Below are 115,343 nucleotides of genomic sequence, written 5' to 3'. Positions count from 1 at the left end.
TCGTCACTGTCAGCAGGCCCGGAAGTTCTCGGAATGGGCGCGGGCCTGCGCGGCGAGGTCGGCCAGGTGCAGCGCCGCACCCTGCAGGACCTCCGGGACGAGTCGGTAGTAGGTGAAGCGCCCGCGTGGCTCGGCGGTCACCACACCGGCCTCGCGCAGCAGCTTGAGGTGTCCGGACACATTGGGCTGCTTGGCCGCGGTGTCCGCGACCAGGTGCGACGTGGTCGCCGGGCCGTCGGCGAGGATCTGCACGATCCGCGCCCGCAACGGATCCGCCAACAACCGCACCACATCAGGATTGGCTGATATCAGTTGCTGCTGATCCGTTTCGGGTCGCACCTGCGGTGGCGCCGGTGCGCCACGGCTCGGCGTGTCGGTGTTGCTGGTCAGCAGGTTGCCGAGCAGGTCAAGGGCCTCCCGGCGGACCCAGTAGTAGACCCAGGTGCCCCGGCGTTCACTGTCGACCAGGCCGGACTCACGCAACACCCGCAGATGGTGCGAGATGGTCGCGCCGGTGACGTCGAAGGCCTCGGTCAGCTCGCAGACGCACACCTCCGTGGTGGAGGCGATCAGCGACAGCAACCGCAGCCTGACCGGGTCGCCCAGCGCCTTGAACAGCGGTGCCAGCTCGCCGGCGACCGGCGGGGCGAGAGGCTGCACGGCCAGCGGCGGGCAGCAGCCGGACGCGGCGTCCAGCACGGGAAGGACCGACATGCGTCTAGCTTGACAGTCGTCTAGCTAGGATGCAAGGTAGGGCACCGGTTCGACAGGAATCGAGCCACTGATCGATTGCAGCTGATCCGCCGCGCCGGAGCCGGTCCTGGCCGGATCACCCGGTCGCCGGACGCAACGCGACGCCTGACGACACGCGTCCGCCCACGTCAACAAGCAGAGGAAGTCGTGATCATGAGCGAGGAGCAGGCCACCGCAGCATGCTGCGGCACCGATGCGGCCGCCGGACAGGCCGACACCGGCTGCGGCCCGGACGAGAATGTCGCGGCGGACGCGACCTGCTGCGACCCGGTCGGCACATCAGCCGCGCCTGATGTCAGCACGACGACTCCGATGGCCGGACGGGTCGACGGGCCGTACCCGGTCGTGGTGATCGGCGCCGGGCCGGTGGGGCTGGCCGCGGCGGCACACCTGCACGAGCGAGGGCTGCCCTTCACGGTGCTGGAAGCCGGGACCTCGGCCGGAGCCGCCGTGACCGAGTGGGGCCACGTGCAGCTGTTCTCGCCGTGGCGGTACAACGTCGACCACGCCGCCCGGCGGCTGCTGGAAGCCGCCGGCTGGGTCGGCCCCGACCCCGACCTGCTGCCCACCGGCGCGGAGCTGGTCGAGGCGTACCTGCGGCCCCTGGCAACGCTGCCGCAGATCGCCAGGCACGTCCGCTACGACGCCCCGGTCGCGGCGATCGGCCGCGTCGGCGTCGACCGGGTGCGGACCGCCGGCCGTGAGCAGGCGCCGTTCGTCGTACGCCTGGCCACCGGCGAGGACGTCCTCGCCGCCGCGGTCGTCGATGCCTCCGGCACCTGGCGCACCCCGAACGTGCTCGGCGCCAACGGACTCCCCGCGCACGGCGAGACCGACCCGCAGACCAGAACGTTCGTCGACCCGGCGCTGCCCGACGTGCTGGGCGTCGACCGTGAGCGCTACGCCGGCCGACACACCGTCGTCGTCGGCGCGGGACACTCTGCCGCGAACACGCTGCTCGCGCTCGCCGAACTGGCGGCACAGCAGCCGGGCACGACCGTCACCTGGGCCACCCGGAGCGGTTCCATCGACCGGGCGATCGGCGGCGGGGACGCCGACGCGCTTCCCGGCCGGGGCGCGCTGGGCACCGGAGTCACACTGCTCGTCGACTCCGGTCGGGTCCGGTTGGTCACCGGCTTCGCGGTGCACGCCGTCACCGCCGTCGACGGGAACATCCAGTTGACCGCCGCCGACGGGCGTACGGTGACCGCGGACCGGATCGTCGCCGCCACCGGTTTCCGACCCGACCACCGCATCGCCGCCGAACTACGCCTCGACCTCGACCCCGTGCTGGGCTGCACCCGGGCCCTCGCCCCACTGATCGACCCGAACGACCACTCCTGTGGCACCGTCCGCCCGCACGGCGTCGACGAACTCACCCAACCCGAACCCGGCTACTTCGCCGTCGGCATGAAGTCCTACGGTCGCGCCCCGACCTTCCTGATGGCCACCGGATACGAGCAGGTCCGCTCCGTCGCCGCGGCCCTGGCCGGGGACTGGGTCGCCGCCCGTGACGTGCAACTCGACCTGCCCGAGACCGGCGTCTGCTCCGCCACCCCGAGCGTGGACCTGCCGCGTTCCGAACTCGGTCTGGTCACCGCCTCCGCCGGGGGCAGCTGCTGCGCGGGGTGACCCCTCGCTCCGCCGCGCCGCCCGAAGTCCTCACCGCCCGAAGTCCTTACCGCCCGAGATCCCCGCCGGCCGGCCCGATGCCGGCGGGGACCAGCGCGGATCAGCCGCCGTGTCCCTCGGCCGCGCCGTCGGGCGTCAAGGCGCCGTCCGCGCCGCCGGTGTCCAGGTGCACGTGCTGGTGGCCCTGCCCGGCGTCGATGTTGATCTGGTCGAGCTGGGTGGCGGCCACCGACCAGGTGGTCACGGCGACAGCCGCCTGCCGCGCGGCCAGCGTCAGCCGTTCGTCGGCAGTGTTGTCGGCAGTGGCCAGGGCGAGCGTGTCGACCGCGATGGCGGCCTGTTCCACCGCGCTGCGCAGCCCGCCACGGGCGACGTTCGTGGCGGTCGTACCCGACGGCGGGTCGGCGAACCGCTCGGTCAGCTGCCGCATGGTCTGCTGCCACTTGCCGACCTGCGCCGCCTCGGGTGGGCGGCCGGCGTCCGACGCCTGCCGGATGGCCGTGAGGATGGGCGACAGCTCGTCTCCGGTCCGGTGGGCCAGGTCGGTGAGCTCGATGATCTGCTGCGCGTCGCGCTCGGCGTCGGCCTTCTGCAGCTGCGCGATGCTCGCCTCGGTCTCGCTCGGCCGCCCCACGGAGTAGCCGATCAGCCCGCCGAGCAGGCCGGTGGCCAGCGCCGCCGCAGCGATGCCGGCGACCAGGCGGGTCCGGGCGGACCCCTTACGGGCGGGCGGATCGAGCAGGTAGGAGGGCCTTCCGGTCTTGGGGGACATCACACTCCTCGCATCGACGGCCATCTGGGTGGGAGATTAGCGCACCCTGACGCCGGCCAACGCGGTCATCAACCTCCTGCCGGACCGGTGGCGGTCAGCAGGGCCACCAGGTCGTCGAGGGTGTCCAGGGGCGGACCGCCGTTCAGGTCGACTTCGACGCCGTACTCCAGCTCGATCGCGTCGACCAGGCGCAGCAGGGCGAGCGAGTCGACGCCGAGGGCGATCAGGGAGTCGCCGGCCAGCACGTCGGCCGCCGCCACCTCGCCCGCCGTGGCCTCGCCCACAAGTGCCGCGACCCGCTCGCGCAGTGCAGTGTCATCCACGTCTCAGGACTCCTTCTTCACCTGTCGGACGATGTCGGCGATCTCGGCGATGGTCGGGGTGTCGAAGAAGGCGTCCAGCGGTACGTCGACCCCGAGCCGTTGCTGGATGCGACCGCTGATCCGGGTGATGGTCAGCGAGTGTCCACCCAGGTCGAACAGGTCCTCGTGCACGCCGATGTCGGGGATCCGCAGCACCTCCTGCCAGATCAGCCGAAGCTCCGCCACCAGCGGATCGTTGTCGACCGGCCCGGCGGCGTCGACCGGCCCGGCGGCGTCGACCGGCCCGACAGCGTCGACCGGCCCGGCGGCAACGGCGGTCGGCCGGGCGGTCGGTGCGGGTAGTGCAGCCCGGTCCACCTTGCCGTTCGCGTTCAGCGGCAGCCGGTCGAGGATGACGTGGTCGCTGGGCAGGGCCGCCTGCGGCAGGCTCGACGCGAGATGGTGACGCAGCTCGGCCGGCTCCAGCACCACGCCCGGTCGGGGCACCAGGTAGGCGACCAGGCGCGGCTCGTCGGTGTCCTGCCGGAGCACGGTGACCGCCTCGGCCACCCCGGGATGGTCGAGCAGCCGAGCGTCGATCTCCCCCAGCTCGATCCGATGGCCGCGGATCTTGACCTGGTGATCGGTGCGGCCGAGGAACTCGATGTGCCCGTCCGGCCGCCACCGGCACCGGTCCCCGGTGCGGTACATCCGCTCCCCGACCGGACCGTACGGGTCGGGTACGAACCGTTGCGCGGTCAGGTCGTCGTGCCCCAGGTAGCCGAGGGCCACCCCGGCACCGGCCAGGTGCAGCTCACCGGGCAGGCCGACGGGTGCAGGCAGACCCGCCGCATCCAGGATGTACGCCCGCACGTTCGGCAGTGCAGTGCCGATGGTGACGTCCACGGGGTCGGCGGGAATGTCGGCCATCGTGGCGTACACGGTGGCTTCGGTCGGGCCGTACCCGTTGATCAGCCGGGCCGTGCGGGCCCGCAACTCCCGGGCGAGGGTGACCGGCAGCGCCTCCCCACCGGCGACCGCGACCAGCGGCGGCGCGGGGTCACCCGGGGCACCGAGGCCCGCTTCCAGCAGCACCCGCCAGCCGGACGGGGTGGCCTGGGCGTGGGTGACGCCGGCGGAGCGGACCAACGTCAACACGGCCGGGCCGTCCAGGGCGCTCACCGTCGAGGCGACCACCACCTGACCGCCGGTGACCAGGGGCAGGAAGACCTCCACCGTGGAGATGTCGAACGACAGCGACGTCAGGTGCAGCCAACGGTGCGTCGGCCCGCTGTCCAGCAGGTCCCGGACCCCGAACAGCATGTTCGCCAGCGAGCCGTGCCGGACCGCCACGCCCTTCGGACGGCCGGTGGATCCGGAGGTGTAGAGCACATAGGCCAGTTCATCGACGCCGGGGCGCTCGTCGGGTTCGGTCGGCAGCGAGCCGTCGAGCAGGGCGACGTCGGTCAGCGCCAGGGTGGGCCGGTCCGAGGCGGTTCCGGTGGCGGTCACCACCAGGTCCGGGGCGGCGTCGGCCAGCACCGCCTGCTGCCGGGCCGCCGGGTGAGCCGGGTCGATCGGCAGGTACGCGGCGCCGCAGCGCAGCACCGCCAGCATGGTCACCACCGCCTGCCAGGACCGTTCCAGTGGCATCGCCACAAGCGATGCGGGGCCGATGCCGCGCTGCCGCAACGCCCCGGCGAGCCGCCGACTGGCCTCGTCGAGTCGGCGGTAGCTCAGCGTCAGGCCGCCGTCGACCAGGGCCGGGGCGCCCGGGTCCGCCGCGACCCGGGCGGCGAACAGGTCCGGCACGGTCGCCACCGGATAGCTGCGGGCGGTGTCGGTGCCGGCACGGGTGACCTGGTCGAGTTCCGTGTCGGGCAGCAGCGGCAGCCGCGCCACCGGCCGGTCCGGGTCGGTGATCACGGCGGCGAGCAGGGTGTGCAGGTGTCCGCCGATGCGGCGTACCGCGTCGGTGTCGATGACGGCAGGGCTGTGCTGAAGGCCGACCGTGATGCCGGTGGGCGCGTCGACGATCTGCACGTGCAACGCGTTGCGGGCGGCGCCGCTGAACAGCGTCCACTCCACCTGACTGGGCACGCCGGGAAAGGCCGGCTCGGCGGCACGCCGCCGGTAGGCGACGCTGACCGGGGTGAGCGCCGGTGCCGGCCGCAGGCCGGGCACGGCATGGGCCAGCGGTACGGCCCGGTGCCGGTACACCTCCCGCAGCCGGGCCCGCAGCGCGAGGGCATGCTCGCGGAAGGTCGCCGTGGCGGCGTCGGCGGCGACCGGTAGTTCGTTGACGAAGAGCCCGACCAGGTCGGCCTGCTCAGGGGTACGGGTGGACAACGCCACCCCCACCGGAACGCCCTGGTTGCCGTAGCGGGCCAGCAGGGCATGCAGGGCTGCGAAGAGCACCTCGAAGCGGGTCACGCCCAGGGTGCGGGCCAGCCGGTCGACCCCGTCGACCAGGTCGGCGGGCAGGTCCGCGGCGACGGTGGCACCGGGTTCGGCGGCGGTGGGCAGCCGACGCAGACCGGGCAGGACCACGTCGCCGGGGCCGGACCAGTGCCGGGCCCAGTAGTCGCGGGCGGCGGGCAGGTCTGCGGCAACCCGCTGCTGTTCGGCCGCGGCGAGGCCGGTGTAGTCGCCCGCGGGGCCGCTGTATTCGCCGACGCGGGCCGGCGGGTCGGTGGGCTCGTGCGTCCGGGCGGCGGCGTACGCGACGGCCAGGTCCCGGGCGAGGACGTCCTTGGAGGTGCCGTCGAAGGCCACGTGGTGTGCGGTGACCAGCAGCAGGTGCTCCCCGTCGGCGCCGGTGAGCAGGGTGAACCGGGCCAGCGGTCCGGTGTGCAGGTCGAACGGGCGGGCGATCTCCTCGGCGATCCGGGCATCGGTCAGGTCACCGAAGCCGACCGACGGGCGGGTGTCGGCCGGGGCCAGCCGCGGGGTGCCGTCGTCGTCGCCGGTGATCCGGGCGGACAGGATCGGGTGCCGCTCGATCACGCTCGTGCAGGCCGCGACGAGGGACTGGGTGTCCAGTTCGGCGCCGAACCGTACGCCCAACGCCATGTGATACGCCGCGCCGGCTGTCCCGGCCTGCTCGGTGAACCAGACCGCGTGCTGTGCGTACGTCGCCTCGGCGGTGCCCACATCTGCTCCCCTGGTTGTGCTGGCGGTGGTCATGTCTCGAACAGGTCGGTGAGCTGCCGTTTGAGCACCTTGCCGCCCTCGTTGTGCGGCAGCCGGTCGAGCACCAGGAGCCGGGCGGGCAACTGGTAGTCGGCCAGCCGGTCGGCGAGGAAGCCGCGTACCACGGGCAGGGTGAGGTCGTCCGGGCCGGCCGGGGGGCGGACCACGACGGCGGCGGCGACCGCCGAGCCGAGCACCGGGTGCGGTACCCCGACCACGGCGGCCTCGGCGACCAGGGGGTGTTCGTACAGTGCCGATTCCACCTCCAGCGTGGAGACCTTGAACGCGCCGGTCTTGATCACGTCCTGGTGCCGGTCGGTGAGGTACAGGTAGCCGTCGGCGTCGAGGCGACCGACGTCGCCCATCCGCACCCACCCGTCGCGGAAGGTGGCCCGGTTGGCGGCCTCGTCGCGGTAGTAGGCGCGGGTGAAGGGGGCGCGCAGCCACACGTCGCCGGTGGTGCCGGCGGGCAGCGGGTTGCCGTCGGCGTCGGCGACCATCAGCTGTCCGCCGACCGGTCGGCCGACCGCGTCCCGCCGCGCCGGGTCGTAGATCATCGTGGTCTGCGCCGGGGCCGCCTCGGTGGAGGTGTAGTAGTTGACGATTGTCGCCGCCGGGAAGGCCTCGGCCAGCCGGGCGGCGACCGCCGGTGCCAGCGGCGCGGCGGTGGACCCGATCAGCTGTACGCCGCTGGTGTCCCGTCCGCGCAGCGCGCCGGAGTCGAGCAGTTCGACGGCGATCGACGGGACCACGAAGACGGTGCCGGTGCCGGGGGCCTCGACCAGCCGGGCGAAGCGCAGTGGGGTGAAGCGGGGCAGGGTCAGCGCGCCGGCCTTGGCGGTGAGCGCGTTGAGCAGCATGGTCTGCCCGGCGTTGGTGCCGATGGCGAAGGCGTGCAGGAACCGCCGGGAGTGGGCCAGGGCCAGCCGGCGGGGATGCTGCGGTGCCCCGACGGTCAGGTTGGCGTGGCTGGCCGCCACCCCCTTGGGCCGCCCGGTGGTGCCGGAGGTGTAGAGGATCTGGGCGAGGTCACCGGGGCGGGCCGTCGGGGCGTCGACGTGCTCGGGGGCCGTCTCGGTGAGCAGGTCGGCGCAGGTCCAGACCGGCAGTCCGGCCGGCACGGGCGGGGCGGGGGTGTCGTCGCCGTGCAGCACGGCGGTGGCCGCGCAGTGGGTCAGCGCGTATTCGAGTTGTCCGGCGGCGAGCCGGTCGGACAGGGGCACGGCCACCCCGCCGGCCCGCAGCACCCCGCAGTACGCGACGGCGAAGCGGGTCCAGTCGCCGGCACCGAACAGCAGGCCGACCCGGTCACCTCGACGCAGGCCCCGGGCCCGCAGGGCGGCGGCGAGTCGACTCGACTCGGCGGCCCAGTCGGCGAAGGTCAGGGTGGCCACGCCGTGCACCTCGACGGCCACCTGTTCCGGGTGCAGACCGGCGCGCCAGTCCAGCAGGTCCGGCACCGTACGGGGTGCGGGTGTCGTCGGGGGCACCTCAGGCCGCCTTCCGGCCGGCCGGTACCGGGCTGGTCGCCATGCCGGCGGCCCGGGCCTGGCGTTCCTCGATGCCGACCAGGTCGTCCGGCGGTGCGTCGGGCACCTGGTCGTCGAAGCGGGCGAGCACCGGCGTGACAAGCGCGACCAGCGCCGTGATCGCGATGCAGAGCCCGAACAGCACGTAGAGCAGGCCGTGGCCGCGTCCCGGGCCGACGCCGAGAACCACGCCGACGGTGCCGGCCAGCACGCCGTCGGCGAGCAGCATCGGCTCGGTGATCCGGGCGGCGGCCGGGGCGATCAGACCCCAGCCCAGCGGCAGGGTGGACTGCGCGACCATCTGGTTGAGCGCGAAGACCCGGCCGTGCACGCGCGGCGGCACCTTGGTCTGGATGATCGTGGCGTAGACGCCGTTGACGATGGCCAGGGACGCGTACATGCCGAAGGCGCCGGCGGCGATCAGCGCCAGGTTGGGGCGCAGTCCGGTCAGCATGGCGGCCACCGCGATGCCGAGGGTGCCCAGCAGCACCGCGCGCATCCGGCGGTGCCGAGGGCCACCCCAGACCAGCATCACCAGACCGCCGGTGGCCGCGCCGATCCCGCCGGTGAGGGCGACCTGTGCGACCTCGTCGAGGTCGGCGAAGCCGAGCACCAGCGGGGAGAGCAGGAACAGCACCGGGAAGAGGAAGAGGTTCAGTGCCGCGAAGAAGGTCAGCATGGCCCGGAACTCCCGGCGGCGCAGCGCGTACCGCAGGCCGGCGAGGATCTCCGCGCCGATGCTCTCGCGGCGTTGCAGGGCCAGGGTGCGGGGGAACTTCACCACTGCCAGCACCGTGATGGCGAAGAGGTAGCAGGCCACGTCGACCAGGAGGATGCCGCGCAGTCCGACGGCTTGGAGCAGGGCCACGGCCGCCAGCGGCACCACGAACTGGGTGAGGCCGACGGCGGTCTGGGCCAGGCCGTTGGCGTGGCCGAGGAACCGTTTGGGCACCAGTTGCGGCACCGCCGAGACGAAGGCGAGGCGTTGGAAGGCCAGCGCCACCGACAGCCAGGCGGTGAACGGGTAGAAGTGCCAGATCTCGACCCGGTCGAGGAGCACCAGGACGGCAAGTGCGGCGTTGCCGCCGCCGGCGGCGACGCAGGCGGTCAGCAGGACGGCTCGCCGGCTGAACCGGTCGATCAGCGCGCCGGCCAGCGGCGCGATGAGCAGGCCGGGCAGCAGCGCCAGTACGGCGAAGAGCGCGAACCGGGCGAGGGAGCCGGTCTGCGTGTAGATCCACAGTGGTACGGCGAAGGTGGTGAGCGCGGTGCCCAGGCCGGAGGTGATCTGCCCGGCGGCGACCAGGCCGAAGCGCCGCATGCTCGGTGGTGGTGCGGTGTCCGTCCGGCTCCGGCCGGTCGGTGACGGTTCGGCGCCACGGTCGGAGACGGCGGCCAACTGCCAGGCCGGCTCGGGGTCGACCACGGTGAAGGTCTCGACGGCCGCCGGGCCGGGGGTGTCGATGCGCCGGTGCACGTCGGTGACGATCTCGGCCAGTTCGACGGCCCGGTACTTGAGGAAGTAGTGGCCGCCCTCGTCGATCACGGCGAGCGCGGTGCGGTCGCTGAGGAAGTGCCACTCGCGGTAGCGCTCCTCGTGGAACTCGGTGCCCCGGTCCCGCTCCCCCACCACCGAGATGATCGGTGCGCGCAGTGGTGTCACCCGCTGGCGCATCAGCTCGGTGAAGTACTCCTCGGAGACCTCGGCGTCGTGGCGCATCGCCCGGATCAGGAACCGCACCTCGTCGGGCGCGAGCTGACCGATGTTGGTGCCCTGCGCCTGCAGCCAGGTGCGGTAGATCCGGTCGCTGCGCAGCCGTTCCGCCAGCCGCAGGCGCAGCAACGGCCCGAGCAGGCCGCCGGCGGGTCGACCGAAGGGGAAGACCGCGCCGAGGTACACCGCCTGCAACTCCCGGCCGACGGCCTCCAGCCGCCGGGCCACCTCCACCACCAGGGCCCCACCCGGTCCGCAGTGTCCGTAGAGGATCAGCGGGCCGCTGACCCGGTCCAGGATCTCCGCGACGACGTCGGCGGCGACCTCGTCGATGGGCGCGGGGTCGTCGGCGACGCCGATGTCGTGTCCGGGTACGGCCACCGACAGCAGTCGGTGTCCGGGGGGCAGCGCGTCGGCCAGCGGCTGGTACACCACGGCGCTACCGCCGCCGTACGGGACGCAGACCAGGGTGGCGACGCGCTGCGCGGCGGGCACCGGCGGGGTCAGCTCGTACAGCAGCCCGCTGCTGCCGGCCGCGTCGCCGCCGACCAGGTGCGCCAGTTCGCGTACGGTGCGGTGGCGGAACAGGTCCATCACGCTGACCGTCGGTGCGACGGCGCCGAGCACCTCGGGCAGCTCCCGTCGTAGCCGGGCCACCACCTGGGTGGCCAGCAGCGAGTGCCCGCCCAGGTCGAAGAAGTCGTCGCCGGCGCCGACCTGCGCGACTCCGAGCACCGCCTGCCAGATCCCGGCGATCAGGGTCTCCACCGGTCCGTCCGGCGCCACCTGCTCGGCATCGCCGGTCGGTTGGTCGGTCGGCGCGGGCAGGGCGCGCCGGTCCACCTTGCCGTGGTCCTGCAACGGCAGCCGGTCCAGCAGCACCCAGCGGCTGGGCAGCATGTGTTCGGGCAGCCGTTCGGCGAGCCGGCGGCGTACCTGCGCCGGCTGAGGCGGATCCGTCTCGGTGGCTGGTTCCAGGTAGGCGACCAGCCGGTCGTCGCGCAGCAGCACGGCCGCCTGCCGGATCTCGGGGCAGTCCCGCAGGGCGGCCTCGATCTCCCCCAACTCGACCCGGTAGCCGCGGATCTTCACCTGGTGGTCGCGTCGGCCGAGGAACATCAGCTGCCCGTCGTTGCGCCAGCGGGCCAGGTCGCCGGTGCGGTAGAGGCGGGCGCCGGGTGGGCCGTACGGGTCGGGCAGGAAGCGTTGCGCGGTCAGCTCGGGCCTGTTCAGGTAGCCGCGGGCCAGCCGGTCACCGCCGAGGTACAGCTCGCCGGGCACCCCGACCGGCACCGGGCGCATCCGCTCGTCGAGCAGGTAGACCCGGGCGTGTGGCAGGGGCCGCCCGATCGGCACCGCACCGGTACCGGTCTCGGTGGCGGGTACCTCGTAGGTGCTCACGCCGACGGTGGCCTCGGTGGGGCCGTAGTGGTTGAAGATCCGGGCCGGCCCGGCCGCGAGCGGGGCGATCCGCTCCAGGTCGGATGCCTCGCCGCCGAGGATCAGCGCGCGGGCCGGCAGCAGGTCACCCGGTTCGGCGTCGGCGGTGAGCGCCGTCAGGTGCGACGGGGTGATCTTCAGGTAGTCGATGTGCCGGGCCCGCAGCCGCTCGGCGAGTTCCGTGCCGGTGCACCGGCGGGGCAGCAGGTGCACCGCACCTCCGGTGGCCAGCGCCAGATAGAAGACGGTGACGCTGAAGTCGAAGGACATCGACTGCAACAGTCCGTACCGGGCGGCCGGGACGATGGCGAACCGGTCGGCGACCCCGTCGAGGTACCGCAGCACCTGCCGGTGGGCCACCGCCACCCCCTTCGGGGTGCCGGTGGAGCCGGAGGTGTAGATGACGTAGGCCAGGTTGTCACCGGTCGCGGTGGCCACGGGCGCGGTGTCCGGGCCGGCGGCGACCTCGGCGGCAATCTCGTCCAGGCAGGCCGTGGGCAGCTCGGCCGGCAGCAGGTCCCGCAGGTCGGCGCTTGTCAACACGATGCTCGGGCGGGCATCGGCGAGCATCAGGCCCAGCCGGGCGGCCGGCTGCTCCGGATCCAGCGGCAGGTAGGCCCCGCCGGCGCGGAGCACCCCGAGCAGGGTGGCGGCCAGTTCCACGGACTGTTCCAGCAGCACCCCGACCAGGGTGTCGGGGCCGACGCCCCGCCCGCGCAGCCAGCCGGCGAGCTGGTTGGCCCGCCGGTCCAGCTCCCGGTAGGTGAGCGTCTGCGACTGTTCACCGACCACCGCCGGGGCGTCGGGGGTGGCGGCGACGTGCCGGTCGATCAGGTCGGCCAGGGTCGTCGCGCCGCCGGTGACGCCTGTGGTGTCGTCGACCTCGGGTCGACCCAGCGCCAGGGTGCCGTCCCGCTCGGTCGGGTCGAGCAGGTCGAGGTCGACCACCGGGCGGTCCGGTGCGGCGACCGCGCCGCGCAGCAACGTCTCGAAGCTGGCCGCCAGTCGCCGTACGGTGGCGGCGTCGAACAGGTCGGTGTTGTAGACGAACATGCCGCGCAGCCCGTCGACGCTCTCGCCGACGTACAGCGACAGGTCGAAACGGGCGGTCGAGGCGTCCGTGCCCACCCCCTCGGCGCGCAGCCCGGGCGGCCAACCGCTGCCGCCCTGGTCGTAGTTCTGCAGGGTGAACAGCACCTGGAAGACGGGGGTACGACTCACGTCGCGCGCCACGTTGAGGTCGGCGACCAGCCGCTCGAACGGGATCTCCTGGTGGGCCAGCGCCCGCACGACGGTGCCGCGGGTGCGCCTGAGCAGGGCCGCGAAGCTGGGTTCGGTGGCGGGTGTGTCCGGGCCGGTGGCGGTCGGCGACAGGTCGGCGCGCAGGGCGAGGGTGTTGACGAACAGGCCGACGAGCCGTTCCAGCTCCGGCACGACCCGGCCGGCGACCGGCGAGCCGATGGCGAAATCCCGCTGGCCGCTGTAGCGGAACAGCACGGCCTGCAGGCCGGCGAGCAGCGTCATGTACAGGGTGCTGCGGTGGGCCCGGCTGAGTCGACGCAGCCCGTCGGTCAGGTCGGCGTCGAAGGCGAAGCGGTGGGTGCCGCCGGCGTACGCCAGCACGGCCGGTCGGGGCCGGTCGGTGGGCAGGTCCAGCGGCGGCACGTCGGCCAACGCCGTACGCCAGTAGGCGAAGCCGTCGCCGCTGGCCGGGCCGTCCAGTCGGGCCCGCTGCCAGGCGGCGTAGTCGAGGTAACCGGTCGTCGGGGCTGCCGGGGCGGTGCCGCCGTCACGCAGCGCGCCGTAGGTGGCGGCGACCTCGCCGAGCAGGATGTCAAGTGACCAGCCGTCGCTGACGATGTGGTGCATCGCCAGATGCAGCAGCTGCTGTTCGTCGTCGATCCGCACCACCAGGGCCCGCAGCAGCGGCGCGGCGGCCAGGTCGAATGGGGTGTCGACGGCTGCGGTGACGAGTTCCCGGGCGGCCTGGTCGGATTCGGCGGCGGCGACCGTGACCGGTACGCGGACCTCGGGCAGCACCTGCACGACCGGTTCGCCGTCGGCGTTCTCGGTGAACCGCATCCGCAGGCTGTCGTGCCGGGCGGCGGTGGCGTCGAGGGCGGCCCGGAGCAGATCGATGTCCAACGCTCCGTGCAGCCGCACCGTGGCGTAGATGACGTAGGCGGCGGTGCCCGGGCTCAGCTGTTCGGTGAACCAGATCCGTTCCTGGGCGAACGACAGACGCGGCCGATCGGTGGATCGGCATGATTCCGGCGAGTCGGTACGACTCCAGGCCGGCGCGTCAACGTTCGTCACGCAGCGCCTCACTCCGATGACGGATGGGAGTCAGTAGTGTGCACGGCGCATCCAACAGCGCGGATCGGCTGATCGGTCCACTGTGTAAGACTCGATCGATCGATCCGGCACCCGTACGGCCCGGTCTACGGTCGGGAATGCCATTCACGGACGTCGTCATTCCGGTCGAGTGGGCCTCGGAGCCCCTGGCACCCGCCGAGTTCAGCGGTGCCGGAGCCACCACGGCGCCGCTGACCTGGGCGCAGCAGGTGCTCTGGCGCTCGATCAGCCGGTTCGGCTCGAACCACCGTTTCCTCAATCTGCGGCGTACCGTCGGTGTCTCGGCGCGGGCCGCGACCGACATGCCCACCGCGCTGCGGGCGGTGGGTGCGCTGGTCAGCCGGCACGCCGCGCTGCGCACCCGGCTGCCGCTTGTCGACGGCGAGCCACGGCAGGAGGTGGCGGGCACCGGGGTGCTGCCGGTGCTGCTCTGCGCCGGGGTGGGTGACGGTGCCGAGGCGGCCCGGGCGGCCGCCGAGCGGCTCGCCGACGTCGCGTTCGACCACGCTGCCGAGTGGCCGCTGCGGGTGGCGCTCGTGACGGTGGACGACCGGGTACGCCAGGTCGTGCTGGTGTTCAGTCACACCACGGTGGACGCCCACGCCGCCGAGGTGGTGATGCGTGATCTTCGGCTGCTGTTGCTGCGCGGACGGCTGCCCACCCCACCCGGCCCGCAGTCGACCGACGTGGCCCGGTTCCAGCACGGCCCGGACCGCCGACGGTCCGAGCGGGCGGCGGCGTACTGGCTGCGGGAATACCGGCGGCTGCCGCAGGAGCCGTGGGAGGCGACCGGCCCGGGGCTCGACCCGCCGGCGCGGCGCGGCGTGCTGGTCTCCGCCGCCATCGACACGGCCGCCCGGATGGTCGCCGCCCGGCACCGGGTCAGCGCCTCCGCGGTGCTGCTGGCCGCCTATCACGCGGTCGCCGCCCGACACAGCGGCCGTACGCTTGTCGGTCTGTATCCCATGGCGCACAACCGGTTCCGCACCGAGTACGCAAATGCCGTGGCGAACCTGGGTCAGGTCGGCTTCTGCGTGGTGGACCTGACCGGCCGGCCCGATTTCACCGAACTGCTCTCCCGCGTCTGGATCGCCTCGCTCAACGGCCTGCGGCACGCGTACTACCACTCGGCCTCGCTGCGTGCGACCTTCGAGGAGCAGGGCATCGACTTCGACTCGATGTTCGGGCCGCACTACTACTTCAACGACGTACGGCTGTCGGTCGGTGGTGGCGGGACACCACCGGTGGCGACGCCCGCCGACCTTCGGGCCGCCGTGGCCACCAGCACCTTCTCCTGGACGGAAGGGCTGGAGCAGACGGCCTGGCACATGTTGGCCCACGTCGTGGACGAACCCGGTGGGGTGGGCATCACGCTGACCGCCGACACCCGGCACATCGCGATGGACGCCGTGCAGACGCACCTGCGCGAGATGGAGGAACTGGTGGTGGCCGCCGCCCACAGCGACGTGCCCTGGCCCTGGTCACCGCCCGCCACTGGCACGCTTCCCACCGCCGACGCGCCTCCCACCGCCGACGCGCCTTCCGCCGCCGCCGCGGCAGCCGAGGCGGGTGTCGTAGCGGTCGTCGCCGACGGCGAGGAGGTCGTCTCCGCGCCGTTCGACGGTGGGCGCGCCGCAAGCGCGCCGCTGACCTGGGGACAGCGGGCGATGTGGCGCAGCCTGGACGAGTTCGACTCCCCCGCCGGTTACCGGGCGCTGCGCCTGCCCCGTCAGCTGCCCGTCCCCGCCCGCGTGGAGCTGACCGTCGCGCGGGCTCTCACCGCGATCGGCGCGCTGGTCAGTCGGCACGAGTCGCTGCGTACCCGGTTCCGCCGCCGCGACGACGAACTGCACCAGGAGGCGGCAGCCGCAGGCCGGCTGCCGGTGCTCGTCCACCCGGTGCTCCGACCCGAGGACGACCCCGACGGCCGAAGGGCCGCGACCGGGTTGACCGCCCGACTGGGTACGCCCCGGTTCGACCATGTCGCCGAGTGGCCGCTGCGGGCCGCGCTGGTCACCGTCGACGGCCGGGTACGGCAGGTGGTGGTGGTCTTCAGTCACGCCACCGTCGACTTCCACGCCAGCGACCTGGTGCTGCGCGACCTGCGGGCGTTGCTGGCCGGCGTGACCCCCGCCGCTGCCGGCCTGCAGTCGCTGGGCCTCGCCGGCCGGGAACGCGATGTCGAGCAGCGGCGCTCACAGCGGGCGATCGCGTACTGGGTGCGGCAGTTCGCGGGCCTCGCGCCGAGCCTGTCCGAGGCGGTCGGGCCGGCACCGGAGCCCCGCTTCCGACGCGGCTCGCTGGTGTCCACGGCGGCGCACCACGCGGTGGGGCTGCTCGCGGCCCGCAACCGGACCAGCACCGCCAACGCGATCCTGGCGGCCACCGCCGCCGGGCTTACCGGCGACGGCGGCCAGCAGACGTGCGGGATCGTCGTGATGGCCAACAACCGTTTCCAGCCCGGGCACGCCGAGGCGATCGGCACCCTCAACCAGATCGGGTTGTGTCGACTCGACCTGTCCGACCGGCCCGGCTTCACCGAGTTGCTGTCCCGGACCGGGCGGGCGGCGTTGGACGCCTACCGGCACGCCTACTACGACCCGGCGGTGTGGGAGCGCACCTTCACCGACCTGGGACACGATCACCGGACCTTCCTGGCGCCCTACTGCTATCTCAACGACGCCCGGCTGCTGCGCGAGGTCGGCCCGGCGCAGTCGGACGCCGACGGGGCCGGCCTGCGAGCGATGCTGGCGGACAGTCGCTTCCGCTGGTTGACCGAGCTTGATCAGTTCCCGTGGCGCTGCCGCCTCCAGGTGCTCGACGCGCCCGAGGGGATCGAGTTGATCGTCACCGCCGACACCCGGTACTTCCCGGCGCAGCGCGTCGAGCCGTTCCTGCGCGGCATCGAGTCACTGCTGGTCGAGGCGGCCCACCGGGACGTGCCCTGGCCGTGGACGCCGACCGCCGGATGACCCGCACGTGCACCGAAAACCGTTCGGCCGGTACGGCGTCGGATGCGATGATCTGGCGATGTCCTCCTCGCGTCGTGACCTGCTGCGGTGGCAGTTCGACCTGACCTGGTTGCTGTTCGACTACCACCTGCAACGGTTGACGCCGGAGCAGTTCCGCTGGGAGCCTGTCGCGCACTGCTGGACGGTCCGCCGGGACGCGGCGGGCCGGTGGGTGCCGGACTGGGCCGACACCGAGCCCGATCCGGTGCCGGTGCCCACCGTCGCCTGGCTCACCTGGCACATCGGCTGGTGGTGGGGCGTCGCCCTCGACCACCTGCAGGGCCGGCCACCCCGCGAACGCACCGAGATCCACTGGCCCGGCGACGGTACGCCCACCATCGAGTGGCTGGACGAGCTACGGACGCAGTGGCACGACGTGCTGGACCGGCTCACCGACGCCGACCTCGACCAGGTCGCGCCGTTCCCGTGGCCGTACGACCCGGAGCACACCGTGGCCCATCTGCTGGCCTGGGTCAACGCCGAGTTGATGAAGAACGCCGCCGAGATCGGTCAACTCCGGCTCCTGCATCAGGCGGACTCGGCCTGACCGTTCATCCGGCGGGTCAACTCGGCCGCCCGGTACGCCGCGACCTGACGTGCCTGGCCGGTCACGAAGCGCCGCAGCAGCGCCGGGGCGGTGGCCGTGACCCGCTCCTGCACCCGCGTCCCGGTCTCCTCGGCAGTCAGGTCCACCACCGCGCGTAGTCGCACCCGGGCGGGACTGACCACGTCGCTTACCAGTTGGGCACCCGGCCGGGTGGTGACCATGCGCACCCGGATCCGGTTGTCCCAGCGCAGCAGGCGCAGGAACCGGAACCGCTCGACCGCGACGTAGTCGGTCACCGTGCGCCCCTCGGCGTCCCGGCTGATCCGCACGTCGTCGACCGCCACGATCAACGGTGACAGTCCGATGTAGCTGTGCGGATCACTCAGATGAGTGAACACCTGATCCACAGAGGAGGAGACCAGGAAGGTTGTCACGAAAGCGATCTCGGGAGTCGGGCCGTCGAGCACGCTCTCATCCTGCCATCGACGACCGTAAACCGACATCTGTATAAGCGAATCATCGAAATGTTTGGTCAACCGTCGGATGACCGGTCGTGAGCTGCGCCGTAGCGTCAACGCGATTCACCTCGCACGGGCTCGGTCACACACAGTGATCGCCGGGCGAGTGTCGCGGACAGCCGCGACGGACCGCCTCGGCGGTGGTGGATCGGAGCCCGCGCCGTCCTTTCAACCCCCAAAAGGAGCAAAGGTGCCCCTACAGCCCCGACGATCTCGTGGCAGACGCGCCGCAGGGGTGGTCCTCACCACCACCCTCGTCGCGTCACTGACCACACTCGCCGCCAACCCCGCCTCGGCCGCGCCCGAGGAGGCCCCGGCCCGGTCGAACCCGCTCTTCCTGACCGGCCCGAACGCCGGTGCCGCCGAGGACATCGCCATTCGCTACCTGCGCGGCAATGCCGCCGCGCACGGGGTGAACGCCGCGGATCTCAGCGACCTGAGCATCCTGTCCAGCTACACCAGCCGGCACAACGGCGTCACCCACGTCAACCTGGCTCAGCGCCACCAGAACCTGGAGGTGTTCGGCGCGGTCGCCACGGTGAACATCGCCAAGGACGGCAGCGTCATCCTGGTCGGCGAAACCCTGGTCACGGACCTGGCCAAGGGCACCTCCGGCACGGCGGACCTCAACGCCGTCGACGCGGTCGAGGCCGCCGCCGACGCTCTGGACCTGGCCGCGCCGAAGAGCCCCAAGGTCCTCAGCCGGGCCGGTGGCGCGGCGCAGAAGACCGTGGTGTCGGAGAGCGGCATCTCCGACGAGCCGATCCCGGCGAAGCTGGGTTGGCAGCCGACCGAGGACGGGCTGCGCCTGGCCTGGCAGCTGGTCATCGACGACTCCTCGGACTCCCACCTGTGGAACGCCACCATCGACGCGGAGACCGGTGAGCTGCTCGACGTCGACGACTGGACGACCCAGCACGAGGCCCACGAGGTCGCCAACAACCTGGACGCCCTGGCGCCCGGGCGGGCCACGACCCTGAACACCGCGGGCTTCCACACCCACGAGCCGGTGCAGGACGGTTCCAGCTACAACGTGTACGCCGGACCGGCCGAGAGCCCGAACGACGGCCCCCGCACCGTGGTGACCAACCCGGCCGACCGGGTCGCCTCGCCGTACGGCTGGCACGACACCAACGGGGCGCCGGGCGCGGAGTTCACCACCACCCAGGGCAACAACGTCCACGCGTACCAGGACACCGACAGCAACAACGCCCCCGACTTCGGCAGCAGCCCGGACGGCGGGCCGAGCCTGACCTTCGACAACCCGGTCGACCTGAACGAGCACGCGCAGAGCTACCGGGACGCGGCGACGGCGAACCTGTTCTACTGGAACAACATCATCCACGACGTCACCTACCGTTACGGGTTCGACGAGGCGTCGGGCAACTTCCAGATGAACAACTACGGCCGTGGCGGCGTGGGCGGCGACTACGTCCGGGCCGAGGCCGCTGACGGTAACGGCACGAACAACGCCAACTTCTCCACCCCGGCCGCCGACGGTGGCGCGCCGCGCATGCAGATGTTCCTGTGGCCGGGCAACCAGTTCGGTGCCCAGAACCAGGTCGTCGTGGACGGCGTGGGCTCCTTCGACGCGACCTGGTCGCGGTTCAGCCCGGCGCCCTCGGTCGCCGGGCTGCCGGGGCACCGCTTCGTCTACGCCGGTACCGGCTGCAACACGGCGGCCTACCCGGCGACGCTGCCGGGCGGCAACTGGATCGCGGTCGTCGACGGCGGCACCGCGGCCTGCACGTACCTGCTGCGTACCCAGGTGGCCCAGTCGCTCGGCGCCAAGGCCGTGGTGGTGGCGCACAACGCCACCAGCGCCGCGCCGGTGCTGACCGGTGCCATGACCACCGCGCCGGTCGCCATCCCGGCGGTCGCCGTGAGCCAGGCCGACGGCAACGCCATCAAGGCCGCCATCGCCGCCGGTGACGTCACCGGCTCGGTCCGCAAGCACCCCAGCCACCCGGGCATCCGCGACGGTGACTTCGACGCCGGCATCATCATCCACGAGTACGGTCACGGCATCTCCAACCGCCTGACCGGTGGCCCGGGCGTCAACTGCCTCAGCGGCAACGAGCAGATGGGTGAGGGCTGGAGCGACTACTTCGCGGTCACCATGCTGCTCGACCCGGCGCTCGACACCGCCGACGGGGTGCGTGGCATGGGTCCGTACGCCCTCTTCCAGGAGGACCGCAGCGGTGCCGGCATCCGGCCGCGTCCGTACTCGCGGAACATGGACATCCAGCCGTTCACCTACGACAGCATCAAGACCGGTGGCTGGCTCAACGGTGCTTCGCTGGCCGCGCCGCACGGCATCGGTCACGGCTGGGCCTCGGTGCTGTGGGACATGACCTGGGACCTGATCGACCGGCACGGGTTCAACCCGAACGTCTACGACGCGTGGAACACCGGCGGTAACAACCTGTCGCTGCAGCTGGTCATGGACGGACTCAAGATGCAGGGTTGCGGCCCCGGCCTGGTCGCCGGCCGCAACGGCATCATCGCCGCGGACGCCGCCCTGACCGGTGGCGAGAACTCCTGCACCCTGTGGGCGTCCTTCGCCCGCCGGGGCCTCGGCTACAGCGCCGTGCAGGGCACCACCAACCGCGACGACAACACCGAGGCGTTCGACACCCACCCGTCCTGCCGCGGTGACTTCCTCAACCGTACGGGGATGAACACCCTGGACGCCGGCGACGCTGCGCCGATGCAGTTCCAGCTCGCCAGCAACCGGGGCCTGGACATCCTGGCCAGCAACTCCCCGTACTCGCGTCTGGTGGACTGCGACACCCTCCAGACCGTCAACCCCGACGGGCCGATCACGCCGCGACCGACCCCCGTCAAGGCGGTCAACCCCGGCAACTCGAAGATGTCCGTCAACGCCAAGGGTCGGTACAACTACGTCTGGAAGACCGACCCCGCCTGGGCCGGCACCTGCCGAGAGTTCGTACTCACCCTCGACAACGGATTCCAGTACCGCACCTACTTCAAGTTCATCGGCTGATCTCTGACAGCTGATCGGAGGTAGAGCCGGAGGGAGCGTCCCGCACGACGGAACGCTCCCTCCGGTGCGTACAGCCCCTGACACCGTGGCTGACCACGGCCGCGGTGGATCGCGGCGACAAGCCGTCGTATCCCGTACAGCGAAGGAGCCTTTGGTGTCCTCATCCCCCCGGAGATCTCGTGGTCGACGCAACGCCGCTTTGGTGTTGTCCACCACCCTCGTCGTGTCCCTGACATCGGTGTCCGCGCCCGCCTCGGCGGCGCCCGAGGAGGACGCGGGTACCTCGAACCCGATCTTCCTCACCGGCCCGAACGAGGGCGCCCCGGAGACCGTCGCCGTCAACTACCTGCGGGCGAACCCGGCCCAGCACGGTGTCGGCGCGGCCGATCTCAGCGACCTCGCGGTCGCGTCGAAGTACACCAGCCGGCACAACGGCGTCACGCACGTGAACCTCGCCCAGCGGTACCAGAACCTGGAGGTGTTCGGAGCCACCGCCACCGTCAACCTCGCCAGGGACGGCAGCGTCGTCTTCGTCGGTGACAGCCTGGTGGCCGACCTGCGGGAGAACGCCGCAGGCGTTGCGTCGCTGGACGCCCTCGAGGCGGTGGAGGCGGCCGCCGACGCCCTTGACCTGGCCGAACCGAAGAGCCCACGGGTGATGAGCCGAGCCGGTGGCGCCGCCCAGCGCACCATGATCTCCGGTAGCGGCATCTCCGACCAGCCGATCCCGGCGAAGCTGGGTTGGCAGCCGACCGAGGACGGGCTGCGGCTGGCCTGGCAACTGGTCATCGACGACTCGTCGGACCCGCACCTGTGGAACGTCACGGTCGACGCCGAAACCGGCGACCTGCTCGACAGCGACGACTGGACCACCCACGACCACCCCAAGGACCTGGCCGCCACCCTGGGCCGACCGGAGCAGCGGACGGCCGCGGCCATCACCGCCGCAGACATCGAGATCCCGACCGTCCTGCCCCGTAACCAGGTCGTCGACGGGTCCAGCTACCGGGTCTTCGAGTTCCCGAAGAACGACGCCAACGAGGGACCGCGCAACCTGGTGACCAACCCGGCCGAGGGCACCGCCTCGCCGTACGGCTGGCACGACACCGACGGGGTCCCGGGTCCCGAATACACCATCACGCGGGGCAACAACGCCCACGCCTACACCGACCGGGACGCCAACAACCAGGTCGACCCGGGCAGCTCCCCCGACGGCGGACCCGGCCTGACCTTCGACTTCCCCGCCGACCTCGACGAGCACCCGCAGACCTACCGTGACGCTGCGGTGGTCAACCAGTTCTACTGGTGCAACGTCGTGCACGACCTCACCTACGGCTACGGCTTCGACGAGCCGTCCGGCAACTTCCAGGTCAACAACTACGGTCGTGGCGGCGTCGGCGGCGACGACGTGATGTGCGAGGCGCACGACGGCTCCGGCCAGAACAACGCCAACTTCTCTACCCCGGCCATGGACGGCGGCCGGCCCCGGATGCAGATGTTCCTCTGGCCGGGCAACCAGTTCGGCCTGCCCAACGCGGTGACTGTCGGTTCGGGTGCCGGCGCGGCGACCTACCAGGCGGAGTACGCCCGGTTCACCCCCGCCCCCACTCGGGACGGCTTCGCCGGTGCCCTGGCGCTCGTCGACGACGGGGTCGGCAACACCGGCGACGGCTGCACCGCGTACAGCCTGCCGGCCGGCGCGATCGCCGTGCTCGACCGCAGCAGCAGCTGCAACTACCACACCCAGGTCAGCAACGCCGAGCAGGCCGGCGCGACCGCCGTGGTGGTGGTCAACAACGTGGCTGGCGCCCCGGTGGTGATGAACGGGTCGATGAACCCGGCGGTCACCATTCCCGCGGTGATGGTGAGCCAGGCCGACGGCAACGCCATCAAGGCCGCCCTGCCGTCCGCCGCGAAGGTGCACCGCAACCTGGACCGCCCGGCCATGCGGGACGCCTCGTTCCGCGCGGAGACGATCTTCCATGAGTACGGTCACGGGGTCTCGCTGCGGCTCACCGGTGGCCCGACGGTCAACTGCCTGACCGGTAACGAGCAGATGGGCGAGGGCTGGAGCGACTTCCTCGCGATCGTCTCGCTGATCAACCCCTCCCTCGACAACCCCGAGGGCCCGCGTGGCTACGGCCAGTACGCGCTGTTCCAGGACAGCCGCACCGGTGACGGTTTCCGGCCGCGTCCGTACTCGCGGAACATGGACATCCAGCCGTTCACCTACGACAGCATCAAGACCGGTGGCTGGCTGGACGGCACCTCCCTGGCCGCGCCGCACGGCATCGGTCACGGCTGGGCCGCCGTGCTGTGGGACATGACCTGGGACCTGATCGACCGGCACGGGTTCAACCCGAACGTCTACGACCCGTGGAACACCGGCGGTAACAACCTCGCTCTGCAACTGGTGATGGACGGGTTGAAGATGCAGGGCTGCGGCCCCGGCTTCGTCACCGGCCGCAACGCCATCATCGCCGCGGACGCCGCCCTCACCGGTGGCGAGAACTCCTGCACCCTGTGGGCGTCCTTCGCCCGCCGGGGGCTGGGCTACAGCGCGGTGCAGGGCACCACGAACCGCGACGACAACAGCGAGGCGTTCGACACCCACCCGTCCTGCCGGGGTGACTTCATCGGTCGTACGGCGATGAACACCGTCACCGCCGGATCGGCTGCGCCGATGCAGTTCCAGCTCGCCAGCAACCGGGGCCTGGACATCCTGGCCAGCAACTCCCCGTACTCGCGGCTGGTGGACTGCGACACCCTGCAGACCGTCAACCCGGACGGGCCCGTCACGCCCCGACCGACCCCGGTCAAGGCGGTCAACCCGGGCAACTCCCAGATGTCCGCCAACGCGAACGGTCGGTACAACTACGTCTGGAAGACCGACCCCGCCTGGGCCGGCACCTGCCGAGAGTTCGTGCTGACCCTCGACAACGGGTTCCAGTACCGCACCTACTTCAAGTTCGTCGGGTAACCCCTGACCGAGAGCCGGGGAGCGTTCCGAGCCACGGAACGCTCCCCGGTCGGCATCGGTCAGGCGTAGAAGCCGGTCCGCAGCTCGATGCCGTGCTCCAGCCACGCCTTGAGGCAGCAGAGCATGTTCGTCCACCCCTCGCAGTTGCCGTACGACGCCCGCTGCCCCTGCGGGGTGGGGCGCCACCCCTCCTCGGCGATGGTGACCAGGGTGCGGTCCTCCCCCAGCGGCTCGAACTCCATGGTGACGGTCGTCTGGTAGGCCCCGGTCGATTCCTCACCGTCGTCGGCCGCCCAGCGCAGCACGATCCGTCGGTCCTGCTGCACCTCGACGACCTCGACCGGGAAGGCTCCGGGGAAGTCGGCGAAGTCCCAGCTGACGGTGGCGCCGGCGGCCAGGCGTCCCTTGGCTCCCCCGGTGGTGAAGTAGCGGGAGAGCTGCTCCGGGTCGACGACGGCCTCGAACACCTCATGCACCGGACGGCTGATCCGGCCGGCGATCTTGAACCGCAGGTCCATGCTGATCTCCTCACGCTGACATGTTGTATTTTTATAACATGTCAGACGGTCGCGCCGAGCCCGACAACCCGGACCAGGATCTGGACGAGGTGTTCAAGGCGCTCGCCTCACCGACCCGTCGGCGCCTCCTGGACCTGCTCAAGGACCAGGCCCGCACCACCGGCGACCTGTGCGAACGGCTGGCGCCCCTGGACCGGACCACGGTGCTGCAACACCTGCGGGTGCTGGAGGCCGCCGGGCTGGTCATCGCCCACCGCAAGGGGCGCGAGCGGTGGAACCACCTCGACCCGCTGCCGATCAAACGCATCCACGACCGGTGGATCGGCGCGTACGCCAGCGCGGCGGTGGACAAGCTCGCCGCACTGAAGTCCACTCTGGAGCGATCGACCCCGCGGTAACCGCCAGCTCATGACCCTTGACACTCCGATGTGTCTGCACGAAGATCAATGTCATGCGAAGCGCCTTTCTGACGAAGCGAGGTCACATCGACCTCCTGCGCGTCGCCAGCGCTGCCTGTCGACCCTGCCGCTGACGCCGGGTCATCCCCCTTCCTGCCCGCACGGGCGATCCCCTGCCGTAGGTCTCCGGCCCTACCGGCACGCCCGTATACGGCATTCGCTTCATCCGACAGGAGAGCTGTCCATCGTGCACACCATGTCCGTACGCCTGGCCACCGCCGGGCTCACCCTCGCCCTGCTGGGTACGGCGGCCTGGGTCGCGCCGGCAAACGCCTCGGCGTTGCCGGCGGTACCCCCGTCGTCGCCCGGCATCCACCAGATCACCGGTTACCCCCGGCAGAACGTGCTTCCGGTCTGGCCGGCCAACCCCGCCGACGCCTCCATCCCGATCGGCGTCATCCCCTACCACGAGATCGCGCCGAAGCTGAACGCGTTGCAGGCCGCCAGCAACCGGGTCTCCGCCCGGGTGGCCGGCACCTCCAGCGGCGGCTACGACCTGTACGCGGTCGTCGTCACCGCCCCGGAGTCGCGGCAGCAGGCCCGCCAGCAGGAGGAGTGGAAGCGCCTCATCGAGGAGGACCCGGTCCGGGCCCGCACCGACCGCAAGCTGCTGGCCGGGTACAAGACGCCGTTGTTCGTCAACGCCAACATCCACGGCAACGAGTGGGAGGGCACCGACGCGGCGCTGCGGGTCATCGAGGAGTTCGCCACCAGCCGTGATCCCGAGGTGACCCGGCTGCTGGAACGCAACCGGCTGATCTTCAACGTGACGGCCAACCCGGACGGCCGGATCGCCGGCACCCGGGCCAACGGCAACGGCTACGACCTCAACCGGGATCTGACCATCGTCTCGCAGCCGGAGACGAACCTGATCCGCGAGCTGATCATCGACACCAAGCCGATCATCACGCTCGACCTGCACGGCTACGTCAACCCGACGCTGCTGCACCCGAGCACTCCGCCGCACAACGTCAACAACGAGTACGACCTGTTCATCAAGCACGCCCTGCCGAACGCCCTCGGCATCGAGGAGGGCCTGCGGGCGCTGGGCTACGCCGAGACGCAGCGGGCCCGCATCCCGTTCCGCGACGACGCGCCGGGGGTGTGGGACGACTTCCCGCCGATCTACGTGCCGTCGTTCGCGTTGTTGCAGAGCAGCATCCCGTACACCATCGAGGCGCCGCTCAACCCGCGCGGGACCAACCTGACCCCGCAGGAGCGGGTACGGCGCTCGGGCATCAACACCGACGTGCACGAGGTGGCGATCAAGTCCTCGCTGCGCTACATCCAGGACCACCGGAACCAGCTGATCTTCGACCAGGCGGAGGTCTACCGGCGCGGCTGGGCCGGTGAGCCGCTGCGGGACATCCCCGACGGCTACGTGCCGGGCTGGGGCCCGGAGGACAACTACCAGACGGTCTTCCCCCGGGCGTACGTGATCCCGACCGGTGCCGGGCAGCGGTCCGAGCCGGCCGCCGCGCGCCTGGTCGACCTGCTCATCGGCAGCGGTGGCCGGGTGTGGCGGGCCAAGCACGCCTTCCGGGCCAACGGCACCAGCTACCCGGCCGGCTCCTACGTCATCGACCTGCACCAGCCCAAGCGGGGCCTGGTCAACTCGCTGCTGGAGCCGGGCATCGACCTGACCGACCGGGTGGACGACCTCTACGCCGGTCCGGCGGCCTGGAGCCAGGGCCTGACCTGGGGCGCCACCGTCGACACGCTGTGGGACGCCAAGCTGCCGAAGGTGCAGCTGAAGCAGGTGTACGACGGGGTGGCCACCGGCACCCTGCCGCCCGCCAGCGCCGACGTACGGCTGAACATCCAGGACGCCGCCGACCTGCTGGTGGTCAACTCGCTTATCCGCAAGGGCCTGCGGGTGCACCGGCTCGCCGACGGGTCGGTGGTGGTGCAGACCACCCCGGGCAGCCGCAAGCTGCTCCAGGATGCGGTCAAGACGCACGGCGTCACCTTCGAGCGGGCTCCGGCGCGTTGGACGGGTACCCCGCTGGGCGAGATCGTCGTCGGTTACCTGGGCGGTGTCGAGGCACGGGACACCCTGGCCGCCCTCGGCTTCGCGACCCGGGCGGTCACCGCCGCGACGCTTGCCGACACGCTTACCGACGACGTCGACGTGCTGCTTGTGGCGAGCAGCCTCAACGTGGCGAACCTGACCGCGACCAACCGGGCCGCGTTGGACGCCTTCCTGGCGCGTGGTGGCGGCGTGGTCGGCCTCGGCACCGCCGGGGCGAGCTTCGGCAACGCGACGTCGCTGTTGAGTGTCACCGCCACCGCCGGGCCGTCGCTGGCCAGCGGGGTGGCGAACGTGGTGAACCGGGGTGGTCCGGTCACCGCCGACGCCAGCGCGTACAGCTTCATCAGTCAGCCGGTCTGGTTCACCAACCTCGGCGCCGGGGTGAGTGTGGAGCAGTCGTACGCGGCGGACCCGCTGCTGGCCGGCTGGTGGGCGAGGACCGGGGCGAACGGGCAGACCGCTGCCGCGAACCAGGCAAGCATCGTGCGCACGGTGAGTGCCGGCGGCAACGGGGTGGTGCTCTTCGGCACCAACCCGACGTTCCGGCTGCACCCGAAGGGGCTGCACCCGCAGCTGGGCCGGGCCCTGCTGTGGGCCGCGCGACCGTGAGCTGAGCGTGCTGCGGGCCCCGGCGCTCTCGCCGGGGCCCGCGTCGTCATCCAGCCCTGGAAGATTGGGCCGAATGGCCTGGTCGCCGGGGGTTCGGGGCGGACATCATGGGGACATGACGGCCCGTAGACCGGATGCCAGGTGTCCGCTCCGCCCCGGGCAGCCGTGCACGCTGTGTCAGCTGGACGTGACCGGGCCGCAGGACTGCCCGCTGGTCTACCTGGTGATGACCGACGAGGAGTTGCGCGCCGGGACGCACCGGGCGTCCACCAGCCGCAGCGCGTTGGCGCCGGCGACCAGACGGCGCTCCGCTTCGTCGAGCCCGGCCTGAGTCAGGGCCGTCTCGACCCGCTCGCGGCTGGTCTCGCGCGCACCGATCGGCCAGTCCCCGCCGACGAGCACGTGGTCGGCGCCGAGCAGGTCGGTGGCGAACCGGATCGCGGCCGGGACGAAACCCATCGTGTCCAGGTAGACGTGGGCACGCTGCGACGCAGGGGCCGCCGCCGTGATGCGCTGCCCCTCGTCCGTCGCGGCGGCCAGGGACAGCCCGGCCACCCCGAGCATCGGGAACACCACGTGCAGCCCGGGCAGCTCGGCCAGCACCCCGTCGGCCAGCAGCGACAGCAGCGCGGCGGCGTTCATGGTGCCGCGGGCCAGTGAGGTGCCGAACCGGCCGAGGCCGGCGAAGGCGAGGGTCATCGCCGCCGGGCTGATCGGGTGGGCGAAGACCGGCACACCCAGTTCCGCCGCGACGGTGAGGGTGGGCCGGGCCTGGGCCGCACCGAGCAGCTGCCCGTCCGTGGCGCAGTCGACCACCAGCCCGGACAACCCCAGCTCGCGGATGGCGCGGACGGCCTCCTCGGCGGCGCGGTCACCGGCGAAGGCGTCGATGGTGGCCAGGCCCCGCAGCCGCTGCGGCGCGGTCGCCACCGCCTCGGCGAGGTGGTCGTTGAGCCGACGCATGTCGTCCGGGTGGGTGCGTTCGCCGTGCGGGGTGAGAAGGGCCGGTGGTGCGCTGAGCACCCGCAGGTCGACCCCGCGCCGGCCGGCCTCGGCGAGCAGGCCGTCCAGGTCGGCGATGCGGCGGGCCAGTACGCCCCAGCGCCGGGCCAGTTCGGGCGCGGCCTGGTGCGGAGGCAGCGCCGAGTAGGCCGGGCAGGCGTAGTGGGTGTGGAAGTCGGCGACGAACATCGACGGCATCACAGGTCGATGAAGGTGTACGTGAAGCCGCGCTCGGCCCGGTGCACGTACCCGGCGGCCGGGAACGGGAAGTGCGTCGGCACCAGCAGGTCGCCGGAATCGGCGACCCGCTCCAGCAGCCGACGCCGCTGGTCGGCCGAGTCGCCCGGCACGACGCAGTACCGGATGCTCCACTCCGGGCGTTCCAGTTGCACCCCGTGGTGCAGCATGTCGCCGGCGAACAACGCCCGTCGACCGGCCGACTCGACCACCAGGTAGACGTTGCCGGGGGTGTGCCCGAACGCGGGCACCAGGTGGATCTCCGGGCTGATCACGTGGTCGGCAGGGATCAGGTCGAGCACCCCGGCGTCGCGCAGCGGCAGGATGCTGTCGGCGAGGTAGTCACCCGTGCGCGTCATGGCCGCCGCGCCCTCGGGGCCGGTCCACCAGTCGTACTCCTCGCGGACGACCAGATAGCGGGCGTTGGGGAAGGTCGGCACCCAGCCGCCGGCGCCGTCGGAGCTGGTGGCGAAGCCGACGTGGTCGACGTGCAGGTGGGTGAAGACCACCGTGTCGATGTCGTCGACGCTGACACCGGCCCGCGCGAACTGTTCCAGGAAGGGCCGGTCGGCGCGGTCGAACACGCCGCCGTTGCGGGGTTTGCCGTTGCCGCCACCGGCATCGACCAGGATCAGCCGGTCGCGGGTCTTCAGCAGGTGGGCCTCCTGGTTGAGCACGATCCGGCCGTCGCGGGTCCACGGCTCGGTCGTGTAGAACGCGCCGTCGGTCCAGGACTCGGTCGCCAACTGGGGGAAGAAGTCGGTTGGGAGGGGGAAGTAGTCGACCTCGCGGATCGGGAACACCTCGACGTCGCCGACGCCGAACGACCAGAGCGGGCCGTCGCCGCCGCCGGTGTCCTGCCAGCGGGGCGCGGTGTCGGGTTGTGGGCTGGTCATGGGGCCACCTCTTCCAGGTGCGGTGTGCGGCGTACCTGCGCGTAGACCTGGGCGCGCAGCTCGCCGAAACGGGCCGATGAGCGGGTGCCGAGCTGGTCGCGCTCGGCCGGCAGGTCGATCGGGAACTCGGCGATGACCCCGGCCGGTGAGGCGCCGAGGACGACCACGCGTTGGCCCAGGTAGACCGCCTCGTCGATGTCGTGGGTGACGAACAGGACTGTCATCGCGTACCGGTGCCAGAGGCGGGCCAGCAGATCCTCCAGGTCGCCGCGGGTCTGGGCGTCGACGGCGGAGAACGGCTCGTCCATCAACAACAGCCGGGGCCGGTACGCGATGGCCCGGGAGATGGCGACCCGCTGTTGCATGCCACCGGAGAGCTGCCACGGGTACGCGTCGGCGGCCTGGCCCAGGCCGACGGCGTCGAGCGCCTCGGCGACGAGTTCGCGGCGTTCGGCACGACCGACGCCCTGGCTGCGCAGCGGCAACTCGACGTTTTGTCGGACGGTCTTCCAGGCGAACAGGCTGCGCCCGTACTCCTGGAAGACCACGCCCAGGTCGGCGGGGGGTTCGGTGACCCGTCGCCCGGCCAGGTAGACGTCCCCGGTGGTGGCGGGCAGCAACCCGGCGATGATCTTCAACAGGGTGGTCTTGCCGCAGCCGGAGGGGCCGACCACGGCGACGAATTCGCCGTCGTCGACGGTCAGGTCGACCTGGGCCAGGGCATCCACCGTGCGCTCCCGCGCCCGGTAGGACTTGCCCAGGTCGACGATGCGCAGCAGTGCGTCGTCGGTGCTCACCACGACTCCTCTCGTCCGGTGGCGCCGCGATGCCACCGCAGGGCGCGCCGCTCGATGGTTTCGAAGACTTTTGCCAGGCCGAAGCCGAGCAGGCCGAGCAGGAGCACGCCGCTCCACATCTCGGGGATGGCGAAGGTGCGCTGGAAGCGGATCACCGTGAAGCCCAGCCCGTCGGTGCTCATCAGCATCTCGCTGACCACCATCACGATGAGCGAGATGCCGAGGGCCTGCCGCGCCCCGGCGAAGACCTGCGGGGTGGCGGCGCGCAGGATCAGCCCGTGCCGGGTCCAGGCCCGCAGCCGGTAGGCGGCGGCGGTGTCGAGTTGGACCTCGTCGACGGCGCGTACCCCGTCGGCGGTGTTGAGCAGGATGGGCCAGACCGCACCCACCGCGATGACGATCAGCTTGGTGGCGTCGCCGATGCCGACGGCGACGAGCAGCACCGGGATCAGCACCGGGGCGGGCAGCACCCGGAAGTAGGCGAGGATCGGGCTGGTCAGGTCGCGTACCACCGACCAACGGCCGACCAGGTAGCCGACGCCGACGCCGACCAGCAGCGCCGCGGCGTATCCCGCGGCGAGCCGCCGCAGGCTGGGCAGCACGTCACGGACGAACACCTCGGAGAACCACACCTGACCGAACGCCTCGACGATGCGGCTCAGCGGCGGCAGGAAGATGCTGGTGCTGTCCGCGCTGAACACCCACCAGGCGGTGAACAGCAGCACCGGCAGGCCCAGGGCGAGGCCGACACCGCGAGCTCCCCGGTTCAGGCCGGCGACGACGGTTGCCTTCATCGGGCCGCCACCTCACGCCGGGTCGCCACGTGCCAGTGCAGCAGTCGTCGCTCGGCCAGCCGGGCGGCCATGTCGAGGGCGATGCCCACCCCGCCGGTCAGCAGCACCAGCGCGTACATGCCGGTGAACTCGCCGGACTCCTGGCTGGACCAGATCAGCTCGCCGAGGCCGGCGGCGCCCATCACCAGCCCGCCGGTGATGGCCAGTGCGAGGGCCACCGAGACGATCAGCCGCAACGCCGTGCCGAGGTACGGCAGCACGCTCGGCCAGGTGACGTGGACGATGCGGCCCAGCCGGCCGAGCCGGATGGTGCGGGCGGTGTCCACGGCCACCTGGTCGACGTCGCGCAGACCGTAGAGCACCTGGAACAGCACGATCCAGAAGCAGGAGACGGCGACCAGCAGGACGGTGATCTGCGCGACGTCGAGCACCAGCACCAGCACCGGGATCAGCACGATCGACGGGACCGGGCGCAGGAAGTCCAGGGTGGACGAAGCGGCGCGCAGCAGCCACGGCACCGAGCCGACGGCGAAGCCGACCACGATTCCGGCCACCAGCGCGATCAGCAGGCCGACAGCCGCGACCAGCAGGGTGCGGCCGGTCGCGGTCCAGAACCGCGCCTCGGTGAGCAGTTCGGCGGCGCGTGGGGCGATGGCCGTCAGCGGTGGCACGTGCAGCGGTGAGAAGACCGCCCGGGTCACCGCCTCGTAGCCGATCGCGGCGAGCAGCAGCCCGAGGATGCCGAGCACCCGGCGGACGGTGGGGCCGGCCGGCCGCCGGGTGTGGGCGGACGTACGACTGCCGGTGGTCACGGCAGGATCAGCTCGTCGAGGTCGGGTGTGGTGTTGATCAGGCCGTCACGTCGGGCGTACCCGGCCAGTTTCTCGGCGGCCTGTCGGCTCACCTCGTCCCGCCAGCCGGTGATGGTGATCCTGGCAGCCACCTCCGGGGTGATCTGGGTGAAGGTGGGGATCTTCGCGCGGACCTCGTCCTCGTGCTCGCGGGCGTAGGCGTACGCCTCCCGGATCGCGGTGCGGAACGCGGTGACCACCTCGGGCTTGCGCGTGACCAGGGCGCCGGAGGTGTACCAGGCGGAGACGGTGAGGTCTTCGGCCAGGTCGGTGAAGCCCCAGCCGATCGGCACCGCGCCCTGCGCCCTGGCTGCGGACAGGAACGGCTCGACCACCCAGGCGCCGGCCACCCGGCCCTCGCTGATGGCGGCGGGCACCTGCGGGAAGGGGATCTCGACGAGCTTCAGGGATTCCGAGTCGCCGCCGTCGGCCCGTACCGCCTCCCGGGCGGCGGCTGCGGCGATGTTGGTCAGGATGTTGACCGCGACGGTTTTGCCTTCGAGCTGTCTCGGGCTGGTGATGCCGGAGTCGGCGGCCACCACCAGCGCGCCGTAGTCGGCGCCGGCTTTGCCGGTCGAGGCGGACGCCGGCACCACGGCCTTGACGTCCAGGCCCTGGGTGCGGGCCACGATGAGGGTGGTGAGGTCGCCGGTGGCGAAGTCGACCTTGCCGGCGAGCACCGACGGTACGGAGGTCAGGTCGGAGGTCTCGGTGTCCACCTCGACCTTCAGGCCGTGTCTGGCGAAGATGCCCTTGTCCTCGGCGAGGTAGATCGGGGCGAGGTGACCCAACGGCGACGAGGCCAGGGTGATGGTGGTCAGGCCGTCGTCCGTACCGGCGGCGTCGGCGTCGTCGTCCGAACCGCAGCCGGTCACGGCGGCGCCGAGCAGCGCGGCGGCGAGCAGCCCGGCGGCGCCACGGCGCAACGTGGTGGGAAGGCTGAGGTGACCGGTGATCCGGGTCGTGCGGAACATGGTTGATCTCGATTCTCAGGTCGTGGAGGGGTTTGGCGACGCCGGGTCAGAAGCGCAGGCGCAGGTCGAGGTCCTTGACGTGGTCCGGGAAGGGCGTCACACCGCCGAGGGCGAGCGCGCCGAGGCTGGATTCGGCGGCCTCCTCGATGGCCACCACCAGGCTCGCGGCGTGCTTCGCGTCGTCTCCGGCGACGAGCAGGCCGTGGTTGCCGAGCAGCACCCCGTACGTCTGCGGGTGGGCCTGGTACGTCTCGGCGATGGTGCGGACCGCCTCGGCGGTGCCGCGGGGCGCCCAGGGCGCGACCGGGACGTCGACCGCCTGGCCGTACACCAGCAGCGCCTCGTAGCGGGCGGGGAGGCTGACCGAGGCGAGGGCGTAGCTTGTCGCGTGCGGCGAGTGGGTGTGGATGACCGCGTTGACGTCCGGGCGGGTGCGGTAGACGCCGACGTGCATCTTCAGGATGGCGGCCACCGACGGGCTGGGCGCGCCGTACCGCACCTCGCCGTCGAGGTCGACCACGACGACCTCGTCGTTGACCGTGCGCAACGCCGGTAGACCGACCCGCAGGTCGCTCGCCGGCCAGGGACGCAGCAGTTCACCGGCGTTGACCGCGAGCAGGTTGTCGTGTCCGGGCAGGCGGACGCTGATGTTGCCGTGGCCGCTGGCGGACATCGCCGAGGCGGCGAAGATCCGGTTGATTCCGGTGGTCAGGTCGGTGCGCGCGGCGGCCAGTTCGTCGGCGCCGAACGGGGCGTGACGCAGCGTCGAGGGTGTGGGGGTGTGCAGAGTCATGGCGTAGCAGCCTTGTCGTCGATGGGGGTGTGCCGGATCCGCGCGCCGTGCGGCGCGCAGGCGGTGATCAGGGTTGTGGCGAGCACAGGCAGGACGCAGCGGGATCCGATGCGGGTGTGCGGGAAGCCCAGGGCTGCCGGCAGCGTCCGACGGCGGCGTGGGGTGGGCCCTGCTGAAGGATTGGTGCCGCGCCGATTGCGGCGTCGGCGACCCGCTACCGGGTCAGCGGCCGGGACAGAGCGCGCTGCCGGTGCGGCCGTAGTCGACCGCGCGGCGGGCGGTCAGCAGCAGAGGCATAACCCTAGTATGCCCGTAGGATTTATGGGCGATCAAGACGGGTGGGCCTGTGACCTGCGCCCCAGCGCCGCCGGCCGGGACTCGCGCTGCGCGAGACGGTAGAGTCGGTCACACCACTGCCGTACGGTGAGACGATGATCGACCCGGTGAACACGATCCGTCAGGTGTGCCTGGGGCTGCCCGAGGTCAGCGAACGTCTGAGCCATGGCACGCCGACCTGGTTCGTCCGCGACAAGAAGTGCTTCGCGCAGCTGTGGCCGGACGGCCACCACCACAACGATTTCCCGCACCTGTGGTGTGCGGCGCCGCCCGGCTCGGCCGCCGAGTTGATCGCCGCGGACCCGGACGTCTACTTCCGGCCGCCCTATGTGGGGCATCGCGGCTGGGTGGGCGTACGCCTCGACACCGGCGTGCAGGCCGACGAGGTGGCCGAGGTCATCGAGGACAGCTACCGGGTCGTGGCACCCAAGACGCTGGTGGCCCGCCTCGACGCGGCCGCCGCACCGGGCTGAGCACGTGGTGGGCCCGACGCCACGGTCGGGCCCACCACGGTCAGGTCACTGCAACGACACGTCGTCGAGGTAGAAGCTGTCGGTGCCCGAGGCCGTCTCGACGTAGAAGCGGGCGTTGGACAGGGTGCCGCTCCACGACACGGTCGCCGTACCGGTGAGCTGGGTCCAGCCGTTGGCGTTCACCGTCGCCGCCGGGGTGAGCTGGACGTAGCTCGTGGCGCCGTTGGCGGTCACCGCCAGGGTCGGCCGCACCGACGGCGTGCCGCTCTGCGACCGCACCCACAGGGTCGTGGTGTACGTCCGGCCGTTGGTCAGCGCCGAGGTCACGTCCTGGCTGGGGCCGTTCCACGATCCGGTGCGCCCGGAGTGCAGCAGCGACCGCGACCCGCTGCGGACGACTGTGGTGGCCGACGACAGGGTTCCGCTGCCGAACACCGACCAGCCGGTCGTGCCGTTCTCCATGGTGCCGTTGGCCAGCAGGTTTCCGCCGCTGCCCGAGCCGGCGGTGAACCGCCAGTTGTTCAGGTTGAACAGGTAGCCGCTGCCGCCGGTGAAGCGCAGGTAGAGATCGCGGGTGCCGGTGGCGCCGCTGACGGTGCACGAGGTGTTGGCCCAGTTCTGCCAGCCGCCGGTGCCGGCCACGGCACAGCTGCCGACCAACGGGCCGGTGGCGCTGTCCAGCCGCAGCTCGATGGTGCCGCCGCTGGTGGCCGAGGCGACCCGGGCGGTGAACGACGACGCGCCGGTGCCGAAGGCGACGCCCCGGACCCGGATCCAGTCGCCGTTCTCGATGAACCCGACGTTCACGCCGCCCTCGCTTGACGCTTCGGTCTCGATGCCGTTGCCCCAGTTGATGGTCTCGGCCTCCTGGGTGACGTACGGGTTGAGGGTGCCGATCTGGGGCGCGCCGGCGGTGGTCATGTTCATCACCGGGATCGATCCGTCGGCGTTGTAGGAGAAGCGTTCCACCGCCACCGAACGGGTGTAGCCGCTGCCGCCGGGCAGGGCACCGTTGTGGTAGAAGAAGTACGAGTTGCCGGCGTAGTCGATGATCCCCGGGTGGTTGGTGAAGCTGGCGCCCTGCCGGGGCATGACCGTCCCCCGGTAGGTCCACGGTCCGGTCGGTCCGGGTGCTGTGGAGTAGCCGATGAACTCGCTGCAACACTCGGCCGCGAAGACGTTGTAGTAGACGCCGTTGCGCTTGTATACCCAGGGACCTTCCTCGTACAGCGTCGGACGGCTGGAGTTGCCGGTGCGGGTGCCGAAGCCGGCGGTGGTCAGCGGGATCTGCGTCGGGCTGCCGGAGAACGAGATCATGTCCTGGTTGAGCCGGACGTACCACAGGTTCGGGTTGCCCCAGTAGAGGTAGGCCTGACCGTTGTCGTCGATGAAGGCGTGCGGGTCGATCTCACCGTTGCCGACCAGCGGGCGGCCGAGCGCGTCCCGGAACGGGCCGGTAGGTGAACTCGACACCCCGACCCCGATGACCATCTGCCCGTTGGACCGCTGCCGCACCGGCACGTACCAGTAGAACTGGCCGTTGCGGGCAACCACGTGCCCGGCCCAGGCGTTCGCGTCCGCCCAGGCGAACGTGCTCAGGCTCATCGGCACCCCGTGGTCGGTCCAGTTCGACATGTCCGTCGTCGAGAAGACCCGCCACTCCTTCATGGTGAAGTACGTCGAGGCGTCCTCGTCGCGGCCGGTGTAGACGTAGAGCCGGCCGTCGTGCACCAACGGCGCCGGGTCGGCGGTGTAGACGTGCTGGACGAAGGGGTTGTCCGCCTTCGCCGGTGCGGCGAGGAACGTCACGAGCATCAGCGGGACGGCCAGCCAGGCGAGCCACCGTCCGACCGACCGGCCGCGCAGGGGTACGGGTTCCATTGTGGACTCCTGAGGGTGGTGGAAGAGGTCCGACGCCCAGCCGGTCCGGGACGGGACCGCCGCGCGGGGCGGGGTGGGGCGGGACCACGACGTCGACAGCCGGTCGAGCCAACCGAAAACGGCGAATGTTAGCGCCAACATCGGGTCATCGGCCCTCTTGGCTCCCGCACGCGACGCTAACATGTGAGCGATCACATAACAAGAAGTCCGTCGATGCCTGCCGTCCCGCCGGTGCAGGGTCGGCCGGTGGCGGGTGCGGGCGCCCGACCAGCGGCCGGATACGGTGGCAGGCATGGCGAGGGTACGGGTGACGGTGTGGTCGCACTGACCTGGCACGGACACAGCACCGTGTGGCTCGAGGACTCCGGCACCCGACTGCTCACCGACCCGCTGCTGCGTGACCGGCTGGCCCACCTCCGCCGTCGACGTGGTCCGCTCCCCCGGCTGCCCGGTGCACCGGACGCCGTACTCGTGTCGCACCTGCACGCCGACCACCTGGACTTCGCGTCGCTGCGCCGGCTGCCCGCCCGGACCCCGCTGGTGGTGCCGGCGGGCGCCGCCCGGCTGGTCCGCCGGGTCCTCGGCCCGGCCGCCGGCACCTGCACGGAACTGTCGCCGGGCGAGCAGATCACCATCGGCCGCGTCACGGTCCGCGCCGTACCCGCGCATCACCATCCCGGCCGTGGCCCCTGGTCCCGGCAGCAGGCACCCGCCATCGGCTACCTGATCGACGGCCAGGCCCGCACCTGGTTCGCCGGCGACACCGGCCTGTTCGACGAGATGGCCGACCTCGGGCCGGTCGACCTGGCGCTGATCCCGGTCGGCGGATGGGGTCCCACCCTCGGGCCCGGTCACCTCGACCCGCCGGCGGCGGCCGAGGCGGTACGCCGCGCCGCCGCAGCCTGCGCGGTGCCGATCCATTACGGCACCTTCTGGCCGATCGGCTGCGACCGGATCCGCCCCGACCGGTTCCTGCACCCCGGCGACGACTTCGCGCGGCACGCCGCGGCCCTCGCCCCGGGCACCCGGACAGTGGTGCTGTGCCCGGGTCAGTCCGTCACCGTGCGTCAGTCGTGACCGCCACGCTCGGCGCACTGGCCTGGCTCACCGTGGTGGTGCTGTTCGGCGCCGTCGTCCCGGTGGTGCCGACCGGCGCGGCGGTCTCCGGCGCCGCCGCGCTCGCCGCACACCAGGATCCGGTGACCGTGCTACTCGTCGTGCTCGCCGGGGCGATCGGGGCGTACGTGGGTGACCTGGCGGTCTACCTGGCGATGTGCTGGGGCGGGGAGCGCTTCGCGCGGCGGCTGCGCTGGCTGCGCGGCCCGAACCGGCTCGACCGGGTGTCGGCGCGGGTACGCGAGGGCGGGGTGACGATGTTCCTGGTGTCCCGGCTGATCCCCGGCGGGCGGTTGCCGGTGCTCCTGGCGGCGGCGGTGTCCGGGCTGCCCTGGCGGCGTTTCGCCGTGGCCAACCTGCCGGCCAGTCTGCTGTGGTCGGCCCTGTACGCCGCGATCGGCGTGCTCGGTCGGGCCGTCTTCCCCGAACCGTGGCAGAGCGTGGTCGCCGCGATCCTGATCGTGGTCCTGATCAGCCAGGCACTGGGCTGGTGGGGACGCCGACGCCCGCTGCCGGTTCCGCCACCAGCGTCACCGGCTCCGCCGGCCTGACCGGCCTGGTCGGACTGGCCGGGCCGGTCGGGTTAGCCGGGCTGGTCGGGTTGGCCGGGCCGGTCGGGTTAGCCGGGCTGGTCGGGTTGGCCGGGTTGTCGGGTTGGCGCAGGCCGAGCCGGTGCAGCCAGCGGAGCAACTGGCGGTGCACCGCGTCCGGTCCGACCAGTTCGCCCTCCTGCGGCCAGGCGGCGGGATGGATGAGCACGGCCTCGTTCTGCCACCCGCCGAGCCCGCCATGGCTGCCCACCAGTTCTTCGAACGCCGGCACCTCCTCGAGGCCGGGCTCCACCGCACTGATCACCACCAGGTCACCGACGTGCGCCATCTGCTGGTGTCGCAGCAGGTCGTGGCGGGCTCGCGGCCCGTAGGGCGTCAGCGGATCGTCGCCGTCGACCTGGCCGTCGGACAGCCGGTGGACTCCCGGCGCGCCGATGGCCAGCGGGCCGGCGGCGGAGTCGACCACCACCAGGCCGATGCCGGGATGAGCGGTCAGGCCATCGATCAACCCCGGGGCCACCGCGTCGACGCGGTCGCGGGTCAGTCGCCCCGGATGGTGGGCGAGGTAGATCATCGCCAGGTTGCCGGAGGCCACCACCACGGTCTCCGGTTCGTTGCGGTCGACGGCCGGCGCCGGCTCGGCCGCCTCCGGCGCTCCGGCCGCCGAGCGGGCCGCCACCCGGGTCGCCGTGGCGGTCATCCCGCTGCGGCCGGTGACCTCGGTGAGCAGCCGGTCGACCCGCTCCCACGTCTCGGGGCGGCCACCCGGCTCGTCGTCGACCGGCGCCGGCAGGATCTCCTGCGTGGCGGTCAGCCGCCGCACCAGCTGGGTCAGCGATTCGCCGTAGCGCTGGCGGAACGTGGCACCCTGGCTCTGCCCGTGGTCGCTGAGCACCACGACGTGGTAGCGCCGGGCCCCCTCGGCGGCCAGCCGGTGCAGGATGCCGAGCGTGTGGTCGAGTGTCTCCAGGGCCGCCATCGCCTCCGGGCGGGCCGGGCCGGCGTGGTGGGCCACCTCGTCGTAGTCGACGAAATCGCAGAAGATCACCGGTGCGCCCCGGGCCATCTGCTCGGCGATGAGCGCGACGTTGAGGTCGCTGAGCAGACTGGCCAACGGTCGCAGCGCCAGGTAGGAGCCGCCCCGGTCGGCTCTGGGCTGCACGCCGCGTACCCGCCGCCGCCGTGCCCCGTGCACTTCCCGCAACACCTGACCGGCACCGAGCACCACCGCACGGGCGAAGCCGTACGGGCTGGTCATGAAGGCCGCGTAGCCCGGGGTGGACCGCCCGGGCAGCCCGGCACGACTGATGGTGAACAGGCTGGTGGGAGCATCACCGGAGAAGGCGGTGCTGATGCTGACGCCGCCGTCGCGCAGCAGACCCCGGCCGGTGGACACCCGCCGCTCGACCTCTGCCGCGTCCCGGGGACGGCTGGTGACCACGAGCCGACCCGGTTCACCGTCGGCTGTCGCCTTCTCGTACCACCGGTAGGCCGGCACGTGGTCGACCTCGCCGTACAGCAGACCCGCCTGCGCGGCGGGGGTGGTGGCGGGCAGCCCGGTGTGCCAGCGGGTCATCCGGTGACTGCCCGACCGCAGCCAGCTACCGATGGTCGGCAGGTTGCCCGCGCGCACCGCCCACTGCACCACCGGCGCGGCCACCCCGTCGAGCTGGATGATCAACAAACCGTGGGCCGGTTCGGCGTCGTCGGTGGACGTGGCAGCGGCCCGACGCCACGGCCGCCAACGTGGGCGGCCGTCCAGGCTACGACGGACCCGACTCATCAACCGCCGCATCTCGCTGACGAACGAGTCGTCGGTGCCGGCGTCGGCCAGCCAGTTGACCATCGCGGCGAGCGCCACGGCCAACCAGGCGGCGGCGAACGCCACCGGGAACCCGGCCACGTGCGCCTCGGGCGCCAGCCGCAACGCCACGTACATCACGATGGCCTGGACACCCACCCCGATGGCCAGGGCACCGAGCCCGCCGAGCGCGGTGGCCAGCGCCAACAGCAGCGGGCGCAACACCGCACCGACCGCGGTGACCAGGCCGACCAGCCACAACAACCCGACCAGGCCGGTGGTGGTCACCCCGGGCAGCAGCCAGAACGTCGAGCTGAGCACCACGAACGAGGTCACCATGCTGCGCAGCAGCGCCCGCATCCGGGCGAGGGTCGGGCGATGGTAGTCGCGCAACATCCGCAGGCCGAGCCGGACGGTCTCGGGTTGAGCCTGTCCGGCAGCCACCTGCGGTTCCATCCCGCCACCATGCCACAGCCGAACCAACAAGATCCAAAAGGCCGGGCGGTGGACGGTGTCGGCGCTCAGCCGGACCGACGGGTCGGCCAGCACCGCACCGCGAGGACACCGGCCAGCAACGCCACACCGACGAGGTGGATCAGGCGTACGCCGGTGGCGGCGGGAAACGACGCGCCCGGCAGCATCGGCACCGTGACCAGGCCCACGGCGGCGACGACGGTGACGGCGCCCCAGAATGCCTTCGGGCGAGTGGCCCGCTCGGGCCTGTCCGCTCCCCTGGCGTCGGGCCGCCCGAGACGGGCCAGGCACCAGATCGCGACGACGGCACCGAGCACGGTGCTGGTCAGATCCGACACCGTCCACCAGGCGACGTCGGTGACGCTCGACCAACGGACACCGAACACCACAAGCAGCCAGTCGTCGGTGTGGGTGAGCCAGTCCCAGGCAAGGTGGCTGGCCGCACCGAGCAACGCCGAGGTGACGGTGACCCACAAGCGATGGCCGCCGCCCGCCGGCGCTCCGTCGACCCACCACCCGAACCGGCGATTCCGCGGCAGGTGTGCCGCGACAGTGCCGATCGAGGACCGGAAGATCCAGGCGTACGCCAGTGCCACGGGTAGGCACCACCAGAGCAACGCGGGCCAGGTGTGCGTGTCGGGAAAGCCGGGCCCGTCCGCCCGGTGCATCAGGTGTGCCACGTCCGGTGCCACGGCACCGCTCGACAACGCCACCCCGTCGAACCATCGTGGCCGCCACAGCTTCAGCGGCAGGACCGCCGCCAGATGCGAGGGCAAGGTCAACGGCACCGCGGAAGTCTAGTGGTCGGTGCCCGTCAGCCGAACCGGTCGTCGACCTCGGCCGCGACCGACTCCGGGAGGCGCATCCGCCAGGCGTCGGTGACGAGTTCGGCGAGACGCTCGGCGTCCACCCGCGCCAGTCGCAGCATGACCAGGGGCAGCCCGTCGTAGCCGGGGGTGGTGAAGAAGGTTTCCGGCTCACCCAGCAGCAGCGCCTGCTTCTCGGCCTCGTCACCGACGTACAGCACGGCGATGTCGGTGCGGATGGTGCGGGGCTCGCCCGGGCGACGCTCAGGATAGGACCAGACGAAGCCCTTGTCCGCGACCCGGAAGTCGAAGCCGTCGCTGTCGATCTCCACCACCTGGGGCAACGCCAGCGCCAGGCGCCGCACGTCGTCGGCGTCAGCCATCGTGGCTCCCACCGGACACAGCCTGCTGCATGCCGCCAAGGTTAGTGCGTGGGTCCGACATCACGACGTCGGCCGCGTACCGACCTGCGCCGACGGGTGCGACGATAGGCTGTCGTCGTGTCCACGCCGGCTCTCGACGCACTCGCCGCAGCCGGCCTGCGCCACCAGGTCGTCGAACACGGTCCGGTCCGCAGCCTCGACGAGGCCGCGGCCGCCCTCGGCGTGGCGGTTCCCGACGTGGTGAAGACCCTTGTGGTGCGCCGCGGCGACGACGACTACCTGTTCGTGCTCGTACCGGGTGACCGGGTCATCTCGTGGCCCCGGCTACGGGCGCTGCTCGGGGTGAACCGGCTGTCCCTGCCGGACGCCGACACGGCCAGGGCGGTGACGGGCTACGAGCGGGGTGCCATCACCCCCTTCGGCGCGACGACCCGATGGCCGGTCGTCGCCGACGAGCGGATCCGGGGCCGCACGATCACCCTCGGTACCGGCCGACACGGTACGGCGGTGCTCGTCGAGGCCGACGCCGCTGTGGCAGCACTCGCCGCCACCCTCGCCGACATCACCGACCCCGCCGCCTGACAGCGGACCTGCTTCCAGCGGACGGTGATCGACTCCGTTTCGTTGAAACGGCGGTATCCCACCACTGCGTACCCCGCCGTTTCGGCGAAACGGCGCGCCGCGGCAGCGGCCCGGTGCTGGCGCGGCCCTCCCCCACGCCACGCTTCTTGGCGCTGGCCTTGATGTGTTCGTACTGCCGTTCCCGCTTGGGACTCGATCCTGCTGGCATCGTTTCCTCCACACGACCTGGGACGGGGAGTCCTTCCGGTGCAGACATGCCCAGGTCCACCCGGGCCAACCACATCGACGATCGACGTGCCGATGCTCTCCTCGACCGGATGGGCGCAAGGACGGACCGGGTGGTGCCGTTGGTGCGGGGCCGGCCGTGAGCACTGATTCGTAGGGAAACACCGGATTCGACGTAAGGCCGGACGGCATAGCGTCGGAGGATGCTCAGAACTCCGTTCGCGGGCCGGCTCGGCGGCCGGTTCGACGCGGTCGCCGTGCGCCGCTGGGTGAGCGGCGCACTGGTCCTGACCTGCGCTGTCGTGCTGACTGCCGGATGCAGCGCGGTCAAGCTGCCAGGTGGCGGCGGGGACGCCGACGACCGGTACGGGTACGCCCCGAAGCCGGACGACTCCGTGGTCTACCAGCCGGACGTGGTGCTCGTCGAGGGCGGTGGCAAGGCCATCCGCTCGGTCAGTGACGACGGGTTCACCTATGTCGTCGACGGTGACGCCCCCGGCGCGGACGAACTCCAGCCAGGCAAGATCATGTTCGCCACCAGTCAGGCGGTCGGCCGGGTGGTACGGGTGGAGAAGTCCGGCGGCGACCGGGCGGTCACCCTGGCCCCGGTGCAGTTGACAGATGTGGTCCGCGACGCGGACATCACCTTCGACCAGCCGCTCGACCTGACCGCGCAGCAGTTCAGCCCCCTGCCCGACCTGCTCGGCGAGGTGGTCGAGGAGGACGCACCGGCAACCCCCGTCCTGCCCGACGCGGCGGACGCCACCGGCCTGACCGGCAACGCCATCGGCCTGGGCGGGGGCATGGGCGGCGGCACACTCGACCTGCGCGGGGGCACAGGCGGCGCGCTCGGGCTGGGCGCGAACGAGAGCGAGCTGTCCGACCTGCGGATCGCCGTACCCCCGATCGTGCTCGGGCCTGCTCGCGCACCCGGCGGCGGCGGTGCGGCCCACAGCATGGAACGCAAGATCGGCGGGTGGGGCGTCACCGCCTACCTGGGTCGTACCAAAGTGGGTCTGACCGCGCAGCACAGCACGGCGGCCTCCGGCCTCAAGGTCGACTTCGACATCCAGTTGCTCCTCGACAACCTGCGGCTGTCGGGCAACGTGAAGGTGACAAACGGGGTGATCCCCCATCCTCGGTTCCGCATCGACGGGGTGCACGGCCTCGCCATCACCGTCGCGGCCGGCGCGCAGGGTGGGCTGAGTGACAACAAGAAGGCGCGGATCGAGCTACCGATCGAGTTGTCGCAGCCGATCATCATCGGCGGCTTCCCGGCGACGCTCAAGCAGACGTTCAAGTTCCTCGTCCAGACGGCGTTCACCGCGAAGAACGGCAACATCTCGGGCACCGGCCGGTGGGGCCTGACCGGACCGATCGGCTACGAAGGAGGCTCGGTGCTCACCCCGACCTTCTCCGTGCAGGAGAGCATCATGCAGTCGCTGCGGGGGGTGTCGGTCGGCGTCGAGGCAATCGTGGTGGCCGCGGAGTTCCGTTTCGGTCTGATGCTCGGTCTGCCGGTGGCCGGCGCCGGGCCGTTCGTCGGCGTGGTGGCCTCGCTGGGGCTGACAAACGGTTCGGCGGCCGGTCGGGTGGGTCTGCCGTTGGCCGGGCCGGCGGTGAAGTGTCGGGGCACCACGCTCGTGGTGACCGCGCGGGCCGGTGAGGGCCTCAACGTCTCCGCGCCGTTGGCCAAGGCGATCGAGGTCGTGCTCGGGGTGCCGATCCCGAAGGAGGCCACCTTCGTCAGCAAGGACATCATCAACCGCACCGTCGTCGAGCCGGACGTACCCCTGTGTCGGGACTGACACCGATCACCAAGGGCTCCGGCCCGGCGGGGAGACCGCCGGGCCGGAGTTTGTAGTGCTGTTGACAGGTACCGGATCAGTGCTTGTGCACGCCGCCGGTGACCTTGCTCTTGTGGACGTGGCAGTGCTTGTGGTCCATGTCCTCGGTCTTGACCTTGCCCTTGACGGTGCTCTCCACGATCGACACCACCGAGGCCTTCTTGGCGTCGATGGAGCCGTTCACCGTCGAGTTGAAGATGATCAGGCCAGCGCCTTCCTTGACCTTGATCGAGCCGTTCTGGGTCGCTCCGTCCATGCAGGTGATGCCGGACTTGACCTCCAGGTTGCCCTTCTTCTGCTTACCGGTCAGCACCTTGGTGCAGGCCGGGTAGCTGGGCTGGGTCTGCGGGTTCAGCTCCTCGAAGGCGATCGCCCGGGCGTTGTTGGTACGCGGGTCGTCCAGCTTGAGGACGTCCAGGCCCTTCTGAATGTCGTTCGAGTAGATGTAGCCGTTGTTCCAGTACGCCGACCAGGATCCACCGAGGATGTTCCGGGTGTCCGACAGCGGACCCCGCTCCCAGTAGGCGATCTCGAACGGGTTGGCGGAGTCGGTGAAGTCGATCACCGAGATGCCGCCCTGGTACCACGCCTGGACCATGATGTCGCGGCCCATGGCCGGGATCAGCGAGCCGTTGTGGGCAACGCAGTTCTCCCGGGTGCTGTTCTCCCGCGGGATCTTGAAGTAGCTCTTGAAGACCAGCTGGCGGTTGGCCCCGGAGCCGACGATGTCGTAGATCGCGTTCGCGCCCTGGTTGTCCCGGTAGGCGGGGGTGCAGATCGCGCCGCTGCCGCCACCGAGCTCGTCGGTGAACAGCACCTTGGTGCCGGCGTTGTTGAACGTGGCCGAGTGCCAGAACGCGAAGTTCGTGTCCTGGACCTGGCTCAGCACCACCGGGTTCTCCCGGTCGGAGATGTCCATCAGCACACCGTCACCCATGCAGGCGCCGGCCGCGAGGTCCAGCTCCGGGTAGGCGGTGATGTCGTGGCAGCCGCTGGTGCGGGCGCCGCCGCCGTCCGGGAAGAGCACCGGAGTGGACACCACGGAGGCGCTGGTCGGGTTCGCCAGCGGAACCTTGATGATCGAGATCTTGTCGTGCGGCGTCTTGCAGTACGCCGCGGTCGCCGACGGGCTGTAGGACTGGACGTAGACGTAGAGGTCCGTCGCCTTGACCGTCTTGGCCTTCGGGCCCTTGCCGACGACCTTGTCCTTGCCGGGGACCAGCGTCAGAGTGTGCGAACCGCAGTCGGTGCGGACCGACTTGATGTACCGCGGGTTCGCCTTGTCGCTGACGTCGAAGATCCGGACGCCCTCCCAGTGGTCCGGGTTGGCCACCGAGCCGGCACCGCTGTTGCACGAGTCGTCGCTGCGGGGCGAGTCGACCGCGAAGAACAGCAGGTTGCCGAAGACCGACGGGTCACCCTGCCCACCGGGGCAGACGACCTGGCTGACCACCTGCGGCGAGGCGGGGGTGCTGACGTCGTAGACGGTGAACCCGTTGTAGTTGCCGGCGAACACGTGGTCGCCCTGGAAGGCCAGGTCGCTGTTGTACGAGGACTCGGCGGCGAAGGCGCCGAGCTTCGGCACGTTGGCGATCTGGGTGAGGTTGGTGCTGCTGACGATCTCGTCAACGCCCGGGATCACGTTCGCGGCGGCGCTTGCCGGCGCCGCCGCGACCGTGCTGAGGAGGAGGGCGCCGGTGGCGGCGAGGCCGAGGACGGCCCTCCGCTTCCCTCGCGCGGTCGGTTGTGACATGTAGTTACACCCTTCGTCGTGGGTGAATTGGGGGTAGCGGGACGATAACCTGCGGCACCGGGAATTTTTGTGATTTGGGCCACAGTAGACCGAACGCCATGATCACGATTAGGCAACACCGGGAGCACGAACAACCGCAGGAACGACTAATGACGTCTTTTCCACGCCCTCAACCCCTGCTGTCATATCCGCAGGCCGCGTTACGATCCCGGCCAACCTCGGGTCCACGGCGGGAGGCAAGTCGTGCAAGGCGTACGGATAGGTAAGGTTCTCCGCCAGTCGCGGGCGGTCGTGCTGATCGAACTGGCGGTGCTGGCGGTGCTCGCCGTCGGGGCAACAGTGCTGTTCCTGATGCCGGACGACACATCGGAGCCGGCGGCGACCGCCAGCCCGACGCAGGCCATCGAGTTGCCCGGCCTGCCCGACTCCACCGCGCCGGTGGTGATGCCCGGCCGTCCCGGCGAAGAGGCCCGGACGGCGCCGGCGAACGAGGTGCCGGCCCTGCCGCGCCAGCCACACAACAACGCGGACATCCGCTTCGTCACCATGATGATCCCGCACCACGAGCAGGCGCTGGTGATGGCCCGACTGGTCCCCGACCGAGGCGAGAACGAGCAGCTCAAGCGCATCGCGGCACGCATGCTGGCGGCTCAGGAGCCCGAGATCAAGTTCATGGAGACCTGGCTGGCCGAGCGCGGCCTGGACCGCAACTCCGGCGGCGACCACCAGCACACGATGTCCGGCATGCAGTCGGCGGAGGCGCTGAACCGTCTCACCGCCGCTCGCGGCGCCGAGTTCGACCGGATGTTCGTCGCCATGATGACCGAACACCACGAGGGTGCGATCAAGATGGCCAACGAGGCGCTCGTGCTCGGCAGCGAACCCCTCATCAACGAGATGGCCAGCAGCGTGGTGGTGGAGCAGAACGTCGAGATCAACCGGATGCGCCAGGTGCTGGCCAGCGAAGACTGACCTACGGGTACGGGCGACGTCGACCAGCCACGCCCTTCGTCGGGGCCAGCGGGGCTTGTCGGAACGACGGCGTGCAATGTCGGGGGTGGCCGATAGCGTGCGGGCTGAAACCGACGAAAGGGACCCGCCATGACCGAGCCGCCGTTACCGGCCGAGCGTGCCGACCTGCTGGAGGCGCTGCAACTGCAGCGCTTCTTCCTGCGCAACACCACCCGTGATCTCACCGACGAACAGGTCGGCCAGCGCAGCACGGTCAGTGAGCTGTGCCTCGGCGGGCTGATCAAACACGTCGCCGACACCGAGCAGACCTGGACGAGCTTCATCAAGCTCGGTCCGACGGCGATGCCGAGCGCCACCGACCCGGCCACCTTCGAACGGCGAGCGCAGACGTTCCAGATGCTGCCCGGTGAGACACTGGCCGGCATCCTCGCGGCCTACGACACGGTCGCCACGCACACCGACGACCTGATCCGCACCCTGCCCGATCTGGACGCCAGTCAACCCCTGCCCGAGGCACCGTGGTTCGAGTCCGGTGTCCGCTGGTCGGCGCGCCGGGTGCTGCTGCACCTCATCGCCGAGACGTCCCAGCACGCCGGCCACGCCGACATCATCCGCGAGGCCATCGACGGCGCCGAGAGCATGGGCTGACGGCTGGAGCACCGGCGGATCTCAGTCCTTTCAGTACGCCAGGCGACAGGCCGGGGAGCAGTCAGCTGGCATACTCGGCCGGGCCAGGTCGGGCCGAAGATGGTGGTGGAGTGCAGTTCCGGGTGCTGGGGCCGCCGGAGGTGGTCCGGGACGGGCGGATGGTGCCGCTCGGTGGGCCCAAGCACCGGGCGCTGCTGGTGCTGTTCCTGCTTCGGCCGAACCGGTTCGTCGCCGCCGACTGGCTGGTCGACGCGCTGTGGGACGGCCGACCACCGCCCAGTGCGGACATCACCCTGCGTACGTACGTGGCGGGGCTGCGCCGGGCCGTGGAGCCGCACCGCTCCCCCCGCGAGGCGGCCCGCGTCCTGCGGAGCCGGTCGAAGGGCTACGAGCTTCGAGTCGACCCCGACAGCATCGACGCGACCCGGTTCCGGCACCTGGTGGACCGGGCGGCGGAGCGCCTGAGCGCCGGTGAGCCAGCAGCCTCCGAACGCGACTACCACGACGCGTTACGCCTCTGGCGGGGCGAGCCGATGACCGGAGCGGCCGAGTTGGCCGCGGTGCGTCCCGAGGCGGCGCGGCTGGCCGAGCTGCGACTCATCGCCGAGGAGGGACGGTTCACCGCGGCCGTCGCCGCCGGCAGGCACGCGGCTGTCCTCGCCGAGCTGCGTCAGTTCGTGGCGGCCCATCCGGTCCGCGAGACCGCCCGCGCCCAGTTGATGCTGGCGCTGTACCGGGCCGGTCGGCAGACCGAGGCGCTGGCCGCGTACGACGAGGGCCGCCGGATCCTGGTCGACGAGTACGGAATCGATCCCGGCGTACACCTGCGCGAGCTGCACACGCTGATCCTGGAACAGGCGGTCGCGCCCGCCGCTGCACCCCTGTCGGCGCAGGTCAGCACCGGTTCGCTCGCCACAGCGACGCAGGGCATGACCCGTGCGCCCGGCGTGCCGGCGCAGGTGGGGACCGGCTCGCGTCTCGTGCCGGTGGTGTCGGGTGACCCGGCGGGAGCGCTTGTGGGTCGGGGTGCGGAGCTGGCCCGGCTGGTGGCGGCGCTGGCCGGGGCGACCCGCGAGCACGGCCGCAGCGCCATAGTGGTCGGCGAACCGGGGATCGGCAAGACCAGCCTGGCCGCGACGGTCAGCGCCCTCGCCCAGGCCGACGGCGTCGCGGTCGTGTGGGGACACTGTCCCGACCTCGGGCAGGCGCCGCCGTTCTGGCTGTGGCGGCAGGTGGTGCGCGGCCTCGTGGCCATGCCACAGGTCGGGGCCAGCGCAACGGTGCGCGGGCTCGACGGGTTCGCCGCCGGGCCGACCCACGACGCGACCGACGAGGTCAGCCCCGATCCGGCGGCCCGGTTCCAGGCGTACGAGGCGGTGGCGGAGCTGGTCCGCGCGGCGGCCGAGCCGGCCGGGCTGCTCATCGTCCTGGACGATCTGCACGCCGCCGACCCGGACTCGTTGCTGCTGCTGCGCTTCCTCACCACCGCGCTGCCCGGCACCCGCGCCCTGGTGCTGGCCACCCTGCGGCCGTACGCACACGATGCGGCGTTGGTGGCCACGGTGGCGGAACTGGCCCGCGGCCCCGGCTTCGGTCGACTGCGGCTGACCGGGCTGACCACCGACGCGGTGGCCGACCTGGTGCGGCGACGCACCGGCGCGCCACCGGCCGGGCCGGCGCTGGCACGGTTGGTCACCCGCACCGGCGGCAACCCGTTCTTCATCACCGAACTGCTGCGTGCCCGCGCCGATCCGGCCGGCACGGACCTGCCGCCGAGCATCCGGGACACCGTCCGGTTGCGCCTCGGTGGGCTGCCCGTGGCGTCCCGCGACTGCCTGGCCCTGCTCGCGGTGGCCGGTGACGATCTGGACGCCACCACGATGGCCGAGGTTCTCGACCTGTCGGCGGAGGCCGTCGCCGAGGCGCTGAGCACGGCCTACACCGCCGAGTTGGTCACCGAGGCCGAGCCGGGCGGGGTGCGGTTCCGTCATCCGCTGTTCGCGGAGGTCGCCTACGCCGAGTTGCCGCCACCTCGGCGGGCCACTCTGCACGCCCGGCTGGCCGGTGTCCACGAACGGTCCGGGGTGGTCGGCCCGGCCGAGTTGGCGCGCCACTACGGGCAGGCCACCGGACTCGGTCACGAGGCGGACCACCTGCGGTGGTCACTGGCGGCGGCCGACGACGCCACCCGGCGGTTCGCCTACGAGGACGCACTCGGCCACCTGGACCGGGCGGCACACCGGTTGGCCCGGGCCGTCGGCTCCGCCACGGCGGCCCGCACCGAACTCGACGTGCAACTGCATCGGGCGGCGTTGCTGCAGATGACGGTGGGCGTCGGCGCCGACGCCGTCGACCAGGTCTGCGCCCGGGCCCGCGAGCTGCTCACCCTGGTCGGGCCGGACACCGACGTACGACCGGCGTTGTGGGCGCTGGGCGAGCTGGCCGCCAACCAGGCCGACTACGCCGGCTGCACCGAGCTGGCCGAGCGACTCTGCCGAGCCGGCACCACCACCGCCACCCACACCGACGCCGACACCAGCACCGACACCGACGAGTTGACCGTGGCGGCCGGTGAGTACCTGCTCGGGGTGGTCGGCTACTTCACCGGTCGGCTCGACGAGGCCGACCAGCGGCTCACCGCCGCGATCGACCGGCTCGGGGCGGTGGACTCGCGGCTGCTGGGCCGGCAGGTGGGTCGCCTGCCGGTGCTGGCCGCCCACAACTTCCGGGCCCTGGTCAGGTCATTGCGCGGTGACCCGGTGGCGGCCCGACGCGACATCCGGGACGCCGAACTGCTCGCGGAGCGGCTGGACGACCCGTACGGTCGGGCCAACGCCGCCCTGTTCGCGGCCTGGACGGGCGTTCAGGAACGGGACGTGCCGATGGTGCGGGCCGCCGCCGCCCGATGCCAGGAGATCGGCGCGGCCAACGGCATGCCGCACTTCGTGGCCACCGGTGGGTTCTTCCGGGAGTGGGCCGCCGCCCGAGGTGGTGCCCCGGACCGACTGGCGGCGATGCGCGTCGCGGTGGAGGGCATCTACCGTCCCGGGCTGCGCGCCACCCGCACCGTCACCTTCACCGCGATGGCCGAGGCGTACCTGGCCGCGGGTGACCGGGACACCGCGGCGGCGTTGGCGCAGGAGGGCCTGGTCGTGGTGGACCGGCTCGGTGAGACGGTGTTCGCCGCCGAACTGCACCGCATCCGCGGCATCGCCCGCGACGACCCGGCCGCGCTGGCGGCCGGTGCCCGCCTCGCCGAGGAACAGGGCGCCGAGCTGCTGCTGGCCCGGTTCCCACCGCAGCTCGACGGCCGGTCGAGCTGACCTCCACAACAACTCCACGCGTCTTCCACACCCGACTGCTGTGCTGAGCACCGTCAGATCCGGCCCGGGCACACCGGGCAACGGTGTGGGAGGAACAGTCATGAAGCCCGCTCAGCCAGCACCGCAGCCGGCAGCCGCAGACGTCGACGTCGTGGTGGTCGGATGCGGTCCGGTCGGCGCGTTGACCGCGAACCTGCTCGGCCTGCGCGGGGTGCGCACACTTGTGGTGGAGCGCAGCACGACGCCGCACGGTCAACCCCGGGCGTTCTCCTGCGACGACGAGGCATTGCGGATCTACCAGCAGGTGGGCCTGCTCGACCAGATCGGCGCCGACCTGCACCAGCCGGCCCGGGCCGACTACGTCAACGCCGCCGGGAAGACCTTCGCCACCATCGACTTCTCACAGGTGGACTTCGGGTTCGGACACGCGCCGCTGAACTTCTTCGATCAGCCGCGCCTGGAGCAGGTCCTGCGGTGCGGGCTCGACCGGTACGACCACGTCGAGCTGCGGCTGGGCACCGAACTGGTGAGCCTCTACCAGGACGACGACCGGGTGCACCTGGTGCTGCGCGACATGGCCACCGGGCAGTCGTACCCGGTGCAGGCCCGGTACGTGCTGGGTTGCGACGGTGCCCGCAGCACCACCCGCGCGGCCGTACGCATCCCGCTGACCGGGGCGAGTTACGCCGAACCGTGGCTGGCCGTCTCCGGTGATGTGCCGTCGGAGGCGATCCGTGCGCCGCACACCACGTTCGTCTGCGACTGGCGGCGGCCGGCGTTCGTCTCCCCCGGCGCCCGGGGCAGCTACCGGGCCGAGTTCATGCTCCAGCCGGACGAGACCGAGGCCGACATGACCCGTCCGGAGCGGATCGCCGAACTTGTCGCGCCGTACGTCGATCCGGCCCGGTTCACCGTCACTCGGGCGGTGATCTACACCTTCCACCATCTGATCGCGCAGCGGTGGCGGGAGGGGCGGGTGTTCCTGCTGGGCGATGCCGCCCACCAGATGCCCCCGTTCCTCGGGCAGGGCCTGTGCAGCGGGCTACGCGACGCGGCGAACCTGACCTGGAAGCTCGCCCTGGTGCTCGGCCGCGACGCCGACCCCGCGCTGTTGGACACCTACGAGGCCGAACGGCGTGGGCACACCGCGGCGATGGCGGACACCAGCGTCCGGCTCGGACGGGTGTTCCTGGCCCGTAGCCGCCCCGCCGCCTGGCTGCGGGACACCGCGCTGCGGGCGGTGCAGACCGTGCCCCGGGTCCGCCGGTTCGTGCGGCGTTTCGAGTTCAAACCCCTGCCCGCGTACGACCGGGGCCTGTTCGCCGGTGGGCGGCGCCATGGTGCGGTGGGCACGATGTTCCCGCAGCCCCGGGTCACCGTGGCCGGGTCGACCGACCCGGTCCTGCTTGACGAGGTGCTCGGTGCCGGATTCGCCCTGCTGGGCACGGCGGTGCCGGCCGGCGGGTCCGGCTGGCCGGGGGTGCCGGTGCGCACCGTCGTGGTGCATCCGGCAGGCAGCACGGGACCGGCCCCGGCCGGTGCCGAGCCCGATGACGCGCAGGTGCCCGTCGTCGACGTCGACGGCGTGATCGTCTCGTGGCTGCGTCGGCACCGGTGCGACGCGGTGGTGCTGCGGCCGGACCGGTTCGTCTACGCCCTCGGGTCCGCAGCGGACGACGCGATGCTGCCGTCCCTGGCGGCGGCGCTCGGTACGCCCGACACCGTCGCTGTGGCCCGGTCGATCTGATCGGTCAGCGGGCGCAGCGTCCGAGGTCGACCAAACGGCCGGGACATCACCGTCCCTTTCCGACTTTCCGCCGGTCAGCGGGGTGAGCGGGGTGCCGCCGGCAGGGTGACCAGGTCTAGCATGTGGATCATCAAACCGTGACCCCCTGGTTGACATCGGCCAACAGCCGAGTGAAGGGAAACCACACGTGCGTCGAACCCCCCATCTAGCCCTGGTGGGCGTGGGTGTGACCGGTGCCCTGGTGCTCAGCGCCAGCCCGGTCGCCGCGAAACCCGCGCCCGCCTCCACCACCCCCGGCATCGTGGTCAGCGACGGCATGACCCAGCCGGTCTTCTCGCTCGCCGACGCGATCGAGGAGCGGGTGTATGTCGAGACTCCGGTGGACACCGACGGCGACGGCCGTCGTGACCGGGTCGCCATCGACATCTCCCGTCCTCGGGAGACCGCCACCGAAGGCTTCAAGGTGCCGGTCATCTTCGAGCACAGCCCTTACCGCAAGGGCACCTGGGGCAGCGTGCCCTACCACAGCGTGCTGGTGGACGACCTGCCGCAGAACGGCCTGACCCGCCGGGCCGCGTCGCTGTCCGCCGAGGACGAGACGCAGGGCGCGGTGACCAAGCCCAACCTGCCCGGCCAGCTGGACGACTACTACGTGCCGCGCGGGTACGCGGTGGTGCTCGGCCAGAGCGTCGGCACCGGCGACTCGGACGGCTGCCCGACCAGCGGTGACCAGGCCGAGACGCTGGGCACCAAGGCGGTCATCGACTGGCTCAACGGCCGGGCCAAGGGCTACGACGCCAACGGCGCACCGGTCAAGGCCGACTGGAGCACCGGCGCGGTCGGCATGACCGGCGCCTCCTACAACGGCACCCTGCCCAACCAGGTCGCCACCACCGGGGTCAAGGGCCTCAAGACGATCGTGCCGGTCGCCGCGATCAGCAGCTGGTACGACTACTACCGGGCCAACGGTCTGGTCGTCGCGCCCGGCGGCTACCAGGGCGAGGACGCCGACATCCTGGCCAAGTACACCGCCGGTCGGGCCCGCGCCGAGGGCCACTGCGCCGACGAGATGGCCGAGCTGACCGAGAAGCAGGACCGGATCACCGGCGACTACTCGAAGTTCTGGGCCGACCGCGACTACCTCGACGCCAAGAAGGTCAAGGCCAGCGTCTTCGTGGTGCACGGCCTCAACGACTGGAACGTGCGCACCGAGCAGTTCGCCGGCTGGTGGGACGAGCTGGCCAAGCACAAGGTGCCGCGCAAGCTCTGGCTGCACCAGGGTGGGCACAGCGCGCCGGGCAACACCGCCGCGGTGACTCTGCCCGACGGTAAGACCTGGACGTACAAGCAGACCGAGAATCGCTGGTTCGACTTCTGGCTGTGGAACGTGCCCAACGGCATCATGGACGAACCCAACACCGTGGTGCAGCGCGAGAACCGGGTCAACACCACGTACGCCAACTGGCCGGACCCGGCCACTCGTGAGGTCAAGCTGGCGTTCGGTGCGACCGACGCGACGAGCCCGGGCTCGCTGATCGCCGGCAAGCGTCCCAAGGACGCCACCGTCGAGCAGAGCTTCGTCGACAACGGCCGGACCCTGTCGCCGAACGCGCTGGTCGCCGCGCCGGACGTGGCCAACCCGAACCGGCTGGCCTACCTCACCCCGGAGCTGACCCAGGACGTCCGGATCTCCGGGCGCGCGGAGATGCGGCTGCGGATGGCGATCGAGAACAAGCCGGACGCCAACCTGACCGCGTACCTGGTCAACTACGGACCGGCCGGCTCGACCGTCGCGCCGACCGTGGTGACCCGCGGCTGGCTCGACCCGCAGAACCGCAAGGACGCGGCGCGCAGCGAGCCGCTGAAGCAGGGCAAGCTGTACGACCTGAAGTGGACCCTGGAGCCGAAGGACTACGTCTTCCCGGCGGGTCACCGCATCGGCGTGGTGGTCTTCTCCACCGACCAGGCGCACACCCTGCTGCCCCTGGGTGGCACCGAGTTGCGGGTCGCGCCCAAGCACAGCGAGTTGCGCCTGCCGGTGGTCGGCGGCAAGAAGGCCCTCGCCTTCTGAGCCGTTAGCCCCGACCCGGGCGATCCACGGGCCCGCCGCCGGTACGCCGGTGGCGGGCCCGCTCGCTGCCCCGACCAGCACCAGTCGCCTTTACCTTGCTATTGCCAATAGTTGGCAACAAGGTAGGGTGCCGGCATGAACGCTGAGCCACGTACCTCGCAGGACTCCGGCCGACGCCCGGCGACCGACATGTGTCGGACCGTGCGACGGTCCCTGGTGCTGCACTCCGAACTGCATCGCCGCCCCCAGGAGATGCTGCGCGCGATGCTGGCGCAGGTGGACGCCGACACCCCACCTCACGGGCCGGACGGACCGGTGGCCACCCTGGAGCGGCGGATCGCCGCGCTGCTCGGCAAGGAGGAGGCGCTGTTCTTCCCGTCCGGGACGATGGCGCAACAGGTAGCCCTGCGCATCCACGCCGACTGCCGGGGACGCCGGGCGTTCGCCGCCCACCCGCAGACCCACCTGGAGGTCTGGGAACATCGGGGGTACGCCGTCGTACACGGGTTGCACTGCCATCCGGCCGGCGACCGGCACCGGCTGATGGACCACGACGACCTGGTCGCCGTCGGCGAACCGCTCGCGGCGGTGGTCTGGGAGCTTCCGCAGCGTGACATCGGCGGCCAACTGCCGCAGTGGGACGACCTGGTCGCCCAGACCACGGCGGTACGTGACCGCGGTGCGGCGACCCATCTGGACGGTGCCCGACTCTGGGAGGCCCAGACGTACTACGCGCGGCCGTTCGCCGAGATCGCCGCGCTGTTCGACACCGCGTACGTCTCGCTCTACAAGGGTCTTCAGGGCACCGGTGGTGCGGTGCTCGCCGGGCCGGCCGACGTTATGGCCGAAGCCCGGATCTGGCGGCGGCGGCTCGGTGGCGACGTCTACGACGCCTGGCCGCTCGCGCTGGCCGCCCTGCACGGCCTGGACACCCGCCTGCCCCGCCTGCCGGCCTACCGCGACCACGCGCTGGCGATCGCCGCGGCCATCACGGCCGACGGGGTGGCCCGGGTGGTGCCGGATCCGCCGCAGACGCCGCTGTTCCACATCCACCTGCCCGTCGGGCCGGCCGCCGCCGAGCGGGCCGCCGCGGCCCTGCTCGCCGAGACCGGCGTCGAGATGCTCCGCCGGACCTGGTCGGCGCCGGACCCGCACCGGTGCGCGTTCGAGGTGACCGTCGGGGAGAACGCCATGGCGTTCACTGCCGAGGAGGTCGTCGACCTGCTGCACCGACTGCTCGAGCACGCTGCCTGACGGTCGTCAGGTGCGGAGGGTCCGCAGGATGCGGGTCAGTTCGGCCCGGTCGGCGTCGTCGAGGTGGCCGAAGAAGCGGTCCGCGGCGGCCCGGCGGGCCGCGCGGATCTCGGTGCCGACCCGGCGGCCCTCCTCGGTGAGCGCGACCAGGGTGGCTCGCCGGTCGGCCGGGTCGGGCCGACGCGTGACGAACCCGCGTTCCTGAAGGTCGTCGATGACCTCGGTGGCCGAGCGGGGCGCGATGCGCAGATGCTCGGCGATCGTGCCGGGGCGGGCCTCGCCGAGGCGCGCCAGCACGCCGAGCGCGCGGGACTGGCTGGGGGTGACAGCCCAGGGTTCGAGGGCCTCGCGGGTCTGCCGGCGCAGCCGGGCCGCCACCGCCCTGAAGGTCTCCGCCAGGCTCTCGTCGTCGACGCCGCCGCTGGTGGGCTCGATCACCGGAATACCGTAACACCAGATACGGTTGCACCCCCATAGAGAGGTAACCTCAGCATCTGATCCCCGACGAGAGGCGGTTCCCTTGGAACCCTCCCCCAGCGGCCGCGACCGCGGCCATCGCACCCTCAGCGCCGAGGAGAAGGCGCAGGCCCGCCAGGTGTCACTGCGCCGCATCGGCCGACTCTTCAGCCCCCACCGGCCCGCGCTGGCCGTCGTCACCGCGATCATCGTGGCCTCCTCGATCATCGCGATGGCCACCCCGTTCCTGCTGCGTACGGTGATCGACCGCGCCCTACCCGAAGGCGATACGTCCCTGCTGGTCTGGCTGGTCCTCGGCATGGTCGCAGTGGCCGCCGTCACCGCCGTGCTCGGCGTGGTGCAGACCTGGATCTCCACCCGGGTCGGTCAACAGGTCATGCACCGGCTGCGCACCGACGTCTTCGCACACCTCCAGCGGCAGTCGCTGGGCTTCTTCACCCGCACCCGCACCGGAGAGGTGCAGTCCCGGATCACCAACGACATCGGTGGGATGCAGTCGGTGGTCACCTCCACCGCCACCGCCGTGGCATCCAACCTCACCACCGTGGTCGCCACCGCGGTCGCCATGGTGGCGCTCTCCTGGCAGCTCTCCCTGGTCTCACTTGTCGTACTGCCACCGGCGATCTGGCTGACCCGCCGGGTCGCCCGGATGCGCCGGGAGATCACCGCCCGACGCCAACGCGAACTCGCCGACCTCAACGTCACAGTCGAGGAGGGGCTGTCGATCAGCGGGGTGCAGCTGGCCAAGACCCTCGGCACCGGGCCCGCCCTGACCGACCGGTTCACCGCCTCCTCCCAGCGGCTTGTCGACCTGGAGTTGCGCAGCGAACTGGCCGGCCGGTGGCGGATGGCCACGATGAGCATCATCTTCGCCGCCGTACCCGCCGTCATCTACCTCGCCGCCGGCCTGCCCGGCACCGCCGGCACGCTGAGCATCGGCACCCTGGTCGCCTTCACCGCCCTGCAGGGCGGCCTGTTCCGGCCGCTGACCGGGCTGCTCAACGTGGGCGTCTCGCTGGCCGCGTCGCTGGCGCTGTTCGCCCGGATCTTCGAGTACCTGGACCTGCCGGTCGACGTCGACGACCCCGCCGACCCGGTACGCCTCGATCCCGCCCGGGTACGCGGGCACGTGCGCTTCGAGGACGTCACCTTCACCTACCCGGGCAACGACACCGCCGCGCTGGCCGGGATCAACCTCGACGTACCGGCCGGCGCCCGCCTCGCGGTGGTCGGTGAGACCGGCTCCGGCAAGAGCACCCTCGCCGCGCTGGTCAGCCGGCTGTACGACCCGACCGCCGGCCGGGTCACCATCGACGGCGTGGACCTGCGCGACCTGCGCCTGGCCGACCTGGCCGGGATCGTCGGCGTGGTCAGTCAGGAGACGTACCTGCTGCACAGCACCGTCCGGGAGAACCTGCGCTACGCCCGGCCGGACGCCACGGACGCCGAGATCGAGCAGGCCGCCCGCGCAGCCCAGATCCACGACCTGATCGCCGGCCTTCCCGACGGGTACGACACCATGGTCGGCTCGCGCGGCCACCGGTTCTCCGGCGGCGAGAAACAGCGCCTGGCCATCGCCCGGACGCTGCTGCGTGACCCGCGGATCCTGGTCCTCGACGAGGCCACCAGCGCCCTGGACACCGAGACCGAACGGGCCGTGCAACGGGCCTTCGACGCGCTCGCCGAGGGGCGTACCACGATCACCATCGCCCACCGGCTCTCCACCGTCCGCGACGCCGACCAGATCGTGGTGCTCGACCACGGCCGGGTCGTCGAGGCCGGCGACCACCACAGCCTGAGCAGCCGCAACGGCCGCTACGCCAGTCTGGCCGCCTGAGGCCGGGCTCGACGCGACACAGCGGCCCGACCGGCAGGACGGCACCTTCAGGGGTGCCGCGACGGCCGCCGGGCTGGGATGATCGACCCGATGGCGGGATCACTCTTCGCGACCAGCGACCTGCATGTCGGGTACGCGGAAAATCGACAGATCGTCGACCGGATCGAGCCGGAGTCCACCGACGACTGGCTGGTCGTCGCCGGTGACGTCGGTGAGCGCTTCGACGACATCGAACGCACGTTGCGCCTGCTGCGCGGCCGGTTCGCCCAGGTGATCTGGGCACCCGGCAACCATGAGCTGTGGACGCACGCGTCGGATCCGGTGCGGCTGCGCGGCGAGCACCGCTACCGGGAGCTGGTCCGGATGTGCCGGGACATCGACGTGCTCACCCCGGAGGACGACTACGCCGTCTGGCGGGGACCGGGCGGGCCGGTGACGATCGCCCCGCTGTTCCTGCTCTACGACTACACGTTCCGGCCGCCGGGCGCGGACACCAGGGAGGAGGCACTGCGCCAGGCGTACGACAAGGGTGTGGTCTGCGTCGACGAGATGGTGCTGCACCCGGACCCCTATCCGGACCGGGAGGCCTGGTGCCATGCCCGGGTGGCGCTGTCCGAACGTCGCCTGGCGGCGGCGGATCCGGCGATGCCGACGCTGCTGGTCAACCACTGGCCGCTGGTGCGCCAGCCCACCGAGGTGCTGTGGTACCCGGAGTTCGCGCAGTGGTGCGGCACGGTCCTCACCGCCGACTGGCACGTACGGTTCCGGGCCGCCGCGGTGGTCTACGGTCACCTGCACATCCCCCGGACGACCTACTACGACGGCGTACGGTTCGAGGAGGTCTCGCTCGGCTACCCACGGGAGTGGAGCCGCCGGGGCCCGACCCCGAACCCGCTACGCCGGATCTTCGGAACCCCCTCGTGATCGGCGCGCCGCTGCCGACGCCCGCAGATCAGTAACCGATCGTGCGGTGCAGCCGCAGGAACGTCTCGGTGAAGCCGAGCCTCGGCCAGGTGCGTGAGGACAGCAGGTTTGTCACCCGCCAGTCGGTGACGACGCAGTCGAAGCCACTGTCTACGGCCCAGTCGACGACGGCGGTGCCGAGCGCCCGCCCGGCACCGGCCCCACGGGCAGGCGGGAAGACCGCGGCGTAGCCGAGGAAGCCGGCGTTGTCCGGGCGGGCCGGGCCGAGGTGGCTGCTCGACTTCTCCAGCGCACACCCGATCGCGGAGCCGATCACCGTGCCGTCGCGGACGGCGACGAAGGTGGCGTACTCCGGGTTGTCGATGTCGTCGGCCCAGTCGGCGAGGCTCTCCTCGACGGTGCCGATCCGGCCGGCCGAGAAGGTCGGGGAAAGGCCCTGGTGCGTCGGTAGTTCCAGGTCGAGCCGGGCGAGGTCCGGGATGTCGGCCCGGGTGGCCCGGCGTACCGTCAGGTCTTGCGCCAAGGGCTTCGTGTCCAGCTTCGTCGCCGGCCGGACGGCGTGCGCGTGCTGCTGGCCGAAGCCGAGCCGGAACCAGGCACGGACCAGTTCCTGGTCGTCAGCCGGCACCACGACGTAGTGCGCGGTGCGGCCCTCGTCGACCCAGCGGGTCGCGGCCGCGGCGTACAGGTCGCGCATCGTCTCGGCGTCGGTGGCCGCCTGGCCGGCCGCTTCCACCCAGATGTTCGGCCCCCACAGCGGCGAGGTCTTCGGCGCACCGAGCACGAACCCGACAGGTACGCCGGCCCGGATCGCGACCGCTCCGGAGGCGTCCGGCGCCTTGAACGCGGCGGTCACCTCGGCGACGGCGGTCTCGGGTGCCTCGAAGCGGGGCGAGAGCAACGGCTGGGCGAGACGCTGCCGGCGGTGCCGCTGTGCCAGCAGCGCGCCGCACGCCGTCAGGTCGCCGGCCTCGAATGGCCGGATCTCCACCGGGGACATGGGCGGCACGCTAACGCGCGCCCGCACGCCTGGCATCCGATTTTCACGCCCGAGCCTCCCGGGCCGGGCACCGAGGGCGCTCCCCGAACCCGCCTCCCTACCTAACGGTCGGTAGTCTGGTGACATGACAACCGATCCGATCGTGCAGGCCGTCGCGCTCACCAAGATCTACGAAAACCGCCGGGCGCTCGACGGCCTCGCGCTTCGTGTGCAGCCGGGCAGCCGGTTCGTCGTGCTCGGGCACAACGGCGCGGGCAAGTCGACGCTGCTGGAGATCATCGCGACGCTGCGGGTGCCGACCTCCGGCTCGGTACGCGTCGGCGGCTTCGACACGGTGCGCCAGCCGCGAGAGGCGGGGCGCCTGATCGGCCTCGCACCCCAGTCGAACGCCCTGGACCCGCTGGCCACCCCGACGGAGGTGCTCGACTTCCAGGCGGTGGCCCTGGGCCTGGGGCGTCGCCAGCGCACCCGCCGCACCCGCGACCTGCTCGACCTGTTCGGCCTGGGCGAGCACCGCGCGTCCCGGGTGGCCACCCTGTCCGGGGGCACCCGCCGCAAGCTGGACCTGGCCGTGGCACTGGTCGCCGAGCCGAGGTTGGTGATCCTGGACGAGCCGACCACCGGCCTCGACCCGCTCGCCCGCATCGACTTCTGGGCCGAACTGACCCGGCTCAACTCCGACGGCACGACCCTGCTCATCTCGACCCAGGACCTGCACGAGGCGGACGTCCTCGCCACCGACATCGCGGTGCTGCGCGAGGGCCGGGTCGTCGCCGAGGGCACCCCGGCCACCCTCAAGCAACGCGTGGGTACGCGCACGCTGACCCTCGACCTGTCCACCGACGCCGCCTCGACGGCCCTCGTCTCCTCCTCCCGCGTCGGCTTCCTCGCCGACGACGACCACGCCAACCGGGTACGCCTCGGCATCTCCGACGACCCGGCGGCGCTGCGCGACGCGCTCGCCGAGATCAGAGGCGTGGCCGGCGAGATCACCGGACTCCACCTCTCCGAGCCCTCGCTCGACGACGTGTTCGTCGCGCTGGCCGCCCGCTGACACCCGCCCCTACCCGAAAGGCTCTCCGATGACCCTCCCGTTGGCTGTCGCCGCACCTCGGCGTACCCCGACTCCCGTCGTCCTCGCGGCCGTGCGGCGGTCCACCCGGGCCGTGCTCCGCTCACCCGCGCTGCTCGTCGCACCCGTCGCGCAGAGCCTGTTCTTCCTGCTCGTCTACGCCGGACAACTCAGCACCGTCGGCAGTTCCTACCTGCCCGGAACCGGCTTCATCGCGTTCCTGCTCCCGCTGATCCTGCTCACCGGGGTCGCCACCGGCGCGGGTGCCGCCGGCACGCTCGTGCTGCGCGACATCACCAGCGGATACCTCGACCGCCTCCGACTCGCCCACGGCAGCACGACCCCGTTCCTCGTCGGCCCGGTCGTCGCCGCGCTCGTCGCGGTCGTCGTACAGATGGTGATCACGGTCGTCGGCGCCACGGTGATCGGCTACCGGCCGCAGAGCTGGCCCGGGGTGTTCGCGATGCTGCTGCTGATGGTGGCGCTGGGGCTCGGTGTCGCGCTGCTGAGCACCGCGCTGGCGATCCGGTCGGCCTCGGCGTCCACCACCGGACTGGTCCCGCTCGCCGTGTTCGGGCTGTCCTTCTTCACAGGTGTCTTCGCTCCGGTGGACGAACTCGCGACCTGGATGCGGTTGATCGCCACGGTCAACCCGCTGACCTATATCGTCGAAACCGCCCGTCAACTCGGCAGCGGCGACGCGCTCACCGCTGCCCCGGTCGGCGTCACGGCAGTCGCCATCCTCGCTGTTGCCGGGATCGCCGCCTGTGCCCTGGCCCTGCGCAACGCGAGGAAGAAGCGATGAGTCCGCACACCGACACCCGCGCCCAGATCATGGACGCCTTCGCCGAGCAACTCGCCGCGACCGGCTACCAGGGCATCTCGTTGGCGCAGGTGGGGCGTACCGCCGGCATCCAGAAACCCTCCATCTACCACCACTTTCCGGGTGGCAAGGAGGATCTCTACATCGCGGTCGCCGAGCGCTACATCCGCGACGTCGGTGAGCGGCTCGCCGCCGCGCTCGTCGACCACCGTGACGTCGAGGAGCGGCTGGGCACGCTCGCCGCGGTGGTGGCCGGGCAGAAGGGTGAGTCGATCACCTTCGAGCAACGCATCTACGACACGCTGCACCTGGTCTCCGACGAAACGCGTGACCACGTACGGGCCTGCTACGTGAATCTGGTGCTGGACCCGGTCACCGCGTTCTTCACCTCGGCGCGCGACCAGGGGGTCGTCGCCGGTGAGCCGGCCTTCCTGATGAACGCGTTCCTGCATCTGGCCCGCGCCGCGGATCTCACCGACGACACCGGCCCGACCAGGATCGTCGCCCTCTTCCTCGACGGCGCACGCCCACGGTGACCCGGCGGGGCGTCGGGTAGGTCGGATCGAGGCGTGCCCGGCATGCGGATCCGCACGCTGGGCACGCCTCGGCTCAGCGGAAGGCGGAGTGACCGGTGAGCACCTGACCGATGATCAGCTGGTGGACCTCGGAGGTGCCCTCGTAGGTCAGCACGGACTCCAGGTTCGCGGCGTGCCGGATGACCGGATAGTCGAGGGTGATGCCGGCCGCGCCGAGGATGGTGCGGCATTCCCGGGCGATGGCGATGGCCTCCCGGACGCTGTTGAGCTTGCCGAGGCTGACCTGCCGGTGGTCCAGGGTGCCGGCGTCCTTCGCCGCGCCGAGATGCATCGCCAGCAGCATCCCCTTGCCCAGTTCCAGGCTCATGTCGGCGAGCTTGAGCTGGGTGGCCTGGTACGCGGCGAGCGGCCGGTCGAAGATCTGCCGGCTGCGGGCGTACTCGACGGTGGTCCGCAGGCAGTCGTGGGCCGCGCCGAGCGCCCCGAAGACGATGCCGAAGCGGGCCTCGTTGAGGCAGGACAACGGCCCGGACAGGCCCGCCGCCGCCGGCAGCACGGCGTCGGCGGGCAGCCGCACGTCGTCGAGGACGAGTTCGGAGGTGACCGAGGCGCGCAGCGACTGCTTGCGGGTGATCTCGGCGGTGCTGAAGCCGGCTGTGCCGGCGGGCACCAGGAACCCCCGTACCCCCTCGTCGGTGCGGGCCCAGACCACCGCGACGTCCGCGATCGACCCGTTGGTGATCCACATCTTGGTGCCGGTCAGCACCCAGTCGCTGCCGTCGCGGCGGGCCCGGGTGCGCATGCCGGACGGGTCCGAGCCGAAGTCCGCCTCGGTCAGCCCGAAGCAGCCGATCGCCGTGCCGGCGGCCATCCGGGGCAGCCACTGCTGCTTCTGCTCCTCCGAACCGAACCGCCAGATCGCGTACATGGCCAGCGAGCCCTGCACCGAGACCAGGGAGCGCAGGCCCGAGTCACCGGCCTCCAACTCGAAGCAGGCCAGCCCGTACGCGGTGGCGGAGGTGCCGGCGCAGCCGTAGCCCTGCAGGTGCATCCCGAGTACGCCGAGTTCACCCAGCTCGACGGCCAACTCCCGGGCCGGCAGCTGACCGTCGTCGTACCAGGTCGCGATGTGCGGCCGGACCCGCCGGTCGACGAACTCGCGCACGGCGGCCTGCAGCTGCCGGGTGTCGTCGTCGATCAGCGAGTCGATCCCGAAGTAGTCGAGGGTGGACGCGGGAACGGTCAAGGTCACGGTCGGCTTCCTTTTCGGCGATGCTACGAGTCAGTCGAGGATGCCCTCGTGCAGGGCGCGCAGCACCGCGTTCGTCCGGTCCCGGGCACCGAGCTTGGTCAGGATCATGGAGACATGGTTCTTGACCGTACCCTCGGCCAGGAAGAGCGCACCGGCGATCTCCCGGTTGCTGTAACCGTGCGCGACCAGCCGCAGCACCTCCCGCTCACGCTCGGTGAGGCTCTGCACGGTGGGCGCGTCCGGGCCGGCCGGTGAGGGGCCCGAGCGGATCGCCCGCAGCATCCGGTCGGTGATCGACGGGGCGATGAGCGTGCCACCGTCGGCGAGCGTGTGGATCGCCCGGGTCAGCTGTCCCAGGGTCACGTCCTTGAGCAGGTAGCCGCGCGCCCCCGCGCGCAGGGCACCCAGCACCAGCGCGTCGTCGTCGAACGTGGTCAACACCAGCACCGGGATGTCGATGTCGGCGGCCTTGAGCTGCTCGATGGTCCAGATGCCGTCGAAGCGGGGCATCCGCAGGTCCAGCAGGATCACGTCGGGCATGGTCTGCGCGATCACCGGCAGCGCGGCCCGGCCGTCGGCGGCCTCACCGACGACGTCGATCTGGGCGACCTCCAGCAGCCCACGAATGCCCTGCCGGACGAGGGTCTGATCGTCCACGACCACCACCCGGATCATGACGTGGGCACCCGTGCGGTCACCCGGAAGCCCGCCGAACCGTCGACGACGACCTCGCCGCCGAGCGCCTCGAAACGTTCCCGCAACCCTCGCAGCCCGTTGCCGAACGCCGGCCTGCGCGCACCGCGCCCGTCGTCGTGCGCGTCGAGCACCGCGGCACCGTCGTCACCGGTGACCGAGATCCGCAGCCGCTGCGCCTCGGCGTGCCGAATGGTGTTGGTGATGATCTCCTGTGCCGCGCGGACGAACGCCGCACCGCGTTCCTCGTCCACCCGCAGGTCGGCCGACACGTCGATGGACACGTCGAGACCGGGCAGGTCACGGGCCATCCGCCGGAGCGCCTGACCGAGATCGACGCTCTCCGTACGCAACTGTCCGACAGTGGCCCGGACGTCGCCGAGCAGGTCCCGGGCGACACGGTCGGCCCGCTCCACGTGCTCCCGCGCCGCCGCACCGTCCAGGTGCCGGGCGGTCTCCAGTTCCAGGGTCAACACGGTCAACTGGTGGCCGATCAGGTCGTGCAGCTCCCGGGAGATCCGCAGCCGTTCCTCGGTCCGCGCCGATTCCTCCAGGCGCAGACCGGCGGCCTTCACCTCGACGTGCGCGGCGGCCAGCTCACGACGCATCCGCTGTTCGCGCAGCAGGGTCATCGAGCTGAGCAGCGAAGCCAGCTGGATGAGCAGGTAGAAACCGACGATCAGGGTCAACTCCGCCGGCGTACGGGTGGTCGGCACCGCGACGAGGATGATCACCGCCGTGTTGAGACCGACCACGGTCAGCCCGACGGACAGCGGCACCACGTGGACGCTCACCGCGGCGGTGAGAACCAGCAGCACGGGAAGCAACCCGAGGTGTCGCGCGGTGAGCACCAACGTCCAGGCCGCCACGACGGCCACCCCGTACGCCACGTACCGCGACCGACCCTGCTCGGGCGCGGCCGTCGCGGTGAGCAGCGCCGCCAGCAGCAGCACGAACAGGGCGAGCCACCAGCCCCGCCCGATCATCAGCTCGGCCGCGCCGAACAGGCCGGGGGCGGCGACGGCCACCGCCACCACGAGCATCGCCAGACCGGACCACTCCTCGGTGCCGACACGTCGCATGTCCCCACCCTAGGCGGGGTTCGTCCTGGTCACCGGTGCCGGAAGTCATGGTCGCGGTTGATGACTTCCGGCACCGGACATCGGCCCGGCGACGCTCGTAGCGTCGGAGCATGACCAGTTCCGAGCCGGCCGTCCTCGCCGAGAACCTCGCCAAGAGCTACCGCCACATCCAGGCGGTGGCGCAGGTGAGCCTGCGGGTCGCGCCCGGCGAGACCATGGGCATCCTCGGCACCAACGGTGCCGGCAAGACGACGACCATCGAGATGATCGCCGGGCTGCGGGTGCCCGACCGGGGGCGGGTACGCGTCCTCGGCCTCGACCCCCGTCGCGACCGCGCCCGACTGCGGCAGGTGCTCGGCGTCCAACTTCAGGACGCCTACCTGCACCACGCGCTGCGCGTCAGCGAACTGGTCGAGCTGTACCGCAGCTTCTATCCCGATCCGCGTCCCGCCGACGAACTGCTGGAACTGGTCGACCTGACCCGGCAGCGCCGCACCATCTTCGAGAAGCTCTCCGGCGGGCAGAAGCAGCGTCTCTCGATCGCCCTCGCGCTCGTCGGGCGGCCACGGGTCGCGATCCTCGACGAGCTGACCACCGGCCTCGATCCGGCGGCCCGGCGACGCATGTGGACCGCCATCGAGCAGCTCAGGTCCGAAGGGGTCACCGTCCTGCTGGTCAGCCACGCGATGGAGGAGGTCGACCGGCTCTGCGACCGGGTCGCCGTCCTCGACGCCGGCCGGGTCGTCGCGGTGGACACACCCGCCGGTCTGCGTGCCCGGGCCGGCACCGACACCCTCGACGACGCGTTCGTCACGTTGACCGGCAAGGACCTCGAGGAGGCGACATGACCACCGCGATCACGCCCCATCGGCCCGGGGTACGCGCCCTGCTCGTCCTGGTCGGCTGCGAGGCAAGAATGGTCGTACGGGACACCGCAGGGCTTGTCGTCCCGCTGGGCCTGCCGCTGCTGATCCTGCTGACCAGCGCCGGTTCCGCCGGCAACCAGGTCGTGGCCGACGGGCGTACGGCGTTGGAGGTGTACGTCCTTCCGCTGGTGGTCACCATGGTCGTGGCGATGATCGGCATCATCAACATGCCGAGTTTCCTGGCCTACTACCGACGCTCGGGCATCCTGCGGCGGCTGGCGGTCACCCCGCTCTCGCCGGCTCTGGTGCTGGCCGCCCAGGCGATCGTGAGCGTCGCGCAGACGCTCGTCGGCATCACGGTGGCCGCCGGGGTGGCGGTGCTGGTGTTCGACGCCCGCCCGCCCGCCGACGTCGCGGTGGCGCTCGGCGTGCTGGCGCTCACCATGGCGGCGATGTACGCCATCGGCATGCTTGTCGCGGCGGTCGCACCGACACCGAACTCGGCCGTGGCCCTCGGCCTTGTCACGTTCTTCCTCCTCGGTGCCCTCGGCGGCATGTTCGGTGGCCGGCAGGCGTTGCCCGATCCGCTCGCCGACCTCGGCGGCTGGCTGCCCTTCGGCGCCGCCGTGCAGGCCATCTCGTCCGCCTGGACCGGCTCGGCCGTCGGCGGAGCGCACCTGCTCGGTCTCGGCGCGACAGTCCTCGTCGGCACCCTGGTAGCCGGCCTCCTGTTCCGCTGGGAATAATCCCGACGTGACTGGCCACCTCATCCGCGACCGTACGCCGGCCGACCTACCCGCCTGCGTGCGGTTGCTGGCCGAGGTGCACCGCGCCGACCGGTACCCGCTCAACTGGCCTGCCGACCCGTACCGCTGGTTGTGCCCGACGTGGCTGCGCCGGGCGTGGGTCGCCGTGAGCGAGAGCGGCGACGTGGTCGGGCACCTCGCTGTTGAACAGACACCAGACGACGGGACCGAGGTGGTCCGGTTGTTCGTCGCACCCGTTTACCGTCGCCGTCGCGTCGGCACCGATCTGCTGCAGCGGGCCGCGCAGTGGGCCGAAGATCAACAGATCACCCTGACGTTGCAGGTGGTCGACCGGGCCGACTCGTCGGCCGTGGCGCTGTACGAAGAGCAGGGATGGCGCAACAGCGGCACGAGCACTGCGGACTGGACCACTGCGGATGGCCGGCCAGTGACCGTACGCCACTATGTCCTCTCCCCCGGCCGGCTCGGTCGTTGACCTGCCACGGGCTTGGGTCTAGAAGATCCAGCGGATCACGGTGACGAGCCCGATCACGGCGAGCCCCACGGCGCTCACGCCGAACGCGGTCGCCACCAGGCAGGGGAACGTGACGCTCCAGAAACCGGGAGGTGCGGGTTCCGGTCCGTTCTCGGTCCAGGTCACGCGGCCCAGGCCCGCTGCACCGGCCTGCTCGATCAACCGCGTCAGCCGCGCCCCGGCCACGGGCCCGAGGTGGTCGGCCGTGTCGGCGTTGACGCGCAGCAACCGCAGACGTCGCCAGGCGCTCGGGTGGGCTCGTTCGAACGCCGCGATCTCCGGCGTGGTGGCGTCCTCGCTGAGAAAGCCCCACCGCCCGGCTTCGACCATGTTGCCCACCTGCCGGTACAGCGCCGCACGCCGGGCCCGCAGTTCCAGATCGTCGGGGTGGGCGGCGGTGAGGCTCGCCAAGCGCTGCATGGCAGGGTGGTAGTGCCCGCGCCGCAGATCCTCGGTGACCTTCGCCAGCACCTGCGCTTTCCCCATGCCCGTCATGGTGCAAGATCGGGCGGTCGCTTCGAAAGCCGATTTGGGAAGGCGAGATCGACCCATGGAGATCCGGGAGATCGCACTCGGCGGGGACGAGTCCCTGGCGCGGGCGCTGCTGGCGGTGCAGCATGCGGCGTACGCGGTGGAGGCGGCGATCATCGGCGACGACCGGATCCCGCCGTTGCACGAGACGCTCGACGAGGTGCGTGCCGCGCCGCTGAGGTGGCTCGGCGCCTTCCAGGAGCACCGGCTGATCGCGGCGATCGGCTGGTCGCAGGACGACTCGGTGGTGGACATCGACCGGCTCGTCGTCGACCCGGCGGTGCATCGGCGAGGTGCCGGCCGGGCGTTGGTGGGCGCAGTTCTCGCCTCGGCCGGTCACCGTCGAGCCGTCGTGGCGACGGGACGGGACAACCGGCCCGCCAGAAGGTTGTACGAGGGTCTCGGGTTCGTGCGCACCGGCGAGGTGGAGGTCATTCCCGGTCTCTGGATCACGCAGTACGCCCACCCTCCGACCACGGCGCTGTCGGCGAAGGACTCCGCTGGCGCATCCGACCGGGCCGATCGCACCGGGCCGCTGCCTGCGGTGTCGGGCTGGGACGAGGCCCTCGCGCCACGGCAGCGGGCTCTGCTGCGGCGGTGGCTTCCGGGCGCGACCCTCGTGCGGGACCACAGCTGGGGTCTGGTGGCGACGCGGGTGATCGAGGTGTCCTGCGCGGGGTCACGGTTCATCGTCAAGGCCGGTGCTGCCGAGGACCGCCACATCGAGCGGGAACTGCACGCCCACCGTAACTGGTTGCGGCCCTGGACCGACCGGGGTCGCGCGCCGATGCTGGTGCACGGCAGCGCGGAGGACCAGCTCCTCGTCACCCGCTACCTGCCCGGGGTGCTGGTGCTCGGCACCGGGCACGCCGATCAGCCCGACACGTACCGGCAGGCGGGCGACCTGCTGGCGCTGCTGCACGCCCAGAGCGCCGTGGTCGACGACGACTACGAGCGACGGGAGAACGAACGGTCACTGGCCTGGCTCGACCGGCCGCACCGGATCGCCGCGGGCACCGTCGCGCGGCTGCGCGCCGAGATCGCCGACTGGCCGACCCCGCCGTCGACCCTGGTGCCCACCCACGGGGACTGGCAGCCCCGCAACTGGCTGGTGCACGACGGCGTCGTGAGCATCATCGATTTCGGCCGGGCGGCGCTGCGTCCCGCGTTCACCGACTTCGCCCGGCTGGCGGTGCAGGACTTCCGTCGGGATCCGCGCCTGGAAGCGGCCTTCCTGGACGGGTACGGTGCCGATCCGCGCGAGGCGGACGCGTGGTACCGCACCCTGGTCCGCGCGGCGATCGGCACCGCGGCGTGGGCCCACCAGGTGGGTGACGAGTCGTTCGAAGCCCAGGGTCATCGGATGCTCGCCGAGGTGTTGGCGGCGGCATAGGCCCGTGTCGGTCGCGCCGGGCCTGCGCTAGAGGGGGAATCGGCCGCGCCGCCACTGCCAGTGGTGGCCGGCGGCCAGGTGGTCGATGATCGCGCGTTGCAGCACGGTACGGCGGGGCAACGCGTCCAGGGGCGTGCTCAGGGTACGGAACACGAACCGCAGGACTTCGACGTCGGCGTCCAGCCCTTCGGGCTGCTCGTAGGGCTCCAACTCGAACCGGCGCTGGAACCGGATTATGTTGGAGTCCTCGGGCAGGTACTCCGCCAGCTGCGGATCGAGCAGCCACGAGCCGCAGGCGAACGCGGTGTAGTGCTCGTCGGGGAAGTGACGTGGGAAGAACGCCCGCGCCTCGTCCAGCGACGCGTCGATCGCCTCGGGGCTCAGCGGCCCGGAGTCCGGGATGTGCAGGTCGATGGTGGCGCCGGCGCGGTGGTACTGCAACCGGCCCAGCTCGTACAGGCTGCCGCGGGTGTGCAGCGTCAGCCAGCTCCGCATGACCGGCCAGCCCTCACCGCGCATCCGCCTGTCGATCGCCAGGTTCCGGCCGAGGTCCGCGAGGGTCGTCCAGGAGACAACGTCGGCGATGCCGTGGTCGCGGTGGTACGCCATGGCGACATCGACAAGGGCCAGGTACGCGTACACGTAGAGGTGCCGCCAAGCGGGACCTCGGTCACGGGGCAGCTCCGGACCGGGCACCAGCCAGCCGTGGCCCCCGAGATCGGCGCGGACCAGCGCGATCGAGCGGTCGAGCAGCCACCGCAGCTCCGGCGTCCAGTGTGGTGAGTCGGGGTCGGGCCAGCCCGCCATGATCTCGGCGGCGTCGTCGGGCGGGACCGCGAGCCGGTCCAGGATCGCCGGTGCGTCGGAAGCGGCGGGCAGCGGCGCCGACGGTCGGTCACCGGCGAGCCGCTGCACCCGCTCGACCTCCTCGACGGGCACTGCGAGTCGGGCGGCGGTGTCGACAGGGTCCACTCGGCCGACCCTACCGACCGGCGGTCCGGAGCAGAAGACGACAGATGCCCGGCGGTCCGCCGGGCCTCTGTCATCTCAACCGAGCCGGCTGGCCAGCACCACCATCAGCTCGAATCGGGCGCGCGGGTCGTCCAACTGGTCGCCGTACAGCTCGCGCAGGCGCTTGAGCCGGTAACTGACCGTCTGCGGGTGCACGAACAACTCGGCGGAGACCTCGGCCCGCGAACCCCAGTGCCGCAGCCAGCTGTGCAGGGTGGGCAGCAGGTTCTCCCGCTGCGCGGGACGCAGGTCGGCAAGCGGGGCGAGACGGCGGGCGGTGAGCACCGCCAGGGCGCCGGTCTCGCCACGCAGGGCCAGCGCGACCAGGTGATCGTCAACGAAGATCGGACCGGGGTCGGGCCCGAGCAGCCCGGCTGCCAACTCGGCGAGCCGGACCGCCGCCGGCACCTGGGGCCAGGCCAGTCCCGGCCCCACCACGGCCCACCGCCCGGCCAGCGCCTCGGCCAGCGCGGCCCGGGTGGCGCGAGGACCGGCCCGCAGCAGCAGCACCGCATCCCGGCCACGCTCGACCACCAGACCGTCCGGGCCGTACCGGAACCGCACGTCGCGGGCCTGGTCCAGCGGCAGCAGCACCGGCACCACGGCGTCGAGGTCGGGCCAGCCGATCCGGGCCGCCGCCGCGCCGACCGCGCTGGGCATGCCGTCGCCGCGCAGCAGCAGCTCGGCGAGGTGCCGGCGGCGGTCGCCCTCGCCGGCCTGCTCGCGCAGTTGCAGGGCGTACCCGTCGGTGCTCGCCGCGGCCAGTTCGTCGACGTACGCGGTGACCGCGTCGGAGAGGTCGATCAGTTCCTCGGTACCGACCGGACGCAGCCGGGCCAGCGACTGCGACGCGGTACGCAGCAGCTGCCGCCCCGCCATCCGCAGGGCGGCGAGCAGCGCCTCCGGTCCGCGCTCCTCGCGTGCCTCGGCGGCGCCGAGGGCGACGAAGACCTCCCGGAAAGCGCCGGGCAGCGCCGGCTGGTCGGTGCCGACCAGGTCGAGGAAACGGTCGAGCGCGACCTGGACGGCGTGCCGCACGTCCCGGGCGAACTTGTCGTCGGCGATCCCGGCGAAGGCCGGCGTGGCCTCGGTGACCGCGACCGCCACGGCGTCGACAGTCACCGGCAGGTGCGGACGCATGGCGGTGGCCAGGTCGGCGGAGAGGCGTCGCCAGGCAGGCGCGGACCCGGGCACGGTCACCCGGCGATTTTGTCACGGCAGAACAAAAACGGCGGTGATTGTCGCTGCCGGCGGGACGGTGTTTCGACGCGCGGTCCGGGTGACCATGGACGCCACCGCCGACCCGACCGAGGAGAGTGCCGTGCAGCATCGCCGGTCCCGCCAGCACGTGGTCGACATGTGCCGCACCATGCTCGCCCGTGGCTACCTCAAGGCCACCGAGGGCAACGTGTCGGTGCGGGTGCCCGGTCACCGGCTGTACGCGGTCACCCCGAGCAACTACGACTACGACCGGATGCGGGTCGAGGACATCTGCATCGTCGACTTCGACGGCAGGCACGTGCCCGACGACTCCGGCGTCGAACTCAAGCCGTCCATCGAGTGCGGCATGCACGCCAACATCTACCGGGAACGCCCGGACGTCAACGCGATCGTGCACACCCACCAGCCGTACGCCTCGGCGCTGGCCTTTCTGCGCAAGCCGATCCCGGCGCTCACCGACGAGCAGGTGCGGTTCCTCGGCCGCGATGTGGCCATCATCGACTACGCCCCGTCGGGCACCTCGTTCCTGGCCCGCAACGTGCAGAAGAAGGTGGCCAGCGGGGACAACGCGTTCATCATCGCCAATCACGGGGTGGTGGCGGTGGGCACCGACCCGGATCGGGCGGTGTTCAACATGGCGCTGCTGGAGAAGGTCTCCATCGCGTACCTGCTGGCGTTGACAAGCGAGGCGGGCAAGGTGCACACCATTCCGACGGCGATCCGGGAGATCGCCTTCGGCAAGTTGCGGGCCGACGAGAAGCGCATCGCCGCGCAGATCACCGAGGCGGTGGAGCCGCTGCGGGTACCGGCCGACGAGGCCCTGCCCAGCGCGGACACGGTCGCCGCGAACACCACGGCGGGGGCCGCCGTCGGGTCGGACGAGGCGCCGGGGGCCGAGTCCGCGCGGCTCGGGTACGCGATCAGCGCGTACCCGGACGTCGACGACGTGATGCGTCGACTCAAGGCGCTGACCGCCCAGCCGATCCGCGGGCTGCGTCACGACGCGCTGCTGGACGTGCTGAACTACTTCGACACCAAGTGCCGGGCCAGCAAGGAGATCACCGACCGGGCCAAGCGGCGCATCCCCGGCGGGGTGCAGCACAACCTGGCCTTCAACTACCCGTTCCCCCTCGCGATCGAGAAGGCCGAGGGGGCGTACCTGGTCGACCGGGACGGCAACACCTACATCGACTTCCTCCAGGCCGGTGGGCCGACCATCCTGGGCAGCAACTACGGGCCGGTCAACGAACGGGTCGCCGAGGTGGTCCGCGACTGCGGGCCGGTGACCGGCCTGTTCCACGAGTACGAACTCAAACTCGCCGAGATCATCCACCGGTACATGCCGCACATCCAGATGTACCGCTCCCTGGGCTCCGGCACCGAGGCGGTGATGGCGGCGGTACGCGGCGCACGCGCCTTCACCGGCAAGAAGATGGTGATCAAGGTCGGTGGGGCGTACCACGGCTGGTCCGACACGATGGTCTACGGGCTGCGGGTGCCCGGCACGTACCGGATGAACGCCAAGGGCATCCCGTTCGGCGCCACCGCCCGCACCCGGGAGGCGTTCCCGCACGACCTCGGCCAACTCAAACGCAAGCTGATCGAGAACCGGCTGCGCGGCGGCACGGCGGCGGTGGTGGTCGAGCCGGTCGGCCCGGAATCCGGCACCCGGCCCGCGCCACGGGACTTCAACGCCAAGGTCCGCGAGTTGTGCGACGAGTTCGGCGCGCTGCTGATCTTCGACGAGGTGGTCACCGGGTTCCGGCTCGGCCTCGGCGGCGCGGCCGGCTACTTCGGCGTCACCCCGGATCTGACAGTGCTCGGCAAGGCGGTCTCCGGCGGCTACCCGATGGCCGGCGGAGTCGGCGGTCGGGCCGACGTGATGGCGGTCTTCGGTTCCGGGTTGGACGGCAGGAGCGGAGCGCACATCCAGGTCGGCGGGACCCTGTCGGCCAACCCGCTGTCCTGCGCGGCCGGCTACTTCGCCATCGAGGAGATGGCCCGGACCGGAGCGCCGGTGATCGCCGGGCGGGCCGGTGACCGGCTGACCCGAGGGCTGCAACGGCTGATCGACTCGTACGGGCTGCCGTACGTCGCGTACAACCAAGGTTCGATCGTGCACCTGGAGTGCAGCGGCGTGATGCTGCTGGACATGCGCAACCCGGTCAAGCTGCTCAAGGAGAACAAGGCCCGCAAGCGGCTGATGGAGCAGATGGGTGCGGCGTACACCGCGCACGGCATCATCACCCTGGCCGGTTCCCGGATGTACACCTCGATGGCCGACACCGACGCCGTCATCGACGACGCTCTGGCCCGCTTCGACCAGGTCTTCGCCCTCGTCGAGGGGGTCTGAGCCGGTGGCCGCCACCGCACCCCAGGTCTTCGCGATCGACCTGGGCACCTCGGCGTTGAAGGCCGCCCTGGTCGCCGCCGACGGCACCGTCACGGGCTGGGCCGAGCGGTCCCTGCCGCTGCGGGTGCTGCCCGGTGGCGGCGCCGAGCAGGACCCGGCGACCTGGTGGGCGGCGCTCGGCGCGGTCGCCGCGGACCTGGGCCGCGCCCATCCCGACCAGATGCGGGCGGTGGCCACGGTGTGCGCCTCCACCCAGGGCGAGGGCACCATCGCCGTGGACGCCGCCGGGGAGCCGCTGACGCCGTGCATCTCCTGGCTGGACATGCGGGGCGCACCCCACCTGCGTCGACAGTTCGGCGGCTTTCCCGCGTACCAGGGCATGTCGGTGCGCCGCATCGCGCGGTGGCTGCGGCTCACCGGCGGCATGCCCTCGCCGACGGGCAAGGACCCGGCCGCCCACATGCTGTTCGTCCGCGACGAACAACCACAGGTGTACGCCCGCACCGCCGCCTTCCTCAACGTGCTCGACTGGATCAACCTGCGGCTCACCGAACGGACGGTCGCCACCGTCGACTCGATCCTCACCTCCTGGGTCACCGACAACCGCCGGCCCGGTGACATCCGCTACTCCCCCGCGCTGGTCGCCGCCTGCGGCATCGACGCCGACAAGTTGCCGCCCATCGTCGCCTGCACCGAGGTGCTCGGCCCGCTGACCCCGGCCGCCGCCGCGCACCTGGGCCTGCCCGAGTCGGTGCAGGTGGTCGCCGGGGCGATCGACACCACCGCGGCGGCGATCGGCGCCGGCACCACCGGCGACCGCCAGGCCCACCTCTACCTGGGCACCTCGTCGTGGATCGCCGCGCACGTGCCGCGCAAGAAGACCGACGTGGTGGCGGGCATCGCCTCGGTGCCCTGCGCGATCGGCGACCGCTACCTGATGACCGCGCTGCAGGCCACCGCCGGGGCCAACCTCACCTGGCTGCGCGACAAGGTCGTCGAGTACGACGATCCGCTGCTCGGCGCCGGGTACGTCAGCCGCGACGAGGGCTCCATCTTCGACGCCTTCGACATGATCATCCCGACGGTGCCGCCGGGCGCGAACGGCGTGCTCTACACCCCCTGGCTGTACGGCGAACGAGCCCCGGTCGACGACGCGCACCTGCGCGCCGGGTTCCTCAACATCTCGCTGGACACCAACCGCTCCGACCTGCTGCGGGCGGTCTTCGAGGGGGTGGCCCTCAACACCCGCTGGCTGACCGCCGCGGTCGACCGGTTCCTCGGCACGCCGGTCACCTCGCTGGCCATCACCGGTGGTGGGGCGCTGTCGGACTCGTGGTGCCAGATCTTCGCCGACGTGCTGGGCGTGCAGATCCACCGCGACGCCCAGCCGCTGGCGGTCAACACCCGCGGAGCCGGCTGGATCGGTGCGGTCGGCGCCGGCCGGCTCGACTTCGCCGACATTCCCGACCTGATGCGCACCGACCGGGTCTTCACCCCGACGCCACAGCACCGGGCCACCTACGACGAGATCTTCGCCGTCTACCGGGACCTGCACCAGCGGCTGGCCCCGGTGTACCGCCGGCTGAACCGTGCCCGCTGACGCAGGCCGACCCTCATCTCTCACCGGTCGGGATCAACAGCCGGGCGCCGGTTCCGGAAGTTCCGGAATCCATCGATGATGGCGTTTATCTGCCGTGGATGCGAGGCTAGGACGCCGACGCCGGCCAGCGCCAGGAGGGTACGTGGAGACGACACGTCGGGAGGTTCTCGGAACCTCTGCCGCCGACGACCAGCAACCGCACCCTGACCAGGAGGATTCGGCACCGGAGTCCGGTCCCGGTGAAGCAGGTCCGGCCGGTGCCCTGCGGACGGCGTCGCGGCTGCTGCGTCACGAATGGACCTTGGCGTCGCTTGCCGGTCTGGTGTTGGCCGTCGTCCTCACCTGGCCGACCCTGAAGCATCCGTGGACGACCATCCCCGGCGACATCGGGGATCCCACATTGCAGGCATGGCAGGTCGCCTGGGCCGGGCACGCCCTGCTCACCGACCCACTTGCGCTCTGGCACTCCAATGCGTTGTTCCCGGAGGCGTACACCTACGCCTACACCGACACCCTGCTCGGGTACGCGCCCGTCGGGATGCTCGGCGGCAGCATGGAAGCGGCCGTGTTCCGCTACAACCTGCTCTACGTCTTCGCCCACGCGCTCGCCTTCGTCGGGGCGTACGCCCTGGTGCGTCAGCTGGGTGGCATCCGGACGGCGGCGGCGGTCGCCGGCATCGCCTGGGCCTTCGCGCCGTGGCGGCTCGCCCACAGCGGCCACCTGAACATCCTCTCCACCGGCGGCATCGCGTTGTGCCTGGCCATGCTGGCTCGTGGTCACGGCTGGTCGCTGCGGGAGGGGCACCGGCCGGCGCTGCACCGCCCAGGCTGGATCGTGGCCGGCTGGCTGGTTGCCACCTGGCAGGTGCTCCTCGGCCTCGCGATCGGCCTACCGCTGATCTACATCCTGGCCGGCGCCGGGCTGGTGGTGGTGGCGGCGATCGGTTGGCGCCGGTGGCGCAGCGGCCGGTGGATCCTGGGTCGCCGGGTGGTGCTGGCCAACCTGTTCGGTGGCGTCGTCTTCGGTGCGGTGTGCCTCTGGCTGGGGACCACGTTCCTGCGGGTGGTGGAGCTGTATCCGCAGGCGCGCCGGGATCTGTCCTGGACGGAGATGTTCTCTCCGCCCCTGGCCGGATACTTCATCGCTCCGGCGGACTCCTGGCTGTGGGGTGACTACTTCGAGCCCGCACGGGCGCAGTTGACCTGGCCGCCGGAGATGGCCCTGCTGCCCGGCGTCACGTTGATCATGCTTGCGGTGGCCGGGCTGAGCTACTCGGTGTTCCGCCTGCGGCACCGTCTCCTGCTCGGGCTCGGTGTGCTGGTCAGCGGTGCGCTCGGGCTGGGCAGCAACCTCATCGGTGACGGCGACCCGGGATACATGACGTTGTCGCGCCTGCTGCCCGGCTGGGACGCGCTGCGAACCCCCGGGCGGCTGATGGTCTGGACGAGCCTGCTGCTCGCCATTCTCGCCGCCGGCGCGATCACGGAGTTCGGTCGGCAACTACCCACCATGCGGTGGCCGCGAGTGGTCGGGCGGATCGTGCTCCTGGCACCGCTGCTGCTGGTCCTGGTCGAAGGCGTCAACCGCACCCCGCACCCGGTCGCGCCACCGGCGCCGACGGCGATCCGGTCAGCCCCCGAACCGTTGCTGGTCCTGCCCGCCGAAGGCATCTCCGAATTCCACGTCATGCTCTGGTCCACCGACGGGTTCCCCCGGGTCGCCAACGGTTTCGCCAACTTCGTGCCGCCCCACCAGCAGCAGATCCGTACGGTGAGCACGACCTTCCCCGACGCCACCAGCATCGCCTACCTGCGGCAGGTCGGCATCCGGTCGGTGGTCGTGCTGCCGGACCAGCTCTTCGGCACGCCCTGGGACGGCGTCACCACCCGACCGCTGGATGGTCTCGGCATCACCAGGGAGGAGGTCGACGGCGCGTTCGTCTACCACCTCGGCTGAGCCGGACGGGACGCGGCGGTCGGGCCAGCATCTACTCCCGGGTCGCGCCCATCGGCTCGCGGACCAGGGCACCGTCGATGTAGCAGTAGCGCCAGTGCTCGCCGTGCTCCAACGACCGGATCAGCGGATGGCCGGTCTGCCGGTAGTGCTCCTCGGCGTGGTTGTTCACCGAGTCGCTGCAACAGCCCACCGCGCCGCAGGTCAGGCACATCCGCAGCTGCACCCAGTCGTCGCCGCTCTCCACGCACTGCGGACACACGTCGGCGTCGGACTCGGTGATGTTGATCCGGTCCAGGTGGGTGCAGGCGGTGCTCATGGTCTCCTCCCGCACGTACCGCCAGTTGCCGTGCAGGAACCGGTCGGGGATGATCCGCGCCAGGTAGCGCGAGTTCGCCGCGAGCAGCGGGCTGGTCACCGCCAGCACCAGCACGTACAGGGCGATGAACGGGCCGAGGCGGGCGTCCAGGCCGGCGGCGAGCGCGAGGGTGGCCAGGATCAGGGAGAATTCGCCGCGCCCCAACACGGTCAGGCCCACGTTTGCCGCGCCACGCTGGTTGAGCCCGAACAGCCGGCCGGCGACCAGACCGGCGAGCACGTTCGTCACCACGGTCATCAGGACCGCCAGCAGCACCGGCAGGGCCACCGAGCCGATCGCGCTGACGTTGATGCTGAGCCCGAACGCCACGAAGAAGACCGCCGCGAAGACGTCGCGCAGCGGCAGGACCAGCCGTTCCACCCGTTCCCGGATGGCGGTGCGGGACACCACCAGGCCGATCATCAGGGCACCGATCGCGTCGGAGACACCAATCTCGGCCGAGATGCCGGCCACCAGCACCACCAGCCCGACCATCAGGATGGCAAGCAGCTCGTCCTCGTTGCTGTCGATGATCTTGCCGACGAGTCGGGCGCCGTACCGGGCGACGGCGAAGAGCACCACCAGGTACCCGAAGCTGAGCCCGATGCGCAGCGCCAACTCCCCCGCCGACCCGGCCCCGGACAGCAGCGGCGACAGCAGCGCCAGGTACAGCGCGAGGAACAGGTCCTCGATCACGATGATGCCGAGGATGACCGGGGTTTCCGCGTTGGCCAGCCGACGCAGCTCGATGAGCAGCTTGGTGGCGATGGCCGACGAGGAGATGCCCAACGCGCCGGCTATCACGAACGCCTCGTAGCCGCCCCAGCCGAGCGCGAACCCGAAGAGCAGCCCGGCGCCGATGTTGAGGCCGATGTACGCGCCGGCCGCCACGAACAACCGCTTGCCGCTGCCGATCACCTGCTCGACCGGGAACTCGACGCCGAGATGGAACAGCAGCAGGACCAGACCCAGCGAGGCGAGCAGGCCCAGATCCTCGGGATGGGACACCAGCACCGGCCCCGGGGTCCCCGGGCCGAGCAGGATGCCGGCGAGCATGAAGAACGGCACCGTGGGCAGGTTGATCCGGCGGCCGAAACGGGCCAGCAGGCCCGCGATCAGCACAAGGGCACCGAAGCCCACGAGGTCGGCGTGCACGGTGAGGACTCCCGGGTGAACTCGACGGTCAGGGCAGGGCAGGGCGACGCGGGCCGTCGAGGTCACCCCCGGGGCCCGCGGCAGGACCGACTAGTCGGAGAAGTAGGTGCCGGTCAGCAGCGCGCCCACCTTGCGGGCCTGCTCCTCCGACATCTCGATCACCGCTACCGGATCGTCCGCGCCGGCGGCGAAGACGTACAGGTCCCGGGCACCGTCCCGGCGTACGACGATCGAGATCCGCTGGGTGTTGCTGCCCAGGTCGACGTCGTACCGCTTACCGATGCCCGGCAGTTCCTGCACGTAGATGCCTTTGCCCATGATCTCTCCCGCCGCCGCTGCGCGATCTCCTGCGCCATCGTACGAGTCGGACCGGCCGGCACGACTCAGACCGGGTGGGTGAAAGTCACGACATCAACCGGAACGTGGCATCGTTACGGCTCTGCGTGTCGGTGATCGGATCGAGGCGCAGCTGGTAGTCGTAGTGCCGGATGTACCGGTCGGGGTAGTTGTACGACTGGAACGACGACCAACCGCCGTTGCCCAGCCCGGCTACCTGCCGGTAGGTGGCGTCGGCGGCGAAGACCGAACTGCCGTCGTTCGCCGCCAGCACGAAGTCGAAGCCGTAGTGCCGCAGGTAGTAGCCGGGATAGTTGACCGACTCGAACGACACGTACCCGGAGTTGCTGGCCAAGCCCGGCACCACCCGGAACTGGGCGTCCTGGGCGGGGTTGACGTTGGCGTCGATGCGTACGTCGTAGTTGGCGTGCCGGACGTAGCGGTCCTGGTGGGTGTACGCCTGGATCCGGTGCACCGGGGCGTTGCTCGGCCAGCGGGCGAGCACCCGGCTCTGCTCGGCGGCGGTCAGGTTGAGGATCGAGCCGTGCCGCTTGCGGCTGGCACCCATGTGGTAGTCGGAGCGGGTCCGGAAGTTGGTGACGCTGCCCAGGTTCGTCGAGGTGATCGGCAGGTAGCCGCGACCGGTGGCGTACTGGTCGAGGTACAACGCCCACTCGTTGCGGCCGTTGAACTGCATCCACATCGGGCCCTCGACCACGTTGCCGCCGCCGGTGCCGTTGGAGATGCCCAGGTGGGACAGGTTGCCCAGGCTGGTCCAGGTGCCGAGGATCGAGTTGCTGGCCTCGATCGCGATGTGCCCGTCGGCCGAGGCCCGGTAGTAGCGGTAGCCGCCGACGCTGTTGGGCACCTCGATGATCTGGGTGTCGATGATGCCCTGACCACCACCCGGACGCTCGATGTAGAGCTGCGGGGCGGTGAAGCTGCGGAAGTCGGTCGTGCGCACGTACCAGATCCGGTGCTTGGTGACACCGTTGCGCGGGGAGTTCGTCGCCCAGTAGATGACGTAGTCGCCGGTCGCCTGGTTGTAGATGGCCTCCGGTGCCCAGGCGTTGCCCGCTCCGGGGATCGCACCGGCCACGTTGATCAACCAGGGGGCGGACCAGTTCACCAGGTCACGCGACTCCCACACGACGAGCGAGGTGCTGCCCCGGTTGGCGGCGTCGTTCCAGGAGGTGCCGCTGGCGATGCGCAGATCGGTCGCGACGATCCAGTACCGGTCACCGGCGGGCGAGCGGACCAGCGCGGGGTCGCGGACGCCACGCGTACCGATGGTGGAGAGCAGCACCGGCCCGCCGTTGTTCAGGTCGCGCCAGGTCAGCCCGTCGGAGCTGTGCGCCAGATAGACCTGCTCGCCGTTGGCGGACTCCCCGGTGAAGTGCGCCATCAGGTATCCGGTGAACGGGTCCAGCGCCGCCGCCTCGGCGCGCGGCCCCGCTGCGGCTGCCTCGGCGTGCGGTGCCTGCGCGGCGGCCTCGGCGCGCGGTGCCTGCGCGGCTTCGGCGTGGGGTGCCTGCGCGGCGGGCAGCAACAGTAGGCAGGCGGCGGCGAGCAGCGCACTCATCCGACCCAGAACTCTCGACATCCGTTGCTCTCCTCGCCGGCGGGGTCCAGGGACGGCAATGCACGGCCGAGCACGCTTGTGAGCGTTAACAACAGCTGCCGGCAACGCGCCGGATTCACTGTTATCGGCTTGTTTCGCAAGTGTTTACGGCCCTCATCGCACTGTCAAGACATCGACGTACATCGGTTGCCACGAGGTCCGCCCGAGCGCAGATCAGACCCGACGATCGACGCCTGTCCCCCCGGGGCCCCGGTACTACGACGTGGGCGGGACACACTGGTCAGGACATCGACCGGAACCGGGGAACAGGTGATGACGACCGAGGAACGGATCACGCCGAACGAGACCACCGTGCCGCTGCTGCCCTGCGCGGCGGCGGACGAGACGATCGCCTTCTGGCGGGCACTCGGCTTCGCGGTGACCTGGGAGCAACGCAAGCCGTACCTGTTCCTCGCCTTCGAGTTCAGCGGCTTCGAGTTGCACTACGGCCGACCGCCACGGGGGTTCGAGCCGGCCGAACAGCACACCGGCTGCCTGGTGATGGTCGACGCGGTCGCGCCGTACCATGCCGCGTTCGTCGCGGGGATGCGTGGCACGTACGGCAAGATGCTGTCCCGCGGGTTGCCCCGGATCACCCGCTACCGGCCCGGTGCGTCGCGGTTCAGCGTCGTCGACCCGTCCGGCAACATCATCACCTTCATCCGCCGCGACGAGCCGGCCGAACTGGAGTACGGCGGGTCGAAAGAGCTGGCCGGTCTGGCCCGGGTGATCGACAACGCCCGCATCCTGCGCGAGTTCAAGAGCGACGACCAGGCAGCCTTCCGCGCGCTCAACTCCGGACTGCGCCGGCACGGCGACGCGGCCCCCGCCGTGGAGCAGGCGTTGGCACTCGCCGCCCTGATCGAACTGTCGACCGCCCTGGGCAAGGTGGAGCTGGTGCCCGCCTGGGGCGACCGACTCCGCGCCCTGCCCCTGACCGCCGAGGAACGCGACCAGATCCGCCACTCCATCGCCACCCCCGACACCCTCACCCCCTGGCTCCCCCACCCCTGACTCCCGCCCCCCTTTCCCTGGTTGATCAAGAGGTTTTGGTCTCGGAAGGGCATGCCGGAGACGCAAACCTCTTGATCAACCAGGGCGAGGGCGGGAGGGTGAGGGCGGGGTGGGGTGGGCGAGGGTGGGAGGGCTAGAGGTGGGTGGGGGCGGGGATGCCGAGGAGGGACAGGCCGGTGTGGAGGGTTTCGCCGGTGAGGTGGCACAGGGCCAGTCGGTTGGCGCGGATCGGGTCGGGGGCGCGCAGTACCGGGCAGTGTTCGTAGAAGGTGGTGAAGGTCTGCGCCAGGCGGTACAGGTAGCCGCAGAGGCGGTGGGGTTCGTAGTGGGTGAGCACCTCGGTGAGGGTGTCGGCGAAGCCGTCGAGGTCGAGGATCAGCGCCCGCTCGGCCGGCTCCAGTGTCGTCGTCGGGTCCACCGTGACGGCGGGGTTGCCGGCCCGGGCCAGCAGGGATCGGATCCGGGCGTGCGCGTACTGGAGGTAGACGCCGGTGTTGCCGGTCAACGCCAGCATCCGCTGCGGGTCGTAGGTGTAGTCGCGGGTACGGCTGGTGGCCAGGTCGGCGTACTTGACCGCGCCGATGCCGACCTGCCGGGCCCGCTCGTGCAGGGCCGCGCCGGTCAGGTCCGGGTTCTTGGCGGCGACCACCTCGCGGGCCCGGTCGACGGCCTCGGTGAGCAGGTCCACCAGGCGCACGGTGTCACCGGCCCGGGTCTTGAACGGCCGTCCGTCCGGGCCGAGGACCGTGCCGAAGGCGACGTGCACGGCGGACACCTGCGGCGGTAGCCAGCCGGCTCGCCGGGCGGTGTCGAAGACCATGGTGAAGTGCAGTGACTGTCGGGCGTCGACCACGTAGAGCAGCCGGTCGGCGTGCAGCTCGCCGACCCGTTGCCGCAGCGCCGCCAGGTCGGTAGCGGCGTAGCCGAAGCCACCGTCACGTTTGCGGACGATCAGCGGGCTCGGCGCGCCGTCCGGACCGCGTACCTGGTCGAAGAAGACGCAGAGCGCGCCGTCGCTGGGCACCGCCACCGCCTGCGCCGCCAGGTCCGCGGCGACGCCGGGCAGGGCATCGTTGTACGCGCTCTCGCCGACCGCGTCGGCGGCGGTCAGCCGTACGCCGAGCCGGTCGTAGATCTCGGTGAAGTAGCGGGTGGACTCGGCGACGATGTCCTGCCAGGCGGCCACGGTGTCCGGGTCGCCGCCCTGCAACGCCACCACCCGTTGCCGGGCCCGTACGGCGAACTGCGGATCGGTGTCGAACCGGGCCCGGGCCTGCCGGTACAGCGCGGCCAACCGGCTCATCGACGCGTCGTCGCCGCCGGCCGCCGCGGGCTGCTCGTTCTGGTACTGGATGAGCATGCCGAACTGGGTGCCCCAGTCGCCGATGTGGTTGCGGCGTACCACCGTGCCGCCGAGGTGTTCGAGGATGCGTACCAGCGCGTCGCCGATGATGGTGGAGCGCAGGTGCCCGACGTGCATCTCCTTGGCGATGTTCGGCTGCGAGTAGTCGACGACGGTGGTGACCCCGGTCTCCGGCGTCCCGACGCCCAGCCGGGGGTCGGCGAGCCGCCCGGCGAGCTGCGTCAACAGTGTCCGGTCGGTCAGGTCCAGGTTGACGAAGCCGGGCCCGGCCACCTCGGCCACCAGGTCGTCGGCGCGCAGTGCCTCGACCACCTCCGCGGCGATGTCACGCGGACGCCGCCGCAGCGTCCGGGCCGCCGCCAGCACCCCGTCGGCCTGGAAGTCGGCGTGCTCCGATCGGCGCACCTGGGCAACGAAGTCCGCCAACCCGAGGGATGTCGCGGCGGCGGAGACGGTGTCGGACAACGACGAGGCCAACGAGGGCACGGTCACGGGTACTCCCGAGAGGGCGGGGACAGCGGGTCACAAGACGACGGCCGGCCGCAGTACGGCGGCGGACACGACGGAGAACGCGCGAAAAGATCGACGACTATCGTCGTCGCAGGCGCCCGCGGCGGACGGCGACCACCGGTCCCATCTCCACCGCCTCAACGCCAAGGTCGCGCACCAAGCGCCACCAACTACCCGCACTGTACGCCCACCGCCCCCACCCCCACCCCCACCCCACACCCCGCCCCCTGCCCGCCCCAGCCCCCCGCCCCACCCCCGCCCTGTTGATCAAGAGGTTTTGGTCTCCAGAACGCATTCCCGAGACGCAAACCTCTTGATCAACAGGCCCAGGAGGGGGTGTGAGGGTGGGTGGGACGGGGGTGGCCTGTCGGGGTTAGGGGTTGGTGGTGAAGCCGTCCAGGGTGGCGCGGGTTTCGGGGGTGTGTAGTTCCTGGAAGAGGGTTATGTGGAGGTCGGCGGGGGCGTCCAGGCGGGCGTTGACCGAGTGCCACGGGGTGGTGGTGGGCGGGGCGACCTGGGTGGCACCGGCTTCGACCAGGCGGTCGGTGGTGGCGGCGGTGTCGTCGACCTCGAACGCCACGCGCAGTCGGGGGGCGACCTGCTGTCCGACCTCGACCTCGTCGATCATTCGCTTCTGCGCCGGGTTGGCGATCTCCAGGGTGGCGCGGCCGGCATCCAGGATCACCACCCGGGCGTCGTCGTCACCGGAGTAGGCCGCCTGCTCGGGTAGGCCGAGCACGTCGCGGTAGAAGCGCACCGCCGCCTCGTAGTCGTCGGCTTCGACCACGAGCCGCAACTGGCGTACCGGCGACGCGGGTCGCTCAGACGAATTCACGTTTCGGTCTCCCACGAATCGAGGGTGGATGCCCGTCACCGAGCGGGCGTCGATTTCGGCGTCCACCGGCGGCGCGGGCTCGGCGTGCGCAACGCTACCGAAGGCGACTGCCACCGCGGACGCATCCTGGCCCGGCACGCAGTGACTGGCCCGGCACACAGTGACTCGCCCGGTACGCAGTGACTCGTGACCGGGACGGCCAGTTGACATAGGCGAGAACCCGTTCGAAGAGGAGAGACGTGTCCGAAAGCGAGAACCCGGCAATCCCCTCCCCGGCGCCGAAGCCGGGTCGACCGAAGACGAATCAGGACTGGTGGCCCAATCAGCTCAACCTGCAGGTGCTGCACCAGCACTCCCCCCGGGCCAACCCGATGGGCGCGGCCTACGACTACGCGGCCGAGTTCGCCGGCCTCGACGTCGAGGCGCTCAAACGCGACGTCTTCGAGGTGATGACCACGTCGCAGGAGTGGTGGCCGGCCGACTACGGCCACTACGGTCCGCTGTTCATCCGGATGAGCTGGCACTCCGCCGGCACGTACCGGATCGAGGACGGCCGGGGTGGTGCCGGCGACGGCGCGCAACGCTTCGCCCCCCTCAACAGCTGGCCGGACAACGCCAACCTGGACAAGGCCCGCCGGCTGCTCTGGCCGGTCAAGCAGAAGTACGGCCGGAAGATCTCCTGGGCCGACCTGCTGGTCTTCGCCGGCAACTGCGCGCTGGAGTCGATGGGCTTCAAGACCTTCGGCTTCGGCTTCGGACGCGACGACGTCTGGGAGCCGGAGGAGATCTTCTGGGGACCGGAGGACACCTGGCTCGGCGACGAACGCTACAGCGGTGACCGGGAACTGTCCGGCCCGCTCGGCGCGGTGCAGATGGGGTTGATCTACGTCAACCCGGAGGGCCCCAACGGCACTCCCGATCCGTTGGCCTCCGCCCGGGACATCCGGGAGACCTTCCGGCGGATGGCGATGAACGACGAGGAGACCGTCGCCCTCATCGCCGGCGGTCACACCTTCGGCAAGACCCACGGTGCCGCGCCCGCCAGCTACCTCGGGCCCGAGCCGGAGGGCGCGCCGCTGGAGGAGCAGGGGCTGGGGTGGCGGAACAGCTACGGCAGCGGCAAGGGCAACGACACGATCACCAGCGGCCTGGAGGGCGCCTGGACGCCCACCCCGATCACCTGGGACAACAGCTACTTCGACACCCTCTTCGGGTACGAGTGGGAGGTGCACGAGAGTCCGGCCGGCGCGAAGCAGTGGCGGCCGAAGAACGGTGCCGCTGCCGATGCCGTGCCGTCCGCTCACGACCCCTCCATCCGGTACGCCCCGATGATGGCCACCAGCGACATCGCGCTGCGCGCCGACCCGACGTACGAACAGATCTCACGACGCTTCCACGAGCACCCCGACCAGCTCGCGGAGGCGTTCGCGAAGGCCTGGTACAAGTTGCTGCACCGGGACATGGGACCGCTGTCGCGCTACCTCGGGCCGTGGGTGCCCGAGCCGCAGCTGTGGCAGGACCCGGTGCCGCCCGTCGACCATGCGCTGATCGACGCCGCCGACGTCGACACCCTCAAGGCGGCGCTGCTCGGCAGCGGTCTGTCCCTCCCCCAGCTGGTCCGTACGGCGTGGGCGTCGGCGGCGAGCTTCCGTGGCACCGACTGCCGGGGCGGGGCGAACGGGGCGCGGATCCGCCTGGAGCCGCAGCGCAGCTGGGCGGTCAACGACCCGGCCGAGTTGGCGACGGTGCTGCCGGTGTTGCAGCGGGTGCAGGAGGACTTCAACGCCGGGCAGTCCGGCGGCAAGCGGGTCTCCCTCGCGGACGTGATCGTGCTCGGCGGTAACGCCGCCATCGAGCAGGCGGCCCGCAACGCCGGGTACGAGGTCACGGTCCCGTTCGCGCCCGGCCGCACCGACGCCGGTCAGGAGCAGACCGACGTGGAGTCGTTCACCGTGCTCGAACCGAGGGCGGACGGGTTCCGCAACTACGTGCGGGAGGGCCAGAAGCTGTCCCCGGAGACGCTGCTGCTGGACCGGGCCAATCTGTTGACCCTGACCGCGCCCGAGATGACCGCCCTGATCGGTGGCCTGCGGGTGCTCAACGCCAACACCGGGCAGGCGCGGCACGGGGTGTTCACCGACCGGCCCGAGTCGTTGACGAACGACTTCTTCGTGAACCTGCTCGACATGGACACCATGTGGAAGGTGTCCACCACCGCCGAGGGCGTCTACGAGGGTCGGAACCGGGCCACCGGCGAGGTCACCTGGACGGCCACCGCCGTCGACCTGGTCTTCGGGGCGAACTCCCAGCTGCGCGGCATCGCGGAGGTCTACGCCAGCACGGACGGGCAGGAGAAGTTCGTCCAGGACTTCGTCGCGGCCTGGGTCAAGGTCATGAACCTGGACCGCTTCGACCTCGGCACCGGCCGCGGGTAGGCGCGGCCGGGCAACGGTACGGGTAGCGCGGCGTCGACTGCCGCGCTACCCGTACGTGTTTCTGAGAATTCGTCGGCGCGTGTCACTTCCGGGCCGTCGGCGGTGCTTCACAGGTATGGAGGAGGAAGCTGGACTCGTGGCACCGGGGCGGGTGACCGCCGCGGCGGCCGCCTGGTCCGCGCGCGGCCACCACAGACCCACCGGACGTACGGTGCGGAAGGGGGATGGTGTGGTCGGTTCGGCCGCGGCCGGGCGCGACGGCATCCGCGCCGACCTCGAACAGGTCTTCCGGGCCTGTTATCCCCGGATCGTCGGGGTCGCCGCCCGGGTGCTCGGCTCCCGCGCCGAGGCCGAGGACGTGGCGCAGGAGGTGTTCCTCGCCTTCGGGCGTTCCTCGGTGCCGGCCGGGCAGGCGGTGGGCTGGCTGTCGGTCGCGGCGGCGCACACCGCACTGAACCAGGTCCGGTCCCGCCGTCGACGCACCGCCCGTGAACAGGTCGCCGGTGCCCCGGAGACGGTCGGTCCCGACATCGCGGAGGCGGTGGTGACCCGCGACGAGCGCCGACGGGTGCGCGCCGCGTTGGACCGGCTGCCCCGCCGCCAGGCCGTCGCCCTGCTGCTGCGGCACAGCGGTCTCAGCTACGCCGAGGTCGCCGCCGCCCTCGATCTCTCCCCCGGCAGTGTCGGCACCACCGTACGCCGGGCCGAGTCCGCCCTACGCGAGGAGTTGAACCGTCATGCGTCATCCGAGTGACGGCACGCTGCGCCGTCTGCTGGACGAGCCGGCCGGTGTCGCCGACGCCGACCGCGCGCACGTCGCGAACTGCCCGGTCTGTCTCTCCGGGCTGGCCGCCGCCCGGCAGGATGCGACGCTCAGCTCAGCGGCGCTGGGCGGACGACCGGGTGTCGGGGTGGAAGCCGACGTCGACGTGGATGCGGGCTGGCAGCGGTTGAGCCGTACCGTGGCCGAGTCCGGTCGCCCCCGGGTGCCCGCCGTCGCCCGCAAGCGTCGCTGGCGTGCCGCCCTGCGCAGCCCGGTGGTCGCCGCCGTCGCCGTCCTCGCGCTTGTGGGTGGGGCCGGCGCCGCAGCGGCCGGGAACTGGTTGCAGATCTTCCACACCGAGCGGATCGCCCCGGTCACGATCGCGCAGGCCGACCTGGTCGCGCTGCCCGACCTGTCGGCGTACGGCGAGGTCGAGATGACCGAGCCGCCCAACGTCCGGGAGGTCGCCGACGCCGCCGAGGCGCAGCGGATCACCGGGCTGTCCCTGCCCCGGCTCGACCGGTTGCCCCGGGGCGTGACGGGCGAACCGACGTTCCAGGTCGGTGACCGGGCCAGCGCCGTGTTCACCTTCTCGGTGGCCCGGGCGGCGCAGACGGCCGCGGCGCACGGCGAGCCGCTGCCGGAGCCGCCCGCCGGTCTCGACGGCAGCCAGTTCCGGTTGACCGCCGGCCCGGGAGTCGCCGCGGTGTGGGCGGGCCAGCACGGGATGCCGAACCTGATCGTGGCGCGGATGGCCGCGCCGACGGCGTACTCGTCGGGCATCGAGTTGTCCACCGCGGTCGACTATCTGCTGTCGCTGCCCGGTCTGCCGGAGAACGTCGCGGCCCAGTTGCGGCACTTCACCGGCGACGGTACGACGCTGCCGCTGCCGGTCAACGCCCGGTATCTGACCGCCTCCCCCGCCGACGTCAACGGGACGCCGGCCACCGTGCTCACCTCGCGCGACGGCGTACTGGCGGGGGTGGTCTGGGTCGACGGCGCGACGGTCACCGCGGTGGCCGGCCCGCTGCGCGCCGACGAGGTGCTGTCGGTGGCGCGCGGACTGCGGTGGGACCGATGACCGGCCCGGACACCGAGCAGGGCAGCCCGGCCACCGGGCCCGGCGGTCGGCAGGTCGACCGACAGAGCGTCCTCGTCGAGCGGGACGGCACGCCTTCCGGGGCGCAGGACGGCGGCTCCCTCGGCGCGGCGGCGCGGTTGGTGGCCGAGTTGCCGCCTGCGCCGGCGGTGTGGTGCTCGGGGCTGCGCAAGCGGTACCGGCGACGCACGGCGGTCGACGGTGTCTCCTTCACCGTGGACCGGGGTGAGGTGGTGGGTCTGCTGGGCCCCAACGGGGCCGGCAAGACCAGCGTCATCAAGATCCTGCTCGGTCTGGTCCGCCCCGACGCGGGCGAGGTGCTGCTGCTCGGGCTGCCGGCACGCGAGCCGCGGTCCCGCGCCCGGGTCGGCTATCTGCCGGAACTGTTCCGCTACCAGCCGTGGCTGACCGCGGCGGAGGTGCTGGCCCTGCACGTCCGGCTCGCCGGCGCGGACGTGCCGCAGCGGGAGCGGCAGGATTGCCTGGCCGCCGTCGGGCTGGCGGACCGGGCCGGCGACCGGGTGGGCGGCTTCTCCAAGGGCATGCAGCAGCGTCTCGGGTTGGCCGTGGCGCTGGTGGCCCGCCCGGAACTGGTCGTGTTGGACGAGCCGACCAGCGCCCTGGATCCCCTCGGCCGGGCCGACGTACGGGACCTGCTGCTCTCCCTGAAGGCCCGGGGCGTGGCCGTCCTGCTCAACTCGCACCTCATCGGTGAGGTGGAGCGGGTCTGCGACCGGGTGGTGATTCTCGACAAGGGGCGGGTGGCCGCCGCCGGCACGCTGGCCGAACTGCTCGGTCGACGGGAACTGCGACTGCGGCTCGACGGGGTGACCGAGCCGGCCCGCGACCGGTTGGCCGCGGCGGGTCCGCTCGCCCAGGAGGGGAACCTGTACACCGTCACGCTGCCGAGCGAGCCGGAACCGACCACCGTGCCGCAGCTGGTGGCCGACCTGGTCGGCCTCGGGGTGCGCGTGCACGCCGTCGAGCCCGGGCGGGTCAGTCTCGAGGAGCGGCTGCTGGCCATCCTCCGTACCGGAGGGGAAGGGCGATGACCGTCCGGACCGTACTCACCGTGGCCGCGCTCACCCTGCAGGAGGCCACGCGGCGGCGGGTGTTGCGCTCGCTGGCCGCGCTGACGATCGTGCTGCTGGCGCTCAGCGCCTGGGGGTTCTCCCGGATCGACGCCGAATTCGGCGGGCTGACCAGCGGCGAGGCGCGACTTGTCGCGGCCATGGTGCTCAACCTGGTGATGTTCGGCCTGAGCCTGATCGCCGCACTCGGTACGGCGTTCCTCGCCGGTCCCACCCTGGCCGGCGACATGGAGTCCGGGGCGGCGCTGGCGATCCTGGCCCGACCGGTGCACCGCTTCGCGGTGCTGGTGGGCAAGTGGCTCGGGCTGATCGCCTTCGGGGCCGGCTTCGTCGCCCTGGCCGGCCTGGCGCAACTGCTTGTCGTCCGGGTGACCGTCGGCTACTGGCCCCCGCAGCCGGTGACCGGTCTGGCGTTGCTCGCCGCGCAGACAGTCGTGCTGCTCACCCTCGGCCTGCTGCTCTCCAGTGTCAGCTCACCGATGGCCTCGGGTGTGGTGGCCGTCGGCCTGTTCGGGGCCACCTGGATCGCGGGGGTGGTGGGCGCGTTCGGCACCGCGCTGGACAACGACAGCGTGGCCCGGGTGGGCACGGTCTCCCGGATGCTGCTGCCGACCGACGGGCTGTGGCGCGGTGCCATGAACGCCTTCCAGGACCCGACAGTGCTGCGGCAGTTCGGCCCGGCCATGCAGGGCCACCCGTTCCTCAGCGACGCCTCGCTCACCGTCACCTATCTGGCCTGGGCGGGACTCTGGGTCGTCCTCGTGCTCGGGCTCACCGGGATGGTGTTCCGCCGCCGCGACCTGTGATCCGCAGCATCCGTGCGGCGGCGGGCGTTGCCGCACGTCGCCTACCCGGTGCGTCGTCGCAGGACGCGGGCCAGCCGGCGGACGGCTTCGTCCATCAGTTCCGGTGCGGCGGCGGCGTAGGTGAGGCGCAGGTGCGCCGCCGGTGGTTCGGCGGCGTACCAGGGGCGGCCGGGAAAGACGACGACGCCGTCGGCAGCCGCGGCGGTGGCCACCGCGACGTCGTCGGTGCCCTCGGGCAGCGGCAGCCACAGATGCAGGCCGCCGCGCGGAACCGGCAGCCGGTCGGCCAGGTCCGGCAGGTGTCGGCGCAGCGCGGTCAGCAGCGCCTCGCGCCGGTCCCGCAGCGCGGTGCGCAGCGCCCGGTGGTGACGCGTCCACGCCGGGGCGGTGACGAACTCGATGGTGGCCTGTTGCAGTGGGCCGGCGACGAAGAAGTCGTCCAGCAACCGGGCGGCGCGGATCCGGGCGCCGGCCGGTCCGAGCGCCCCGATCGCGGCGACCCGCAGTCCGGGAGCGGCCGACTTGGTCAGCGAGCGCAGGTAGACGACGTGCCCGTCCCGGTCGTCGGCGGCCAGGGGCGGCGGGGCCGGTCCGTCGATGGTGAGGTCGCGGGCGTAGTCGTCCTCGATCAGGAACGCCCCGGCGTCGCGTACCGCCTCGGCGACCAGGGCGCGGCGGTGGGCGGCCAGGGTGGCGCCGTGCGGGTTGGCGTACAACGGTTGGCAGTAGAACAGCCGGGCACCGGTACGGGCGAACGCGGCGGCGAGGTGGTCGGGGCGTACGCCGTCGGCGTCGGCGGGGACGGGCACCACCCGCAGTCCCGCTGCCTCGGCGGCGGCCAGCGCGCCCAGGTAGGTCGGCGATTCGACGAGCAGGGCGTCGCCGGGCGCGGCGAGCGCCCGCAGCGCCGTCGACAACGCGGCCTGCCCACCCGGGCAGATCGCCATGTCTTCGGCGCGCAGTCCGCCGCCGATCTCGCGGGCGAACCAGGCGCGCAGGTCGGCCCGCCCTTCGACCGGTCCGCGCTGCCATGACGCGGGTTGCCGGGCGGCGCGGGTGAGCGCGGCGCCGAGTGCGGCCGCCGGTTGCAGCTCCGGGTCGAGGTAGCCGCCGGAGAGCGGAATCGCTCCGGCGGGCGGTAACGCCAGTAACGCCTGCAACTGTTCGTCGCCGGGGCGGCGGGGGCCGAGCGCGACGGTCTGCCAGGACAGGTCGACGGTACGGGGCTCGACCGCTCGGGCGGCCACATAGGTGCCTTGGCCGGGCCGGGTCTCGATCAGCCCTTCCCGGACGAGGTGCCGGATCGCCTCGGCGACGGTGACCGGCGAGGCCCGATGGCGGCTGGTCAGCTCGCGTACCGACGGCAGCCGGGTGCCGGGGCCGGCGGCGGCTGCCGCCCGACGTAGATCTTGGATAACGCGGTCGGTTGCGTTACCGTCATTCATGAGAGAGAAGAGTAGCGCTACCGAGCGGCGGACGATAGCGGGCGACCGGGCGACCGGTCTCCTGCTCGGCGCGCTGGGTGTGCTCGCGTTCAGCATGTCGCTACCGGCCACCCGGGTCGCGGTGCAGCAACTCGACCCGTGGTTCGTCGCCTTCGGCCGTTGTGTCGGCGCGGCGGTGCTGGCCGGGGGCTATCTGTGGATCACCGCGGCGCCGTGGCCGAGCCCCCGCCAGTGGCGTCGGCTGTCACTCGTCGCGCTCGGCGTGGTGGTCGGCTTTCCGCTGTTCACCTCGTTGGCGCTGACCAGCCAGACCGCCTCGCACGGCGCGATCGTCATCACCGTACTGCCCGCCATGACCGCCATGTTCGCGGTGCTGCGTGCCGGCGAACGCCCACCGCCGCTGTTCTGGATCGCCAGCACCGGCGGTCTGCTGGCGGTGCTCGCCTTCCTGGTCGCCAACGGCGCGGTGGTCGGCGCGCCGGCCGTGGCCGACCTGTTCCTGCTCGCGGCGGTCGTGCTCGCCGGGCTCGGGTACGCCGAGGGCGGCGCGCTCGCCCGTGAGCTGGGCGGTGCCCGGACGATCTGCTGGGCCCTGGTGCTGTCGTTGCCGGTCACCGTGCCGATCGTCGCCGCCGTCGCTGTGGCCACTCCCCCGCACGCCGACGCCGGCGGCTGGTCGGCGTTCGGCTACCTCACCGTGGTGTCGATGTTCCTCGGCTTCTTCGCCTGGTACGCCGGGCTGGCCCGGGGCGGCATCGCCCAGGTCGGTCAGCTCCAACTCGCGCAGCCCGTGCTCACCCTGGCCTGGTCGGCCCTGCTGCTCGACGAGCGGGTCACGCCCGCCTCGATCGTCGCCGCCCTGGTGGTGCTGGCCTGTGTCGCGCTGATCCAGCGCACCCGCACCACCGGGCAGGCGATCGTGGTCACCCCGGCGGCGGCCCGCCGACGGTGACGACGCCGGTTACGGCTTACGCCCGACCGCGCAGTACTGGTCGATCGCGGCGGGCTCGGGATCGGTGCCCTCGGGCCGCCAGCGAGTGACCGAGACGACGCCGGGCTCGACCAGTTCCAGTCCGTCGAACAGGGCGGCGATCCGCTCGGGGCTGCGCAGGTGGTACTTCGGGTTGGCGGAGATGTTCCAGATCCGCACCGCCTCGGTGACCGCCTCGCTGGTGTCACTGCCGTCGTACATCGCCAGGTAGCTGCCGGACGGCAGGGCGGCCATGATGCTGTTGATGATCGACTTCGCCTCGTCGTCGGACTCGACGTGGCCGAGGACGCCCATCAGGATCAGCGCCACCGGCTGGCTCAGGTCCAGCGTCCGCGCCGCCTCGCGCAGGATCGCCTGCGGATCCCGCAGGTCGGCGTCGACGTAGTCGGTGGCCCCCTCGGGCGTACCGACAAGCAACGCCCGGGCATGGGTCAGCACCAGCGGGTCGTTGTCGACGTAGACGATGCGGGCCTGCGGGTTGACCGACTGGGCCACCTCGTGGGTGTTGTCGGCGGTGGGCAGGCCGGTGCCGATGTCGAGGAACTGCCGGATGCCGGCCTCACCGGCCAGATAGCGCACCGCGCGGGTGAGGTAGGCCCGGGAGAGCCGGGCGTTCTCCGCCAACTGCGGCAGGTTCGAGATGATCTGATCGCCGACCTCACGGTCGACGGCGAAGTTGTCCTTGCCGCCGAGCAGGTAGTTCCAGATCCGCGCTGTCTGCGGCACGCCGGTGTCCAACGTGGGCCTGTTCTGTTCGCCGTCCGTTACGGTCACACCATCCGCCACGATCGCACCCTCGGTCTCGTTTGGATCCAGGTCGAGATATGGATGGAAAGTTTAGAGTCGATCCCTGACCGTACGCTCAGCGGCCCCCGTCCCATGCGGGTGTGGTGTGCGGCGGCGAGTCAGCCGACCGACATCGTCGACTCGCGCATCACCACGCGGCAGGGCAACTGTTCCGACCGGGGCACCGTGCCGTCGATGGCTTCGAACAGCCGCTTGCCGGCCACCGCCCCGAGGTGCTTGAGGTTCATGTCGACGCTCGTCAGGCGGGGACGGGAGTCGGCGGAGATGGCCTCCCAGTTGTCGAAGCCGATCACCGCTATCGTGCCCGGCACGTCGCGGCCGAGGTCACGAAGCGCGTCCAGGACACCCCGGCCGATCTGGTCGCTGCCGCAGAAGATCGCGTCGACCTCGGGATGCTGCTCGACGATCATGTGGGTGGCGGCTCGACCCCAGGACTCCTCCCACGACCCGAAGTAGGGCCGGTCGCCGACCATGCGCAACCCGGCGTCGGTCAGCGCGGCAGTGGCGCCTTCGACGCGGTCGCGGGCCGCCTGGAAGCCGGCTTCGCCGGTGATGTGGGCGATGTTGCGCCGCCCGCAGGAGAGCAGATGTTCGATGGCGAGACGACCGCCGCCCACGTTGTCGGCGGTGATCGAGATGTCCTTCGGATCGGCCGAGGGCGCGTAGACGTAGACCACCGGCACGGGAATGTTGCCGGCCAACGGCGGACGGGGGTCGGTGCGGGAGCCGACCACGATCAGGCCGTCGACCCGGCGGGAGAGCAGCGCCTGCACGTGGTGCTTCTCGCGGATGGCGTCGCCGCGCGCGTCACACAGGAAGACCGAGACCTGCCCGGCCCCGAAAGCGTCCTCGGCACCCATCAGGATGGGGATCGAGAAGCGCCCCTCCAGGTCGCTGGTCAGCAGACCGACCGTGCCGGTCCGGCCGCTGAGCAACCCGCGGGCCAGAGCGTTCGGCGCGAACGACAGCAGTTCCGCGGCTTCGAGCACCCGTACCCGCGTGGTCGCCCGCACCTCACCGCGCCCGTTGATGGCCTTGGACGCGGTCGCGACCGACACCCCGGCGAGCTTCGCGACGTCGCTGAGCGTGGGTGGACGCTTGGCAGGCACCTCGGACTCGGTCATGCGGTGCGTTCTCCTGACGCCGTCGGTCACTGAAACCTTTCCGGAATTTTCGGCCGGGTGGCGGTCTGACGCCCGTCTCAACCCTTGTGGCTTGGCCGAACATTACACGGAAATCGGCGTCGGAAGACTCCGGGAGATCGCGCCGTGACTCGCGTCCCGAAAGCGTTTTTCGGACCTGCGGAGGCGGCTGTGAGGTGACCGGCCGGGACCGTTCGGGGGCGGCGCCGTCCGCGCCGCCCCCGACCCGGCGATCAGGAGGCGCTGACCGCCGGATACGCCGCCTCGATCCGCGTGGTGACCGGCTCGCCGTCGACCGTCCCGGTGACCACGACGGTCACCGTGCCGGCCGGGATCGCCGCCAGACGCGTGTTGAACGACTGGTAGGCGGGCTTGCCGACGGCGACGTCGGTGACCGTCCGCGAGCCGTACGCGGTGTCGAGTTCGATGGTCAACGGCACCTCGTCGGCGTTCACCGCGTTCACCGCGAGGTAGACCCGGCCGCCGATGAGCTGTGTGCGTACCTGGACCTCGACGTTCCAGGTGTGCCCCGGATCGAGTTCGGCGTTCGAGCGGGCGGCCTGCGTGACGATCGTGTTGCGCTCGGCCGCGGTGAACAGCCCGGCCTCGACGAACTCCCCGGCGATGCGGGTCACCGTCGACACGAACTGGCCGTGGTTGGCGAACGGTGCCTCGTCCCACACCAGATCGAGGAAGGTCGGACCGTCGGTGCCCGGCGACGGCACGTCGGTCACCGGGATGTCGTAGTTCGGCAGGCCGTCGTTGCGCTTGCGGTTGGGCACGCCGGTGTCGACGGCCCCGAACACCACTGTCGGTTCCACCCGCCGGAAGTACGACGACGCCGCCTGCGTGTCGCCGATGTAGTACGGCCGCAGCGTGAAGCCGTTCGCGGTGAACAGCTGGTCCCCCGCCGCGGTGGTGGCCGCCGGGGTGATCGCCGCGCGGGCGTAGTCGCCGTCGCGCTTGAGGTGGCGGTACAGGGACAGTTCGCGGTAGTTGCCGCTGCCCGGGTTGCCGAGCACCTGCAGCAGGACGGGGCCCCAGAAGACCGACTGGGTGTCCGGACGGTCCAGCGCCCGCTCGATGCGGATGCTGAACGGCATCCGGATCTCGATGACGTCACCCGGCTGCCAGGTGCGGCTGAGGGTCAGGTAGCTGTTGGCGGTGGCGGTGACCTGCTGGGCCACGCCGTTGATCGTGACGAAGAAGCCCTTGCGCACCCAGCCGGGCACCCGCAGCTTGATGTCCAGCGGGCCGCTGCCCTCCACGGTCAGTCGGGTGCGGTCCGCCCGCGGGTAGTCGGTCTGCTGGGTGATGGTGAAGTCGCGCTCCTCCCAGGTCAGGGTCGAGGCGACGTACAGGTTGACCCAGAGGGTGTCGCCGTCGGCGGACTTGAAGTAGATGGTCTCCTGGTACTTCGTGTGGTTCTCGACCCCGGTGCCGCCGCAACAGGTGCCGGTGTTGCCGTAGCCGCGGTTCGCCCCCGGGGTCAGCGGCTGGAAGTAGGTGACCTGCGGGTTGCTGACGGTGGTGGTGTCGGCGCGCGAGCCGGCGATCTGGTTGATCAGGCCCCGCTCGTAGTAGTCGAGGTAGGCCGCGTCGTGCTCGTGGAAGAACAGGTTCCGGGCCAGCTTGAGCAGGTTGTACGTGGTGCAGGTCTCCGCGCCACCCTGGGCGATCGAGTTGGCGATGTTGCCCCGGTTCTGGAACAGCTCGATGTTGTTGTTGGAGCCCGGGTAGTTGCCACCCGTACCGCCGTTGGCGTACATGCGGTGCGGGACGACCATGCCGTAGAAGTTCTTCGCGGCCTGGAAGTATTCGGTGTCCCCACTGTGCTCGTAGACCCGCAGGTAGCCGACGAACTGCGGCACGTGCGAGTTGGCGTGCAACCGGTCCGGGCGGCGACGGCCGGGGTTGTTCTGCGGGGTGACGACGAGGATGTCGCGGTTCTCGACGCAGGCGTCGAAGAGCGACTCCCGGTTGTCGAAGAGTGTGGCGGTCTCCAGGTGCTTCTGGTCGCCGGTGAGCGCGTAGATCTCGGGGAAGACCTCGTTCGCGCCGCCGGTCTCTCCGGCGATGTAGAGGTCCCACATGTAGTTGAGGTTGTCCCGGGTGATCGGGCCGGTGTACGCCGGGTGGTTCTTGTCGCCGATGGTCAGTGCGAGGTGCGCCCAGCCGGCCATCTTGGCGACGACGTCGAGGGCGGTGGCGTTGTCGGTGTGGTAGTACGCGTCGAGCAGCCCCCGCATGATCTTGTGCTGGGTGTACCAGGGCGCCCAGGTGTTGGTGGTCGCGTTGCTGCCGTACACCGCCCAGCGGGGCGGGCCGAGCCGCAGCACCGCGTCCTCCGGGATGGCACCGAGGTAGCCGGGGTGCGTCGGCACCCACAGCGGGCCGTCGCCGCTCTGGCTCGCCACGATGCCGCCGTCGCGGCCGTTGGGCGAGGCGTCGCGGATGGTGGTACCGCCCTCCTCCTCGAACCGGTACCAGGCGATCGACCCGCCGCCGGTGCTGCCGGCCGGGGAGTCCTGCAGGGACTGGATCTCCTGCGGGCTCAACGCCCGGTCGAAGATGTGGAACTCGTCGACGGTGGCGTTGAGCATCGCGTCGCCGTACTGGGACCGCCCGATCCACCGGTTGCCCGGATTGCCGAGGTTCGCCGGGCTCAGTGTCATGTTGGTGTTCTGGCCGACCTGCTCGCCGTTGACGTAGAGCGTCCCGGTCTGCTGGGTCAGGGTCACCGCCAGGTGCACCCACTGGTTGGTCGGCAGCGCCGTGGTGCCGTCGATGCGCTGCTCACCACCGCTGCCGCTGACGGTGATCGCGAACCGCGGCACGTTGCCGGTGACCCCGGCCCGGGGGGTCAGGAACATGTTGACCGTGGCGTTCTGCCCGAAGTCGAACAGCCGGCTCCAGCTCTGCGCGGCAGCGAGGTTCACCCAGGTGGCGATGGTGAAATCGGTGAGCTGGCTGATCGCCTCCTGGGGCAGCGTGACGTGTTCGGCCCGGCTGGGGCCGTTGAGCCGCAACCCGGTGCCGAACCGGCCCGACACCCGACCGATCTGTGGCTCCTCCGGATCTTCGGTGCCGGGGCCACCGCTGCCCATCCGTGCGGTGATCGCCGCCTGGCAGGCCGCGAGTTCGCCGACGATCCAGTCGAGCTTGCTCTTGAAGATCGGCTCGCCGTGGTCGGCGTAGCCCTGCGCCAGGGCGGTCATGACGTGGCCGGCCCAGTGGCCGCTGAGCAGACCGCCGTCCTCCCAGCCGCCGGGCGCGGTGACGCCGGCCGGGTTCGGCCGGCCGGCCTGGTTGTTGAACAGCACCAGGAAACGCCGCTCGTCGAGCTGCCGGAGATAGTTCTTCATCCGGTCGCGCTTCTCCTGGAACAGGCCGTTGCCCAGGGTCACGTCGCGCAGGCGGAACGGCCGGACCGGGGCGGTGGCACCGGGACCAAGGTCGGTCGTGGTCGCGGTGAGCACCCGCGGGGAGGTCGGATCGGGCCTGGCACCGGCCTGGGCCACGGCGGCCGGGAGGGCACCCGCGGCGACTCCGACGGCTGACGCCTGGAGAACCTGACGTCGACTGACGGGAAGCTTCTCGAATTGCGCCACAGTGGACCTTCCTTCCGGGTGGGGTGGCTCGGATCCATCGCGACTCCCCATGCGGTCCGCAACGCTCGCCGCGAGCCGGCGGCCTTGGGCCGGCCGGGTCCGAGCCATCGATGTCAGGAGTGATCCGTTGTTAGCGCTCACCATAGGGGCTTACGACGCTCCGTTCAAGGAAAAGTCCCTTGATTGACACCTCTCTGAAACATCCATATGTTAGCGCTAACTCATTCACAGTTGGGGAGGTTCGGTGGCCTTTGGTGTCTCGGAGTTGTGGGACCCTGCGGTCCGCCACGACCCACACCCCTTCTACGACCGGGTACGCGCCAGCGGCGGGCCGGTGCCGCAGGTCGACCCGGCCGGCAACCGGTTGTGGGTCGTCGCGGGGCACGCCGACGTGCTGGCCGGGCTGCGGCACCCCGAGATCGGGCACGAGATGCACCGGCGCGGCCCCGGCGGGTGGCAGCGCCGGCCGGACGACCTGCCCGAGGCGGCCCGGATCGAGTCCCGGCAGCTCATCAACCTCGACCCACCGGATCACACCCGGCTGCGGGGGCTGGTCAGCGGTGGATTCACCGCGCGGGCCGTGGCCCGGCTGGAGCCGTGGATCACCGATCTCGCCTACCGGCTGGTCGCACGGGCTCGCCAGCTGGGGCACATCGACGCCGTCACCGACCTCGCCGACCCGGTGCCGGTCAACGTCATCGCCGAACTGGTGGGCATTCCCGAGCCCGACCGGCCGCAGTTCCGCGCCTGGTCGGCGGCGATCGTGTCGGCCAGCCCGGACGGCCCGGCGGCGACGAGCGCCTTCGCGGCGTACCTCGACGAGTTGGCCGCCGCGCGTCGGGCGACGCCGGCCGACGATCTGATCACCGCGCTGGTGGTCGCCGAGGACCGGGACGACCGGCTCGACCGCGACGAGTTGGTGGCCCTGGTGCAACTGCTGCTCATCGCCGGACAGGAGACCACCGTCGACCTGATCGGCAACGGACTCCGGTTGTTGTTGAGCCATCCCGAGCAGTGGCAGGCCCTGCGGGCCGACCCGTCGCTGGCCGCCGCGGTGGTCGAGGAGACGTTGCGTTTCCGGGGGCCCGTCGAGATCGTGCCGCCGCGGTTCGCCTTCGCCGACATCGAGTTGGGCGGCGGACGGATCCCGGCGTACGACCGGGTGGGCCTGTCGTTGTGGGGTGCCAACCGCGACCCGGCGGTGTTCGAGCGGCCGCACGAGTTCGACATCCACCGCGCCGACGTGGGGCGGCACATCGCGTTCGGATACGGCATCCACTTCTGTCTCGGCGCCCACCTGGCCCGGCTGGAGAGCCGGATCATGTTCGAACGGATCGCGCAGGAGTTGCCGGGCCTGCGTCTCACGGTCGATCCGGCGCAGCTCGACGGTTTCCGGCTGCATCACGACGGGCTGCCGATGCGGGTCTGAATCCGGTCCGGTCCGTCGTAGTGTCATGCTCCACCCCCCTGCGGGCCACAGGTGATGGTCGGGGGCCGCCCACGCGGCCCCCGACCGCCGTATCACTCGAACAGGGACAGGGTCAGCGTCGAGGTGTACGCACCAGCCTCGACATCCGCCGGAGTCCGCAGGAACAGATCCGCGTCAACGGTGTACTCGCCACCGGCGACCGCACCCGAGTCGAAGGTCGACACCAGCAACTCCTGGTCCACCAGACCCACGTTGTTACCCGGCTGAGTCGGCTCGTCCAACACCGTGACGACCTCCTCACCCTCACTGACCAGACCGGTGTCCCCACCGTCGATCAGCTTCGGCTTCCAACCCAGGTGACCGGCACCGATCGGCGCCTGATCCGCGTCACCGACGAAATCGGTGGCGCTACCCAACACCGCCCACGCGGCACCAGCGGGCACCTCGTCCGGCGTACGGGTGTCGGTGACCGTCACCGTCGGCAGCGTGCCGGTGAACTGGCGGACCAGCAGCGTCGACCCGTCCTCGGTCAGGGTCACCGAGTCGGCGGCCACCGTCATGGCCAGGACACCCGGCTCCCGGATCTCCTCGATCTCGACGGTCACCTCCACCCCGGCCTCGTCACCCGGCTCGGCGAAGGCAGGCGAACCCACCGCCACCACACCGGCCAGCAGGGCACCGGACGCACCGGCGGCCAGCAGCCGCTTACGACTCCATGTGTTCATTTCGTTTCTCCGTTCGTCGTCTGTGATTACTGGGCTTGTCGGGGATCGGCGGCGCAGTCGACGCCGGTGTGTTGCGCGGTGACGGCGGTCGTCACGTCCCTGCCGTCGACCGAGCCGCTGACGCGGACGGTCGCCGTACCGGCCGGCATGGAGGCGGTACGGGTGGTGAACTGCTGGTAGGCGTTGCCACCGGGTGCCACGGCGGCGAAGACACGTTCGCCGTACGCGGTCTGCACGGTGACGTCGACCGGCGCGTCGTGGTCGTTGCGGACCTGCACCGCCACGTACGCCCTGCCGGCCACGCATCGCGGCTGCGCGGTCACCGTCACCGGCAGCTCCGGTACGACACCCGGGTCGTCGGCGAAGACCCGCCACTCGGTGATCGCCACCGCCGACCAGGTCGTGCCGTTGCCGTTGGCCCGGATCGTGGCCCGCACCCGCGAGGTGGTGACCGGGTCGAAGGAGACGGTGTTGAAGGCGGTGGTGCTGGTGCCGTAGCCGCCGGCCCCGGTCACGTCGCGCCAGGACGAGCCGGTCTCGTCCCAGTACTGCAGCACCCAGCCGTCGGGTTGGGCGACACCGTCGCCGGAGCCCTGGTTGGAGTCGCGCCAGAACTTCAGCTCGGTGCCGGTGATCCGTACCGGACGCGACCAGGTGTACTGCACCCACTGGGTGGCCGGCCGGGTGCCGGACCAGGTGCCCCAGATCTGGGCCTGGCCCGGGTTGGTCGGGTCGGCGTTGTCGTTGAGCGCGGTGAGGCTGTTCCAGCTCGCCGTGTAGGAGGCGGCCGGGGTGGCGATCGGTGCGATGTTGCCGGTCAGCGGCCCGGACAGGTCCGCCGGGATGGCCACCGTCTTGGCGGTTTCCAGGTTCCCGGCCACGTCGAGCGCCCGGAACGACAGGGTGTGCCGGTTGGCGTCCGGTGCCGCGACCGGACCGGTGTAGGTCTGCCACCCGCCAGTACCGATGGCGTACTCGATCCGGGCCACCCCGGAGGTCGCGTCGGTCGCGGTCACCGTGACCGTACGAGTGGTGCCGTGCACGGTCGCCGTGCTGACCGGGGCGACGGCGTCGATGCGTACGGCGAGACTGGCCGGCGTCGAGACGTTGCCGGCACGGTCGGTCGCGGTCGCCGTGACGGTGTGCTCGCCGTCGCCGGTGACGGTGACGTCGACGTGCCGCACGTCGTTCACGACGGCCGGTTCGCCGTCGTCGACCCGCGAGGAGATGCTCAACCGGCCGCCCCGGTCGTCGACGCCGGCGACCCGCACCCGCACCGCCGAGCGGAACCAGCCCGCGCTGCCCGAACTGCCACTGGGCGTGAGCGTCACCGTCGGTGCGGTCTCGTCCCCTTCGGTGTCGTCCGGGGAGATCACGGTGAGCTGTGCGGAGACCCGCCCGGCGGCGTAGCCGAGCACGGTGCCGGAGATGGTGAAGGTCCGGGGCGTCGCCACGTCGTCCGGCGTGACCTCGTCCCAGTAGACCGGCACGCGCAGCGTCTCGGCGCCGAAGGACACCGGCAGGGTGTCCGGCAGGTCGGTCTCCCCCACCTCCACGGTCATCGCCGGCGCGCTGACGGTCTCCGGCTGCGCGGCGAGGACCTTCCATTCCTCGACCGCCACCGCGGAGTAGGTGCTGCCGTTCGTCGAGGCGTCGAAGACCGCCCGGACCTGCGTGGTGGTCACCGGGTCGAAAGTGGTGTTCTGGAAGCCCTGGGTGCCGGTCGGGTAGCCGCTCGGGTTCGGTACGTCGGCCCACTGCCCGGTGTCGAGGTTCCAGTACTGGATGCGCCAGCGGGCAGGGGCCGCCACCCCGACCCCGGTGCCCTGCGGCTGGTCGTTCCAGAACTCGATCTGCGAACCGTTGATCCGCATCGGCTGGTCCCAGGTGTACTGCACCCACTGCTGCGGCGGGTGGTTGCCGGTCCAGGTGCCCCACATGTCCGGCGGCAACGGGTTGCGTCGGACGATCTCGTCGTTGAGCGCCTTCACCCAGTACTGGGTGGGTACCGGCTCGTTGGAGACGGTGACCCGCGCCTCCTGGGCGATGTTCGGCCGGGGGGTGAGGTCACGGCCCTTGGCCGGGGTCGGGGTGACCAGCTTGATCCGGGGCGGGTTCTGCGTGTCGTCCCACTCCAGCGGGTCGATCGCCACCGACCGGCGGAAGTGACCGCCGCCGACGGCGTCGGCGGTGTGGTACGCGAGGTACCACTGCCCGTCGAACTCCACCACGCCCGGGTGGCTGGTGGTCGAGGAGACCGGCCGCAGGAACGTGCCCCGGTAGGTCCACGGGCCCTGCGGCGACGACGCCGTCGCGTAGGCCAGGCAGGCGTGGTAGTTCGCCGGGGTGCACTGCGAGGTCGGGCCGGCGTTGTTGCCGGCGTACGCCAGGTAGTAGGTGCCGTTGCGCTTGAAGGCCCAGGCGCCCTCGAAGAAGCCGGTCAGCCCGGTGACGGTCCGCACCGCGCCGATCGGCGTCTTCATGTCCTGGCCGAGTTCGAGCATCCGCAGCTGGCTGAACGAACCCCACCACAGGTAGACCCGCTGGTCGGGACCTTCACCGTCGACGAGGATCGTCGGGTCGATGTTGTGGATGGTGTTGGCGGTGGGCACCCGCTGCGAGACGATCGGTCCGCCCGCGTGGTCGGTCCACGGGCCGGTCGGGCTCGACGAGACGGCCACGCCGATGGCGAACTTGTCCGACGCCGGGCTGTCCCGCTCGTGGATCGGGACGTACCAGTAGTAGCGGCCGTCCACGCCCCGGACCACCTGACCGGCGTACGCCCGGCCGGGGGTCGCCCAGGCGAACGTGGTCTCCGGGCGCATCAACGACGGGAAGTGCGTCCACTGGCCCGACTCGACGTCGGTGCTGCGCAACGCCCCCCACTCGTTCATGATGAAGTCGTTGGTGGCTGGTCCGGCCTGGTCGTGGCCGGTGTAGATGTAGAGCTGATCCGCCTGGCCCGGGTTACCGGGGGCACCGGCCGGCACGACGAGCGGCGCCGGGTCGGCGGAGTAGTAGCTGCCGTCACCGAGGATCGGGTTGACGGTGTTGGTGAAGGTGTACGACTCGGGTTCGGCGGCCTGCGCCGGGCTGGCGATGCCGGTCAGGCCGGCGGCGACGAGCCCGACGACCGCCGCCACGGCGACCGCCCGACGTGGACGGTGGCGCGAGGGTGGAGCGGTGTGCCGCCCCACGGTGGTGTTCACGGTGTCCATCTCCTCACGGGACGGGTGAATGGTGGCGGCGCCGATGCGCCGACGCCGCCACCAGGGGAGGTCAGCCGCAGGTGAGCGCGCCGAACGGTGCCTCGAACTCCACGGTGACCGGCTCGCCGTCGACGATTCCGGTGGCCTTCACCGTCGCCGTGGCCGCCTGCACCGATGTGGCGCGGGTGTTGAACGCCTGGAAGGCGGACTTGCCGGACGCCACGTCGGCGATCGTCCGCGACCCGTACGGCGTGACCAGCTCGATGGTGAGCGGCACGTCCCCGGCGTTGCGGGCGTTGACCGTGACGTAGACGTTGCGGCCGGTGCAGCGGGTGCTGGCCTGCACCTCGACGTCCCAGGTCGGCGTCTCGGGCGGGTTGCCCACGGTGAGGGTCAGCGTGGTCCGGGTGGCCCCGGCCTGACTGACGTAGGGCGGCAGGACCAGGTCACCGATGATGGTGTACCGGCCGGGGACGTTGACGATGTTCTCGTCGAAGTTCCACTCGACCCCGATGGCCTGGTTGTCCCGGGAACCGTCGTTGTAGGAGACCGACACCTTCTCCGGCAGCCAGGGCAGCTCGCCCACCTCGACGGCCTGCTCGAAGGTCTCGGCACCCTGGATCGAGATGCCGCCGGTGGACATCTCCGGTCGCACGTAGATGCGGGCCTCGGCGATCAGGCCGTACGCGTCGTTGGTGCCGTAGACCACGAACGGGTCCACGTTCGGCTCCGCCACCTGCTCGGGCGTGATCTCCTGCCAGTTGAACGCCACAGTGCCGCGGGCGCCGCTGGCGTAGACCGCGTCGAGCGTGGCCGGCAGGGTCGGCACCTGCCCCACGCCGGTGCGGATGAGCACCGGCGAACGCACCGAGTCGACGGTCTCGCCGTTGGCCCGCCACCGCAGGACGCCGGTGCCGGCCCCGCTGCCCTGCACGCCCCAGATGCGGATGCGCAGGTGACTGGCGGTGATCGGCGCGAAATCGAAGTGGTTGTAGCGGTTGGTGGCCAGCCCACCGGCGTACGTCGAGTCACCGGTGAGGGTGACCGGCGTCCAGGTGCTGCCGTTCGTCGACCATTCGATGGCGTACGTGCCGGCGGCGGGGCGGCGGGTGCCGCCGTTGTCGTCGTACCAGTAGATGTCCGTCGAGGACAGGCGCACCGGCGCGTCCCAGCGGTACTGGATCCACGCCTGGCGGTCGAGGCTGGTGCCGTTGGCCGGCTGACCCCAGTTGCCCCAACCCTGGCCGGTGCCCGGGTTCGAGTTGGCCGGGTTGGTGGGCGCGTTGACCCGGGAGTGGTTCTCCCACGAGGCGGTGCCGCTGGTGCTGATCGTCGCCGAGGCACCGAACTCCGCGCTGACCTCCCGCTCGGTGAGGGTCACCGCGACGGTGGTCGTCGACCGCTTCTCGCCATCGTCGGCGAAGAACCGGAACACATAGTCGCCGGCGATCGTGCCGGTGACCCGGGTGGACAACGCCTGCGCGTCGGCGAAGATGACGCCGGCACCCTCCGGCGTGGAGACGGTCTCCCAGCCGAAGGTCAGGTCGTTGTCGTACGGGATGCCGTCGTCGGTGGCGGTGGCGACCAGTCGGGTGGACAGGTTGCCGTCGGTCGAGTTGTCCCGGGCTGCGGTGACGACCGGCGCCTGGTTGCTGACCTCCGGCACGTCCCGACCCGAGTCGAAGACCTGGATCTCGGAGATGGCGGTGAAGAAGGTCGGGTTGTTGGTGAAGGCGATGCGGACCTTGCTCGACGTGACGGTGTCGAACAGCGCCTCGTTGAACTTCGCCGACGGCACCGTCGGGTTCTTGAACTGGTTCGGCACCTCACGCCAGCCGCCGTTGCCGTCGGGCACCTGGATCCACCAGCGGGCGGGTTCCCGGTAGCCGCCGGCCTGCCGGTCGCTGACGAAGAAGACCTTCACGTTGTCGAAGGACTTCGCCGCACCCAGGTCCAACTCGACGTAGCCGTTGCGGTCGGTGGTGCCGTAGTTGCCCCAGTAGGGCTCGTTGGCGGTGACACCGTCGGTGACGGCCGCCAGCGACACCGGACGCTCGGTCACCGAGATCGCGCCGGGGGTGTAGTTCATCGAGGTGCTGCTCCAGCCGGGCGTGTGGAACTGCCGCCACGGCGTCGGCCGCACCCCCTGCTGGGTGTACGACGAGCTGAGCTGCGCGCCCTGCGCCAGGTTCGGCGCGTCCTCGGTGAGGTCGATGCCGGCGGTCTTGAGGTAACCCACCACCCGCTCGTCGGCGATCGGGGTGTCCACTGCGGCCGGGAAGTCGGTCCCTTCGGTCGCGGTGAAGGTGACGGTGAGCCCCTCTGCGGCCTGGACCTGGTTGGTGTTCGGGTCGTAGGTGAGCTTGCCGAGCTTGTCGGTGCTCACCTTCTTCTCCCCGTTGATGAACAGGCTGTAACCGGCGCCGAGGCCGTACTCGCTGCCGTCCGGGTCCCAGACGATCGTCACGTCCTGACCGTGGTACCGCAGGTTGTTGACCATGAAGTGGTCGTACCCGAACTCGATCGGCCAGAGCTCGATCTTGTCATCGGAACGCGGCTGGATGCCCGCCATGTCCTCGATGAAGATGTAGTTCATGTTGCCGAGCATGATGTGGTTCTGGTTGTTGCGGTTGTAGGTGCGGGTGTTCGGGTTCCAGTTGGAGTAGTACTCCGCCTGGTTCGCGATCCGCATGTCCGCGTTCGGGTAGATGCTCCAGGCCATCCAGTCCAGCAGCCGCTTGGCGTACGCCGGGGTGATGTACTTCTGCTCCGGGTCGTAGTGCCGCAGGGCGGAGCGGACACCGCGGTACTGCACGGTGAAGTTGATGTTGGAGAAGTTGTTCGAGCCGCCGATGCCGTAGGCGGCGCGGTCGTACTGGTTCGCGGTGTAGAACGGGAAGATCGGGAAGTTGTCGCCGTAGGTCAGGAACCGGAAACCGTCGACGTAGGTCTGCCACTGGTCCTTCGGGATCAGGTTCTCGGCGTAGATGTCGTAGAGGTTCGACTCCTTGGCCGGGATCAGGGTGCGGGCCGACGCGGGCAGCGGGTTGGCCCGCCCGTTGGCGCTGGCCGCGCTGGTCGCGCCGTGCGACGTGCCGGCCAGGAACATCCGCATGTCCGGGCTCCACAGCCGGTTGAGGATCGCGGCGCGGATCTGGTCGGCGTTTGTCGCCATCTCGTCGACCTTGGCCTGGTCGGCGTCGGCGAGCTGGTAGAGCTGCCGGGCCGCGTCGAAGGCACCCCAGACGTACGCCGACTCGGGCCGCTCGATGGTCCGCGCGCCGGGGGCGCCGGCGTTGGACTTCGGGTAGCCGAAGGTGATGGCGTCGGCGTCGTTGCCCGGCATGTAGTTGGTGTCGTACGCGATCAGCTTGTCGTTGTTGCCGTCGTAGTGTTCGAGCTGGCCGACGCCGTCGCCCTCGAAGTACCCGGCGAACTTGCGGGCGATGTCCTTGCCACCACCGTGCACGTTGTACGCCTCGAGCCCGGCGGTGCCGAGGTACTGCGAGTAGTGGTTGTTCCAGCTGGTGTGCCCCGGGCTGTCCAGGAAGGCCGACGAGCCGGACAGCTCACCGATGTTGAGGATCTGCCCGTACGGCAGGTACGGCGTACGCAGCCACTTGGTGTCCTGCAGGTGCATCGGCTGGGTCAGCGCGACGGCGTTCTGGTAGAGGTTCACCCCCTCGATCGTCGTCGGGTACTGGTAGACGTGGCCGGAGGCGTTGGCGTCGAGGGAGTTGTACCGCTCACCCCACCAGCGGTAGACGATCGCCTTCTCCAACGCCGGGTCGGGCACGTCGATGTAGGGGACGTCCTGCGCCCAGCGGCGGTTGAACTCGGTGATGCCGGTGCGTACGGCCTGCGCCGGCGACAGTTCGGCGTACTCCTGGTAGCTCTGCACCGTCTCCGGCAGGGTGGCCGAGGAGACCGCGCCGACGACCGACAGCGACGTCGAGCCGCCGGCCGGGACGGTGATCTCCCGGTCCAGGTTGCTGCCGCTACGGGTGAAGCCGGCACCGGTCAGGTCGATGCGGACGGTGTCCCACGCCGTGTCGACCAGGCCGTTGTTGGAGCCGCTGGTGATGGTGCGGGTGCCGGTCAGCGCGGCCTCGCCGGCCGCCTGGGTGGCCAGCGGTGACGCGGCGCGGACGGTGAAGGTGGCCGCCTCGTCGCCGGGGTTGGTGAACTCGATGGCGGTGACCGCCACGTTGTCGTAGGTGATGAACTTGGTCAGGTTCGCGGTGACCCCGGTGGCGCCGATGGTGTAGCGGCTCCTGGCGTGGCTGGGCGCGTTGAACCGGTGGGCGTTGACCTCGCTGACGGTCTGTCCGGGCACCGTGACGGTGTAGAGGTTGCCGAGGTTGTTGGGGCCGCCGACGAACGCGCTGCCGGCGAAGCCCATGACTGTGAAGTTGTTGTTGCTCGCGCCCCGCATGTACAGCGAGCGGCCTCGGGTCATCAGCACCGCTGACCCGAGGGCGCCCTGCACGCCGAGAATGCGGTCGAGGTAGTAGTCGGTGCCGCCGGCGGCGAGGTCCTTGTCGAAGATCGACTGGTGCATGCTGCCCGCGGTGAACGGGACTCCGGGCCGCAGCTGGTTGGCGACGTCGCCGACGTTGCTGTACACCGGGTCACCGATGTCCATGACGTGGCTCTGTCCGTTTGTGTAAACCCCGACGTCGCCCTCGTTGCCGGGCAGGATCGGGCTCGCCGCGTGGGCCGGGGACGGTACGGCGACCGACCCTGTCACCACGAGCGCGGCAAGGGCTGCCCAGAGGGGCGCCCTTCGCACGCGTCTACGGATCATTTCCTTCCTCCTTGTTCTCGGCGCGGGGGCGGGTGAGGCGCCCGGTCGCACCTGTGGCGGTGGTTCGAACGGCTTGTCGTCATCGGTCATCGACCGCTGTGAGCGCTAACATCAGGGCTGCCCCGGCGCCGGTTCCCGCAGGGCGGTGTCGGTGGGGAGCCAGACCCGCATGGTGGAGGGCCCACGGTTGGCCCAGGCGTGGTACGGCACCAGTGGCACGTCGTCGAACTCGTCGACCGGCACCGGCGCCGACTCGGCGGCGTCGGCCCGGTACGGCCAGTCGTGTTCCTGCCCGCGGACCTGGCGGCACCGCACGAGGACCTGACCGTCGCGTAGCCGCGGCGGTCGGGTGACGTCGACGCGGAGGTCGTCGACGCTTGCCACGCCCGGCACGTCCACCGACTCCAGGGCGTACACCAGTGGGCCGCGCTCCACCGCGACACAGCCGCGCACCGCGTCGATGCGGCTGTCCGGGTGCACGAACCGGGGCGCCATCGGCAGCCGCAGCACCATCTCGTCGCCGCGCCGCCACGCCCGGTGCTCGGTGAACACGCCCGGAGCCACCGGCCGGGCCACCCCGTCGAGGGTCACCGTCGCCCCCTGGTCGGCCCACCCGGGCACCCGCAACGACAGCGACCAGGGGTGCTCGTCGTCGCTGTCGACCCGTACCCGGATCTGACCGTCGTACGGGTATTCGGTCGTGATGTGCACCCGCCGGCTGCGCCCGTCGGCGAGGTGCTGCTCGACCGTGCCGGTCAGGTACTGGTGCACCTGCAGCCCGTCGTCGTCGCAGGTCGCGACGTACGCCGACAGGCTGGCCAGGGTGCGGGCCACGTTGGTCGGGCAGCAGGACACCTCGAACCAGGGCGCCCGCAGTGACGCCGCCGCCCGCAGGCTGGGCCGGTCGGTGTCGGGAGTGGTGCCGAGTTCCCGACGGTGCAGGGTGTTCGTGTAGAAGAAGCTCTGCCCGTCGGCCGCCGGGGAGGTCGACACCACGTTGAACAGCGTCCGCTCGATCAGGTCGGCGTACCGGGGGTCGCCGTCGGCGAGCAGCAGCCGCCAGGCCAGCATCACCGAGCCGATGCCCGCGCAGGTCTCCGAGTAGGCGCGGTCGGGGGGCAGCATCCAGTCACCGCCGAACGCCTCGTCCTGGTGCCGGGAGCCCTGTCCCCCGGTGACGTAGGTACGCCGCGACACCGTGTTGCGCCACTGGCCACGCACCGCGTCCAGCAGGCCGGCGTCCTTCACCTCGACGGCGACGTCGACCGCGCCGGCGGCGAGGTAGTTCGCCCGTACCGCGTGGCCGCGCAGCACCGTGGCCTGCCGGACCGGCTGGTCGTCCTGGAAGTACTCGCGACCGAACTCCACGTCGGCGAGTCGGCCGTGACCGCGCCGGTCGACGAAGAGGGCGGCCTGGGTCAGGTAGCGCTCCTGGCCGGTGGCGCGGGCGAACTCCACCAGCGCGGTCTCGATCTCCGCGTGCCCACAGACGCTGTCGATGCCGTCCCGTCCGAAGGTCCGGCACACGTTGTCGGCGGCCCGGCAGGCGATGTCGAGCAGCCCGTCGTCGGCGTCGGGGCGGGTCCGGACCCGGGCGACCGCGGCCTGCAGCAGATGTCCGACGCAGTAGAGTTCGTGGCCCCATTCCAGGTCGGACCAGCGCGGCGCCTGCCCCGGCCGACCGAACCTGGTGTTCAGGTAGCCGTCGGGCTGCTGGGCGGCACCGACCCGCCGCACGATCGCGCGGAACCGCGACTCCAGTTCCGCGTCGTCGGTCCGGCCGATCTCCCAGGCCATGGCCTCCAGGAACTTGTAGACCTCGGAGTCGGAGAACTCGCGTCCCCGGCGCTCGACGGGGTCGCCCCCGTTCGCCGTCAGGTCGAAGTTGCGGATCCAGCCCTCGCGCTCGAGCCAGTGCTCGATGTGCCGGAGTGTGGCCGCGCCGTTGATCGACTGGCGCTCACCCCAGAACCCGCCGGTGATCTCCACGTCCCGCAGATCGAGGGGCCGCAGGCGGCCCTGGGCCGGCAGAACGGGTGCGGCCGAATGCGCGTTGCCGCTCATGGTCATCCTTTCAGCGCGCCGGACATGAAGCCGCGCACGTAGTGTCGTTGGAGCAGGAGGAACAGGACGATGCACGGAAGGGCGAGCACGACGACGCCCGCCTCGGTCGCCCCGTAGTCGACGACACCCTGGACCTGGCCACGCAGATTCGACACCGCGAGCGGGAGGGTCATCCGCTCCGAGTCGTTGATCAGGATGAGTGGGGCCATGAAGTCGTTCCACGCGGCGAGGAACCCGAACAGCCCGACGGTGATCAGGCCCGGCTTGACGGCGGGCAACAGCACCCGCCACAGCGCGCCGAACGACGAGCAGCCGTCGACCATCGCGGCCTCGTCGAGTTCGCGTGGCACCGCTTCGAAGGAGATGCGCATCAGGAAGGTGGAGAACGGCAGCTGGAACATCGTGAGCACGAGCGCCACGCCGACCAGGGAGTTCTGCAGCCCCACCTGGTTGAGCAGCACGTAGAGCGGGATCAGCAGGGTCGCGTACGGGACCATCAGGATGGCGAGCGTGACCAGGAAGAGCAGGTTCTTCCCGGGGAAGCGGAACCGCGCGAAGGCGTAACCGCCGAGGAAGGAGATCAGCAGCGTCAGGGTGACCGTGAGCAGCGAGACGAACGCGGAGTTGGCGAGGTAGCGCCAGATGCCGGCCTGGTAGGCGGCGAGCGTGCGGTAGTTGCCGAACCCCCAGCCGTCCACCTGGTTCGTGCCGGGCTGCGGGGAGACCGAGGCGACGGCCGTCCAGACCAGCGGCGCCAGGAAGATCAGCGCGACCGCCCCGGTGAACACCCAGTACGGCGTGCGCAGGGCGATGCCGGCGATGGTCATGCCCTCGGTCTTCTTCCGACTCTCGTGTCGCGAGGGTGTCGGCGCCGCGGGTCCGTCGGTGACGGCCGATTCGGTGGTTGGTGCGACGGTCATCGGCGTCAGCTCTCCTCGGACCGGAAGGCGCGCATCTGCAACGCGTTGATCAGGATCAGGGCCAGCAGCACGATGACCGAGATGGCCGCCGCGACCCCCAGGTCGTTCTGGCCCTGGAACGCCACCATGTAGATCAGTTGGACCACGGTGATCGTGCTGTTGTCCGGGCCGCCCTTGGTCAGGATGTAGAACTGCTCGAAGGCGAGCAGGGAGCCGGTCACGCAGAGCACTGTCGTCAACGCCAGCGTGGGGCGCAGCAGCGGCAGGGTGACCTTCCGGAAGGTCTGCCAGCGGCTGGCGCCGTCGGTGCGGGCGGCCTCGTACACGTCGGCCGGGATGCCCTGCAGGCCGACGAGCATGAGCACCATGTAGAACCCGGCGTAGCGCCAGACGATCAGGAACGTGGTGGAGATCAGCGCCGCGGTCGGCGAGCCGAGGAAGGTGAGGCCGAACCGGTCCATCACCGGTGCCAGCGGGCTCGCGTACGGCGAGTAGAGCACGTAGAACAGCAGCGACGCCGAGGCCAGTCCGAGAGCGCTGGGGATCAGGAACGACGCGCGGAGCAGGTTGTTCCAGCGGCTCGACTCCTGCACGAGCAGGGCCAGTCCCAGGCCGAGCGCCAGCAGCAGGACGGTCGCGAGCGCGGTGTACTTGAGGGTGAACACCACCGAGTCGGTGAAGAAGCGGTGGTCGACCGCCTTGACGAAGTTGTCGGGGGCGTTGAGGCCCTGGTCTCCGCGCAGCAGCGACCATTTCGACAGCGACATCCGGATGACCAGCAGCAGCGGCACGGCGAACAACAGCACCACGAAGACCGCCGTCGGGGTCGCGTAGAGCCAGCCGAGCAGGGCCTGCCGGCCGCGCGGGCGGGTGCGACGCCGTGTCGCCGCACCCGGCGGGCGAGACGGTGCGGTGACGCTCATGGAACCTCTCGTTTCTTCGATGACGGGTGGGCGGTGTCCGGGTGACGCCGCAGGCGTGTGCCGACCGGAAGAGGGCCGGGAGGTCGGCGCACGCCTGCGGGCTCACCTACTGCTTGAGTACGGCGGTGATCTCGTCGTTGTCCTTCTTCAGGTCACCGCTGCCGTTGAGGACCTGGTTGCGCACCAGGGTCAGCCACGGGCTGTTCGGCGCGTTGAACGCCTGCTGGAAGTTCAGCGCGACCGGGGTGCCGCCCTTGCCGGCGACCTCGTTGATGGTGACCAGGCGCGGGTCCTCGGCGGCGTACTTGTTGTTGGCCAGGTCGGCGCGGGAGACCACGTCCTTGTTCTTGGCCAGCACCTCGACCTGGGCCTGCTCCGACATCATCCAGCTGAGGAAGTTCCAGGCCTGGGCGGCCTTCTTCGAGTCCTTCGAGATGCCGATGCCGTCGCCGCCGACGAAGGTGGAGGCACCGCCGTTGGGGCCGGGAATGCCGGCGACCCCGGCGTCGAACGGGGTCGAGGAGAGCAGCGTCGCCGGGTAGAACATCAGGCCGACCTTGCCCTCGGTGAAGGCGGCGGTCCAGGTGGGACCGGTCTCACCGGCCGAGGCCGGCAGCACCGCACCCGAGCGCCACAGGTCGTGCCAGACGCGGTAGACCTGCTGCGCGGTCTCGTCGGCGAGCTTGGATTCCGTGCCGTCCTCACTGAGCACCTGACCGCCGCCGGCCCAGATCGACGGGAACCAGGTGAACAGCAGGCAGCCGCCGCAGTTCAGCCCGGCCGCCGTGCCGTAGACACCGTCCTTGCCCATCGCCTGGATCGCCTTGGCCGCTGCGGCGTACTCCTGCAGCGACGCCGGGGCCTTCTCCGGGTCGAGGCCGGCCTCGGTGAACAGCTGCTTGTTCCAGAACAGCATCGACAGGTCCAGCACGAAGGGCAGAACGTGTTCCTTGCCCTCGCGGGTGCCCGCCGACAGGTGTCCCTTGTTGATGGAGTCCTTGAAGTCCAGACCGTCGATGTTGGAGCTGAGGTCCTGGAAGAGGCCCTGCTCGACCCAGTTCGGCACGTAGACGATGTCGGCGGCGAAGAGGTCCGGCAGACCGTCGGAGCCCGCTGCCGCACCGACCTTGGCGACGTAGTCGTCGTTGGGTACGACGGTGAGCTTGACCTGGTTCTGGTGGCTGGCGTTGTACGCGTCGACAAGCAGCTTCGCCTGCTTTTCCAGCGGCGCGCGCGTCCACAGTGTCAGCTCGCTGCCGTCGTCGAGGCCGGTGGGACCGGCGTCGGCCGCGCTCGGGCCGCTCGGCTCGTCGCTGCCGCACGCCGCAACGCCGAGGGTGAGCGTCGCGGCAAGGACTCCCGCCAGGGATCGTAGGGCAGTCCGCCTGCCCAGGGTTGTGCTCATGGTCCTCTCCTAGGGTTCATCAAACCGGCGCGAAACCGCCGAGCGGTCTCCGCCGGCCGAGGTGTGCAGTGTCGAGTTGCCGCGTCAGGTGGATGGGGCAAGGCGGTGACATCACGGTCGGGCGTCGGACAGGTCGAGCCGACCCGCGACGCGGTTCTGCGCGCACCACCGCCGAAGTCACCGCCATGGCGAGGTGGCACCCATCACGTTCCGCCGATAGGGTGCTTCACGAAAACGCTTTCGGCAAGATGTCGTACGGGTAAAACCGAGGTCGATTTTCGGCCCACCCCTGGCTTCCGCTTGTGTCAGTCTTCGCACTACGCTGGCCGGAATCGTGAGGCTGGCCAACGGCTGCCGGCTTTCTGAAAATGTTGCGAAAGGCTTTCGAGTGGGCCGACGACGATCGCAGTCAGTGACGCTGAGTGATGTGGCGCGCCATGCTGGTGTCTCGATGGCCACCGCGTCCAAGGCCATCAACGGTCGCCCCGAGGTCGCCTCGGCCACCCGGGAACGGGTGCTGCGCGCCGCCGCCGAGCTGTCCTTCCAGCCGAACGTGCTCGCCTCCGGGCTGATCTCCGGTCGCACCCGTACGGTGGGGCTGCTCACCGACGAACTGG

Annotated in this window: 84 protein-coding genes and 2 pseudogenes (1 of these 86 only partly in view); 41 read left to right on the top strand and 45 right to left on the bottom strand. The window is 71.2% G+C overall.

Annotated features, from left to right (window positions below; all coding sequences use genetic code 11):
* Positions 1-9 precede the first annotated feature (9 nt).
* Positions 10-288: an ArsR/SmtB family transcription factor gene (locus Vgi01_RS30625; RefSeq protein ID WP_275409913.1), complete on the bottom strand. Its 279-nt coding sequence runs from the start codon at positions 286-288 to the stop codon at positions 10-12.
* 81 nt (positions 289-369) lie between these two features.
* A pseudogene (locus Vgi01_RS30620) lies at positions 370-714 on the bottom strand (ArsR/SmtB family transcription factor); the annotation flags it as partial.
* 351 nt (positions 715-1,065) lie between these two features.
* Between Vgi01_RS30620 and Vgi01_RS13430 the strand changes: the two are divergent.
* Complete coding sequence (locus Vgi01_RS13430) at positions 1,066-2,385, top strand: NAD(P)-binding domain-containing protein (RefSeq protein WP_204291260.1); 1,320 nt, start codon at positions 1,066-1,068, stop codon at positions 2,383-2,385.
* Positions 2,386-2,485: 100 nt separating this feature from the next.
* Here Vgi01_RS13430 and Vgi01_RS13425 read toward each other — a convergent pair whose 3' ends face one another.
* The 5 genes from Vgi01_RS13425 to Vgi01_RS13405 form a co-directional block, all read right to left on the bottom strand.
* Positions 2,486-3,157, bottom strand: coding sequence for a hypothetical protein (locus Vgi01_RS13425; RefSeq protein ID WP_204291221.1), 672 nt, complete (start codon positions 3,155-3,157; stop codon positions 2,486-2,488).
* Positions 3,158-3,225: 68 nt separating this feature from the next.
* On the bottom strand, positions 3,226-3,480 hold the full coding sequence (locus Vgi01_RS13420; RefSeq protein ID WP_204291220.1) for an acyl carrier protein: 255 nt from the start codon (positions 3,478-3,480) through the stop codon (positions 3,226-3,228).
* Between the two features lie 3 nt (positions 3,481-3,483).
* Entirely contained in the window at positions 3,484-6,645 is a 3,162-nt protein-coding gene (locus tag Vgi01_RS13415) for a non-ribosomal peptide synthetase (protein WP_204291219.1), read from the bottom strand.
* Complete coding sequence (locus Vgi01_RS13410) at positions 6,642-8,141, bottom strand: class I adenylate-forming enzyme family protein (protein ID WP_239088940.1); 1,500 nt, start codon at positions 8,139-8,141, stop codon at positions 6,642-6,644. The genes Vgi01_RS13415 and Vgi01_RS13410 overlap by 4 nt, the downstream gene beginning before the upstream one ends.
* 1 nt (position 8,142) lies before the next feature.
* A complete protein-coding gene (locus Vgi01_RS13405; RefSeq protein WP_204291218.1) occupies positions 8,143-13,650 on the bottom strand; it encodes a non-ribosomal peptide synthetase/MFS transporter in 5,508 nt (1,835 codons plus the stop codon).
* A gap of 137 nt (positions 13,651-13,787) precedes the next feature.
* Here Vgi01_RS13405 and Vgi01_RS13400 point away from each other — a divergent pair, with 137 nt between their 5' ends.
* A complete protein-coding gene (locus tag Vgi01_RS13400; RefSeq protein ID WP_204291217.1) occupies positions 13,788-16,661 on the top strand; it encodes a condensation domain-containing protein in 2,874 nt (957 codons plus the stop codon).
* A gap of 58 nt (positions 16,662-16,719) precedes the next feature.
* Positions 16,720-17,247, top strand: coding sequence for a DinB family protein (locus Vgi01_RS13395; protein WP_204291216.1), 528 nt, complete (start codon positions 16,720-16,722; stop codon positions 17,245-17,247).
* On the opposite strand, the gene Vgi01_RS13390 is transcribed toward Vgi01_RS13395, so the two are convergent.
* A complete protein-coding gene (locus Vgi01_RS13390; protein ID WP_239088939.1) occupies positions 17,229-17,714 on the bottom strand; it encodes an SRPBCC family protein in 486 nt (161 codons plus the stop codon). The two genes, Vgi01_RS13395 and Vgi01_RS13390, sit on opposite strands and share 19 nt — an antisense overlap.
* Before the next feature lie 241 nt (positions 17,715-17,955).
* On the opposite strand from Vgi01_RS13390, the gene Vgi01_RS13385 reads away from it, so the two are divergent.
* A complete protein-coding gene (locus Vgi01_RS13385; RefSeq protein ID WP_239088937.1) occupies positions 17,956-20,772 on the top strand; it encodes a M36 family metallopeptidase in 2,817 nt (938 codons plus the stop codon).
* A 223-nt stretch (positions 20,773-20,995) separates the two neighbouring features.
* The gene (locus Vgi01_RS13380; protein WP_239088936.1) at positions 20,996-23,752 is read left to right on the top strand and encodes a M36 family metallopeptidase; all 2,757 of its coding nucleotides are present in this window, start codon (positions 20,996-20,998) and stop codon (positions 23,750-23,752) included.
* Positions 23,753-23,811: 59 nt separating this feature from the next.
* Here Vgi01_RS13380 and Vgi01_RS13375 read toward each other — a convergent pair whose 3' ends face one another.
* Positions 23,812-24,270 carry an SRPBCC family protein gene (locus Vgi01_RS13375; RefSeq protein ID WP_204291215.1) on the bottom strand — a complete coding sequence of 153 codons (459 nt, stop codon included), beginning with the start codon at positions 24,268-24,270 and terminating at the stop codon, positions 23,812-23,814.
* A 38-nt stretch (positions 24,271-24,308) separates the two neighbouring features.
* On the opposite strand from Vgi01_RS13375, the gene Vgi01_RS13370 reads away from it, so the two are divergent.
* The 4 genes from Vgi01_RS13370 (at position 24,309) to Vgi01_RS31410 (ending at position 27,700) form a co-directional block, all read left to right on the top strand.
* The gene (locus tag Vgi01_RS13370) at positions 24,309-24,668 is read left to right on the top strand and encodes an ArsR/SmtB family transcription factor (protein ID WP_204291214.1); all 360 of its coding nucleotides are present in this window, start codon (positions 24,309-24,311) and stop codon (positions 24,666-24,668) included.
* Between the two features lie 53 nt (positions 24,669-24,721).
* Entirely contained in the window at positions 24,722-24,802 is an 81-nt protein-coding gene (locus tag Vgi01_RS31415) for a putative leader peptide (protein ID WP_353505506.1), read from the top strand.
* Positions 24,803-24,924: 122 nt separating this feature from the next.
* Positions 24,925-27,369 carry a M14 family zinc carboxypeptidase gene (locus Vgi01_RS13365; protein WP_239088935.1) on the top strand — a complete coding sequence of 815 codons (2,445 nt, stop codon included), beginning with the start codon at positions 24,925-24,927 and terminating at the stop codon, positions 27,367-27,369.
* Positions 27,370-27,442: 73 nt separating this feature from the next.
* Positions 27,443-27,700 carry a DUF6767 domain-containing protein gene (locus tag Vgi01_RS31410; protein WP_373306947.1) on the top strand — a complete coding sequence of 86 codons (258 nt, stop codon included), beginning with the start codon at positions 27,443-27,445 and terminating at the stop codon, positions 27,698-27,700.
* Here the strand turns inward: Vgi01_RS31410 and Vgi01_RS13360 are convergent.
* From Vgi01_RS13360 to Vgi01_RS13330, 7 genes are read right to left on the bottom strand one after another with little or no spacing between them, the layout of a single operon-like run.
* Positions 27,586-28,569 carry an amidohydrolase family protein gene (locus Vgi01_RS13360; RefSeq protein ID WP_204291212.1) on the bottom strand — a complete coding sequence of 328 codons (984 nt, stop codon included), beginning with the start codon at positions 28,567-28,569 and terminating at the stop codon, positions 27,586-27,588. The two genes, Vgi01_RS31410 and Vgi01_RS13360, sit on opposite strands and share 115 nt — an antisense overlap.
* Positions 28,569-29,504 (bottom strand): MBL fold metallo-hydrolase, encoded by a 936-nt coding sequence (locus tag Vgi01_RS13355; RefSeq protein ID WP_204291211.1) that lies wholly within the window; start codon positions 29,502-29,504, stop codon positions 28,569-28,571. Before Vgi01_RS13355 ends, Vgi01_RS13360 begins: the two co-directional genes overlap by 1 nt.
* Positions 29,501-30,301: an ABC transporter ATP-binding protein gene (locus tag Vgi01_RS13350; protein WP_308441778.1), complete on the bottom strand. Its 801-nt coding sequence runs from the start codon at positions 30,299-30,301 to the stop codon at positions 29,501-29,503. Before Vgi01_RS13350 ends, Vgi01_RS13355 begins: the two co-directional genes overlap by 4 nt.
* Positions 30,298-31,095 (bottom strand): ABC transporter permease, encoded by a 798-nt coding sequence (locus Vgi01_RS13345; RefSeq protein WP_204291209.1) that lies wholly within the window; start codon positions 31,093-31,095, stop codon positions 30,298-30,300. Before Vgi01_RS13345 ends, Vgi01_RS13350 begins: the two co-directional genes overlap by 4 nt.
* Positions 31,092-31,907 (bottom strand): ABC transporter permease, encoded by an 816-nt coding sequence (locus Vgi01_RS13340; RefSeq protein ID WP_204291208.1) that lies wholly within the window; start codon positions 31,905-31,907, stop codon positions 31,092-31,094. The genes Vgi01_RS13345 and Vgi01_RS13340 overlap by 4 nt, the downstream gene beginning before the upstream one ends.
* Positions 31,904-32,920, bottom strand: coding sequence for an ABC transporter substrate-binding protein (locus Vgi01_RS13335; RefSeq protein WP_204291207.1), 1,017 nt, complete (start codon positions 32,918-32,920; stop codon positions 31,904-31,906). The genes Vgi01_RS13340 and Vgi01_RS13335 overlap by 4 nt, the downstream gene beginning before the upstream one ends.
* Positions 32,921-32,966: 46 nt before the next feature.
* Positions 32,967-33,713: a class II aldolase/adducin family protein gene (locus Vgi01_RS13330; RefSeq protein WP_204291206.1), complete on the bottom strand. Its 747-nt coding sequence runs from the start codon at positions 33,711-33,713 to the stop codon at positions 32,967-32,969.
* 431 nt (positions 33,714-34,144) lie between these two features.
* On the opposite strand from Vgi01_RS13330, the gene Vgi01_RS13325 reads away from it, so the two are divergent.
* Positions 34,145-34,522: an MmcQ/YjbR family DNA-binding protein gene (locus Vgi01_RS13325; RefSeq protein WP_204291205.1), complete on the top strand. Its 378-nt coding sequence runs from the start codon at positions 34,145-34,147 to the stop codon at positions 34,520-34,522.
* Positions 34,523-34,567: 45 nt separating this feature from the next.
* Here the strand turns inward: Vgi01_RS13325 and Vgi01_RS13320 are convergent, their stop codons facing one another.
* On the bottom strand, positions 34,568-36,403 hold the full coding sequence (locus Vgi01_RS13320) for a family 43 glycosylhydrolase (protein WP_204291204.1): 1,836 nt from the start codon (positions 36,401-36,403) through the stop codon (positions 34,568-34,570).
* Positions 36,404-36,616: 213 nt separating this feature from the next.
* On the opposite strand from Vgi01_RS13320, the gene Vgi01_RS13315 reads away from it, so the two are divergent.
* Together Vgi01_RS13315 and Vgi01_RS13310 are read left to right on the top strand one after the other, a co-directional pair.
* Positions 36,617-37,480, top strand: coding sequence for an MBL fold metallo-hydrolase (locus Vgi01_RS13315; protein ID WP_239088934.1), 864 nt, complete (start codon positions 36,617-36,619; stop codon positions 37,478-37,480).
* The gene (locus Vgi01_RS13310; RefSeq protein WP_204291203.1) at positions 37,477-38,070 is read left to right on the top strand and encodes a DedA family protein; all 594 of its coding nucleotides are present in this window, start codon (positions 37,477-37,479) and stop codon (positions 38,068-38,070) included. The genes Vgi01_RS13315 and Vgi01_RS13310 overlap by 4 nt, the downstream gene beginning before the upstream one ends.
* Here Vgi01_RS13310 and Vgi01_RS13305 read toward each other — a convergent pair.
* The 3 genes from Vgi01_RS13305 to Vgi01_RS13295 form a co-directional block, all read right to left on the bottom strand.
* Entirely contained in the window at positions 37,991-40,327 is a 2,337-nt protein-coding gene (locus Vgi01_RS13305; RefSeq protein ID WP_204291202.1) for an alkaline phosphatase family protein, read from the bottom strand. The genes Vgi01_RS13310 and Vgi01_RS13305 overlap by 80 nt on opposite strands.
* A 65-nt stretch (positions 40,328-40,392) precedes the next feature.
* Entirely contained in the window at positions 40,393-41,133 is a 741-nt protein-coding gene (locus Vgi01_RS13300; protein WP_204291201.1) for a DUF4184 family protein, read from the bottom strand.
* Positions 41,134-41,159: 26 nt separating this feature from the next.
* Positions 41,160-41,534, bottom strand: coding sequence for an MmcQ/YjbR family DNA-binding protein (locus tag Vgi01_RS13295; RefSeq protein ID WP_204291200.1), 375 nt, complete (start codon positions 41,532-41,534; stop codon positions 41,160-41,162).
* Between the two features lie 117 nt (positions 41,535-41,651).
* Here Vgi01_RS13295 and Vgi01_RS13290 point away from each other — a divergent pair, with 117 nt between their 5' ends.
* Both Vgi01_RS13290 and Vgi01_RS13285 read left to right on the top strand, forming a co-directional pair.
* A complete protein-coding gene (locus Vgi01_RS13290) occupies positions 41,652-42,116 on the top strand; it encodes an aminoacyl-tRNA deacylase (protein ID WP_204291199.1) in 465 nt (154 codons plus the stop codon).
* 428 nt (positions 42,117-42,544) lie between these two features.
* A complete protein-coding gene (locus Vgi01_RS13285; RefSeq protein WP_204291198.1) occupies positions 42,545-44,149 on the top strand; it encodes a hypothetical protein in 1,605 nt (534 codons plus the stop codon).
* Between the two features lie 376 nt (positions 44,150-44,525).
* On the opposite strand, the pseudogene Vgi01_RS13280 reads toward Vgi01_RS13285, so the two are convergent.
* Positions 44,526-45,941, bottom strand: a pseudogene (locus Vgi01_RS13280) (LVIVD repeat-containing protein); the annotation flags it as partial.
* Positions 45,942-46,184: 243 nt separating this feature from the next.
* Between Vgi01_RS13280 and Vgi01_RS13275 the strand changes: the two are divergent.
* From Vgi01_RS13275 to Vgi01_RS13250, 6 genes are all read left to right on the top strand, one after another.
* Positions 46,185-46,913, top strand: coding sequence for a DUF305 domain-containing protein (locus tag Vgi01_RS13275; protein ID WP_204291197.1), 729 nt, complete (start codon positions 46,185-46,187; stop codon positions 46,911-46,913).
* Positions 46,914-47,042: 129 nt separating this feature from the next.
* Positions 47,043-47,561, top strand: a complete 519-nt coding sequence (locus Vgi01_RS13270) for a DinB family protein (RefSeq protein ID WP_204291196.1) — start codon at positions 47,043-47,045, stop codon at positions 47,559-47,561.
* Between the two features lie 110 nt (positions 47,562-47,671).
* On the top strand, positions 47,672-50,884 hold the full coding sequence (locus Vgi01_RS13265; RefSeq protein ID WP_204291195.1) for an ATP-binding protein: 3,213 nt from the start codon (positions 47,672-47,674) through the stop codon (positions 50,882-50,884).
* Between the two features lie 100 nt (positions 50,885-50,984).
* A complete protein-coding gene (locus tag Vgi01_RS13260) occupies positions 50,985-52,631 on the top strand; it encodes a bifunctional 3-(3-hydroxy-phenyl)propionate/3-hydroxycinnamic acid hydroxylase (RefSeq protein ID WP_204291194.1) in 1,647 nt (548 codons plus the stop codon).
* A 187-nt stretch (positions 52,632-52,818) separates the two neighbouring features.
* Entirely contained in the window at positions 52,819-54,702 is a 1,884-nt protein-coding gene (locus tag Vgi01_RS13255) for a Xaa-Pro dipeptidyl-peptidase (protein WP_239088933.1), read from the top strand.
* A gap of 135 nt (positions 54,703-54,837) precedes the next feature.
* Positions 54,838-55,956 (top strand): threonine aldolase family protein, encoded by a 1,119-nt coding sequence (locus tag Vgi01_RS13250; protein WP_204291193.1) that lies wholly within the window; start codon positions 54,838-54,840, stop codon positions 55,954-55,956.
* 6 nt (positions 55,957-55,962) lie between these two features.
* Here Vgi01_RS13250 and Vgi01_RS13245 read toward each other — a convergent pair whose 3' ends face one another.
* Positions 55,963-56,394: a MarR family winged helix-turn-helix transcriptional regulator gene (locus Vgi01_RS13245; protein ID WP_102656485.1), complete on the bottom strand. Its 432-nt coding sequence runs from the start codon at positions 56,392-56,394 to the stop codon at positions 55,963-55,965.
* Positions 56,395-56,476: 82 nt separating this feature from the next.
* Here Vgi01_RS13245 and Vgi01_RS13240 point away from each other — a divergent pair, with 82 nt between their 5' ends.
* On the top strand, positions 56,477-58,270 hold the full coding sequence (locus tag Vgi01_RS13240; protein ID WP_204291192.1) for an ABC transporter ATP-binding protein: 1,794 nt from the start codon (positions 56,477-56,479) through the stop codon (positions 58,268-58,270).
* Between the two features lie 90 nt (positions 58,271-58,360).
* Complete coding sequence (locus tag Vgi01_RS13235) at positions 58,361-59,194, top strand: metallophosphoesterase family protein (RefSeq protein WP_204291191.1); 834 nt, start codon at positions 58,361-58,363, stop codon at positions 59,192-59,194.
* 28 nt (positions 59,195-59,222) lie between these two features.
* Here Vgi01_RS13235 and Vgi01_RS13230 read toward each other — a convergent pair whose 3' ends face one another.
* Positions 59,223-60,194 (bottom strand): GNAT family N-acetyltransferase, encoded by a 972-nt coding sequence (locus tag Vgi01_RS13230; protein WP_239088932.1) that lies wholly within the window; start codon positions 60,192-60,194, stop codon positions 59,223-59,225.
* A gap of 124 nt (positions 60,195-60,318) precedes the next feature.
* Between Vgi01_RS13230 and Vgi01_RS13225 the strand changes: the two genes are divergently transcribed.
* From Vgi01_RS13225 to Vgi01_RS13215, 3 genes are read left to right on the top strand one after another with little or no spacing between them, the layout of a single operon-like run.
* Positions 60,319-61,248: an ABC transporter ATP-binding protein gene (locus Vgi01_RS13225; RefSeq protein ID WP_204291190.1), complete on the top strand. Its 930-nt coding sequence runs from the start codon at positions 60,319-60,321 to the stop codon at positions 61,246-61,248.
* Positions 61,249-61,276: 28 nt separating this feature from the next.
* Complete coding sequence (locus Vgi01_RS13220; protein WP_102656488.1) at positions 61,277-62,071, top strand: ABC transporter permease; 795 nt, start codon at positions 61,277-61,279, stop codon at positions 62,069-62,071.
* Entirely contained in the window at positions 62,068-62,625 is a 558-nt protein-coding gene (locus Vgi01_RS13215) for a TetR/AcrR family transcriptional regulator (protein ID WP_102656489.1), read from the top strand. The genes Vgi01_RS13220 and Vgi01_RS13215 overlap by 4 nt, the downstream gene beginning before the upstream one ends.
* Before the next feature lie 73 nt (positions 62,626-62,698).
* On the opposite strand, the gene Vgi01_RS13210 is transcribed toward Vgi01_RS13215, so the two are convergent.
* From Vgi01_RS13210 to Vgi01_RS13200, 3 genes are all read right to left on the bottom strand, one after another.
* Positions 62,699-63,835 carry an acyl-CoA dehydrogenase family protein gene (locus tag Vgi01_RS13210; protein WP_373306951.1) on the bottom strand — a complete coding sequence of 379 codons (1,137 nt, stop codon included), beginning with the start codon at positions 63,833-63,835 and terminating at the stop codon, positions 62,699-62,701.
* Positions 63,836-63,907: 72 nt separating this feature from the next.
* Positions 63,908-64,534 (bottom strand): response regulator, encoded by a 627-nt coding sequence (locus tag Vgi01_RS13205; RefSeq protein ID WP_239088931.1) that lies wholly within the window; start codon positions 64,532-64,534, stop codon positions 63,908-63,910.
* A gap of 14 nt (positions 64,535-64,548) precedes the next feature.
* A complete protein-coding gene (locus Vgi01_RS13200) occupies positions 64,549-65,652 on the bottom strand; it encodes a sensor histidine kinase (RefSeq protein WP_204291187.1) in 1,104 nt (367 codons plus the stop codon).
* Positions 65,653-65,762: 110 nt separating this feature from the next.
* Here Vgi01_RS13200 and Vgi01_RS13195 point away from each other — a divergent pair, with 110 nt between their 5' ends.
* From Vgi01_RS13195 to Vgi01_RS13185, 3 genes are read left to right on the top strand one after another with little or no spacing between them, the layout of a single operon-like run.
* Entirely contained in the window at positions 65,763-66,500 is a 738-nt protein-coding gene (locus Vgi01_RS13195; protein ID WP_204291186.1) for an ABC transporter ATP-binding protein, read from the top strand.
* Positions 66,497-67,264 (top strand): ABC transporter permease, encoded by a 768-nt coding sequence (locus Vgi01_RS13190; protein WP_204291185.1) that lies wholly within the window; start codon positions 66,497-66,499, stop codon positions 67,262-67,264. Before Vgi01_RS13195 ends, Vgi01_RS13190 begins: the two co-directional genes overlap by 4 nt.
* A 7-nt stretch (positions 67,265-67,271) precedes the next feature.
* A complete protein-coding gene (locus tag Vgi01_RS13185) occupies positions 67,272-67,760 on the top strand; it encodes a GNAT family N-acetyltransferase (protein ID WP_102656494.1) in 489 nt (162 codons plus the stop codon).
* Between the two features lie 18 nt (positions 67,761-67,778).
* Here Vgi01_RS13185 and Vgi01_RS13180 read toward each other — a convergent pair whose 3' ends face one another.
* A complete protein-coding gene (locus Vgi01_RS13180) occupies positions 67,779-68,285 on the bottom strand; it encodes a DUF6584 family protein (RefSeq protein ID WP_204291184.1) in 507 nt (168 codons plus the stop codon).
* 64 nt (positions 68,286-68,349) lie between these two features.
* Between Vgi01_RS13180 and Vgi01_RS13175 the strand changes: the two genes are divergently transcribed.
* Positions 68,350-69,723 carry a GNAT family N-acetyltransferase gene (locus Vgi01_RS13175; protein ID WP_204291183.1) on the top strand — a complete coding sequence of 458 codons (1,374 nt, stop codon included), beginning with the start codon at positions 68,350-68,352 and terminating at the stop codon, positions 69,721-69,723.
* A 27-nt stretch (positions 69,724-69,750) separates the two neighbouring features.
* On the opposite strand, the gene Vgi01_RS13170 is transcribed toward Vgi01_RS13175, so the two are convergent.
* Both Vgi01_RS13170 and Vgi01_RS13165 read right to left on the bottom strand, forming a co-directional pair.
* On the bottom strand, positions 69,751-70,695 hold the full coding sequence (locus Vgi01_RS13170) for an acyltransferase domain-containing protein (RefSeq protein ID WP_204291182.1): 945 nt from the start codon (positions 70,693-70,695) through the stop codon (positions 69,751-69,753).
* A gap of 75 nt (positions 70,696-70,770) precedes the next feature.
* Positions 70,771-71,934 (bottom strand): PucR family transcriptional regulator, encoded by a 1,164-nt coding sequence (locus Vgi01_RS13165; RefSeq protein WP_204291181.1) that lies wholly within the window; start codon positions 71,932-71,934, stop codon positions 70,771-70,773.
* Positions 71,935-71,968: 34 nt separating this feature from the next.
* Between Vgi01_RS13165 and Vgi01_RS13160 the strand changes: the two genes are divergently transcribed.
* From Vgi01_RS13160 to Vgi01_RS13150, 3 genes are all read left to right on the top strand, one after another.
* The gene (locus tag Vgi01_RS13160) at positions 71,969-74,308 is read left to right on the top strand and encodes an aminotransferase class III-fold pyridoxal phosphate-dependent enzyme (RefSeq protein WP_239088930.1); all 2,340 of its coding nucleotides are present in this window, start codon (positions 71,969-71,971) and stop codon (positions 74,306-74,308) included.
* Positions 74,309-74,312: 4 nt separating this feature from the next.
* Positions 74,313-75,908: a xylulokinase gene (locus tag Vgi01_RS13155; RefSeq protein WP_204291180.1), complete on the top strand. Its 1,596-nt coding sequence runs from the start codon at positions 74,313-74,315 to the stop codon at positions 75,906-75,908.
* 262 nt (positions 75,909-76,170) lie between these two features.
* A complete protein-coding gene (locus Vgi01_RS13150) occupies positions 76,171-77,865 on the top strand; it encodes a hypothetical protein (RefSeq protein WP_233196613.1) in 1,695 nt (564 codons plus the stop codon).
* Positions 77,866-77,896: 31 nt separating this feature from the next.
* Here the strand turns inward: Vgi01_RS13150 and Vgi01_RS13145 are convergent, their stop codons facing one another.
* The 3 genes from Vgi01_RS13145 to Vgi01_RS13135 all read right to left on the bottom strand — a co-directional run bounded on the left by Vgi01_RS13145 (position 77,897) and on the right by Vgi01_RS13135 (position 81,314).
* Entirely contained in the window at positions 77,897-79,375 is a 1,479-nt protein-coding gene (locus Vgi01_RS13145) for a cation:proton antiporter domain-containing protein (protein ID WP_102656502.1), read from the bottom strand.
* A gap of 90 nt (positions 79,376-79,465) precedes the next feature.
* The gene (locus Vgi01_RS13140) at positions 79,466-79,693 is read right to left on the bottom strand and encodes a cation:proton antiporter regulatory subunit (RefSeq protein WP_013733504.1); all 228 of its coding nucleotides are present in this window, start codon (positions 79,691-79,693) and stop codon (positions 79,466-79,468) included.
* Between the two features lie 85 nt (positions 79,694-79,778).
* Complete coding sequence (locus Vgi01_RS13135) at positions 79,779-81,314, bottom strand: glycoside hydrolase family 43 protein (protein WP_239088929.1); 1,536 nt, start codon at positions 81,312-81,314, stop codon at positions 79,779-79,781.
* 291 nt (positions 81,315-81,605) lie between these two features.
* Here Vgi01_RS13135 and Vgi01_RS13130 point away from each other — a divergent pair, with 291 nt between their 5' ends.
* Positions 81,606-82,346, top strand: a complete 741-nt coding sequence (locus tag Vgi01_RS13130) for a DUF8817 family protein (RefSeq protein ID WP_239088928.1) — start codon at positions 81,606-81,608, stop codon at positions 82,344-82,346.
* Positions 82,347-82,479: 133 nt separating this feature from the next.
* Here the strand turns inward: Vgi01_RS13130 and argS are convergent, their stop codons facing one another.
* Both argS and Vgi01_RS13120 read right to left on the bottom strand, forming a co-directional pair.
* Complete coding sequence (gene argS, locus Vgi01_RS13125) at positions 82,480-84,201, bottom strand: arginine--tRNA ligase (RefSeq protein WP_204291178.1); 1,722 nt, start codon at positions 84,199-84,201, stop codon at positions 82,480-82,482.
* A gap of 391 nt (positions 84,202-84,592) precedes the next feature.
* Positions 84,593-85,054 (bottom strand): VOC family protein, encoded by a 462-nt coding sequence (locus Vgi01_RS13120; protein ID WP_233197077.1) that lies wholly within the window; start codon positions 85,052-85,054, stop codon positions 84,593-84,595.
* Positions 85,055-85,293: 239 nt separating this feature from the next.
* Between Vgi01_RS13120 and katG the strand changes: the two genes are divergently transcribed.
* The 5 genes from katG to Vgi01_RS13095 all read left to right on the top strand — a co-directional run bounded on the left by katG (position 85,294) and on the right by Vgi01_RS13095 (position 91,248).
* Positions 85,294-87,489, top strand: a complete 2,196-nt coding sequence (katG, locus tag Vgi01_RS13115) for a catalase/peroxidase HPI (RefSeq protein WP_204291177.1) — start codon at positions 85,294-85,296, stop codon at positions 87,487-87,489.
* Positions 87,490-87,718: 229 nt separating this feature from the next.
* Complete coding sequence (locus tag Vgi01_RS13110; protein WP_233197078.1) at positions 87,719-88,243, top strand: RNA polymerase sigma factor; 525 nt, start codon at positions 87,719-87,721, stop codon at positions 88,241-88,243.
* Positions 88,227-89,333 (top strand): hypothetical protein, encoded by a 1,107-nt coding sequence (locus tag Vgi01_RS13105; protein ID WP_204291176.1) that lies wholly within the window; start codon positions 88,227-88,229, stop codon positions 89,331-89,333. The genes Vgi01_RS13110 and Vgi01_RS13105 overlap by 17 nt, the downstream gene beginning before the upstream one ends.
* Positions 89,330-90,403, top strand: a complete 1,074-nt coding sequence (locus tag Vgi01_RS13100) for an ABC transporter ATP-binding protein (RefSeq protein ID WP_239088927.1) — start codon at positions 89,330-89,332, stop codon at positions 90,401-90,403. The genes Vgi01_RS13105 and Vgi01_RS13100 overlap by 4 nt, the downstream gene beginning before the upstream one ends.
* Complete coding sequence (locus tag Vgi01_RS13095; protein ID WP_204291175.1) at positions 90,400-91,248, top strand: ABC transporter permease; 849 nt, start codon at positions 90,400-90,402, stop codon at positions 91,246-91,248. The genes Vgi01_RS13100 and Vgi01_RS13095 overlap by 4 nt, the downstream gene beginning before the upstream one ends.
* A gap of 41 nt (positions 91,249-91,289) precedes the next feature.
* On the opposite strand, the gene Vgi01_RS13090 is transcribed toward Vgi01_RS13095, so the two are convergent.
* Positions 91,290-92,693: an aminotransferase-like domain-containing protein gene (locus Vgi01_RS13090; protein WP_204291174.1), complete on the bottom strand. Its 1,404-nt coding sequence runs from the start codon at positions 92,691-92,693 to the stop codon at positions 91,290-91,292.
* On the opposite strand from Vgi01_RS13090, the gene Vgi01_RS13085 reads away from it, so the two are divergent.
* The gene (locus Vgi01_RS13085; RefSeq protein ID WP_204291173.1) at positions 92,692-93,645 is read left to right on the top strand and encodes a DMT family transporter; all 954 of its coding nucleotides are present in this window, start codon (positions 92,692-92,694) and stop codon (positions 93,643-93,645) included. The genes Vgi01_RS13090 and Vgi01_RS13085 overlap by 2 nt on opposite strands.
* Before the next feature lie 9 nt (positions 93,646-93,654).
* Here the strand turns inward: Vgi01_RS13085 and Vgi01_RS13080 are convergent, their stop codons facing one another.
* From Vgi01_RS13080 to Vgi01_RS13070, 3 genes are all read right to left on the bottom strand, one after another.
* Positions 93,655-94,470, bottom strand: a complete 816-nt coding sequence (locus Vgi01_RS13080; protein ID WP_233197081.1) for an SAM-dependent methyltransferase — start codon at positions 94,468-94,470, stop codon at positions 93,655-93,657.
* Positions 94,471-94,589: 119 nt separating this feature from the next.
* On the bottom strand, positions 94,590-95,615 hold the full coding sequence (locus Vgi01_RS13075) for a LacI family DNA-binding transcriptional regulator (RefSeq protein WP_204291172.1): 1,026 nt from the start codon (positions 95,613-95,615) through the stop codon (positions 94,590-94,592).
* Between the two features lie 251 nt (positions 95,616-95,866).
* On the bottom strand, positions 95,867-99,244 hold the full coding sequence (locus Vgi01_RS13070) for a beta-L-arabinofuranosidase domain-containing protein (RefSeq protein WP_204291171.1): 3,378 nt from the start codon (positions 99,242-99,244) through the stop codon (positions 95,867-95,869).
* Between the two features lie 244 nt (positions 99,245-99,488).
* Here Vgi01_RS13070 and Vgi01_RS13065 point away from each other — a divergent pair, with 244 nt between their 5' ends.
* Positions 99,489-100,673 carry a cytochrome P450 gene (locus tag Vgi01_RS13065; protein ID WP_204291170.1) on the top strand — a complete coding sequence of 395 codons (1,185 nt, stop codon included), beginning with the start codon at positions 99,489-99,491 and terminating at the stop codon, positions 100,671-100,673.
* Between the two features lie 92 nt (positions 100,674-100,765).
* Here the strand turns inward: Vgi01_RS13065 and Vgi01_RS13060 are convergent, their stop codons facing one another.
* The 7 genes from Vgi01_RS13060 to Vgi01_RS13030 all read right to left on the bottom strand — a co-directional run bounded on the left by Vgi01_RS13060 (position 100,766) and on the right by Vgi01_RS13030 (position 114,726).
* Positions 100,766-101,398, bottom strand: coding sequence for a hypothetical protein (locus tag Vgi01_RS13060; protein ID WP_204291169.1), 633 nt, complete (start codon positions 101,396-101,398; stop codon positions 100,766-100,768).
* Positions 101,399-101,424: 26 nt separating this feature from the next.
* Entirely contained in the window at positions 101,425-104,616 is a 3,192-nt protein-coding gene (locus tag Vgi01_RS13055; RefSeq protein WP_204291168.1) for an OmpL47-type beta-barrel domain-containing protein, read from the bottom strand.
* 61 nt (positions 104,617-104,677) lie between these two features.
* Positions 104,678-109,414 carry a discoidin domain-containing protein gene (locus Vgi01_RS13050; RefSeq protein ID WP_239088926.1) on the bottom strand — a complete coding sequence of 1,579 codons (4,737 nt, stop codon included), beginning with the start codon at positions 109,412-109,414 and terminating at the stop codon, positions 104,678-104,680.
* A 111-nt stretch (positions 109,415-109,525) separates the two neighbouring features.
* Complete coding sequence (locus Vgi01_RS13045; protein WP_204291167.1) at positions 109,526-111,478, bottom strand: glycoside hydrolase family 127 protein; 1,953 nt, start codon at positions 111,476-111,478, stop codon at positions 109,526-109,528.
* A 2-nt stretch (positions 111,479-111,480) separates the two neighbouring features.
* Complete coding sequence (locus Vgi01_RS13040; protein WP_204291166.1) at positions 111,481-112,398, bottom strand: carbohydrate ABC transporter permease; 918 nt, start codon at positions 112,396-112,398, stop codon at positions 111,481-111,483.
* Between the two features lie 5 nt (positions 112,399-112,403).
* Positions 112,404-113,321 (bottom strand): carbohydrate ABC transporter permease, encoded by a 918-nt coding sequence (locus tag Vgi01_RS13035; RefSeq protein ID WP_204291165.1) that lies wholly within the window; start codon positions 113,319-113,321, stop codon positions 112,404-112,406.
* 106 nt (positions 113,322-113,427) lie between these two features.
* Positions 113,428-114,726, bottom strand: a complete 1,299-nt coding sequence (locus tag Vgi01_RS13030) for an ABC transporter substrate-binding protein (protein WP_204291164.1) — start codon at positions 114,724-114,726, stop codon at positions 113,428-113,430.
* Between the two features lie 388 nt (positions 114,727-115,114).
* Here Vgi01_RS13030 and Vgi01_RS13025 point away from each other — a divergent pair, with 388 nt between their 5' ends.
* Positions 115,115-115,343, top strand: partial view of a LacI family DNA-binding transcriptional regulator gene (locus tag Vgi01_RS13025; protein ID WP_102660732.1) — the start only. The gene runs 797 nt beyond the window's last position; 229 of the gene's 1,026 nt are visible here — the first part of the coding sequence; its start codon is at positions 115,115-115,117; its stop codon lies beyond the right edge, outside the window.

The sequence above is a fragment of the Micromonospora gifhornensis genome (assembly GCF_016863515.1).
Taxonomy (GTDB): domain Bacteria; phylum Actinomycetota; class Actinomycetes; order Mycobacteriales; family Micromonosporaceae; genus Micromonospora; species Micromonospora gifhornensis.
Note: the sequence above shows the minus strand (reverse complement) of the source record. Positions and strands in the feature narration are given on the sequence as shown.

Bases quoted from the DNA above. Each gene is read 5' to 3' on its own strand.
- Vgi01_RS13225 (WP_204291190.1), top strand. From the start codon at position 60,319: ATGACAACCGATCCGATCGTGCAGGCCGTCGCGCTCACCAAGATCTAC.
- Vgi01_RS13295 (WP_204291200.1), bottom strand. From the start codon at position 41,534: ATGGCTGACGCCGACGACGTGCGGCGCCTGGCGCTGGCGTTGCCCCAG.
- Vgi01_RS13330 (WP_204291206.1), bottom strand. From the start codon at position 33,713: ATGACTCTGCACACCCCCACACCCTCGACGCTGCGTCACGCCCCGTTC.
- Vgi01_RS13045 (WP_204291167.1), bottom strand. From the start codon at position 111,478: ATGAGCGGCAACGCGCATTCGGCCGCACCCGTTCTGCCGGCCCAGGGC.
- Vgi01_RS13345 (WP_204291209.1), bottom strand. From the start codon at position 31,095: ATGAAGGCAACCGTCGTCGCCGGCCTGAACCGGGGAGCTCGCGGTGTC.
- Vgi01_RS13270 (WP_204291196.1), top strand. From the start codon at position 47,043: ATGACCGAGCCGCCGTTACCGGCCGAGCGTGCCGACCTGCTGGAGGCG.
- Vgi01_RS13075 (WP_204291172.1), bottom strand. From the start codon at position 95,615: ATGACCGAGTCCGAGGTGCCTGCCAAGCGTCCACCCACGCTCAGCGAC.
- Vgi01_RS31410 (WP_373306947.1), top strand. From the start codon at position 27,443: ATGGCCTGGTCGCCGGGGGTTCGGGGCGGACATCATGGGGACATGACG.
- Vgi01_RS13040 (WP_204291166.1), bottom strand. From the start codon at position 112,398: ATGACCGTCGCACCAACCACCGAATCGGCCGTCACCGACGGACCCGCG.
- Vgi01_RS13375 (WP_204291215.1), bottom strand. From the start codon at position 24,270: ATGGACCTGCGGTTCAAGATCGCCGGCCGGATCAGCCGTCCGGTGCAT.
- Vgi01_RS13105 (WP_204291176.1), top strand. From the start codon at position 88,227: ATGCGTCATCCGAGTGACGGCACGCTGCGCCGTCTGCTGGACGAGCCG.
- Vgi01_RS13190 (WP_204291185.1), top strand. From the start codon at position 66,497: ATGACCACCGCGATCACGCCCCATCGGCCCGGGGTACGCGCCCTGCTC.
- Vgi01_RS13235 (WP_204291191.1), top strand. From the start codon at position 58,361: ATGGCGGGATCACTCTTCGCGACCAGCGACCTGCATGTCGGGTACGCG.
- Vgi01_RS13250 (WP_204291193.1), top strand. From the start codon at position 54,838: ATGAACGCTGAGCCACGTACCTCGCAGGACTCCGGCCGACGCCCGGCG.
- Vgi01_RS13415 (WP_204291219.1), bottom strand. From the start codon at position 6,645: ATGACCACCGCCAGCACAACCAGGGGAGCAGATGTGGGCACCGCCGAG.
- Vgi01_RS13055 (WP_204291168.1), bottom strand. From the start codon at position 104,616: ATGGACACCGTGAACACCACCGTGGGGCGGCACACCGCTCCACCCTCG.
- Vgi01_RS13195 (WP_204291186.1), top strand. From the start codon at position 65,763: ATGACCAGTTCCGAGCCGGCCGTCCTCGCCGAGAACCTCGCCAAGAGC.
- Vgi01_RS13320 (WP_204291204.1), bottom strand. From the start codon at position 36,403: ATGGAACCCGTACCCCTGCGCGGCCGGTCGGTCGGACGGTGGCTCGCC.
- Vgi01_RS13360 (WP_204291212.1), bottom strand. From the start codon at position 28,569: ATGCCGTCGATGTTCGTCGCCGACTTCCACACCCACTACGCCTGCCCG.
- Vgi01_RS13175 (WP_204291183.1), top strand. From the start codon at position 68,350: ATGGAGATCCGGGAGATCGCACTCGGCGGGGACGAGTCCCTGGCGCGG.
- Vgi01_RS13200 (WP_204291187.1), bottom strand. From the start codon at position 65,652: ATGCGACGTGTCGGCACCGAGGAGTGGTCCGGTCTGGCGATGCTCGTG.
- Vgi01_RS13085 (WP_204291173.1), top strand. From the start codon at position 92,692: ATGAGAGAGAAGAGTAGCGCTACCGAGCGGCGGACGATAGCGGGCGAC.
- Vgi01_RS13090 (WP_204291174.1), bottom strand. From the start codon at position 92,693: ATGAATGACGGTAACGCAACCGACCGCGTTATCCAAGATCTACGTCGG.
- Vgi01_RS31415 (WP_353505506.1), top strand. From the start codon at position 24,722: ATGCGAAGCGCCTTTCTGACGAAGCGAGGTCACATCGACCTCCTGCGC.
- Vgi01_RS13335 (WP_204291207.1), bottom strand. From the start codon at position 32,920: ATGTTCCGCACGACCCGGATCACCGGTCACCTCAGCCTTCCCACCACG.
- Vgi01_RS13355 (WP_204291211.1), bottom strand. From the start codon at position 29,504: ATGACCAGCCCACAACCCGACACCGCGCCCCGCTGGCAGGACACCGGC.
- Vgi01_RS13220 (WP_102656488.1), top strand. From the start codon at position 61,277: ATGACCCTCCCGTTGGCTGTCGCCGCACCTCGGCGTACCCCGACTCCC.
- Vgi01_RS13050 (WP_239088926.1), bottom strand. From the start codon at position 109,414: ATGATCCGTAGACGCGTGCGAAGGGCGCCCCTCTGGGCAGCCCTTGCC.
- Vgi01_RS13260 (WP_204291194.1), top strand. From the start codon at position 50,985: ATGAAGCCCGCTCAGCCAGCACCGCAGCCGGCAGCCGCAGACGTCGAC.
- Vgi01_RS13305 (WP_204291202.1), bottom strand. From the start codon at position 40,327: ATGGAACCGCAGGTGGCTGCCGGACAGGCTCAACCCGAGACCGTCCGG.
- Vgi01_RS13095 (WP_204291175.1), top strand. From the start codon at position 90,400: ATGACCGTCCGGACCGTACTCACCGTGGCCGCGCTCACCCTGCAGGAG.
- Vgi01_RS13100 (WP_239088927.1), top strand. From the start codon at position 89,330: ATGACCGGCCCGGACACCGAGCAGGGCAGCCCGGCCACCGGGCCCGGC.
- Vgi01_RS13130 (WP_239088928.1), top strand. From the start codon at position 81,606: ATGACGACCGAGGAACGGATCACGCCGAACGAGACCACCGTGCCGCTG.
- Vgi01_RS13400 (WP_204291217.1), top strand. From the start codon at position 13,788: ATGCCATTCACGGACGTCGTCATTCCGGTCGAGTGGGCCTCGGAGCCC.
- Vgi01_RS13425 (WP_204291221.1), bottom strand. From the start codon at position 3,157: ATGTCCCCCAAGACCGGAAGGCCCTCCTACCTGCTCGATCCGCCCGCC.
- Vgi01_RS13285 (WP_204291198.1), top strand. From the start codon at position 42,545: ATGCTCAGAACTCCGTTCGCGGGCCGGCTCGGCGGCCGGTTCGACGCG.
- Vgi01_RS13135 (WP_239088929.1), bottom strand. From the start codon at position 81,314: ATGTCGAGAGTTCTGGGTCGGATGAGTGCGCTGCTCGCCGCCGCCTGC.
- Vgi01_RS13215 (WP_102656489.1), top strand. From the start codon at position 62,068: ATGAGTCCGCACACCGACACCCGCGCCCAGATCATGGACGCCTTCGCC.
- Vgi01_RS13430 (WP_204291260.1), top strand. From the start codon at position 1,066: ATGGCCGGACGGGTCGACGGGCCGTACCCGGTCGTGGTGATCGGCGCC.
- Vgi01_RS13140 (WP_013733504.1), bottom strand. From the start codon at position 79,693: ATGGGCAAAGGCATCTACGTGCAGGAACTGCCGGGCATCGGTAAGCGG.
- Vgi01_RS13365 (WP_239088935.1), top strand. From the start codon at position 24,925: ATGTCCGTACGCCTGGCCACCGCCGGGCTCACCCTCGCCCTGCTGGGT.
- Vgi01_RS13325 (WP_204291205.1), top strand. From the start codon at position 34,145: ATGATCGACCCGGTGAACACGATCCGTCAGGTGTGCCTGGGGCTGCCC.
- Vgi01_RS13030 (WP_204291164.1), bottom strand. From the start codon at position 114,726: ATGAGCACAACCCTGGGCAGGCGGACTGCCCTACGATCCCTGGCGGGA.
- Vgi01_RS13395 (WP_204291216.1), top strand. From the start codon at position 16,720: ATGTCCTCCTCGCGTCGTGACCTGCTGCGGTGGCAGTTCGACCTGACC.
- Vgi01_RS13060 (WP_204291169.1), bottom strand. From the start codon at position 101,398: ATGAACACATGGAGTCGTAAGCGGCTGCTGGCCGCCGGTGCGTCCGGT.
- Vgi01_RS13315 (WP_239088934.1), top strand. From the start codon at position 36,617: ATGCCTGCCGTCCCGCCGGTGCAGGGTCGGCCGGTGGCGGGTGCGGGC.
- Vgi01_RS13370 (WP_204291214.1), top strand. From the start codon at position 24,309: ATGTCAGACGGTCGCGCCGAGCCCGACAACCCGGACCAGGATCTGGAC.
- Vgi01_RS13180 (WP_204291184.1), bottom strand. From the start codon at position 68,285: ATGGGGAAAGCGCAGGTGCTGGCGAAGGTCACCGAGGATCTGCGGCGC.
- Vgi01_RS13035 (WP_204291165.1), bottom strand. From the start codon at position 113,321: ATGAGCGTCACCGCACCGTCTCGCCCGCCGGGTGCGGCGACACGGCGT.
- Vgi01_RS13230 (WP_239088932.1), bottom strand. From the start codon at position 60,194: ATGTCCCCGGTGGAGATCCGGCCATTCGAGGCCGGCGACCTGACGGCG.